At 68.1% G+C, this 115,343-nt stretch carries 98 protein-coding genes and 6 pseudogenes (1 of these 104 running past the window's edge); 61 read left to right on the top strand and 43 right to left on the bottom strand.

Translation table 11 applies throughout. The features are described 5' to 3' along the window. The 10 genes from RVF83_RS00515 to ahcY form a co-directional block, all read left to right on the top strand. On the top strand, positions 1-1,084 hold the 3' portion of the coding sequence (locus RVF83_RS00515) for a hypothetical protein (RefSeq protein ID WP_039880294.1). 251 nt of this gene lie to the left of the window's left edge; the window shows 1,084 of its 1,335 coding nt (coding positions 252-1,335); its start codon lies off the left edge, out of view; its stop codon occupies positions 1,082-1,084. Beyond that, positions 1,081-1,392 (top strand): PE family protein, encoded by a 312-nt coding sequence (locus RVF83_RS00510; protein WP_005197557.1) that lies wholly within the window; start codon positions 1,081-1,083, stop codon positions 1,390-1,392. The genes RVF83_RS00515 and RVF83_RS00510 overlap by 4 nt, the downstream gene beginning before the upstream one ends. Before the next feature lie 85 nt (positions 1,393-1,477). After that, on the top strand, positions 1,478-2,542 hold the full coding sequence (locus RVF83_RS00505; protein ID WP_005197555.1) for a PPE domain-containing protein: 1,065 nt from the start codon (positions 1,478-1,480) through the stop codon (positions 2,540-2,542). Then, a complete protein-coding gene (locus RVF83_RS00500) occupies positions 2,539-3,345 on the top strand; it encodes an ESX secretion-associated protein EspG (RefSeq protein ID WP_005197553.1) in 807 nt (268 codons plus the stop codon). Before RVF83_RS00505 ends, RVF83_RS00500 begins: the two co-directional genes overlap by 4 nt. A 118-nt stretch (positions 3,346-3,463) precedes the next feature. Next, on the top strand, positions 3,464-3,778 hold the full coding sequence (locus RVF83_RS00495) for a WXG100 family type VII secretion target (RefSeq protein ID WP_005197551.1): 315 nt from the start codon (positions 3,464-3,466) through the stop codon (positions 3,776-3,778). Positions 3,779-3,806: 28 nt separating this feature from the next. Continuing rightward, positions 3,807-4,103 (top strand): WXG100 family type VII secretion target, encoded by a 297-nt coding sequence (locus tag RVF83_RS00490; RefSeq protein WP_005197550.1) that lies wholly within the window; start codon positions 3,807-3,809, stop codon positions 4,101-4,103. Between the two features lie 203 nt (positions 4,104-4,306). Continuing rightward, a complete protein-coding gene (locus RVF83_RS00485; protein ID WP_005197549.1) occupies positions 4,307-5,884 on the top strand; it encodes a sodium-dependent transporter in 1,578 nt (525 codons plus the stop codon). Beyond that, positions 5,884-6,063, top strand: coding sequence for a methionine/alanine import family NSS transporter small subunit (locus RVF83_RS00480; protein WP_005197548.1), 180 nt, complete (start codon positions 5,884-5,886; stop codon positions 6,061-6,063). The genes RVF83_RS00485 and RVF83_RS00480 overlap by 1 nt, the downstream gene beginning before the upstream one ends. A 124-nt stretch (positions 6,064-6,187) precedes the next feature. Then, complete coding sequence (locus RVF83_RS00475; protein ID WP_005197547.1) at positions 6,188-7,726, top strand: amino acid permease; 1,539 nt, start codon at positions 6,188-6,190, stop codon at positions 7,724-7,726. A 91-nt stretch (positions 7,727-7,817) separates the two neighbouring features. Then, a complete protein-coding gene (ahcY, locus tag RVF83_RS00470; protein ID WP_005197546.1) occupies positions 7,818-9,293 on the top strand; it encodes an adenosylhomocysteinase in 1,476 nt (491 codons plus the stop codon). A gap of 99 nt (positions 9,294-9,392) precedes the next feature. Here ahcY and RVF83_RS00465 read toward each other — a convergent pair whose 3' ends face one another. Beyond that, positions 9,393-10,151 (bottom strand): hypothetical protein, encoded by a 759-nt coding sequence (locus RVF83_RS00465; RefSeq protein WP_005197544.1) that lies wholly within the window; start codon positions 10,149-10,151, stop codon positions 9,393-9,395. A gap of 126 nt (positions 10,152-10,277) precedes the next feature. Next, positions 10,278-10,910, bottom strand: coding sequence for a dTMP kinase (locus RVF83_RS00460; protein ID WP_039880285.1), 633 nt, complete (start codon positions 10,908-10,910; stop codon positions 10,278-10,280). A 97-nt stretch (positions 10,911-11,007) separates the two neighbouring features. On the opposite strand from RVF83_RS00460, the gene mtrA reads away from it, so the two are divergent. Genes mtrA through lpqB form a run of 3 tightly spaced genes read left to right on the top strand, consistent with a single transcriptional unit; the run spans position 11,008 to position 15,112 of the window. After that, entirely contained in the window at positions 11,008-11,685 is a 678-nt protein-coding gene (gene mtrA / locus RVF83_RS00455) for an MtrAB system response regulator MtrA (protein WP_004023513.1), read from the top strand. Beyond that, a complete protein-coding gene (mtrB, locus tag RVF83_RS00450) occupies positions 11,682-13,352 on the top strand; it encodes an MtrAB system histidine kinase MtrB (protein WP_039880283.1) in 1,671 nt (556 codons plus the stop codon). The genes mtrA and mtrB overlap by 4 nt, the downstream gene beginning before the upstream one ends. Then, positions 13,349-15,112, top strand: a complete 1,764-nt coding sequence (gene lpqB / locus RVF83_RS00445; RefSeq protein WP_005197538.1) for an MtrAB system accessory lipoprotein LpqB — start codon at positions 13,349-13,351, stop codon at positions 15,110-15,112. The genes mtrB and lpqB overlap by 4 nt, the downstream gene beginning before the upstream one ends. Positions 15,113-15,140: 28 nt before the next feature. Here the strand turns inward: lpqB and RVF83_RS00440 are convergent, their stop codons facing one another. Beyond that, a complete protein-coding gene (locus RVF83_RS00440; RefSeq protein WP_005197537.1) occupies positions 15,141-15,809 on the bottom strand; it encodes a ComF family protein in 669 nt (222 codons plus the stop codon). 385 nt (positions 15,810-16,194) lie between these two features. Here RVF83_RS00440 and hpf point away from each other — a divergent pair, with 385 nt between their 5' ends. The 9 genes and pseudogenes from hpf (at position 16,195) to RVF83_RS00395 (ending at position 28,071) form a co-directional block, all read left to right on the top strand. Beyond that, the gene (gene hpf / locus RVF83_RS00435) at positions 16,195-17,016 is read left to right on the top strand and encodes a ribosome hibernation-promoting factor, HPF/YfiA family (protein WP_005197527.1); all 822 of its coding nucleotides are present in this window, start codon (positions 16,195-16,197) and stop codon (positions 17,014-17,016) included. Between the two features lie 175 nt (positions 17,017-17,191). Then, complete coding sequence (gene secA, locus RVF83_RS00430) at positions 17,192-20,011, top strand: preprotein translocase subunit SecA (RefSeq protein ID WP_005197525.1); 2,820 nt, start codon at positions 17,192-17,194, stop codon at positions 20,009-20,011. A 187-nt stretch (positions 20,012-20,198) separates the two neighbouring features. Then, positions 20,199-20,669, top strand: coding sequence for an Rv3235 family protein (locus RVF83_RS00425; RefSeq protein ID WP_236577612.1), 471 nt, complete (start codon positions 20,199-20,201; stop codon positions 20,667-20,669). A 48-nt stretch (positions 20,670-20,717) separates the two neighbouring features. Next, positions 20,718-22,193, top strand: coding sequence for a wax ester/triacylglycerol synthase family O-acyltransferase (locus RVF83_RS00420; protein ID WP_005197523.1), 1,476 nt, complete (start codon positions 20,718-20,720; stop codon positions 22,191-22,193). Positions 22,194-22,270: 77 nt separating this feature from the next. Continuing rightward, positions 22,271-22,837, top strand: a complete 567-nt coding sequence (locus RVF83_RS00415) for a DUF6912 family protein (RefSeq protein ID WP_005197522.1) — start codon at positions 22,271-22,273, stop codon at positions 22,835-22,837. A 91-nt stretch (positions 22,838-22,928) separates the two neighbouring features. After that, the gene (locus RVF83_RS00410) at positions 22,929-24,044 is read left to right on the top strand and encodes a ferredoxin reductase (RefSeq protein ID WP_039880280.1); all 1,116 of its coding nucleotides are present in this window, start codon (positions 22,929-22,931) and stop codon (positions 24,042-24,044) included. A gap of 121 nt (positions 24,045-24,165) precedes the next feature. Beyond that, positions 24,166-25,285 (top strand): annotated as a pseudogene (locus RVF83_RS00405) (GNAT family N-acetyltransferase). A 186-nt stretch (positions 25,286-25,471) separates the two neighbouring features. Then, positions 25,472-26,806, top strand: coding sequence for a fatty acid desaturase family protein (locus RVF83_RS00400; RefSeq protein ID WP_005197519.1), 1,335 nt, complete (start codon positions 25,472-25,474; stop codon positions 26,804-26,806). A gap of 68 nt (positions 26,807-26,874) precedes the next feature. Then, complete coding sequence (locus tag RVF83_RS00395; protein ID WP_005197518.1) at positions 26,875-28,071, top strand: fatty acid desaturase family protein; 1,197 nt, start codon at positions 26,875-26,877, stop codon at positions 28,069-28,071. On the opposite strand, the gene rsgA is transcribed toward RVF83_RS00395, so the two are convergent. Genes rsgA through RVF83_RS00375 form a run of 4 tightly spaced genes read right to left on the bottom strand, consistent with a single transcriptional unit; the run spans position 28,025 to position 31,026 of the window. Beyond that, positions 28,025-29,068 carry a ribosome small subunit-dependent GTPase A gene (gene rsgA, locus RVF83_RS00390; protein ID WP_005197513.1) on the bottom strand — a complete coding sequence of 348 codons (1,044 nt, stop codon included), beginning with the start codon at positions 29,066-29,068 and terminating at the stop codon, positions 28,025-28,027. The genes RVF83_RS00395 and rsgA overlap by 47 nt on opposite strands. Further along, positions 29,065-30,330 (bottom strand): 3-phosphoshikimate 1-carboxyvinyltransferase, encoded by a 1,266-nt coding sequence (aroA, locus tag RVF83_RS00385; RefSeq protein WP_005197512.1) that lies wholly within the window; start codon positions 30,328-30,330, stop codon positions 29,065-29,067. The genes rsgA and aroA overlap by 4 nt, the downstream gene beginning before the upstream one ends. Positions 30,331-30,387: 57 nt before the next feature. Then, a complete protein-coding gene (locus RVF83_RS00380; protein ID WP_005197508.1) occupies positions 30,388-30,771 on the bottom strand; it encodes a VOC family protein in 384 nt (127 codons plus the stop codon). Further along, positions 30,772-31,026 (bottom strand): hypothetical protein, encoded by a 255-nt coding sequence (locus RVF83_RS00375; protein WP_005197507.1) that lies wholly within the window; start codon positions 31,024-31,026, stop codon positions 30,772-30,774. 183 nt (positions 31,027-31,209) lie between these two features. Here RVF83_RS00375 and RVF83_RS00370 point away from each other — a divergent pair, with 183 nt between their 5' ends. Continuing rightward, positions 31,210-31,587 carry a cupin domain-containing protein gene (locus RVF83_RS00370; protein WP_039880293.1) on the top strand — a complete coding sequence of 126 codons (378 nt, stop codon included), beginning with the start codon at positions 31,210-31,212 and terminating at the stop codon, positions 31,585-31,587. A 37-nt stretch (positions 31,588-31,624) separates the two neighbouring features. Here RVF83_RS00370 and RVF83_RS00365 read toward each other — a convergent pair whose 3' ends face one another. Then, positions 31,625-33,322 (bottom strand): nucleobase:cation symporter-2 family protein, encoded by a 1,698-nt coding sequence (locus RVF83_RS00365; RefSeq protein WP_005197505.1) that lies wholly within the window; start codon positions 33,320-33,322, stop codon positions 31,625-31,627. A gap of 75 nt (positions 33,323-33,397) precedes the next feature. Between RVF83_RS00365 and RVF83_RS00360 the strand changes: the two genes are divergently transcribed. Further along, positions 33,398-33,883: an NUDIX domain-containing protein gene (locus tag RVF83_RS00360; protein WP_005197499.1), complete on the top strand. Its 486-nt coding sequence runs from the start codon at positions 33,398-33,400 to the stop codon at positions 33,881-33,883. 88 nt (positions 33,884-33,971) lie between these two features. Here RVF83_RS00360 and RVF83_RS00355 read toward each other — a convergent pair whose 3' ends face one another. From RVF83_RS00355 to RVF83_RS00280, 16 genes are all read right to left on the bottom strand, one after another. After that, positions 33,972-35,519, bottom strand: a complete 1,548-nt coding sequence (locus tag RVF83_RS00355) for a PH domain-containing protein (RefSeq protein ID WP_005197497.1) — start codon at positions 35,517-35,519, stop codon at positions 33,972-33,974. After that, positions 35,506-36,024 (bottom strand): PH domain-containing protein, encoded by a 519-nt coding sequence (locus RVF83_RS00350; protein ID WP_005197496.1) that lies wholly within the window; start codon positions 36,022-36,024, stop codon positions 35,506-35,508. The genes RVF83_RS00355 and RVF83_RS00350 overlap by 14 nt, the downstream gene beginning before the upstream one ends. Before the next feature lie 54 nt (positions 36,025-36,078). Then, the gene (locus tag RVF83_RS00345; RefSeq protein ID WP_005197495.1) at positions 36,079-36,840 is read right to left on the bottom strand and encodes an SDR family NAD(P)-dependent oxidoreductase; all 762 of its coding nucleotides are present in this window, start codon (positions 36,838-36,840) and stop codon (positions 36,079-36,081) included. Positions 36,841-36,908: 68 nt separating this feature from the next. Continuing rightward, positions 36,909-38,687: an acyl-CoA dehydrogenase gene (locus RVF83_RS00340; RefSeq protein ID WP_005197493.1), complete on the bottom strand. Its 1,779-nt coding sequence runs from the start codon at positions 38,685-38,687 to the stop codon at positions 36,909-36,911. 326 nt (positions 38,688-39,013) lie between these two features. Further along, positions 39,014-40,807 carry a sigma-54-dependent Fis family transcriptional regulator gene (locus RVF83_RS00335; protein ID WP_005197491.1) on the bottom strand — a complete coding sequence of 598 codons (1,794 nt, stop codon included), beginning with the start codon at positions 40,805-40,807 and terminating at the stop codon, positions 39,014-39,016. Positions 40,808-41,057: 250 nt separating this feature from the next. Continuing rightward, a complete protein-coding gene (groL, locus tag RVF83_RS00330) occupies positions 41,058-42,710 on the bottom strand; it encodes a chaperonin GroEL (protein ID WP_005197482.1) in 1,653 nt (550 codons plus the stop codon). A gap of 46 nt (positions 42,711-42,756) precedes the next feature. Further along, a complete protein-coding gene (locus RVF83_RS00325) occupies positions 42,757-43,782 on the bottom strand; it encodes an NAD(P)-dependent alcohol dehydrogenase (protein WP_005197481.1) in 1,026 nt (341 codons plus the stop codon). A 3-nt stretch (positions 43,783-43,785) separates the two neighbouring features. Beyond that, positions 43,786-44,586 carry an iron-sulfur cluster assembly protein gene (locus tag RVF83_RS00320; RefSeq protein WP_005197479.1) on the bottom strand — a complete coding sequence of 267 codons (801 nt, stop codon included), beginning with the start codon at positions 44,584-44,586 and terminating at the stop codon, positions 43,786-43,788. Further along, the gene (locus tag RVF83_RS00315; protein WP_005197472.1) at positions 44,583-45,629 is read right to left on the bottom strand and encodes an amidohydrolase family protein; all 1,047 of its coding nucleotides are present in this window, start codon (positions 45,627-45,629) and stop codon (positions 44,583-44,585) included. Before RVF83_RS00315 ends, RVF83_RS00320 begins: the two co-directional genes overlap by 4 nt. A 155-nt stretch (positions 45,630-45,784) precedes the next feature. Next, positions 45,785-46,132: a propane 2-monooxygenase effector subunit MimD gene (mimD, locus tag RVF83_RS00310; protein WP_005197469.1), complete on the bottom strand. Its 348-nt coding sequence runs from the start codon at positions 46,130-46,132 to the stop codon at positions 45,785-45,787. Next, positions 46,129-47,247 carry an aromatic/alkene monooxygenase hydroxylase subunit beta gene (locus tag RVF83_RS00305; protein ID WP_005197468.1) on the bottom strand — a complete coding sequence of 373 codons (1,119 nt, stop codon included), beginning with the start codon at positions 47,245-47,247 and terminating at the stop codon, positions 46,129-46,131. The genes mimD and RVF83_RS00305 overlap by 4 nt, the downstream gene beginning before the upstream one ends. Positions 47,248-47,276: 29 nt before the next feature. Continuing rightward, the gene (locus RVF83_RS00300; RefSeq protein WP_005197466.1) at positions 47,277-48,317 is read right to left on the bottom strand and encodes a 2Fe-2S iron-sulfur cluster-binding protein; all 1,041 of its coding nucleotides are present in this window, start codon (positions 48,315-48,317) and stop codon (positions 47,277-47,279) included. Positions 48,318-48,483: 166 nt separating this feature from the next. Beyond that, positions 48,484-50,121, bottom strand: coding sequence for an aromatic/alkene/methane monooxygenase hydroxylase/oxygenase subunit alpha (locus RVF83_RS00295; RefSeq protein WP_039880278.1), 1,638 nt, complete (start codon positions 50,119-50,121; stop codon positions 48,484-48,486). Between the two features lie 188 nt (positions 50,122-50,309). Beyond that, a complete protein-coding gene (locus tag RVF83_RS00290) occupies positions 50,310-51,449 on the bottom strand; it encodes a LuxR C-terminal-related transcriptional regulator (RefSeq protein ID WP_005197463.1) in 1,140 nt (379 codons plus the stop codon). Between the two features lie 32 nt (positions 51,450-51,481). Then, on the bottom strand, positions 51,482-52,864 hold the full coding sequence (locus tag RVF83_RS00285) for an FAD-binding oxidoreductase (protein WP_005197462.1): 1,383 nt from the start codon (positions 52,862-52,864) through the stop codon (positions 51,482-51,484). 423 nt (positions 52,865-53,287) lie between these two features. Then, a complete protein-coding gene (locus RVF83_RS00280) occupies positions 53,288-54,481 on the bottom strand; it encodes an aminotransferase class I/II-fold pyridoxal phosphate-dependent enzyme (protein ID WP_005197459.1) in 1,194 nt (397 codons plus the stop codon). Between the two features lie 60 nt (positions 54,482-54,541). On the opposite strand from RVF83_RS00280, the gene RVF83_RS00275 reads away from it, so the two are divergent. Both RVF83_RS00275 and RVF83_RS00270 read left to right on the top strand, forming a co-directional pair. Further along, complete coding sequence (locus tag RVF83_RS00275; RefSeq protein ID WP_005197457.1) at positions 54,542-55,015, top strand: NUDIX hydrolase; 474 nt, start codon at positions 54,542-54,544, stop codon at positions 55,013-55,015. Between the two features lie 87 nt (positions 55,016-55,102). Continuing rightward, positions 55,103-55,297, top strand: a complete 195-nt coding sequence (locus tag RVF83_RS00270) for a hypothetical protein (protein WP_005197455.1) — start codon at positions 55,103-55,105, stop codon at positions 55,295-55,297. Positions 55,298-55,315: 18 nt separating this feature from the next. Here the strand turns inward: RVF83_RS00270 and RVF83_RS00265 are convergent, their stop codons facing one another. Next, complete coding sequence (locus RVF83_RS00265) at positions 55,316-55,963, bottom strand: hypothetical protein (protein WP_005197453.1); 648 nt, start codon at positions 55,961-55,963, stop codon at positions 55,316-55,318. A 406-nt stretch (positions 55,964-56,369) separates the two neighbouring features. Between RVF83_RS00265 and RVF83_RS00260 the strand changes: the two genes are divergently transcribed. The 8 genes and pseudogenes from RVF83_RS00260 (at position 56,370) to malQ (ending at position 65,317) form a co-directional block, all read left to right on the top strand. Beyond that, positions 56,370-57,623 carry an IS256 family transposase gene (locus tag RVF83_RS00260; RefSeq protein WP_005199596.1) on the top strand — a complete coding sequence of 418 codons (1,254 nt, stop codon included), beginning with the start codon at positions 56,370-56,372 and terminating at the stop codon, positions 57,621-57,623. 191 nt (positions 57,624-57,814) lie between these two features. Further along, the gene (locus RVF83_RS00255; RefSeq protein WP_005195247.1) at positions 57,815-58,891 is read left to right on the top strand and encodes an oxygenase MpaB family protein; all 1,077 of its coding nucleotides are present in this window, start codon (positions 57,815-57,817) and stop codon (positions 58,889-58,891) included. Between the two features lie 98 nt (positions 58,892-58,989). Beyond that, positions 58,990-59,857 (top strand): annotated as a pseudogene (locus RVF83_RS00250) (ParA family protein). A 120-nt stretch (positions 59,858-59,977) separates the two neighbouring features. Continuing rightward, positions 59,978-60,421 (top strand): lipoprotein LpqH, encoded by a 444-nt coding sequence (locus RVF83_RS00245; RefSeq protein WP_005195243.1) that lies wholly within the window; start codon positions 59,978-59,980, stop codon positions 60,419-60,421. A gap of 210 nt (positions 60,422-60,631) precedes the next feature. Next, on the top strand, positions 60,632-60,907 hold the full coding sequence (locus RVF83_RS00240) for a GlsB/YeaQ/YmgE family stress response membrane protein (RefSeq protein WP_005195242.1): 276 nt from the start codon (positions 60,632-60,634) through the stop codon (positions 60,905-60,907). Between the two features lie 136 nt (positions 60,908-61,043). Further along, positions 61,044-61,697 carry an SDR family oxidoreductase gene (locus tag RVF83_RS00235; RefSeq protein WP_005195241.1) on the top strand — a complete coding sequence of 218 codons (654 nt, stop codon included), beginning with the start codon at positions 61,044-61,046 and terminating at the stop codon, positions 61,695-61,697. 4 nt (positions 61,698-61,701) lie between these two features. Continuing rightward, positions 61,702-63,111 (top strand): FAD-binding oxidoreductase, encoded by a 1,410-nt coding sequence (locus tag RVF83_RS00230; RefSeq protein WP_005195240.1) that lies wholly within the window; start codon positions 61,702-61,704, stop codon positions 63,109-63,111. Positions 63,112-63,175: 64 nt separating this feature from the next. Further along, positions 63,176-65,317 (top strand): 4-alpha-glucanotransferase, encoded by a 2,142-nt coding sequence (gene malQ / locus RVF83_RS00225; RefSeq protein WP_005195239.1) that lies wholly within the window; start codon positions 63,176-63,178, stop codon positions 65,315-65,317. On the opposite strand, the gene RVF83_RS00220 is transcribed toward malQ, so the two are convergent. Next, a complete protein-coding gene (locus RVF83_RS00220; protein ID WP_039879986.1) occupies positions 65,289-66,539 on the bottom strand; it encodes an MFS transporter in 1,251 nt (416 codons plus the stop codon). The genes malQ and RVF83_RS00220 overlap by 29 nt on opposite strands. A gap of 112 nt (positions 66,540-66,651) precedes the next feature. On the opposite strand from RVF83_RS00220, the gene RVF83_RS00215 reads away from it, so the two are divergent. Next, positions 66,652-67,842: a hypothetical protein gene (locus RVF83_RS00215; RefSeq protein WP_005195236.1), complete on the top strand. Its 1,191-nt coding sequence runs from the start codon at positions 66,652-66,654 to the stop codon at positions 67,840-67,842. A 73-nt stretch (positions 67,843-67,915) separates the two neighbouring features. After that, positions 67,916-69,412, top strand: a complete 1,497-nt coding sequence (locus RVF83_RS00210; protein WP_005195235.1) for a flavin-containing monooxygenase — start codon at positions 67,916-67,918, stop codon at positions 69,410-69,412. Here the strand turns inward: RVF83_RS00210 and RVF83_RS00205 are convergent. The 3 genes from RVF83_RS00205 to RVF83_RS00195 are packed head-to-tail and all read right to left on the bottom strand — an operon-like array spanning position 69,397 to position 71,860. After that, positions 69,397-70,038, bottom strand: coding sequence for a TetR family transcriptional regulator (locus RVF83_RS00205; protein ID WP_005195233.1), 642 nt, complete (start codon positions 70,036-70,038; stop codon positions 69,397-69,399). The two genes, RVF83_RS00210 and RVF83_RS00205, sit on opposite strands and share 16 nt — an antisense overlap. A gap of 17 nt (positions 70,039-70,055) precedes the next feature. Continuing rightward, positions 70,056-70,736: an ABC transporter ATP-binding protein gene (locus RVF83_RS00200; protein ID WP_005195231.1), complete on the bottom strand. Its 681-nt coding sequence runs from the start codon at positions 70,734-70,736 to the stop codon at positions 70,056-70,058. After that, positions 70,733-71,860, bottom strand: a complete 1,128-nt coding sequence (locus RVF83_RS00195; RefSeq protein ID WP_005195229.1) for an ABC transporter permease — start codon at positions 71,858-71,860, stop codon at positions 70,733-70,735. The genes RVF83_RS00200 and RVF83_RS00195 overlap by 4 nt, the downstream gene beginning before the upstream one ends. 139 nt (positions 71,861-71,999) lie before the next feature. Between RVF83_RS00195 and RVF83_RS00190 the strand changes: the two genes are divergently transcribed. Continuing rightward, positions 72,000-73,028: a zinc-binding alcohol dehydrogenase family protein gene (locus tag RVF83_RS00190; protein ID WP_005195227.1), complete on the top strand. Its 1,029-nt coding sequence runs from the start codon at positions 72,000-72,002 to the stop codon at positions 73,026-73,028. Between the two features lies 1 nt (position 73,029). Here RVF83_RS00190 and RVF83_RS00185 read toward each other — a convergent pair whose 3' ends face one another. Then, complete coding sequence (locus RVF83_RS00185) at positions 73,030-73,806, bottom strand: SOS response-associated peptidase (RefSeq protein WP_039879989.1); 777 nt, start codon at positions 73,804-73,806, stop codon at positions 73,030-73,032. Positions 73,807-73,843: 37 nt separating this feature from the next. Beyond that, a complete protein-coding gene (ybaK, locus tag RVF83_RS00180) occupies positions 73,844-74,338 on the bottom strand; it encodes a Cys-tRNA(Pro) deacylase (RefSeq protein ID WP_005195225.1) in 495 nt (164 codons plus the stop codon). 371 nt (positions 74,339-74,709) lie between these two features. Here ybaK and RVF83_RS00175 point away from each other — a divergent pair, with 371 nt between their 5' ends. After that, positions 74,710-75,420: a sigma-70 family RNA polymerase sigma factor gene (locus RVF83_RS00175; protein ID WP_039879988.1), complete on the top strand. Its 711-nt coding sequence runs from the start codon at positions 74,710-74,712 to the stop codon at positions 75,418-75,420. Further along, positions 75,417-75,704, top strand: a complete 288-nt coding sequence (rsrA, locus tag RVF83_RS00170; protein ID WP_005195223.1) for a mycothiol system anti-sigma-R factor — start codon at positions 75,417-75,419, stop codon at positions 75,702-75,704. Before RVF83_RS00175 ends, rsrA begins: the two co-directional genes overlap by 4 nt. A gap of 122 nt (positions 75,705-75,826) precedes the next feature. Here the strand turns inward: rsrA and RVF83_RS23675 are convergent, their stop codons facing one another. Beyond that, positions 75,827-75,901: a 50S ribosomal protein bL37 gene (locus RVF83_RS23675; protein WP_369758845.1), complete on the bottom strand. Its 75-nt coding sequence runs from the start codon at positions 75,899-75,901 to the stop codon at positions 75,827-75,829. Positions 75,902-76,044: 143 nt separating this feature from the next. Here RVF83_RS23675 and RVF83_RS00165 point away from each other — a divergent pair, with 143 nt between their 5' ends. Beyond that, positions 76,045-76,260, top strand: a complete 216-nt coding sequence (locus RVF83_RS00165; protein ID WP_005195222.1) for a biotin/lipoyl-binding carrier protein — start codon at positions 76,045-76,047, stop codon at positions 76,258-76,260. Positions 76,261-76,271: 11 nt separating this feature from the next. Further along, positions 76,272-77,777 (top strand): sensor histidine kinase, encoded by a 1,506-nt coding sequence (locus RVF83_RS00160; protein ID WP_005195221.1) that lies wholly within the window; start codon positions 76,272-76,274, stop codon positions 77,775-77,777. Positions 77,778-77,879: 102 nt separating this feature from the next. Here the strand turns inward: RVF83_RS00160 and RVF83_RS00155 are convergent, their stop codons facing one another. Further along, positions 77,880-78,134, bottom strand: a complete 255-nt coding sequence (locus RVF83_RS00155) for a WhiB family transcriptional regulator (protein ID WP_004023450.1) — start codon at positions 78,132-78,134, stop codon at positions 77,880-77,882. Positions 78,135-78,579: 445 nt separating this feature from the next. Here RVF83_RS00155 and RVF83_RS00150 point away from each other — a divergent pair. Beyond that, positions 78,580-79,816, top strand: a pseudogene (locus RVF83_RS00150) (MFS transporter). Here the strand turns inward: RVF83_RS00150 and RVF83_RS00145 are convergent. Further along, positions 79,735-80,670 carry a diacylglycerol/lipid kinase family protein gene (locus RVF83_RS00145; RefSeq protein WP_174351872.1) on the bottom strand — a complete coding sequence of 312 codons (936 nt, stop codon included), beginning with the start codon at positions 80,668-80,670 and terminating at the stop codon, positions 79,735-79,737. The pseudogene RVF83_RS00150 and the gene RVF83_RS00145 sit on opposite strands and share 82 nt — an antisense overlap. A gap of 131 nt (positions 80,671-80,801) precedes the next feature. Here RVF83_RS00145 and RVF83_RS00140 point away from each other — a divergent pair, with 131 nt between their 5' ends. Continuing rightward, positions 80,802-81,248: a hypothetical protein gene (locus RVF83_RS00140; RefSeq protein WP_039879984.1), complete on the top strand. Its 447-nt coding sequence runs from the start codon at positions 80,802-80,804 to the stop codon at positions 81,246-81,248. A 108-nt stretch (positions 81,249-81,356) separates the two neighbouring features. Then, on the top strand, positions 81,357-82,145 hold the full coding sequence (locus tag RVF83_RS00135; RefSeq protein ID WP_005195209.1) for a ParA family protein: 789 nt from the start codon (positions 81,357-81,359) through the stop codon (positions 82,143-82,145). An 18-nt stretch (positions 82,146-82,163) separates the two neighbouring features. Here the strand turns inward: RVF83_RS00135 and RVF83_RS00130 are convergent, their stop codons facing one another. Both RVF83_RS00130 and RVF83_RS00125 read right to left on the bottom strand, forming a co-directional pair. Continuing rightward, on the bottom strand, positions 82,164-83,438 hold the full coding sequence (locus RVF83_RS00130; protein WP_005195207.1) for a hypothetical protein: 1,275 nt from the start codon (positions 83,436-83,438) through the stop codon (positions 82,164-82,166). A gap of 19 nt (positions 83,439-83,457) precedes the next feature. Then, positions 83,458-85,116 (bottom strand): DEAD/DEAH box helicase, encoded by a 1,659-nt coding sequence (locus tag RVF83_RS00125; protein ID WP_119032962.1) that lies wholly within the window; start codon positions 85,114-85,116, stop codon positions 83,458-83,460. A gap of 335 nt (positions 85,117-85,451) precedes the next feature. Between RVF83_RS00125 and RVF83_RS00120 the strand changes: the two genes are divergently transcribed. After that, positions 85,452-86,144, top strand: a complete 693-nt coding sequence (locus tag RVF83_RS00120; RefSeq protein ID WP_005197053.1) for a ferritin-like fold-containing protein — start codon at positions 85,452-85,454, stop codon at positions 86,142-86,144. A 112-nt stretch (positions 86,145-86,256) separates the two neighbouring features. Further along, positions 86,257-86,487 (top strand): DUF3107 domain-containing protein, encoded by a 231-nt coding sequence (locus RVF83_RS00115; protein ID WP_005197051.1) that lies wholly within the window; start codon positions 86,257-86,259, stop codon positions 86,485-86,487. 104 nt (positions 86,488-86,591) lie between these two features. Here RVF83_RS00115 and RVF83_RS00110 read toward each other — a convergent pair whose 3' ends face one another. Further along, entirely contained in the window at positions 86,592-87,272 is a 681-nt protein-coding gene (locus tag RVF83_RS00110; RefSeq protein ID WP_039880238.1) for a TetR/AcrR family transcriptional regulator, read from the bottom strand. A 66-nt stretch (positions 87,273-87,338) separates the two neighbouring features. Between RVF83_RS00110 and RVF83_RS00105 the strand changes: the two genes are divergently transcribed. The 8 genes and pseudogenes from RVF83_RS00105 to RVF83_RS00070 all read left to right on the top strand — a co-directional run bounded on the left by RVF83_RS00105 (position 87,339) and on the right by RVF83_RS00070 (position 97,375). Next, positions 87,339-88,382 (top strand): DUF3152 domain-containing protein, encoded by a 1,044-nt coding sequence (locus RVF83_RS00105; RefSeq protein WP_005197048.1) that lies wholly within the window; start codon positions 87,339-87,341, stop codon positions 88,380-88,382. A gap of 72 nt (positions 88,383-88,454) precedes the next feature. Then, on the top strand, positions 88,455-89,651 hold the full coding sequence (moeZ, locus tag RVF83_RS00100; RefSeq protein WP_005197046.1) for an adenylyltransferase/sulfurtransferase MoeZ: 1,197 nt from the start codon (positions 88,455-88,457) through the stop codon (positions 89,649-89,651). A 97-nt stretch (positions 89,652-89,748) separates the two neighbouring features. After that, entirely contained in the window at positions 89,749-90,603 is an 855-nt protein-coding gene (locus RVF83_RS00095) for a TIGR02569 family protein (RefSeq protein WP_005197044.1), read from the top strand. 239 nt (positions 90,604-90,842) lie between these two features. Further along, positions 90,843-92,307: pseudogene (locus tag RVF83_RS00090) on the top strand (MFS transporter). A gap of 50 nt (positions 92,308-92,357) precedes the next feature. Further along, positions 92,358-94,941, top strand: a pseudogene (gene nirB / locus RVF83_RS00085) (nitrite reductase large subunit NirB). Further along, entirely contained in the window at positions 94,938-95,363 is a 426-nt protein-coding gene (locus RVF83_RS00080; protein ID WP_005197040.1) for a nitrite reductase (NAD(P)H) small subunit, read from the top strand. Before nirB ends, RVF83_RS00080 begins: the two are co-directional and overlap by 4 nt. Positions 95,364-95,404: 41 nt before the next feature. After that, the gene (locus tag RVF83_RS00075; protein WP_085950787.1) at positions 95,405-96,595 is read left to right on the top strand and encodes a uroporphyrinogen-III synthase; all 1,191 of its coding nucleotides are present in this window, start codon (positions 95,405-95,407) and stop codon (positions 96,593-96,595) included. 36 nt (positions 96,596-96,631) lie between these two features. Beyond that, entirely contained in the window at positions 96,632-97,375 is a 744-nt protein-coding gene (locus RVF83_RS00070; protein WP_005197035.1) for a sirohydrochlorin chelatase, read from the top strand. A 9-nt stretch (positions 97,376-97,384) separates the two neighbouring features. Here the strand turns inward: RVF83_RS00070 and RVF83_RS00065 are convergent, their stop codons facing one another. Both RVF83_RS00065 and RVF83_RS00060 read right to left on the bottom strand, forming a co-directional pair. Continuing rightward, positions 97,385-97,684: an MGMT family protein gene (locus RVF83_RS00065; protein WP_005197033.1), complete on the bottom strand. Its 300-nt coding sequence runs from the start codon at positions 97,682-97,684 to the stop codon at positions 97,385-97,387. 7 nt (positions 97,685-97,691) lie between these two features. Continuing rightward, positions 97,692-98,477, bottom strand: coding sequence for an alpha/beta fold hydrolase (locus RVF83_RS00060; RefSeq protein WP_005197031.1), 786 nt, complete (start codon positions 98,475-98,477; stop codon positions 97,692-97,694). Between the two features lie 99 nt (positions 98,478-98,576). Between RVF83_RS00060 and RVF83_RS00055 the strand changes: the two genes are divergently transcribed. From RVF83_RS00055 to nudC, 4 genes are all read left to right on the top strand, one after another. Then, positions 98,577-101,978: an ATP-dependent helicase gene (locus tag RVF83_RS00055; RefSeq protein WP_005197029.1), complete on the top strand. Its 3,402-nt coding sequence runs from the start codon at positions 98,577-98,579 to the stop codon at positions 101,976-101,978. Beyond that, positions 101,971-105,381, top strand: a complete 3,411-nt coding sequence (locus RVF83_RS00050) for an ATP-dependent helicase (protein WP_005197027.1) — start codon at positions 101,971-101,973, stop codon at positions 105,379-105,381. The genes RVF83_RS00055 and RVF83_RS00050 overlap by 8 nt, the downstream gene beginning before the upstream one ends. A 60-nt stretch (positions 105,382-105,441) precedes the next feature. Further along, positions 105,442-106,521, top strand: coding sequence for a potassium channel family protein (locus tag RVF83_RS00045; protein ID WP_005197026.1), 1,080 nt, complete (start codon positions 105,442-105,444; stop codon positions 106,519-106,521). A 70-nt stretch (positions 106,522-106,591) separates the two neighbouring features. Continuing rightward, complete coding sequence (nudC, locus tag RVF83_RS00040; RefSeq protein WP_005197024.1) at positions 106,592-107,512, top strand: NAD(+) diphosphatase; 921 nt, start codon at positions 106,592-106,594, stop codon at positions 107,510-107,512. 71 nt (positions 107,513-107,583) lie between these two features. Here nudC and RVF83_RS00035 read toward each other — a convergent pair whose 3' ends face one another. Then, positions 107,584-107,868: a mycoredoxin gene (locus tag RVF83_RS00035; RefSeq protein WP_005197022.1), complete on the bottom strand. Its 285-nt coding sequence runs from the start codon at positions 107,866-107,868 to the stop codon at positions 107,584-107,586. 118 nt (positions 107,869-107,986) lie between these two features. Between RVF83_RS00035 and RVF83_RS00030 the strand changes: the two genes are divergently transcribed. After that, positions 107,987-110,119, top strand: a complete 2,133-nt coding sequence (locus RVF83_RS00030) for an ATP-dependent DNA helicase UvrD2 (RefSeq protein ID WP_279404838.1) — start codon at positions 107,987-107,989, stop codon at positions 110,117-110,119. 599 nt (positions 110,120-110,718) lie between these two features. Next, positions 110,719-111,009, top strand: a complete 291-nt coding sequence (locus tag RVF83_RS00025; RefSeq protein WP_005199598.1) for a WhiB family transcriptional regulator — start codon at positions 110,719-110,721, stop codon at positions 111,007-111,009. A gap of 72 nt (positions 111,010-111,081) precedes the next feature. On the opposite strand, the gene RVF83_RS00020 is transcribed toward RVF83_RS00025, so the two are convergent. From RVF83_RS00020 to RVF83_RS00010, 3 genes are all read right to left on the bottom strand, one after another. Then, complete coding sequence (locus tag RVF83_RS00020; RefSeq protein WP_005199599.1) at positions 111,082-112,398, bottom strand: ABC1 kinase family protein; 1,317 nt, start codon at positions 112,396-112,398, stop codon at positions 111,082-111,084. Between the two features lie 15 nt (positions 112,399-112,413). Beyond that, on the bottom strand, positions 112,414-113,325 hold the full coding sequence (locus RVF83_RS00015; protein ID WP_005199600.1) for a hypothetical protein: 912 nt from the start codon (positions 113,323-113,325) through the stop codon (positions 112,414-112,416). Positions 113,326-113,412: 87 nt separating this feature from the next. Next, positions 113,413-114,879 (bottom strand): zinc-dependent metalloprotease, encoded by a 1,467-nt coding sequence (locus RVF83_RS00010; RefSeq protein WP_005199601.1) that lies wholly within the window; start codon positions 114,877-114,879, stop codon positions 113,413-113,415. A gap of 107 nt (positions 114,880-114,986) precedes the next feature. On the opposite strand from RVF83_RS00010, the pseudogene RVF83_RS00005 reads away from it, so the two are divergent. Beyond that, a pseudogene (locus RVF83_RS00005) lies at positions 114,987-115,343 on the top strand (PDZ domain-containing protein); the annotation flags it as partial.

Below are 115,343 nucleotides of genomic sequence, written 5' to 3'. Positions count from 1 at the left end.
CGGAGACCTGAGCGGCGCCGGCTTCGACCCGACGATCATCTTCGACAGTCTCACCAAAGTGCTCGAGACGTCGATGACGATGGGGCAGAGCGCACTCAAGCTCGCCGATCAGCTGTGGGCGGGTCAGGGTGCGGTCGGAGCGGCCACCAAGACGGCCGAGGCCGGTACCAACAGCACCGCGCTGGCCGCGCAGGGGTCCGGGATCTCGGTCGACACCAAGACAGCAGCCGCCATCGTCGCCAAGGGGCTGGCCGTGGTCCAGGGCATCGTCGCGGCGACGGTCGCCAAGATCTCGGCTCTGGTCCCGGTCATCATGAGCCCGGCGATCGCGGTCGGCCTCAGTGCCGCGGCCGCCGTCGCCGGGGTCGGGCTCGAACTGGCCACCGCGGCGGTCGCCGTGACCCGGGCCGAACTGCTCGCCCCCACGACAGCCATGACCGCCAACGGTGCGCCGGTTGCGATCACCGGTGCCCCGACCGCAGGCGCGGGGCAGTCGCCGTTCACCCTGGCGAGCTCGGTCCTCGACGTCGTCTCCCCGGCAGTGTCGACGGCCGCCGAACTGCCGTCCACGCTCATGCAGCCGATCAGCAAGATGCTCAGCGTCAACCCGGATACGGCGATCGTCGCCCCCGCTGGGAGCCCGCTCGCCAAGGCCAAGGGTGCCGGCGGCGGCGGAGGTGGAGGAGGCGGTGGCGGCGACGGAGGAGTCGGCGGCGGGATCGGCGGCATGATGACGCCGTTGAGCGCCTCCCGCCCGACCGTGCCGACCGGTTTCGGCGTCGGCGAGCCGGCCATGGGATCGTCGGCGGCTCCGCGTGTCTCGGCGACACCCGCGGCGATGCCGATGGGTGGCGCCCCGATGGGTGCAGCCGGCGCCGGTGCCCGCGGGGCGGGCGCCTCCGAGGGCCAGCACAGCGTGCCCGACTACCTGGTGACCGAGGACAACGGCCGTGCGGTGGTCGGTGACGACCCCGAGGTCGCGCCGGCGGTCATCGGTCACGACGAGGCGGCCGAGGCCGATCCGGGTCCCGACATCGAACTACGACTGGGTGTGCCCGGTCTGAAACGAAACGAGGAAGCATGAGCAACGCACAACTCCGCGTCGAACCTGCCGAGCTGATCTCGGCAGCAGTCGATCTCGACAAGATCGCGGACCGGCTCGAGATGGCGCTCAATGGTGCGGGGCCGAAGCTCACCGTCGACGCCCAGGGGCGCGACGAGGTGTCGACCGCAACTGCGGCCAGCTTCACGTCGGTGGCGCGGGACTTCGAAAAGGATTCCGCCACCGGCGTTCTCGAGCTTCGCAAGATCGCTGCACTGCTGCGGGCACAGGCCTCCGGCTTCATCGAGGGCGAGGCCGAGGCGGCCGCCGCCTTCAAGCTCCGGGTGTGAAGCAACAGAACTGACCGCTGCCGCCGCTGCGGCGGCCCGACTCGAACACCGCATCAGACTCGTCGTCCAGCAGAGGGGAGGGACCATGACCAGCACGACCGGAGCCGGCTTCACCGGCGTCAACTGGGATGCGCGTACCAGCGAACAGCTGGCCGCCGACCTCGGCGCCGGTCCGGGTCCCGCGCCTCTGGTGGAAGCGGGGGCCGCGTGGGCGACACTCGCGACCGAGATCGGCGAAGCCGGTATCGAATACGCCGCGGTCCTCGGACGGCTGGGGGTGCACTGGCAGTCCGCTCACACCAGTGCGGCGTTCGAGAAGCTGACGCGGCTCGCGCCGTGGTTCGCCGAGACCGCCGCCGAGGCCGCCGAGAACGCCGTCCGTGCTGAGGCGCAGGCCGCGGCGACCACCGTCGCGCGCCTCACAATGCCCAACCTCGCCGAGGTCGAGGTGGTGGAGAAGTTCCACGAGATCGCCACCACTGCAACAGCTGTCGCCCCCATCATCGCCGGCGCTGCGGCCGAGGCCGAACGTGCCATGGTGCAGCAGCGGATGCGTGCCACGCGCGTCATGCAGACCTACGAGAACGCGACGGAGCCCGTGGGCAAGCCGTGGGCGTCCTCCCGTCGGGCGCCCGACCTGGTGTCCGGGAAAGCGCTCGCATCAGAGGAGGCCGCCGCGGCCCGTGCCGCCGCCCCACCCACGGTCACGCCTCCGGTGGCGCCGGCGATGTCGCCGATGATCGGTGGGATGCCCGGGGTGTACGCGCCGCCCGCCGAGAAGCTCCGGTTCGCACCGACTGTCGTGGCCGGTGCGGGATCGTCGGCCGCCACGCCTGTGTCGGCGCCTCCGAGTCCGACCACCACGCAGGGCCCCGGAGTGCCGCCACCGATCGCACCCGGGATGGCCGCGGTCGCCGATCGTGGCGCCACGATCCGCGGTGTCGCCGTCGAATCGGAGGCGGTGCCCGCCGACGACGGCCTGGCCCGGGCGTCGGACAGCCTCGACACCCCGTTGACCTGGGCCGACATCGAGACCTCCGACCGTCCTGCGGCCCATTACGTCTCGGCGTCGGATGCCGAGTCGTCGAAGGTCGATCCGCGGTACCTGTCGGAGACACTACTGCTCGGGAACCCGGGGGACCGCTCATGATGACGACGGCCCACGATGCCCCCGTCTCGCTCGATGCGTCCGTGCTGCGGCGTCTCGGCGATCGTTTCGGCGTGCAGACCTGGCCGGTCGTCCTCGACATGCCCGTCGGCGCGGCGGACCAGGACGCCCAGCAGGTGGCCGACCGGGAGGACGACGCGGCCATCGCCGCCCTCGACCTCGTGGACCACGACGAGCCTGTCCCGTGGCTGGCCACCGTGCTCCGCGTCCTGTCGCGGCCCGAGCGCGAGATCGAGATGCGGAGCTTCACCGAGACCGGTGTGCGACGAATCTGCTTGGCTCGCAGCGGTTATGAGCACGTCCTGGCCGAGCGCGGGGGTGATGGTCTCGAGCTGGCCGTCGTCGAGATCGCCGACCTCGACGCCGTGGCCGACCTCGTGCGTGCCCGGTTCGACGACGCCACCGCGTGCGAGTTCGCGTCGTTCTCGGTTCCCACCGACGAACTGGTCGACGGTCTCGGACGCAGCGGATCGGGCACCGAGGTCACCGACGCGCTGTACACGCTCGGCGCGCCGCTGTCCGATGCCGTCGTCATCTCCTCGGCACTCGCGGCGTGCCGAGTGCGCACCGAGATCGTCGCCTCGGCGAACGAGGACGGACGATTCTCTCGATCTTCTGGGGCCCTGGCCGTTTTCGACACCGCCCGGGGGCGGATCGTGTCGAGCCCCAGCAAGTCTCCGGACGGTCGGGTGTGGACCACCCTCTCACCGGGTTCGGGTCATCGGATCGCGCAGGCCGTGCGCCTGCTGATCGAGACCCTCCCGGACGGGACGTGGTCGCCGTGATCGGGGTCGGGGGTTCTCGCGGTCCACACCGCCGCGGGAGACAACTGTCAGCGGTATCTGTGTCACGGATACCAACGGGGGCATCGCCAAACGGTGCCGTTACACAGGAGGAGAACTCATGCTGAATCTGCCGGGAGCAGGCGGCGCCGGAGTGAAGGTCGATGTCGCGGAGGGGCAGGCCACCGCTGCGGCGGTCGGCGGGATCGTCGCGGACATGAAGGAGACGATCGGGGTGATCCAGAAGCACGCTGCGAACACCACCCCGACGTGGCAGGGCAAGGCGGGTGCGGCGTTCGACGGCACGCACACCGACTGGAACAAGGAAGCCAACACGCTCAATGAGCTTCTCGATCAGATCAAGGCGCAGATGACGAACGGCTTCGCCGGTTACGAAGACCAGGACTCGGCCGCCGCCGGGCACTTCGGCGTCTGACCTACCACCCTCATCGAAAGGCACTCTCATGACCATCAATTACGACTTCGCGGCACTGGGCGACCTGAGCAGCGGGCTCGGCCGCGCCTTCCAGCAGCTCGACGACCAGAACACGCAGCTGAAGAACCAGGTCGCCGCACTCGACGGCAACTGGAACTCGGCGCAGGCGAAGGCCGCCTACCTCGAGGCGCAGGCGAACTTCGACCGCGCGTTCGCGCAGTCGCGTGAGCGTCTCATGGCGCTGCAGAATGGCGTCACCAACGCCAGCCGCACCATGTCCGACACCGACTCGTCCATCGCGAGCGGCTTCCGTTCGCTCGCCTGAGTGAGCCGTTTCGACGGGGACTCCGTGGCCGCACCCGGGGTCCCCGTCGTCGTCTGTCCGAACGACCCGGTTGCCCGCCGGCGGGCGCTCCGACAGGCCGACCACAACCTCCGCGGGGGAGGGGACGAGTGCGATAGCGTCAGCACCTGACAGTCCCGGGGCACCCGTGTCCCGCGGACTCAGCGCTCGATGAGGAGGTAGCAGTGACGTCTGCGAAAGCCGCCGGAGGGAGCCGGGAGACCTTCACCCGGAACTCCGGATTCATCTTCGCCGCGATCGGATCCGCGGTGGGGCTCGGCAACATCTGGCGCTTCCCCGGCGTCGCCTACGAGAGCGGCGGAGGGGCTTTCCTCATCCCGTACCTCGTGGCGCTGCTGACCGCTGGAATCCCGGTGCTGTTCCTCGACTATGCGGTCGGTCATCGCTTCCGCGGGACCGCGCCGCTGTCGTTCCGGCGGATCAAGAAACCGGTCGAGGCGCTCGGCTGGTTCCAGACCGGCCTGCTGTTCGTCATCAGCGTCTACTACGCGGCGGTGATCGCCTGGGCGCTCAGTTACTTCTTCTTCTCGTTCAACCAGAGCTGGGGCGATGATCCGGCCGGATTCTTCACCGGTGAGTACCTGAAGGTCGGTGATCCGGGGGTCTCCACGACGATTGTCGGCGGAGTCGCGCTACCGCTGATCGTGGTGTGGCTGGCAGTGCTCGCGGTGCTGCTTCTCGGCGTCGCGAACGGCATCGAGAAGGTCAACGTCGTCTTCATCCCGCTGCTGTTCGTCGGGTTCGCCGGACTCGTGGTCCGCGCGATCACGCTGCCCGGTGCCGTCGATGGCCTCAACGCACTGTTCACCCCCCACTGGGAGGCCCTGAAAGACCTCGACGTGTGGATCGCGGCGTACAGCCAGATCTTCTTCTCGCTGTCGATCGCCTTCGGCATCATGATCGCGTACGCGTCGTTCCAGCGTCGTAAGGCCAACATGACCAGCTCCGGTCTCGTGGTCGCGTTCGCCAACTCCTCGTTCGAGATCCTCGCGGGCATCGGTGTCTTCTCCGCCCTGGGCTTCCTCGCATACCAGCAGCAGGTCGCGGTCTCGGATCTGGAAGGCCTCACCGGTCCGATCCTGTCGTTCGTGACGTTCCCGGCGGTGATCTCGGAGATGCCGGGCGCGGCGTTCTTCGGCGCACTGTTCTTCGGCTCGCTGGTGATCGCGGGCTTCACGTCGCTGATCTCCCTGATGATCGGCGTCTCCGCGGGCATCCAGGAGAAGTGGGGACTCTCGCGCACCAAGGCGGCGGTCGGTGTGTCGGTGGTGTGCGGCCTCATCTCGATCGGACTGTTCTCCACCACCTCGGGTCTCATCGCCCTGGACACCGTCGACATGTTCGCCAACAACGTCGGCGTGGTCTCCTCGGCCATCTTGATGACGATCATCCTGATCTGGGTGCTGCGGCGCGGCGACATGTTGCGCAACCACCTGAACGCGGTGTCGACGTTCAAGGTCGGCAGGATCTGGCTGGCCCTCGTCGGCGTGATAGCACCGATCTTCCTGACGATCATGCTCGTCCAGAAGGTGTGGTCGGTCATCGACGAGGGATACGAGGGATACCCGACCTGGTACATCAGCGTCTTCGGGTGGGGCACAATCGCTCTGGTGATCGTCGCGGCGGTCGGACTGTCCCTGCCGTCGTGGAAGGGCCGCGACGATCCCGACTTCCTGCCGTGGCCGCCACTACCCGAAGGCGTTCGCGGAACCGACCACAAGGCCAGTAAGGAGACAGTCTGATGAGTGGGATCGCCATCGTCATGCTCCTCATCTCCATCGGAATCGTGTGGGGAGGGCTGGTCGCGAGCGTCATCTTCCTGAACCGTCACCCCGAGGTCGACGGTCTGCTCGAGGACCCCGATCTCGTCCGGGACGACGAGGAGCGCGGGGCGCAACCGCACCCGTTCCGCGACACCTGATCCGCAACCGCTCCACCTCTCGGCGCACGTCGCCCGCGATGCGAGCTCGACGTCCGATGAACCATCTGTCAGAGATAGCCTGGAACGATCGCGGGGCGCGCGACCCTCGGCCCGAGGAGGCACGATGAGTAACCCGTTCAAGCGCGTCAAGTCGGTCGAGCAGTCGATCAGCGACACGGACGAACCGGATACCAAACTCCGCAGAGACCTCACCGCGTGGGATCTCACCGTCTTCGGGGTGGCGGTTGTCGTCGGCGCCGGTATCTTCACGCTCACCGCACGCACTGCGGGCAATCTGGCCGGCCCGTCGGTATCGGTGGCGTTCGTGCTGGCCGCGATCGCGTGCGCACTCGCGGCGCTCTGTTACGCCGAGTTCGCCTCGACCGTGCCTGTCGCCGGTAGTGCCTACACCTTCTCGTTCGCCACCTTCGGTGAGTTCGTCGCGTGGGTGATCGGGTGGGATCTGATCCTCGAGTTCGCTCTCGCTGCGTCCGTGGTCGCGAAGGGCTGGTCGCTCTACCTGGGCAACATCCTCGGATCGGCGGCATCGGTCGAGCTCACCGACTCGATCAGCTTCGACTGGGGCGCGGTGCTGCTGATCGCGGTGCTGACCGTCCTGCTCGCGCTCGGCACCAAGCTGTCGTCGCGGGTGTCGCTGGTCGTCACCACCATCAAGGTCTTCGTCGTCCTGCTGGTCATCGTGGTCGGCGCGTTCTACATCAAGCTGAAGAACTACGACCCATACGTGCCGCCCGCCGCTCCGCCGGCCGAGGGCGACACCGGCCTCCACCAGACACTGTTCTCGGCGATCACCGGCGCCGAGGGCAGCACCTTCGGCTGGTACGGCCTCCTGGCTGCGGCCTCGCTGGTGTTCTTCGCCTTCATCGGTTTCGACGTCGTGGCCACGACCGCGGAGGAGACGAAGAACCCGCAGAAGGCGATGCCGCGCGGCATCCTCGGATCTCTGGCCATCGTGACGGTCCTCTACGTCGCGGTCAGTCTCGTCGTGTCCGGGATGGTCCCCTACCCGGAACTGGCCGACAAGACAGATCCGGTGACCGGCGAGGTCACCGGGTCCACCCTCACCACGGCCTTCGAGGCGAACGGTGTCACGTGGGCGGGCTGGGTGATCGATCTCGGTGCGCTCGCCGGCCTGACCACGGTCGTGATGGTTCTGCTGCTCGGCCAGACCCGGGTCGGGTTCGCGATGGCCCGTGACGGATTGCTACCCCGCTCGCTGGCGCACACCGGACGGCGCGGGACCCCGGTGCGGTTCACCGTCGTCGTCGGCATCATCTCGGGTGTGCTCGCGGCGTTCTTCCCGATGGGCACCCTCGAGGAAATGGTCAACATCGGAACCCTGTTCGCGTTCGTACTGGTGAGTGTCGGGGTCCTCGTCCTCCGCCGAACCCGGCCCGATCTCGAACGCGGCTTCCGGGTGCCCTTCGTCCCCCTCGTCCCGATGCTGTCGATCCTGGCCTGCTTGTGGCTGATGCTGAACCTGTCCGTGGAGACGTGGATTCGGTTCGTGATCTGGATGGTGGTCGGCGTCGTCGTGTACTTCTCCTACGGCTACCGCCACTCGGTCTTCGCCCGGCGGGAGCGTGGAGAGGACATCGGAACGACGGACGTCGCCGCCGGAGAAACCGGCCCCGGCACCTGACCATGGGCTCGGCGGCCGTGGTCCGATAGCCTGGATCGAACGCACAAATCGCTGCACACGCGGCGCACGACGCGAACGACAAGGGGATCAGATGACGACTGCTCAGGACGAGCTGAAGGCCGACAGCCGCAACGGGATCGACTACAAGGTGGCCGACCTGTCCCTGGCGGACTTCGGCCGCAAGGAGATCGAGCTCGCCGAGCACGAGATGCCCGGACTCATGGAACTGCGTCGGGAGAACGCAGATGTTCTGCCGCTCAAGGGTGCTCGCATTTCCGGATCGCTGCACATGACCGTTCAGACCGCGGTGCTGATCGAGACTCTGGTCGCGCTCGGCGCCGAGGTCCGCTGGGCGTCGTGCAACATCTTCTCGACCCAGGATCACGCGGCCGCGGCCGTCGTCGTGGGTCCGCACGGCACCCCGGACGAGCCCAAGGGCGTCCCGGTCTTCGCCTGGAAGGGCGAGACCCTCGAGGAGTACTGGTGGGCCGCCGAGCAGATGCTCACCTGGCCCGAGGCGGACAAGCCGGCCAACATGATCCTCGACGACGGCGGCGACGCCACCATGCTGGTTCTGCGCGGTGCCGAGTTCGAGAAGGCCGGCGTCGTGCCGCCCACCGAGGACGACCACCCGGCCGAGTACAAGGTCTTCCTCGAGCTGCTGCGCAAGCGTTTCGAGACCGACAAGAACAAGTGGACCACCATCGCCGAGTCGGTCCAGGGCGTCACCGAGGAGACCACCACCGGCGTGCTGCGGCTCTACCAGTTCGCCGCTGCCGGTGAGCTGGCGTTCCCCGCGATCAACGTCAACGACTCGGTCACCAAATCCAAGTTCGACAACAAGTACGGCACCCGCCACTCGCTGATCGACGGGATCAACCGCGGCACCGACGTTCTCATCGGTGGCAAGAAGGTCCTGATCTGCGGTTACGGCGACGTCGGCAAGGGCTGCGCGGAATCGCTGGCCGGCCAGGGCGCCCGCGTCCAGGTCACCGAGATCGACCCGATCAACGCGCTGCAGGCCCTCATGGACGGCTACGACGTGGTCACCGTCGAGGACGCGATCGGCAACGCCGACATCGTGATCACCTCGACCGGCAACCTGGGCATCATCACCCTCGACCACATGCGTCAGATGAAGCACCAGGCCATCCTGGGGAACATCGGACACTTCGACAACGAGATCGACATGGCCGGTCTCGAGCGTTCGGGTGCCAAGCGAATCACCGTCAAGCCGCAGGTCGACCAGTGGATCTTCGAGAACGGCAAGACGATCATCGTGCTCAGCGAGGGCCGTCTGCTCAACCTCGGCAACGCGACCGGTCACCCGTCGTTCGTGATGAGCAACAGCTTCTCGAACCAGGTCATCGCCCAGATCGAGCTGTGGACGAAGAACGACGAGTACGACAACGAGGTCTACCGCCTGCCCAAGCATCTCGACGAGAAGGTCGCGCGCATCCACGTCGAGGCGCTCGGCGGCAAGCTGACCAAGCTCACCAAGGAGCAGGCCGAGTACATCGGCGTCGACGTCGAGGGCCCGTACAAGCCGGAGCACTACCGCTACTGAGGTAACCCGCTCACGCAAACCCACCCTTTTTCGGCAGATCGACCACCCTCGCAGCGGAGGTGGACAAGCCGAAAAAGGGTGGGTTTCCGGCGTTTTGGGTCAAGCTCCGAGGTCGGGCTCGGCGTCGGGGCAGTAGATCCACGAGCCGCGTTCCTTCAGGAACCGCTCCTTGGACTTCTCGGATTCGGTTCGGCGGCTGCCCTTTTCGAGATGGGACACGACCTCGGACTGGGCGACGTTGCCGTCGAACACCGTCTCGAGGAAACCGTCGAGCACGATCAGGCCGTCCTCGGTGGGCGGCGGGCCGGTGATGCGCTCGCGCGATTGGGTGCAGACCGCGGCCTTCATGCGTACGACGTCGCGCGCGTTGCGTGCCGCCACGTAGTTCTGGAGCGCCGCGCGGATCTGGGAAAGCGCTGCGTAGTCGGCGGATTCGGGGCTCGTCGATCCGCCCGGGGAAGTGCTCGACGAGGTGCTCGAACCGGTTGCGACCGCGGACTCCTCCGGCCCGGACGACATCACGATCAGGGTGACCACGAGCGCGACCAGGACGACGACCGCGACGCCGCCGGTGATCCAGGCGACGATCGCGCCGGTGTTGCGCTTGGGCGGCGGGGGACCGTAGGGACCGCCCGGAGGACCTCCATAACCGCCGCCCGGTGCGTACGGTCCGGGTCCATGGACGCCGTAGGCCGGCGGGGTTCCGTACGGGCCGTAGGCGGGTCGCGGCTGTGACGCGGGCGGGAACTGTCCGGGGAACGGCCGCTGGCCACCGGGGCCGGGCCCCTGGGGATATCCGGGCCGGCCGCGCCCGAACTGCGGCGGTGGGCCACCGGGTGGTGGCGGCTGATAGGTCATTCGACCCCCTCCCCAGTCATTGATTCAGGCTAGCGAAGAGCCTTGGCAACGGCAGAGTCCGGTCGCCGGGGTGGCGTACATCCGAATGACGCCCGTCAGGGGGCGTGGGTCGGCGGACCGGGGAGATCAGCGCGTCAGGAGGCCGGCCAGCGCGGCGATGTCCTCGCCGTCGTACCGATGCCACGGGGACGTCCACTGGGCCTCGGCGAGTTGGCGGTACACCGCATCAACGCGACGTTGCAGGTCGCTGTCACGTTCGTAGGCGTCGCGTGCCCGGCTCGCGTCGGCGGCGGCCCGGCTCTCGGCCCGTTGCATGGCGACCTCGGCGGGAACACCGAGCAGCACGTGCCGGTCGGGGACGGGCATGCCGAACCGGCCGTACTCGAGGTCGGCGACCCATTTCACGACCTCGCCGTCGGCCTCCTGCTCCAGGCGTCCGGCGTTGTAGGCGGCGTTCGACGCGACATAGCGGTCGAGGATGACGATGTCGTTTGATTCGGTCGCCGCGGCGATGTCCGCGGCGGCGCCGGCCCGGTCGAGGGCGAACAGAAGCGCCATGGCGTACACGCTGTCCCGCAGATCGCCATGCGAGCCGTGCAGCGCCTCCGAGGCGATGTCGGCGGTCGCCGACTGCCCGTAGCGCGGAAAGGTGAAGGTCGCGACCCGCAGACCCGACGCCGTCCAGCGCTCGACCAGACCGGTCACCAAGGTGTTCTTACCGGCGCCGTCGAGGCCCTCTACCGCAATCAACTGACCCACGCGGAGGAGTCTATGGGGTGGGACGAATCGGACCAGAACGTCCGGTACGGCGCGTCATTCACCACGCTTTCATCACGATGGTGTCACCATTGGACACATGAAGCCTCGCATCCTCGTCGTCGACGACGACGCCGCTCTCGCCGAGATGCTGACGATCGTGTTGCGCGGCGAGGGTTTCGAACCCTTCGTGGTCGGTGACGGTACGCAGGCGCTCACCGCGGTGCGCGAGATCCGTCCCGACCTGGTGCTGCTCGACCTGATGCTACCGGGCATGAACGGCATCGACGTGTGCCGCGTCCTGCGCGCCGATTCCGGTGTCCCGATCGTCATGCTGACCGCGAAGTCCGACACCGTCGACGTCGTGCTGGGCCTAGAATCCGGCGCCGACGACTACATGGTCAAGCCGTTCAAGCCGAAGGAACTCGTCGCCCGCGTACGCGCCCGTCTGCGTCGAACGGACGAGGAGCCGGCCGAGTTGCTGTCGATCGGTCCGGTGGAGATCGACGTGCCCGCGCACAAGGTCACCCGCGACGGCGTACCGATCTCGCTGACCCCGCTCGAGTTCGACCTGTTGGTCGCGCTCGCCCGCAAGCCGCGGCAGGTCTTCACCCGAGACGTCCTCCTCGAGCAGGTGTGGGGTTACCGCCATCCGGCGGACACTAGACTCGTGAACGTGCATGTCCAGCGTCTGCGCGCGAAGGTCGAAACCGACCCGGAGAACCCTGAGGTCGTCCTGACTGTGAGGGGGGTCGGCTACAAGGCCGGCCCGCCGTGATCGGTCGATCTCGACGACGGGTCAACAGCACCTTCGGGCGTTTCACCCGTGCTGCCGGCGCTGTCGGACGTGCCTTCGGGCACATCTGGCGGCGCTCGTTGCAGTTACGGGTCGTGGCGTCGACGTTGTTGCTGTCGGTCGTCGTGCTGCTCATCCTCGGGTTCGTGCTGGTCTCCCAGATCACCGACCGACTCCTCGACGTGAAACTGGCCGCGGCCACCGAGGAGATCGACCGCGCCCGGATCTCGGTGGAACGCGATCTGTCCAGCGGCGCCGGCAACATGTCGGTGCAGAACCGGCTGCGCCAGACGCGATCACTGCTCACCGACCGTGACGCGGACACCGGTCAGGCGTCCGGCACCGTCGGCGCCTTCGACACCGTGCTCATCGTCCCCGGCGCGGCCGAGAGCGGCGCGTCCAGCGGCGTCGGCCCGACCGCCGAGGTGCCGTCGAACCTGCGGGACATGGTCCGCGGTGGCCAAGTGGCCTATCAGTACACCCAGGTGCCCGACGGTTCCGGGGGACACGCGCCGGCCCTGATCGTGGGCACCCCGACCAACGCCTCGGTGCCGGGGCTCGAGCTGTACCTGGTGTTCCCGCTGACCGCGGAACAGAACACGGTCGACCTCGTTCGCGGCACCCTGCTGACCGGCAGCATCGTCCTGCTGGGTCTGCTGGCCGCGATCGCCTGGCTGGTCTCCCGGCAGGTGGTCATCCCGGTGCGCTCGGCCTCCCGGATCGCCGTCCGCTTCGCCGACGGCCGTCTCAAGGAGCGCATGCCCGTGCGCGGCGAGGACGACATGGCCCGTCTGGCGATGTCGTTCAACGACATGGCCGAGAGCCTGTCCAAGCAGATCACCCACCTCGAGGAGTTCGGCGGCCTGCAGCGCCAGTTCACCTCCGACGTCAGCCACGAGCTGCGGACGCCGCTGACCACCGTGCGGATGGCCTCCGACGTGCTCTACGAGGGCCGAGACGAACTCGACCCCGTGCGGAAGCGCTCGGTCGAGCTGCTGGACAAAGAACTCGACCGGTTCGAGACCCTGCTCAACGAGCTGCTGGAGATCTCCCGTCACGACGCCGGCATGGCCGAGCTGGCGGCGGAGCGGATGGACATGGCCATCCCGATCGACGGTGCGCTGGCCACTGTCCGACACCTCGCCGAGGAGACCGGGACCGAGCTCGTCCTCGACCTGCCCGCCGAGCCGGTGCTCGCCGAGATCGATCCGCGCCGCGTCGAGCGGATTCTGCGCAACCTGCTCGCCAACGCGATCGACCACGGGGAACGGAAGCCGGTGACACTGACCATGCGGTCCGACGGCGATGCCGTCGCGATCACCGTCCGTGACCAGGGCATCGGGCTGCGGCCGGGGGAGGAGAAGCTGGTGTTCAACCGGTTCTGGCGTTCGGATCCGTCGCGGTTCCGACGCTCTGGCGGCACGGGTCTCGGCCTGGCCATCAGCATCGAGGACGCCCGCCTGCATCAGGGCCGACTCGAGGCGTGGGGTGAACCCGGCAAGGGTGCCTGCTTCCGGCTGACGTTGCCGCTCGTCCGTGGCCACAAGGTGCTCGGTTCGCCCCTGCCGCTGAAGTCCGTCGGCTCGGCACCCCGGGCCGCCGCCAAGACGGGTGGCCGCACACCAGGTGTGGAGGCTGGTGCCGAATGAGCGTCGAACGTCATCCGGAACACCCTCGGCGGAGTGTTCTGGGGCTCCTGATCGCCGTCGCGACGGCGACCGTGGCGATGGTCGTGGTCTCGGCGTGCGGGTCGATCCCCAATGACTCCTCACCGCAACCCATCAAGTCCTTCGAGCGCGAGGGTGCCACCAACGCGGCCCCGGTGCCGCAGGCCGACATGGACCCCGAGGCCCTCGTCCGCGCGTTCTTGAAGTCCACGGTCGATCCCGAGTCCGGCCACGATGCCGCGCGCGCTTTCCTGACCCCGGTGGCCTCGCAACAGTGGGACGACCGCGGTGACGCCCTGATCCTCGACGAGATCAGCATCTTCGTCGACCAGCGCAACGAGGACTCCGTACGCATGCGGCTGACCGGCGACAACGTCGGGACGCTCAAATCCGACGGGCAGTTGCTGCCGGCGTCGGGACGGGTCGAGACCAGCATCAGCCTGACCCGTCAGGGAGACCAGTGGCGCATCGACGGGCCGCTGCCCAACGGGGCGATGATCGACCGCGACCAGTTCGACAACACCTACCGTCCGGTCTCGCTCTACTTCTCCGACCGCACCGGCCGGCGACTCGTCCCGGACCCGCGCTGGTTCTACGCAGGACAGGCGACCGATCCGACGGTGCTGGTCAACCGGCTCATCGCCGGACCCGCCGCCGACCTGTCCGCGGCCGTGGACAGCGGCTTCCCGAGCGGTTCGACACTGCGCGGACCGGTCGTCGGCCTCGCCGGCGGCGGGGTACGTGTCGACCTCTACGGCATCGGCAACGCGTCGAGCCGGGATCGCACGGTGCTGGCCGCGCAGATCGTCTGGACCCTCGACGACGCCGACATCTCCGGGCCGTACGTGATCGACGCCGACGGTGCGCCACTCGCCGCCGAACGCGCCTCGGGATGGCAGCCCGCCGACCTGCGCTCCTTCGATCCGAACGCGGTACCGTCCACCGACGTCGGCCTCAACGTCGTGACCGGCGGCGCGTTGCGGGCGGTGACCGACACCGCGACCGTGCCGGTGCGCGGACCGCTCGGATCGTCTCGCGACGTGCGGGCGGCGACGATCTCCGACAACGGCGCGCGTGTCGCCGCGGTCCGGACGGCGGGCGATCGCCGGCTCGAGTGCGTGATCGGCGATTACGGCGGCGACGTCGGGCCGATCGTCAGCGGGGTCTCCATCACCCGCCCGTCCTTCGGCGCCGATGAGAACGCCGTGTGGGTGGTCGTCGACGGCAAACCGGTGCAGTGGCAGCGCGACGACGACGGCACCCAGACCGTCCCGGTCGAGGCGTCGTCGATCCCGACCGTGGCGCGCGGGGCCATCACCGAGATGCAGATCGCCCCGGACGGGGTCCGAGCCGCCCTCGTCGTCGGCGGGCAGATCGTGTTCGCCGTGCTGTCGACGAACGCCGAGGGGCAGGTGTCGTTGACCAGCCCGCGGATCGCGGCCTACAACATCGGCAACCGTGCGGTGTCCCTGGACTGGGCGTCGCCGACGACGCTGGTCGTTGCCCGTGAGGCGCCCGAGTCCCCGGTGGTGCAGCTGTCGATCAACGGCACCCCGGCCGTCGGCCTGCTCAGCGGCAATGTGTCCCCGCCGGTGCGGGCGGTGGTGGCGAACTCCTCGACCATCTACGTCGGGGACCAGCGCGGCGTGCTGCGTCTCGGCAGCAACAACGGGCAGCCCGACCAGTACTGGACCGAGGTCGAGCCGGCCATGATCGCCGGGGCGATCCCGGTCCTGCCCTGATCTCGATCTCGTAGAGACCGAACTCCGGCTAGGCAGCGGCCAGCACGACGACCGCCGCAACTCCGACCCCGGCCGCGTGCAGGACGCTCACCGACTCGGCTGCGGTGGCCCCGGTGGTCAGCACGTCGTCGACCAGGAGCGCCGTGGCACCGGGCGGTGGACGCGCACCGACGCGGAGCCGGACCGCCCCCGCGAGGTTGCGGGCACGTGCCCGGGCGTCGAGTCCGGCGGAGTCGCGGGCGGTCGTCGCGGTCACCAGCAGCGGCGCGACGGACACACGGGAACCCAGGAGCGGTGCCGCGCGTTCGGCGATCGCGGTGACCCGATCGCCGCCACGGCGTCGTGCGCTCAGCCGGCGGGTCGGCGCGGGGATCAGCGCCATGCGGTCGGCGTCGGGTAGCTCGCCCCAGCCGGCCAGCATCCGTACGGCGTGGGCGAGTGCCGCACCCAGCGGCGGGATCAGATCACGGCGGTCGTGTTCCTTGACGGCGATGATCCCGTTCCGATGGGGACCCCGGTACCGACCGAGGGCCCACACCGGGACACCCGGCGAGATCCGCGGGTGGGCGGCGACGGGGGCGTCGTGCCAGGCGGCTTCGCAGTGGGCGCACCACGGTGTCCCGGGCCGTCCGCACCCTCCGCAGACCACCGGGAAGACCAGATCTGCGGCCGCGGCGGGTACCTGACGCCAGGTCATGTCCCGACCCTAGGTCCGGGTCCCGGCACACCGGGTGTGGCATTCCGGCTGTGGAGAGATTCGCCCTGTTCGCCGAGTTGTTCGAGTCCTTGGAATCACCGCGAGCGGGCCCTCGGTCCCCACTTGTCCCGGGATGCCCGACGCGGCGGGTCAAAACGTGGCCGATACCCGAACTTGCGACTACGGTCTTGGGTACATCGGGTTGCCGGGAGGACAGTTCAGTCCTCGCGCCGTACACGACCGATTTTTCGGGAGGTGATGCCCCTATCGATGAGTGCCAGCTGTCAGCTGGCATGGACAAATCCTCGGCGCCGGCCAAACCATCAGTGCGACAACAGATCACGATGTCTTAACCGCCGCCGGGAACAATTCAGGAGGTAGTTGAATGTCCACAGTCATCCATCGCAAAGGCCAGCGCGAACCGAAACTCGCGGACCCCAGGCCGACCGTGGAGGAGGGCCTCGAGCCCGATCACCAACCCGCCCAGAACGACTCCGACGACCAGGAGTTCGCGTTCGTCCGCCCACCCGGAACGGTGGACGTGGACGAACCCGCCGAGCCCATCGCCAAGATCGTGTTCAGCGGCCGCAACGTCGTGATACCCGACCACTACCGCATCTACGTCGGCGACAAGCTCGCTCGTCTCGAGCGATTCGATCCGACGATCTTCGAATTCGACGTCGAGCTGAAGCACTATCGAAACCGTCGGCAGGCCAAGGTCTGTCAGAAGGTGGAGGTCACCGCGAAGGGCAAGGGCCCGATCGTGCGCTCCCAGGCGTGCGGCGAGAACTTCTACGCCGCACTCGAACGTGCCCTCGACAAGCTCGAATCCCGTCTCCGCCGGGTGAAGGACCGCCGCCGCGTGCACCACGGCAACCGCCGTCCGCTGTCGGTGGCCGAGGCCACCGAGATCGGCGCACCGCCGTTGCGGGACAACCAGCTGTCCGTCGACGGTTTGGTCGGTGATCAGGGCACCGCCCCGGCCGATTCCACGAAACCCGACTACGACGACGTGGACGACTACACACCCGGTCAGGTCGTGCGTGTGAAGGAGCACACCGCGGTGCCGATGACGGTCGACGACGCGCTCTACGAGATGGAGCTCGTGGGGCATGACTTCTTCCTGTTCCACGACAAGGAGAGCGACAAGCCGTCGGTGGTCTACCGCAGGCACGCCTTCGACTACGGCCTCATCCGCCTGACATGAACGCGGGTTGAGCCGTTCCGGATGGCCGCGGACGATCCGACGGGATGAAGTCGTCCCGACAACGTGCCGGTCGATCAGGGTCTGCTCAGCTCACCTCGCTACCATGGGATCCGGTCTGTGCGTTCGCACGGGCCGGATTCCGTGTGTTTTCTACAGGTGAGGGACTCGATCCACGGTGCTGAACAAGCTGTTGCGTGTCGGCGAAGGCCGCATGGTCAAGCGACTCGACGCGATCGCGTCGCACGTCGAGGCGCTGTCCGACGAGTTCGAGGCGCTCTCCGACGCCGAACTGCGAGCCAAGACAGACGAGTTCAAGAAACGTATCGCCGATGGTGAAACGCTCGACGAACTGCTGCCCGAGGCGTTCGCGACGGCCCGCGAGGCGGCCTGGCGCGTACTCGACCAGAAGCACTTCCACGTGCAGATCATGGGCGGCGCGGCGCTGCACTACGGCAACATCGCCGAGATGAAGACGGGTGAGGGCAAGACCCTCACCTGTGTGCTCCCGGCATACCTCAACGCGCTCTCCGGCGAGGGCGTCCACGTCGTCACCGTCAACGACTACCTCGCCAAGCGCGACTCGGAGTGGATGGGACGCGTCCACCGCTTCCTCGGCCTCGAGACCGCGGTGATCCTCACCGGCATGTCCTCGGCCGCGCGCCGCGAGGCCTACGCCGCCGACATCACCTACGGCACCAACAACGAGTTCGGCTTCGACTACCTGCGCGACAACATGGCGCACTCGCTCGCCGACCTCGTCCAGCGCGGCCACGCCTATGCGATCGTCGACGAGGTCGACTCGATTCTCATCGACGAGGCCCGCACCCCGCTGATCATCTCGGGCCCCGCCGAGGGGTCGAGCAAGTGGTACACCGAGTTCGCGCGCATCGCGCCGCTGCTCGAGAAGGATGTCCACTACGAGGTCGACATCAAGAAGAAGACGATCGGCGTGCACGAGGCCGGCGTCGAGTTCGTCGAGGACCGTCTCGGCATCGACAACCTCTACGAGGCCGCCAACTCGCCCCTGGTCAGCTACCTGAACAACGCCATCAAGGTCAAGGAGCTGTTCCAGCGTGACAAGGACTACATCGTCCGCAACGGCGACGTCCTGATCGTCGACGAGTTCACCGGTCGTGTGCTCGACGGCCGCCGTTTCAACGAGGGTCTGCACCAGGCGATCGAGGCCAAGGAAGGCGTCGAGATCAAGGCCGAGAACCAGACCCTCGCCACGATCACCCTGCAGAACTACTTCCGCCTCTACGACAAGCTGTCGGGCATGACCGGCACCGCCGAGACCGAGGCCGCAGAGTTCGACCAGATCTACAAGCTCGGTGTGCTGCCGATCCCGACCAACCGGCCGATGGTCCGCAAGGACCAGGGCGACCTGATCTACAAGACCGAGGAGGCGAAGTTCGCCGCGGTCGTCGACGACATCGTCGAGCGCCACCAGATCGGCCAACCGGTGCTGATCGGTACCACCAGCGTCGAGCGCTCGGAGTACCTGTCCCGACAGCTGAAGAAGCGCGAGATCCCGCACAGCGTCCTGAACGCAAAGTTTCATGAGCAGGAAGCCCAGATCATCGCCGAGGCGGGTCGCCTCGGCGCGGTCACGGTGGCCACCAACATGGCCGGTCGCGGTACCGACGTGGTGCTCGGCGGCAACCCGGACATCATCGCCGACACCCGCCTGCGCAAGGCCGGACTCGACCCCGTGAACACCCCGGACGAGTACGAGGCCGCCTGGGACGAGGCCATCGAGGTCGCGCGCACCAAGGCCGCCGAGGAGGCCGAGGCCGTCCGCAAGGCCGGCGGCCTGTACGTGCTCGGCACCGAGCGGCACGAATCCCGCCGAATCGACAACCAGCTGCGCGGCCGTTCCGGTCGTCAGGGCGATCCGGGTGAGTCGCGGTTCTACCTGTCCGTCGCCGACGAACTGATGCGCCGCTTCAACGGCGGTGCGCTCGAGGCGATCATGAGCCGTCTGCCCGACGACGTGCCGATCGAGGCCAAGATGGTCACCAAGGCCATCCGCAGCGCTCAGACCCAGGTCGAGCAGCAGAACTTCGAGATGCGCAAGAACGTCCTCAAGTACGACGAGGTCATGAACGAGCAGCGCAAGATCATCTACGCCGAGCGTCGTCAGATCCTCGAGGGCGAGGATCACCACGAGCAGGTCAAGCAGATGATCGACGACGTGGTCAGCGCGTACGTCGAGGGTGCGACCGCCGAGGGTTACGCCGAGGACTGGGACCTCGACGAGCTGTGGACCGCACTGCGCACCCTGTACCCGATCGAACTCGACCCCAAGGGGGTCGTGGGCGAGACGGAATACGGTGAGCGCGACGACATCTCGGCCGAAGAGCTGCGCGAGACCCTCGTCGCCGACGCGAAGGCCGCCTACGACAAGCGCGAGAAAGCGATCGACGAGATCGCGGGTGAGGGCGCGATGCGCCAGCTCGAACGCAGCGTCCTGCTGAGCGTCCTCGATCGCAAGTGGCGCGATCACCTGTACGAGATGGACTACCTGCGCGAGGGTATCCACCTGCGTTCGATGGCGCAGCGCGATCCGGTGGTCGAGTACCAGCGCGAGGGTTTCGACATGTTCAACGGCATGCTCGAGGGCCTCAAGGAGGAGGCGCTCGGCATCCTGTTCAATGCTCAGGTTCAGACCGAGCAGCCGGCACCGCAACCGCCGCTGCCCACCGCCGCCGATCTCCGTGCCGCGGTCGGTGCGGGTGCACCCGCACCCGCGCCGGCGGCTGACGCCGGTTCGCAGGTCCCCGCAGCCCTGCGTGGCTCCGGGACCTCCAACGGCGAAGTGCCGATGACGTTCTCCGGCCCCGATGAGGGTGGCGGCACGGTCGTCCACTCCGAAGAGGAGGAACTGGCCGGTACCGCCGACTCGGCCAGTCGGCGTGAGCGACGCGCGGCCGCGCGGGCGAACACGAAGGGCAGCCGTCCGAAGCCGCCGAAGGCCAAGAAACAGCGTCGCTGAAAAAATTCGGGAGAAAGCGGAACCCGACAGGGAGTGGCTGCGTCCAATCCCCATGAAGACACTCACCTCCGCTCCTCCTGTCGGTACACGGACGCCGCGGGTCCGGGTACTGCCCGCCCCGACGTATGAGCCGGCCGGGCCCGGTGCGATGGGTGCCGGGGCGGTCGGTTCCGGGACGGTAAGCGCGGTGTTCCCTCGGCCGCGCCCCGGTGCGGGACCATCGCGCAAGACCCTGGCTGCCGCGGTGGAGGCCAGGCGATTCACGGTGGCCACGTCGCGACTCCTCTTCGAGGTCTTCGACCGTCGGAGGGGGATAGCTCATCTCGGTGACTCTGTGTCGCCGTCGATCGCCGATCAGGTGGCCGCGCTGGTTCGTCACGACGCCTTCCGGGTGGCCGAAACCACCGGTCCCCCCGGGGGGCCATCCGCTCGCGGTACGGTCCTCCAGCGTGTGCACGTCCAGCTGTGCGACACCAGTGCGGCCGAGGTGTTCGGCTCCTATCTCAGCGGTGGGCGCGTCCGGGCCTTTGCCGGGCGCGTGGAGCGCAAACCGTGCCGTGTGCGTGGGAGCGATCCACGCCCCGGCGGCGCCGGTGCGCGAACAGGTCTCGGTCGGGTCGAATACCGCTGGCAGCTCGTGGCCCTCGAGTTCTGTTGACCCCGTCGAGTCCGGCCCCGACGCAGCTGGACGGCTAGGATCGGCGGCGTGGTGAACCGTTTGTCGCCGCGCGACGCGATGTACTACTTCCTCGACGATTCCCGGTCGACGACGCATCTCGGGGCGTTGCTGGTCGTGGACCCCTGTGTCGGCGAGCCGAAGAAGGCCGACCACCCGACGACCGGGGATGCCGGGGCCCTGGCCGCGTCCCCTCGACCCGCGCTCGACTACCAATCGCTGGTGTCGCTGGTCGAGAACCGGCTCCAGCTGGCGCCCCGGTATCGGCAGGTGGTCCGCGAGGTCACGCTCGGACTTGCCCGCCCGGTGTGGGTCGACGACCGGGATTTCGACATCAACTTCCATATCCGGCGCTCGGGGTTACCGCGGCCCGGTGGGCCCGCGGATCTCGCCGAGCTCATCTCCCGGGTGATGTCCCGGCCGTTGGATCGCACCAGGCCGCTGTGGGAGATGTACCTGATCGAGGGCCTGGCCGATGGCCGGCTCGCGATCCTCACCAAGTCGCACCGGTGTCTGATCGATGGTCCGGACCACCCGGAGATCAGCGAGGTCATCTGCGACCCCACCGTCGAGCCGGAGGAGCTGCCCGAGGAGCTGTGGATGCCCGGCTCGCCGCCGGGGTCGGCGAACCTGGTCGTGGGTGCACTCGCAGAGGCGATGGCGCGTCCCGGCGACCTCGTCGAGACCGTGGTGCACGGCAACGGCCTGGTCTCCGAGGTGCGGTCGGTGGTCGGCCGGACCGTCCGCCGGGCCGGTGACGTCGTCGGCCAGCTCACCGACCACGCGCCGCGCAGCCCGCTCAACAACACGGGCACGACGACCCGCACGTTCACCACGGCGTCGGTCCCTCGCCGCGATTGCGCGAAGATCGCCGACCACCACAACTGCACCGTCAACGACGTGGAACTCGCCATCATCTCGGGTGTGGTGCGCCGGTGGATGCTGTCGGTCGATCCGGCGGCCGTGCCGGCCGACACCGTCCGCGTGGTGATCCCGCTGTCGCCGCGAGACCCCGGGGTGGAGGTCGAGGCGGAGGCGGAACCGGGCTGGATCAACGTCGGCAAACCGAGTTTCGTGACGGACCTGCCTGTCGGGGAGTCGAATCCGACGGTGCGTCTCGCCCAGGTCGCCGGCCTCGCCGAGCGCTATGCGCAGTCGTCGCGGCGGATGAGCACCGGGCCGAGCCCACTGTTCCCGGAGCTCGGCGTCGTGCCCTTCGCCGACTTCAGCTCGCGCGCGTTCCGGTCGCTCGACAGCCGCGGGTACAACGTCCCGGTGGCGATGAGCACCGCCCCGGTTGCCGACCGGTTCGTGCTCGGCGTGCCGGTCCGCGAGATCTTCTACATCCCGGTTCTCGTCTCGCAGAGGGCACTTGCGGTGAGCATCGTCGAATACGGCGACCGGTTGCAGTTCTCGTTCATGGCCGACCGCGGCGTCATCCCCGACCTGCCCGTGCTGGCGGACTACGTCACCGAGTCCTTCGAGGAGTTGCTGACCACCGACTGAGTCGGGGGCGCGGCTAAGGTGAGCGGGTACCGCAATCGGACCGCGTGGAGCGGTCGTCGTAGGAGAGCGATGGTCGAATGAGGGTCTACCTGCCGGCGACGTTGGCAATGCTGATGCAGCTCAACTCTGAAGGCGAGTTCCGGCCGATCGGCGGCACCGGGTTCGCGTTGACCCCGGCATTGCGCGAGGCGTTCGTCTCGGGCGACGACGAGGAGCTCTCGGAGGTCGCGATGCGGGAGGCTGCCCGGGCGTCGCTGCGTCTTCTCGCCGGGGAGGCGCCAGAATCCGGCGACGCCGAGGCCGAGCGCGATCTCGCCGCGGACGAGGCGGTGACGAAGCCAGGAGTCACCCCGTCGCTGCCGCCGCGCCGCGTGGTCGTCGCCGCCGACGTCGAGGACGTGAAACTGCGTCCCGATCTCGACGATGCGGTGGTCAAGGTCGGCGGGACGATCCCGCTCTCGGCGGTCGCCTCGGTCCACGTCGACGTGAAAGAGGCGGAGGGCAAGGTACGTGCCGCGGTGGTCGTCATCGATGCCGCCGACATGGGTGACCTGGACGCCGAACTGGCTGTCGGCGACATCGAGGACTTCGACCTCGCCTGGTACGCCACCCAGGAGCTGCCGTTCCTGCTGGAACTGCTCTGAGACCGGTCGACTCCTCGATGGCGCTAACCTACGGTTGCGTAGGTTAGAGTGTCAGGCGCAGTGTTCGGAGACGTCGAAGGCGGTGTGTGAGTTGGGTCTGCTCGAGCGATTCGAAGAACCGGTGGCCGGGGTCGCGGCACGTAGCCGCGGTGCGCAGTGGGTCCGTGCGGCGGTCACCCGCATCACGACGCCCCTGCTTCCCGACGACTATCTGCACCTCGCCAACCCGTTGTGGTCGGCCCGCGAGCTGCGCGGCAAGGTCATCTCGGTGCACCGGGAGACCGAGGACAGTGCGACCATCCGGATCCGTCCGGGCTGGGGATTCTCCTTCGACTACGCGCCCGGCCAGTACGTCGGCATCGGTGTGCTCATGGACGGCCGTTGGACGTGGCGCTCGTACTCGCTCACCTCGACCCCTGATGCGTCGGCGAACGACAAGACCATCGCCATCACCGTGAAGGCGATGCCCGAGGGCTTCCTGTCGACCCACCTCGTGAACGGCCTGACGCCGGGCACCGTCGTGCGTCTTGCCGCACCGCGCGGCGAGTTCGTCCTGCCCGACCCGTTGCCCGCGAAGATCCTGTTCGCGACGGCCGGCAGCGGCCTCACGCCGATCATCTCGATGCTGCGGACCGTCCGGCAGCGCAAGCAGAGCACCGACATCCGCCTCATCCACTCGACGCCCACCGAGGCCGAGCTGCTCTTCGCCGACGAACTGCAGGCGATGGCGGCCTCCGGCCTCATCGACCTCCACGTCCAGTACACCCGCAGCGCGGGCAAGGTCACCCCGGAGGTGCTGCCGTCCCTGTGTGAGGACTGGCGCGAACGCCAGACCTGGGCCTGCGGACCGGCAGGATTCCTCGACGGCCTGCATCGTCTCTACTCCGCTGACGACCTGACCGACCATCTCCACATCGAACGTTTCGCCCTCGAACGCGGTGTGGTCGGTGCACAGGGCGGCACGGTCACGTTCAAGCGGTCGGGCAAGACAGCCGAGGTCGACGGCGCGACCACCCTCCTCGAGGCCGGTGAGGCCGCGGGTGAGATCATGCCGTTCGGCTGCCGGATGGGGATCTGCCAAAGCTGTGTGGTGATGCTCGACAAGGGTTGCGTGCGCGATCTGCGCTCCGGTGTCGAGCACGTCGAGGGCGAACGCATCCAGACGTGCATCAGTGCAGCCGCGGGTGACTGCACGCTGGACGTCTGACCACCTTCTTCGCTCTTGACCCGGCGCCGCCCCGGGAACTGCCGGTACGCTCGAAAACGTGCTTGGTCACAGTGATGGATCCCGTCCTGTTCGGCGTCCGGTTCGGCGCGAGGGCTGACCGGTGAAAGCCGCGGTCCCGGTTCCCGAGAACGTCCCCGTCCTCACCGACGGCGGGGTGACGCTGCGGCCTCATGAGCCCCGAGATCTCGATCGCATGGTCGAGCTCGCGGCCGACCAGGCCATGATGCGGTGGACACCCATCCCGGCGCCCTACAGTCGCGCCGCCGCCGAGAGATTCGCCCTCGACTACGCACCCCAGATCCTGGGCGGACGGCACCCGCATGCTGTGGGCCGTCGAGTTCGACGGCCGATTCGTCGGCACCGTCGACCTCGCCGGGGAGGGCCCGCTCAGCAGTCTCAGCTACGACCTCCATCCCGACGCCCGCGGCTGGGGCGTGATGAAGCGCGCGGTCCTGCTCGCGGTCGATTACGCCTTCACAGAGGCCGGTAAGGAGGTCGTCCGCTGGACGACGGTCGCCGGCAACATCGACGCGCTGCGGGTCGCCCACTCCTGTGGATTTCGGCTCGACGCCGCGGTCCCGGACGGGGTCGAGGTCCGCGGCCACATCCGCGACGCGTGGGTCGGCTCCTTGCGCGCCGACGATATGCGGAAACCGCAGACCGAGTGGCGCACCGACGTGTTCGAGACCGAGCGGTTCCGCCTCCGGCCCCTCGCCGAGCACGACGACCCCCGCATCCGCGAGACGCTCGACGACCCGATCTCGCGCAAGTACCTTTTCGCGCGACCCGATCCGCTGGAGCTCGAGCACGCGGCGGCCGAACGCTTGCGCAAGTGGTGGACCGCGGCGCAGGGCCTCACCTGTACCTGGGCCGTCGCCGATCTGGAGACCGACGACTATCTCGGCGACATCACGCTCCTGCACATCGATGAGGTCACCGGCGCAGAGGCCGGTTTCTACACCCACCCCGAAGCACGCGGGAACGGTGTTCTGGGAGAGGCGTTCCCGGCGTCGGTCCGGTACGCATTCGAGAAGTTCGGCTTCCGGCGGCTGACCCTGTTCGCCGCCGACAGCAACGAGGGCAGCAAGAAACTCGCCCGTGCGGCCGGTTTCCGCGAGGTCAGCAGGCAGAAACTCGCCGCCCGGTCTGACGGTGTCTTCGAGGATCTCATCGGTTTCGAGTTGTACATCGACGACTATCGCGAGGCCGCTCGCGGCTGACGCCCTCCTCGTAGGAAAATTCCGTGCCCTTACGGCACCCCATCGCTGGACAGGCGCGCTACCCGTAACCTACGCTTGCGTAAGTTACGGAAACGTAAGGGTCTGAAATCCGGCGTCAGCCGGTCGGGGCGCAGGTCGATGCCGACCGCCGCCGAACCCATCCCACCTGCGAAGGGAGCACGCGTAATGGCGATCACGGACATCCCCGAGTACGCACATCTGACCGAGGCGGACGTCGAGGCACTCGGTGCCGAACTCGACGCGATCCGCGCGGAGGTCGAGGCAAGTCGGGGCGAACGTGACGCCCGCTACCTGCGCAACACGATCCGGTTCCAGCGCGGCCTCGAGTTCGCCGGACGCGCACTGCTCTTCGGCTCCACCAAGAAGTCGCTCTGGTGGGCCGGCGCGGGTGCCCTCGGCGTGGCGAAGATCGTCGAGAACATGGAGCTCGGGCACAACGTGATGCACGGGCAGTGGGACTGGATGAACGATCCCGAGGTGCACAGCTCGACGTGGGAGTGGGACAACACCGACCCGTCGGCGCACTGGAAGCACACTCACAACTACATCCATCACAAGTATACGAACGTGCTGGGCATGGACGACGACGTGGGCTACGGCCTGCTGCGCGTCACCCGCGATCAGCGGTGGCGTCCGTTCAACTACGGCAACCTCGTCTACAACACGATCCTCGCGCTGGCGTTCCAGTACGGCGTCGCCGTGCAGCACCTCGAGCTGGGTAAGAAGCGCCGGACGCCGGAGGAGCGGGAACAGCACAAGCGCGATGTCGCCGACGTGCTGTCGAAGATCGGCAAGCAGGTCGCCAAGGACTACCTCGCCTATCCGGCGCTGGTCAGCGCTACCACCGGACACAAGGTCGGTTACGTCAACGCCTACCGCAAGGCGGCCACCGCGAACGCGCTCGGCAATGTCATCCGCAACGTGTGGAGCAACGCCGTCATCTTCTGCGGGCACTTCCCCGACGGTGCGGAGAAGTTCACCAAGCAGGACATCGACAGCGAGTCTCAGGCCGAATGGTACCTGCGCCAGATGCTGGGCAGCGCCAACTTCGACTCCGGTTTTGTCCTCGCGTTCATGAGCGGCAACCTGTCGTACCAGATCGAGCACCACATCTTCCCGGATCTGCCGAGCAACCGGTACGCCGAGATCGCGGTGAAGGTGCGCGCGCTGTGCGACAAGTACGACCTGCCCTACACCTCGGGTCCGTTCCCGGTGCAGTACGCCAAGACCTGGCGGACCATCGCCAAGCTGTCGCTGCCGGACAAGTACCTCAAGGCGACCGCCGACGATGCGCCGGAGACCGCGTCCGAGCGTCGCTTCAAGCAGGGGCTGCCGGAGGGCACCCGACTCCAGGCGACCATCGACGAGCAGACCGGTACCCGTCGTGGGCTGCGCTCGGCCATCGCAGGTCTGCGTGAGCGTCGTCGGGCCGGACGCGGACGCCGTGCCGTGGTGACGCCGCTGCACGCGGCACGCGGCGATGACGAGGCTGCCGCCTGATCGTCGTCGACGGGTGCCCGCACCCGCGCCGGGGCAGGGAAACGAGGAGGTCGGCATAATGGGTACCAATGGCCATCACTGACATCAACGAGTACGCGCATCTGACCGACGCCGATGTGGAGGCGCTGGGTGCCGAACTCGATGCCCTCCGCCGCGAGATCGAGGCGGACCGGGGGATGCGTGACGTCAAATATCTGCGACGCACGATCCTGGCGCACCGCGCGCTCGAGGTGACCGGACGCGTCGCGCTGCTCGGCAGCCGCTCGCGGCCGCTGTGGCTGTTCGGTACCGGCGCGCTCGCCCTCTCGAAGATCATCGAGAACATGGAGCTCGGGCACAATGTGATGCACGGGCAGTGGGACTGGATGAACGACCCGGAGGTCCACTCCACCACCTGGGAATGGGACATGGTGTGCGCCTCGCCGCACTGGAAGCACTCCCACAACTACATCCATCACAAGTACACGAACGTGGTCGGCATGGATCACGACGTGGGCTACAAGATCCTGCGCGTCACCCGCGACGAGCCGTGGGAGCCGCGCCGGCTCTTCCAGCCGTTCTTCAACGTGCTGCTGGCGGCGACTTTCGAGTGGGGGATCGGTCTGCACGATCTCGGCCTCAAGGAGGTCATCCAGGGCGAGAAGCCCAAAGAGGTCGCGATCCCGCAGATCAAGGAGTTCGGTCGCAAGATCGCCAAGCAGGTCGCGAAGGACTACGTGCTGTTCCCGGCGCTGACCGGCCCCAACTTCAAGCACACGCTGACGGCGAACCTCACCGCGAACCTGATCCGCAACCTGTGGGCCTACGTGGTGATCTTCTGCGGCCACTTCCCTGATGGCGCAGAGAAGTTCACGGTCGAGTCCCTCGAGAACGAGACGCAGGGCCAGTGGTACCTGCGGCAGATGCTCGGCACCGCGAACTTCGACGCGGGGCCGGCGATGGCGTTCCTCAGCGGCAACCTCTGCTACCAGATCGAGCACCATCTCTATCCGGACCTGCCGAGCAACCGCTACGCCGACATCGCCGAGCGGGTGCGGGCTCTATGTGACAAGTACGACCTGCCCTACACCACGGGTTCGCTTGCGGTGCAGTACTTTCAGACGCTGCGCACGATCAACAAGCTCGCCCTGCCCGATCAGCTCTTGCGGGCGACCGCCGACGACGCTCCGGAAACCGCGTCGGAGAAGCGCTTTGCCGGGATGCCGCGGACGACCGGGCTCAAGACGGCGATTCGTCAGCTGCGGGCGCGGCGTCGTCGTCGCTGAGCGTCCCGCCGACCGCTGCCAGCAGATGCCGCACGGCCATGCCGCGCCGGTAGGAGTGGCCCTCGAGTTCGTCGAGGCGACACTCCGGATCGGCCGGCGGGCCGAGATGCGTACAGCCCCGGGGGCATTCCTCGATGGCGTCCCGCAGATCGTCGAACGCCGCGATGATGTCGTCTGCACCGACATGAGCGAGTCCGAACGACCGGATGCCGGGGGTGTCGACCACCCAGCCGCGCGGGATCGAGTCCCCGGGTAGGGGCAGCGCCACCGACTGGGTTGACGTGTGGCGTCCCTTGCCTACCCCGGACACGACGCCGGTCGCCCGATATGCGTCGGGGACAAGACGATTCACGAGTGTCGACTTGCCGACCCCGGAGTGGCCGATGAATGCGGTGATACGGCCCCGGAGCGTCGCGAGGATCTCGTCGAGCGGATCGTCGCGCCCGGCCCGGATGACCGGCAGGTCGAGATCGGCGAAGGCGGCGATGAACTCGGTCGGATCGGCGAGATCGGATTTGGTCAGGCACAGGATGGGGGACAGGCCGCCGACGTAGGCCGCCGCGAGTGTGCGTTCGACGAATCCTGTGCGCGGCGGCGGGTCGGCCATCGCGGTGACGATCAGCAACTGGTCGGCGTTGGCCACCACGATCCGCTCGTAGGGATCAGAGTCGTCTGCGGTGCGGCGCAACACACTTCGCCGTTCCGCGACGCGGACGATCCGCGCCAGGGTGTCGGGCTTGCCGGAGAGGTCGCCGACCACCGACACGTCGTCACCGACGACGATGGGGGTCCGGCCCAGTTCTCGCGCGCGCATCGTCACGACGCGACGGTCCGGATCGCCGCCGAGGACGACACCCCACCGGCCGCGGTCCACCGACACGACCATGCCCTGCTCGGCGTCGTCGTGGGATGGGCGGGTCTTGGTGCGCGGACGGGTGCCCTTCCCCGGACGAACCCGGACGTCGGACTCGTCGTAGCTGTTGGCCCGCCGGCTCAAGGGCGCCCGATCATCTTCTGCCACATGCCGGGAAAGTCGGGCAGGGTCTTGTTGGTCGTCTCGATGTCGTCGACCACGACGTCGGGCGTCACGAGTCCGATGATGGCGCCGGCGGTGGCCATGCGGTGATCGGCGTAGGACTCCCAGGTCCCGCCGTGCAGGCTCGTCCCGGTGATCCGGAGTCCGTCCTCGGTCTCGGCGCAGATCCCGCCGAGACGGGTGATCTCGGTGGTGAGGGCCGCCAGCCGGTCGGTTTCGTGGCCGCGCAGGTGGGCGATGCCACTCAGCGTCGACTCGCCGTCGGCGAGGGCGCAGAGGGCGGCGATGGTCGGGGTCAGTTCACCGATGTCGCGCAGGTCGAGGTTCACGCCCTTCAGCACCTCGGGTCCGCGGACGCTGAGGGTGCCCTCGAGGTGCTCGACGGTGCATCCCATTGCGGCCAGGACGTCGGCGATGCGGGCGCCGGGCTGTGTGGTGACCGCCGGCCAGTACGGCACCCGGACCTCTCCGCCGGTCACCGCGGCAGCGGCCAGGAACGCCGCCGCGTTCGACAGGTCGGGTTCGACGGTCCAGTCGACGGCCCGGATCGGACCGGGCGACACGCGCCAGACATCGGGTTCAGAGGTGTCGACCTCGACGCCGGCGGTCGCCAGCATCTCGACGGTCATGTCGATGTGGGGAGTCGACGGGACGGGCGGTCCGACGTGGCGGATGACGAGCCCCTCGTCGAACCGGGCCGCCGACAGCAGCAGACCCGACACGAACTGTGACGACCCGGACGCGTCGATGGTGACCTCGCCACCGCGCACGCGTCCGGTGCCGTCGATGGTGAAGGGCAGCCGGTCGCCCTCGATCGCGACCCCGAGCCCGCGCAGGGCGTCGAGGATCGTGGTCTGGGGCCGGACCCGGGCCTGCGGGTCGCCGTCGAAGCGCACCCGGCCGGCGGCCAGCGCGCCGAGCGGCGGCAGGAATCGCATCACCGTGCCGGCGAGACCGCAGTCGACGTCGGCGCCGTGCAACGGTCCTGGGGTGAGGGAGACGGTGGTCTCCGCCGCGGGGTCGATGCGCACCTGCACACCGAGTGCCTCCAGAGCACTCAGCATCAGGTTGGTGTCTCGGCTGCGGAGGGTTCCGCGGACGGTCGACGGGCCGTCGGCGAGCGCGGCGAGGACCAGCGCGCGGTTGGTGATGGACTTGGAACCGGGCAGCTCGACGGTGGCATCCAAGCCGCTCGCGCAGGTGGGCGCGTTCCAGGAACTCATGCGATCCAGTTTGTCATGCCCGGTCCGGCCGGTTTCATCACCGCCGATGCCCTCCGGCTAGCGGTTGTCCTTGCGCAGCGGATGATCGGCGGGGATCTCGACGACGATGATCGTGCGTCCGTCGGGGTCCTCGGCGTGCATCTCGATCAGGCCCCACGGCTCGGTCCGCGGCTCGCGCTTGACCGTCACCCCGCGATCCCGGAACTGTTTCTCGGTGGCCTCGGCGTCGCGGACCTGCAACCAGAGCACCGCGTTGCTCATCGGGTCAGGGGCGTCGGTCTTCATGTGCGTCGAGATCTCGATGAGCCCGTTGCCGGCGAAGAACACGATGCCGCCGGGGTACTCCCGATGGATCGGGAGACCCAGCTGGTCACGGTAGAAGGCCTGCAGACGCTCGGGATCTGCCGAGAGTAGGAGCACCCGGCTGGACAAGACCTCCATCTACTGCCCCTCGGTGCTTCCGGCGGAGCCGCCCACGGCGTGGCCACGGTTGTAGTCGGTGTGACCGGCGGCCTCGTACGCCGCGCGTTCACGCGCCAGGCGATCTGTCTCGCCGATCGGCGTCGCATCCCCGAAGGCGAAGGCCGACGCGTGCGGCCACTCGTGCGGTACGTCGGGGTCGACGATGCGGTCGTCGAGGCCGTCGGCTGCGGAACCGTCGTCGGCGCCGGGGCCGGGTTCGAATCTGGAGGACATGGAATCCACGATATGCCGATTCGCGGCGAGGTGGGCCGTGTCCGGGGTCCCGCGGCGTCGTATCGGGCGGAGGCGGCTTCGGCGCCCCACCTGCGCCGGATCGTGTGCCGACCGCGACCGAACCGCAAGGTCGGGTTCGTAGCGTCAGAGGAGGGTCGGGTGGATCCAAACCCGGAGGGAATCATGACCGCCACCAAGCATCGCACCGAGCACCGCGACTTCGCCTCACCCGACGAGGTCCGCACCTTCGGCCACGGCCGGATGAACGTGCTCAACGTCGGGGACTCCGAGATCGGCCGGCTCGAGTTGCAGCCCGGCTGGCGGTGGTCGGTCGACGTGAAACCCATCGCCGGTACCGAACTCTGTGAGGCGCCGCATTTCCAGTACCACGTCTCCGGGGTGCTGCACATCGTGATGGCCGACGGTACCGAGTTCGACGCCGGGCCCGGGCAGATCACGTCGCTGCCGTCCGGGCACGACGCCTGGGTGGTCGGCGACGAGCCGGTGGTCACCGTCGATTTCTATGGCGCGAGCAACTACGCGAAGGCCGATGCGGGGTAGGGCGCGCCGAGAACCGACATCTGGACGGTCCGTCCGTTCACGAACCGCGCCTCGAGAACCCGCCGTCGGTGTAGCCGTCCCAGGTCTCGAAGACCCGCATCACCTTGGGGTCGCCGAGGCCTCTGATGTGGTCGCACAGGTCCTTCGGGCTCGACGGGTTGGTGACGATGAACTGATGCAGCGACGGGTCGTGGTCGGCCAGGTAGCGCAGGGTCTCCGGCGGGGTGTCGGGGTCGGCGGCCGCGAGGGCGTCACGCGGGTCGAACGCCGGTGCCCGCACGCCGTCGGAGGCCGACACCGCGGGTCCGCCGACGACCGCGATCTCTCCGGTGTTGTGGTAGTCGACCGGATCGCCGGACACGCTGCGCGTGTTGAGCAGCAGGTTCAGCAGGATCGCGGTGATGGCGCCGGCCGAGATGCCCGAATGGAAGATCGTCTGGAACCAGTCCGGGAACTGCGCGTACATGTCGAGCACGACGTTGACCGGGGCGTCGCCGAGGGTGCGGTCGGTGTAGTAGATCTTCGCCTCGGTCAGCATCGCGACGCCCACCGAGATGGCCACGACGAGCACGTTGACGTTGTTGAACTTCACCTTGGTGAGGGTTCGGATGCCGCTGGCCGCGACCATGCCGAACAAAGCCACGCCGGCGCCGCCGAGGACGGGTTGCGGGATGCCCTCGACGATCGCCGCCATCTTCGGCAACAGGCCCAGCGCGACGAGGATCACGCCGGCGCAGGTCGCGACGTGCCGCGTCCGGACGCCGGTGATCGCGACGAGGCCGACGTTCTGCGCGAACGCCGTGTACGGGAAGGTGTTGAAGATGCCGCCGAGGACGGTGCCGAGTCCGTCGGCGCGCATGCCGTCGGCCAGGCGGCGCGGGGTGATCTTCTCGTCGACGATCTCACCGACCGCGACGATGTCGCCGGTGGTCTCGGTCATGATCACCACGCCGACGATGATCAGCGAGATGATCGCGCTGATCTCGAAGGTCGGCGCACCGAACTGGAACGGCTGCGGCACACCCACCCACGGGTATTCGCCGACCTTGTCCCAGTGGGTCATCCCGAACGGGATGGACACCAGTGTGCCGATCGCCAGGCCGAGCAGGATCGAGACGCGGCGGACGGCGTCGGGCGCGAAGCGCTCGATGGCGACGATGATCGCCAGGGTCAGGAAGCCGAAGCCGATGTTCTTCGGGTCGCCGAAGTCGGGGCCGGAGGCGGTGCCGCCGCCGAACCAGCCGGCCGCCACACGCATCAGCGAGACACCGATGATCAGGATGATCGTGCCGGTGACCAGCGGCGGGAAGAACCGGATGAGCCGCCCGACGATCGGTGCGACCGCGATCATGAACACGCCGCAGGCGATCACCGAACCATAGATGGCGGTGATGCCGTAGCTGGTGCCGATGGTGATCATGGGGCCGACGGCGGCGAAGGTCACGCCCTGTATCAGCGGGAGCCGGACGCCGAACCGCCAGAACCCGACGGCCTGAAGGATGGTCGCGATACCGGCGACGAACAGGTCGGCCATGATCAGGTGGACGATGTCACCCTGCTGGAGCTGCCCGGCCCCGACCATGGCGCCGCCGACGATCAGCGGGACCGCGACCGCGCCCGCGTACATCGCGAGCACATGCTGCAGGCCGAGCGGGAACAGCTTGACGAACGGCGGGATCTCGTCGACCGGACGCGCACCGGTCCTCCCGTTCTTCACGACATCGATCACCGACATGACTGGTTTCTACGGACCCGGTATTTCCGCGGAGGCGCGTCCGTGTGTCGGCGGTGTTTCCGCGAAGATATATCGGTGACCGTATCCTCGACTCGCCGCAGCGCGGGCATCCTGCTGTTCCGACGTAGCGGCCCCGACGGCGTCGAAGTGCTCATCGCTCACCCCGGCGGTCCGATCTGGGCCCGCAAGCCGGACGAAGGGTCGTGGTCGATCCCGAAGGGGCTGGTCGACGCCGACGAATCGGAGTGGGACGCCGCGCGTCGTGAGTACCTCGAGGAGATCGGCAGCCCAGTGCCCGGCGGTCCGCACATCGACCTCGGCGAGGTGAAGCTCAAGAGCGGCAAGACCGTCATCGGCTTCGGCGTCGAGGGCGATCTCGACGTGACGACCGTCGTCTCCAACACCTTCGAGATGGCGTGGCCGCCGCGGTCGGGCCGCATGCAGTCGTTCCCGGAGATCGATCGCGCCGAGTGGTTCGATCCGGAGACCGCGAAGACGAAACTCAACCCGGCGCAGGCACCATTCGTCGACCGGCTGCTCGAGGCGCTACCGGCCGGTTGATCGACGATCCCGCCTAGTGGTTTTCCTCCCGCCGATCGAGCTCGATAGGCGGGAAGGAGACCGATACGCGGGTGCGCGCGCCTTCGACCTACTCGGCCGGCTGACGGAGGAACGGCGCCACCCAGTCGGGTGTCACGTCGGAGGTGATCGCCGCGGCGGTCGCATCGTCGACGTCGACGAGCGAATAGAGCTCGGAACCGGCGGCCGTCGCGAGGATCAGCGTGCTGACGCCGGCCCGGCGCTGGAAGATCGACGATCTGCTCGCCCAACCGATGACGCCGTCATGGTCGACGACGATTCGTTGTCGGGCGACGGTCGGGGGTGCGATGACCACCGACCGGGCGGTGAGCCGGTGACCGAGGTGCCGCGAGCGGACGACGCCGAGGCCGATCGACCCGGCGAGGCACAGCACGCCCACCGCGAGCCAGCCGACGGAGATCGCGCCGCCGACGACCGGGATCGAGATTCCGACGAGGATCACCAGACCGGTGAGGAATCCGCGGTTGAGGCGACGAATGCGTGCCACCCGGCCATGCCCGGTCAGCGGTGCGGTGAGTTCGGAACGTTCGTGGGTGACGAGGTCGGCAACACGCATCGCCTCGGAGATCGGTGCCGGCGGCAGCAAGAGTGGGTGTTTGGTCGCACCGGTCGCGATCGCCTGCAGACGGGCGCCCTTCAACGGTCGCATGAGGATCGGTTCGGTCAGGTGGCTGCCGCGGATGCGCTTCTCGTCGAAGCTGATCGAGTTGGTGGTGAGCAGTCCGCGTTCGGTGCGCAGGGTGCCGTCTGGATGCCGCGTGAGGCGGAAGTCCCAGTAGCTCAGGACGTACCCGATCACCGACAGGACGGCGCCGATGAGGATCACGGCCACCACGGCCACGGCGATGACCAGCGTGAGCGGGATCGACCGGACGGTGGCGAAGGCTTCGCGCGCGAGGCCGACCCCCTCGTCGAACATGCCTGCGTCGTTGGCGATCTGGACTCCGACACCGGCGACCGCAGCGGCGATCGCGAGACCTCCGAGAGAGAAGGGCGAGTAGCGCAGCCAGGCGTTCTGGAACCTGGTCAGCACCTCGGGTGCCGCGGTGGGCGTTTCGGATGGGAGCCGCACATCAGACGTGGTTGCGGGAGAGCGGGTCCCGGCGGTCGGCATCAGATTGTCGTGCAGTGCGCGCGCCTCGGGGAGCGTGACGGCGCGGAGTTTGACCTGCGACGCCTGTTCGTCGCCGCCGGTGCCGATGGTGACCTTCTGCAGGTTCAGCACGCGGTGGACGAGCGACGCGGTGAGATCGACGCTGCGGATGCGGTCGCGGCGGGCGGTGGCCACCTTCTTGGTGATCAGGCCGCTCCGGACCCGGACGTGTTCCGCGGTCACCTGATAGAAGGTGGTCAGCCACGGCACCACCGTCACCAGCGGTACGAGCACCACGGTGGCGATGAGTGTCACCAGGGGCGCGCTCCGCCCGGCGAAGACCAGGGCGATGAGAACCGGGACCAGCGAGGGGAGTGATTCGACGACGGTGACCGCCATCATCCACGGTGACAGTCGGTGCCACTCGTCCGGCGCGTCGATGTGCAGGCCCGCCGCCGGGACGGCCGGCGGCACCGAGCCGGGTTGCGGCTCAGGTCGCGTCATCGGTGAACGCCTGGGTGCGGATGGTCAGGTCGGACGCGGTCGCGCGGGCGTGTTCGGCGTCGAGCCCCTCGATGTGGATCGTGCCCGCCGACGACGCCGTGGTGACCGTGAGCTTCCCCAGTTTCAGCAGCTGTTCCAGGGGGCCGGCCTCGGTGTCGACGACCTGGATACGTGCGATCGGGATGATCACCCGGTGCCGGACGAACCAGCCCGACTGGGAGTACACCGCTTCCTCGCTGACCTCCCAGCGGTGAAAGCGGTACCGCCACAACGGGACCACGGTCGTGTAGAACGCGGTCAGCAGGGCCAGGGCGATCGCGGCGAGCGTTGCACCCCACCGTGCGTCGGGCACGACGACCGCGACCACGATGGCTGCGATGGTCGCCGGTACGCCCAGGATCAGCGGACCGATGCGCCACAGGGTCTTGGCGCGCGGATCGACCTGGTTGACCGGCTCCCGCAGGGTGGGATGCAGCGGATTGTCGGGAGCGGGTGCGGATTCCATTGCGACCAGTCTAGGGCCGCCCCCGCCGCCGACCGCGGCAATCGCGTGCCGCTTCTAGGTGATGGTGACGCCGCCGTCGACCGCGAGGGTCTGCCCGGTGACGTAGCCGGCGGCCGCCGACGACAACCAGATCGCGGTCGCGGCGAGCTCTTCTCCGTAACCGGTGCGGCCCAGGACGACCCGCGGCATCTGCGAGTCGAGGTAGCCGGGCTGGTAGGTGTCGGTCATCTCGCTCTCGAAGAAGCCGGGGGCGATGGCGTTGACGCGGATTCCCTTGCGCGAACCCCACTGCTGGGCCAGGTCCCGGGTGAGACCGATGACGCCGGCCTTGCTCGCGGCGTAGGCGGCCTGCGGCAGCCCGGCGGTGGTGATGCCGAGGATCGACGAGATGTTGACGATCGCACTGCCCGGCTGCATGACCCGTCCACACGACTGGGCCATCCAGTAGGAACCGTTGAGGTTGATGTCGATGACGTCTCGGAACTGTTCGGGGGTCTCCCGGGTCGCGGGATAGGCGGTGCCGACTCCGGCGTTGTTGATGAGGACGTCGACCTTTCCGAAGGTCTCCATCGCCGCGTCGACGACGCGCTGGCACTGCTCGGGGTCGGAGACGTCGGCGGGAACGACGAGAGCCTTGCGGCCCAGCGCTTCCACGGCGGCAGCGGTGTCGGCGAGCTTCTCCGCTCGACGCGCGGCGAGCACCACGTCGGCGCCGGCCTCGGCGAAGCCGCGGGCGAAGGAGACACCGAGTCCCGACGAAGCGCCGGTCACGATGACCACCTTGCCGGTGGTGCCGAACAGATCCATCACGGACATCGTTGTCTCCCTTGCGTGTTTCTCCGGTGACGCGGCGCACCGGCGCCGCGCCGTGATCGGCGGTGAGGTCAGAACCAGGACGGTTCGACGTCGAGGGTGGTGCGGTCCAGAGCGGTGAGGAGGTCGAGCTGCGGACCGGTCTTCGGTAGTTCATACCGGAAGAAGTACTGCGCTGCAGCGCGTTTGCCGTCATAGAAGTCGCCGGTCCGGCCGTCCGCGGCGAGGAGTTGTTCGAGCCACATCCAGGCGATGACGATGTGGCCGGTGGCCTCGAGGTAGAGCGTGGCGTTGGCGAGCGCGAGCTTCGGGTCGCCCGACGACCAGATGTGTGCGGTCACTTTGACGAGCCGGTCGACGATCGACTGCAGGGTCTCGGCGTATCCGGCGGCGGACGGCACCTCGAGTGCACGTGCGACGGTCGCGCCGATGGTCTCGGCGAGCAGTGCCAGACCGGCTCCGCCCTGCATGATCACCTTGCGGCCCAGCAGGTCGAGGCCGTGGATGCCATGGGCCCCTTCGTGGATGGGGTTGAGGCGGTTGTCGCGGTAGTGCTGCTCGACGTCGAACTCACGGGTGTACCCGTACCCGCCGTGGACCTGGATCGCCAGGCTGTTGGCCTCCAGGCACCACTGCGACGGCCAACTCTTGGCGATCGGGGTCAACACCTCGAGCAGCAGCTCGATGCGGGCGCGTTCCTTGGCGTCGGCGGTCGTCGCGGCCTGGTCGACGAGAACGCTGCAGTACAGCTCGAAGGCGAGCGCGCCCTCGACGTAGGACTTCTGGGCCAGCAGCATCCGCCGGACGTCGGCGTGCTCGATGATCGGCACCGGCTTCGAGGACGGATCCTTCTGGTCGACGGGGCGTCCCTGCGTGCGCACCTTCGCATACTCCAGCGACGCCTGGTACCCGGCGTAACCCAGTGCGGTGGCGAGGAATCCGACGCCGATGCGTGCCTCGTTCATCATGTGGAACATGTAGGAGAGGCCGCGGTGCTCCTCGCCGACCAGATATCCAACAGCGCCGGGGGTCGTGTCGGGGGAGAAGGTGCCGTCGCCGAAGTTGAGCAGCGTGTTGGTGGTCGCGCGGTTGCCCATCTTGTGGTTGAGGCCGACCAGGGCGACGTCGTTGCGGGTGCCGTCCGGCAGGAACTTCGGCACGATGAACAGCGAGATCCCCTTGACGCCGGGGCCGCCACCGGGCGCTTTGGCCAGCACGAGATGCACGATGTTCTCGGTGAGTTCGTGGTCGCCGGCCGAGATCCACATCTTGGTCCCGGTGATCCGGTAGGTGCCGTCGCCCGCCGGTTCGGCCTTGGTGGTGATGTCGGCCAGCGAAGAGCCGGCTTGCGGTTCGGACAGGCACATCGTCCCGGAGAAGCGGCCTTCGACGAGCGGGCGGACCCAGGTGTCGCGTTGTTCGGGGGTCGCGTACTCGGCCAGCAGGTTGGCGTTGCCGACCGTGAGGAAGCTGTAGGACGACATGGCCGCGTTCGCCGCCTGGAACCACACCGCGGACGCTTGCCGGATGACGGTCGGCAGCTGCATGCCGCCGAGTTCCTCGTCGAAGGAGGCGGCGATGAGGCCGGCCTTGCGGAACTCGGCGAGGCCCGACACCACCGCGTCTGGGAGGACGACCTTGCCGTCGTCGCCGATGTAGGGCTCGTTGGCGTCGCCGATCTTGTTGGCCGGAGCGAAGCATTTCATCGCGATGTCGGCGCTGAGCTCGAGGACGGCGTCGAAGGTGTCGCGCGAGTGCGCCGCGAAACGGTCACGTGAGGTCAGGGCCTCGACGTCAAGCCATTCGTACAGCAGGAACTCGAGGTCCCGCCGGGACATGGGTGTGGCCATCGCACTTCCTCATGATCGGACCGCCGTTGTGGTGCCGTCTCAGGGGGGCACCCGTTCATCATGCATCTACCGATCGTCCGCTCGGTATCCGACCCTCTGTGGATGGGTCGCCTGCACTGCTTTAACCATCGCTCGACGGTTGTTACGAGTATCACACCTTGTCACTTCTCCTTGTAAAGGTGTGTGGCCCGTGATGGACTACTGAAGATTCACGATCGTGAATAACTTCGGTTATGGCGTGAAGATGCAGGTCACGGGGACGGTGCCATTCGGCGGGGGTGGCATCGTCCCGACCTGCCCGCCGCCGATCCCGGTGCCGGCGCCGACTACACGTCGATGCCGAACTCCTTGATCTTTCGATAGATCGTCGCCCGGGAGATGCCGAGCGCATTGGCCGCCGCGACCTTGTTCCGACCGTTCTCCTCCAGGCTCCGCACGATCGCATCCCGTTCGAGCGCCTCGATGCGGGTGAGGGTGTGCCGGCTCTGTGCGCGATAGGTCGGCGGCAGATGCTGCGCCGTGATCGTCCCCGACCGATGGTGGATGACCACGTCCCGTAGCGCCTGCCGGAGTTCTGCGACGTTGCCCGGCCAGGTGTACTTGCTCAGCTGCCGCATGGCGTCCGGCGCGACCTCGAGTTCCCGTCCGCGCGTGAGTTGCAGGAGGATGGCCGGCACCAGCACCTGAAGGTCCTCGATGCGATGGCGCAGTGGCGGCACCTCGATGGTGTGCGAGAAGAAGGGGAGCAAGGTGGCACCCAGGGCGGGTGTCGCGTCGCCGGCGCTGAGGGTCATCCCCAGCCAACCCGCGTGCTCGCGTCCCTGCATCACCTCGGCGACGTCGAACAGCACGTCGTCGTCGAACTCGTCGGCATCGCGCAGGATGATCGCGAAGCCGTCCGTGTCGAGCTCGGCGGCGAAGCTGTCGAGGGTGTCGGTGTCCTGGAAGTCTGCGGCGGCGTACACGCGAATCGTCCCGCGCCGGCATTGTCCCGCCGCTGCGCGGAGAACCGCCGACCGCCCCGAACCCCGTTCGCCCGACACCGCGATCCAGTGGCCGGCACCCACGTGCTGGGCGATGCGGTCGCTCGCCTGCCGCCACGATGAGCTGCGGCCGACGATCCCGGGCAGCATTGAGGCCGTCGAGGGTCGGCGCTGGGGTGAGGTGGCGGTGGCCGAATCCATCAGGTGCACATGGAAAACCGCGATGCCGGCCGCTGCGTCAGAGAACTCGACGACCGGCGCGAGTCGTACCGAGCGGCCGCTGGGCAGCGTGTTCACCCGCCGCCCCGCGGCGACATCAAGGGTCTGGTCGACGGCGTGCTCGAGCATCGACACCTGATCCTGCGGGTCGATGCTCTGCCGAAGACGTCGGTTCATCAGCACGACGTCGGCAGCGATGGCGAGGACCATCATCTGGGGTGCGCGCCGACAGGTCGCGAGATAGGCCGAGAGGAGCCGGGATTCGCTTTCGCTGGCGTTCGCGAGCATCTGCTGTTCGATCTGCACGGTCGCCGACTTGGCCAGGGACAGCAGCAGGGAACCGCCCTTCTCCACCCACCCGGTGAGGTCGAGGGCGCCGACGACGCCGCCGGAGAAGGGGTTTCGGATCGGTACCCCGGCGCAACTGAGCTGGGCGAGGCATCCCGCATAGTGTTCGGCACCGGTGACGAGGGTGGCCTGCCGGGTTTCGAGGGCGGTGCCGATCCCGTTGGTGCCGGCGTGCTCTTCGCTGTAGCTGTAACCGGGTGCGAGTGACACCGCGTCGAGCTGGCCGAGGAGTTCGCCGCTGCCGGCGGCACGGGACAGCACCACACCGTCCGGCGAGGTGAGGATGATGCTCACCGGTTCCGACGAGAGGTCGGTGGCGAGCTGGTCCAGCACCGGCCGGGCCGCGGTCATCAGCGGACTGTCGGTGTTCGGCTCGCGGACGAACGGGAGTTCCAGCCGGTCTGTCTGCACCTTGAACGAGCGCGAACGGCGCCACGAGGTCGAGATCGCGTCTCGAACGGCGCCGGTCAGGCGATCGTCGACGACGCCGTCGTCGCTGAGGAATCGCTCGCGCGCCCGTGCTACGTGGGTGACGGGTTCACGAGACTGGTCTGTTGGCTTGGGCTTCACCGAGACCGCAACTCCCTAATGTGATGTAGGTCTCATCCTGGGCAGTGTATCGGACGAGCCTACGTTCACGTGCGTGAACGACCAGGTGTCTTCATCCGATTCGTACTGGTCAGGTGGCATACGGGTGATATTTCGGGCAGCCGGAAGTGGGCCGGTCGCGATCCACGCCGAGAACGAATCTGCAATCGCGACCGGCCCCCGTCGCCGCTGCAGCGACGACGTCCCCGCCGGGGTCTTGGAGGAGGGCGGACTAGTAGATGTTGGAGGGCCGCACCATCCCCTCGGCGAGATCACCGAAGCCCGGGGCCTCGATCGCGCCCGGATGCGTGAACACCTCCTCGACGACCGCGGTCTCGGTGGTGATCAGCAGTGCGGCGATCGACGCGGCGCTCTCCAGCGCGGCCTTGGTGACCTTGGCCGGGTCGATGACGCCTTCGTCGAACATGTCGCCGTAATTGCCGGTCATCGCGTTGAATCCGTGGCCGAGGGGCAGTCCGCTCACGACCTTGACCACCTCCTCGCCGTCGAAGCCGGCGTTGGTGGCGATCCAGAACAACGGTTCGGCCATCGACCGGCGGACGACGCCGATGCCGGCGCCCTCGTCACCGCCCACATCGCCCAGCGACTCGAGGGCCCGATGTGCCTGTGCCAGCGCGGTTCCGCCACCGGAGACGATGCCGTCCTCGACCGCCGCCCGCGTCGCGGCCAGGGCGTCCTCGACGCGGAGCATGCGTTCCTTCAGTTCGACGCTGGTCACGCCACCGACTCGGATGACCGCGACCCGGCCGGTGAGGCGCGCGATCCGTAGCTCCAGGCTGTCCCGGTCGGCGTCGATCCGCGCACGTGCGTGCTGCGCCTCGAGTTGCGCGACACGAGCGTCGACGAGGGTCTGGTCGCCCCGCGCACCGACGATCGTGGTCGAGTCCTCGGTGACGGTGATCCGGTCGCACTGTCCGAGGTGTTCGAGGGAGACCTCGTGCAGCTCGAGGCCGGTGTCCTTGGCGATCACGTGACCACCGAGCGCGACGGCGAGATCCTCGAGTTCGGCGACGCGGCGATGACCGAAACCGGGTGCCCGGACGACCACCGACTGCATCGTCTTGTGCATGTTGCCGCCGACGAGCAGTTGCAGGGCGGGACCGTCGACGTCCTCGGCGAGCACGACCAGCGGACGGTCGGCGCGTTTGGCCGCCTCGATGCTCGGCATGATCTCCTGCACCGAGGTGATCTTCTTGTTCGTCAGCAAGACCACCGGGTTGTCCAGAACCGCTTCCATCCGTTCGGGATTGGTGACCATGTACCCGGAGATGTAACCGTGGTCGAACTCGATGCCGTCGACGACGTCCACCGACAGGCCGAGGGTGTCGCTCTCCTCGGTGGTGATGACGCCGTTGCGGCCGACGTATTCGACCGCGGCGGCGATGGCCGAACCGATGACCTCGTCGTCACTCGCGGCTAGGGTCGCGATGCGTTCGAGATCGCTGCGGCCGCCGAGTGCGACGGACTGTTCCGACAGCGCGTCGATGACTGTGCTGATCGCACGCTCGATACCGCGGCGCACCCGCATCGGGTTGGCGCCCTGCTCGACGGCGCGCAGACCTTCGCGAACCATGGCCTGCGCCAACACGGTTGCGGTGGTGGTGCCGTCACCGACGACCCCGTTGGTCTTCATCGCCACTTCCTTGACCAACTGTGCGCCCATGTTGGCGAACGGATCGCGCAACTGGATCTCGCGGGCGATGGTCACCCCGTCGTTGGTGATGGTCGGTGGGCCGGTGAGCTTCTCGAGGACCGCGTTGCGGCCCTTCGGTCCCAATGTCACCTTGACCGCGTCGGCGAGTGCGTTCACTCCTCGCTCGAGCCGCAGTCGCGCTTCGGCGTTGTAGCGCAACTCCTTGGCCATGGTCGTCCTGCCTTTCTGTGGTGTTCTCGGCTGAATGATCGAAGGGTCAGGGCACGAGGATCGCGCGACCGCGCACGCGGCCGGCGTCGAGATCGTCCAGTGCCTGCTGGAAATCGGCGAGGGCGTAGGTGCTGGTGTGCAGCTTCACCTTTCCCCGGGCGGCGAGGTCCATGAGCTCACCGAGGTCGTTGTAGGAACCGACCAGGTTGCCGATGAAGTTGATCTCGGTGGAGATCACGTCGATGGTGGGGACGTCGATGTTCTCGCCGTAGCCGACCACGAAGAAGCTGCTGGCGCGGCGCAGCATCGCGGTCCCTTCGGCGGTCGCCCCGCCCTCGCCGACGAAGTCGAGCACGGCCTCGGCGCCGTGTCCGCCCGTCAGGTCGAGGACCTGTTGCACATGCGTTCCGTCGGCGACGATGCCGATCTCGGCACCCACCTCCTTGGCGAGCTCCACCGCATCCGGGTTCCGGTCGACGACGACGATCCGCAGGGCAGAGATCGCGGCGAGGACCTGGATGCCGATGTGCCCCAGACCTCCTGCGCCGATGACGACGCAGGTGTCGCCGGGCCGCGTCATCCGTGCGACCTTGGCGGCCGCGTGATAGGCGGTCAGACCGGCGTCGGCGAGTGCGGCCACATCGGCGGGTTCGAGGGAGTCGTCGATCTTCACGACGCTGCGCGCGGTGGTCTTGAGGAACTCCGCGTAACCGCCGTCGGTGTCGATACCCGGGAACCGGCTGTTCTCGCAGTGGACATCGTCGCCGAACCGGCAGGCCCGGCAGAGTCCACATGTGATCAGCGGATGCAGGATCACCTTGTCCCCGACGGCGACATTGGTGACCGCGTCGCCGATGGCCTCCACCCAGCCGGCATTCTCGTGACCGATCGTGTAGGGAAGTGCGACACCGCTCTTCGCCTCCCACTGGCCCTCGAGGATGTGCAGGTCGGTGCGGCAGACACCGGCACCACCGATCCGGACGATGACGTCGTGCGGCCCGGTGATCTCAGGGGCCGGGACCTCGTTGAGTTGCAGTTTGTCGTGGTAGCCGACGACCTGGACTGCGCGCATGGCTTACTCCTGTTCGCTTCGGTGGTGTGCGCGAGCGGTTTCGCGGAGGTTGGTGATGACCGGGCCGCTGGCCCCGTCGCATTCGTCGTCGTCGGCATAGCGGGTGGCGAGCAGACCACGACAGAAATGGCTGTTGCCCTCCATCGAGATGCGCACGGACCGTGCGAATCTCAACCGCATCGGGATCTGGTCGGCCGGCAGCGTGTGCCCCTCCTCGTCGACGACGACGAGGCTGTTGGGGCAGATGCTGAGGCCCAGCTCCAACCGGCGTCGGAGGAGCGCCGCCTTGTGACGACCGCGTGGTACATCCCGCAGCGCCAGCCGATCCACGTCGGCCACGGTGACCCGACCGGCAGCGATCTCGGCGGCCACACATCGTTCCATCGCGGCGGTGTGGGCCTTGCGCTGGAAGGTCAGGCGCAGCTCGTCGAGGCTGTCGAGGGCCTCGACGCCGAAGGTGCCCTTGTATCCGGCACGGGCGTCGAGTCCGGCGTTGATCTTGTCGCTGTCGTGATGATCGTCGAGCAGCACCCGGACCTGCCCGACGCCGTTGACGTCCTCGAGCGCGTCGAGTGCATCCGACCCCATCAGGTAGGCGAAGTTGGGCGAGCAGAACGACGTCGGGAGACGCAGGTGCACGGTCACGCCCACCTCGTCGATCAGGATCGACCGCACGAATCTCAGTTCGGTGATCGGTTGGTCGAGTTCGGGATCGAGGACGGTGTCGAGCGCGGCGAGGACGTCGCGCTCGAGGTCCGTCGCGGCATCGGCGACATAACCGGGGGGAGGTGCGATCGTGGTCATGCCGTCACCACATCCTTCGCGCCGGCGGCCACCTCGACTTCCGGATCGGCGGCGCTGGTCGGGAGCCTGAGTTCCTCCGGCACCTCGATGTGCGGGTAGAGCGCTGCCGCGTTGAGGCCGAGGATCTTCTTCTTCTGTTCGACGGTGATCGGGGCGTATTCGGTCATGTCCTCCGGGATCTGGAAGTCGACGAACCGCTCCACGAGCCACTGCGGCGTCCACAGCGCGTAGTCGCTGGCGAACAGGATCTTGTCCTCGCCGATCCAGTAGAGGAGTTCGCCGATGATCTGCGCGAAGTACCGGGGCCGGGTGTGGATGAACGGGATCGCCACGGCGAGACCGCCGAACACGTTGGACTCCTGGGTGGCGATCCAGCAGAAGTCCTCGAGCCGCGGCAGGCCGACGTGCTCGATGATGAAGTTCAGATCCGTGTAGTCGGTGGCCACCTTGTCGACGTCGGCCACGTCGAAGGCATCCCGGTCGAGGGGCCGGATGGTGGGTCCCTTGTGGATGTGGATGTTCTTGATGCCGAGTTTGATGCACTCCTCGAGGTAGCGGCGTGACCAGGCGTCGTCGAGCTTGTATCCCCGTGAGTCGCCGATCCATTCGGCGGTGTACAGCTTCACGCCCTTGAGGTTCATGTTGTCGGCGTCCTTGCGGAGCTGCTCGAGACCGGCCTCGCCGTGGCGGGGATCGTAGGCGTGGTTGTAGGTGAGCAGCTTCGGGTTGTCCTCGCACAGCTTCAGCGAGTCGTCGACCTGGGCGAAACCGTTGACGTAGAAGTCCTTCAGGATCGTCGCCTGGAAAATCGCGTGATCGGCCGGGCCCTCCTCGAACAGGTCGCGCATCAGCCGGTCGGGACCGTAGTAGGTGTAGGTGTCGTAGTCCCAGACCTCTTCCTCGGGGCTGAGATTGCGGTGGTAATCGTAGAAGCAATCGATGAACTGCTTGCCGTGGATGTTGCGCTGATTGGATTCACGGGCGTCCCAGAGGTGGACGTGTGCGTCGACGATGAAGTACTTGTCGCCATTCTTCTCGTACATCGATGACTCCTTGATCGTTCTCGGTGGAAGCGGGCTGCATCCGATGGGGTTGGCGGGGATCGAGAGTTGCTGTCGGCGGGGTTTTCTGGGGTGCGTCGTGGCCGCCGGGGGTCCTCGCCGGCGGCCACGACGCAGATCGGGGGTGGGGCCTGCGCTCAGCTGGACGCGGTGAGATCGAACCCGATGAACTCGGCGGCGTCCTCGGGGCTCGCGAACAGGAAGGTCCGGTCGTCGAGGTGCACCATTCGCCCGTAGTGGGTGGAGCTGATCTCCTCGAAGACCGATCCGTCGAACTCCTGACCCAGGGCGTCGGTGAGCTCGTCGTAGTCGAACTCGAGCCGGTTGACGCCGTCGACGCGGATCATCGACGGGTACTCGGTGAGTTCGACACCCTCCTTGGCGCCCATGACGTCGGCGACGACGCGGCCGATGGGCGTGTTCATCAGGGTGACGCCGCACATGTTGGAGAACTCGGTCTGTGCGCCGAATTGCATGCTGCTCATTGGTTCAGCTCCTCGGGGATGTCGACTTCGATGGCTCTGAGGACGTCACGGAACTTCTCGGTCGCGGCCTCGAGGCTCGTGGCGAAGGTGACCGACTTGTCCGCCGGCTGCGACCAGATCGGTTGCAGCCCACGCGCAGCGTCGAGGCAGCGCGGCACCCATTCCGACAACCACTCGCCGAACAGTGCCCGGTTCTGCGCGCCGTACTGTTCGTCGCGGGAGAGCATCAGGAACAGGGCCCGGGTGTAGTTCAGGTCGCGGTCGTAGTCGTACTCACCGGTGCCGACGATCGTCGGGGTGATGTAATCGCCGTTGCGCGCCGCGACCTGCATGATCAGCTCGGTCCGGAACAGCGACCCGACGAGCTGCTCGAAGACGATGTTGGTGCAGAACAACAGCTTCGCCCAGTCGCCGATCGCGGTCAGCCGCTCCACGGCCTCCCGGGTCGGCTGCCATTCCGGCGCCGATTGCCAGACCTCCTTGTGCGCCGATCCGTCGAAGGCCTCCTCGGCCTCGGCGAGATCGAGGTTGAACAACGCGAGGTCTTGGGCGAAACGCAGCTTGTGCGCCGCACTGACCGCGACGGCGTTGTTGATCATGTTGGTCGGAGCCGACCGCTGGATCGAGGTGAACACGTGCAGGCCCATGCCGCTCTCGGCGTGCATCCAGGCACCGAGGTTGCGCTCGATGAACTTGAGCCACGAAGGATTCCAGCCGTCGTACACGCGGGCCCGCTTGGCATTCTGCAGACACAGATCGACCTGGTGGACCACCGCCGAGTTGTTGCGGAAGATGGTCTGTTCCCACTCCTCGTTGGGATCGAGGAAGGCGTGCCAGTTGCTCGACTTCGCGGTCGTCCACTCTTGCGGATAACCGCCGGGACCGCTGCCGAAGCCGTAGATCCAGCCCTGGGTCAGGTGGCGTTCCGGGTCGGGCTGCACGTCGACGGTGACGTCCTCGTAGACCGTCGCCCGCTTTTTGGCCGGCTGATAGTAGTTGTACTTGCGGCTCTTGCTGCTCGGGAATTCCTTGGCGCCGGCCTCGGCGTCGGTGAATTCGATGCTCGGGAAACTGCGTTCGCGCTGTGGTGATTTCGGCGCGGTGGGTGCGGACATACCTGTCGTTCCTCCTCGTTCGGCGACGTCTAGTCGAAAGCCGGGCTGGTGAACTTGTCGTAGAAGGTCTGGTCCCGGGGGACCGAATGCTGGTCGGCGAGAGCGAGAGCTGCATCGACCATGGGCGGGGGGCCGCAGAAATACACCTCCGTTCGGGCGAGGTCGGATTCGCGAGAGTTGACGATGTCGGTGACGTTTCCCTCAGCGACCTCGAGGCCGTCCGGGGCGCCGTCGGCCGACTCGGACAGGCAGGCGACGAACCTGAAGTCGGCGATCTTCTCCCCGAGTGAGGCGATCTCGTCGAGATAGAACAGATCCGCCGCGGTCCGGGCGCCGTAGTAGAAGCGCACCGGCCTGTTCAGACCGGTCTCGCTGATGTGGCGCAGCAGCGAGAGGAGCGGGGCCATACCGGCCCCGCCGCCGATGCAGACGACCGGCAGCACATGGCCGTTGCGCAGGGTGCACGACCCGTACGGCCCGTTGATCATGATCTCGTCGCCGGGGGAGAGCCCGTCGGAGAGGAGACCGGCGAAGAGGCCACCCGGGTACTTCTTGATCAGGAACTCCAGCTTGTCCGGAGTGGCCTGGGTGGTCGCGATCGAGAACGAACGCTTCTCCTCGGTACCGGGTACCGAGAGATCCACGTACTGACCGGGTTTGAACTCGAAGGTTTCCGGTTCGACGACGTCGAGACGGAGCGACACGATGTCGGCCGTCACCGGTTCGATGGCGGCGACCCGGGTGCGCACGTCCTGGATCGGTGCGCCGCCGAGGAGTTCGTCCTCGTCGAAGTTGAGGAGCTCGATCTCGCAGTCGCTGTAGGCGTAGGACCGGCACAGCAGCACATAGCCCTCGGCCTCCTCCGCCTCGTTGCAGGCGAAGGTGGAGTAGTTGTCCATCTGGACGTCTCCGTCGAGCATGTACGACTTGCAGGCCGAACAGCGGCCCTCGCGGCATCCGTGCATCAGGTGGATGCCCTGCCGGAACGCGGCGTCGAGGATCGATTCGTCCTCGGTCACCTCCATCTCGATGTCGACCGGGGCGAAGTTGATGTGATGTGTGTCGGCCACTGGAACTCCTGTGTCTGGATGAGGGGATGCTGCGCTCCTCAGGGAGCTGGGGGAGGCGACGGCTTGCGGTCGTCACCGCTCCCTGAGGAGCGAGCTCGCGAGCGTCCCCTGCTCCCTGAGCAGCGAGCTTGAGAGCAAACTCGAAGGGGCGCCCGCCTGCGTGCCGTCAGGCCGGCACGGCCCCGTTGGGATTGGCGCGATAAGCCGCGATGTGCGCGTCCCGCTCGGCGTCGGACATCTCGTTGAGCAGCACGTTGGGACTGTTGAAGACGTTGCCGCGGACGTCGTCGAGCGTCCACATCTTCTTCGGGTCCAGATTCAGATGCGGCTGCGGGATGAGGGTCTTGCCGTCGTCGCGGACGTAACCCAGATCCTCGATGATGTCGGCGAGGTCCTTGCCGTGATGCAGGGTCTCCCATTCGCGGAACCCGGTGAGCCTTCCCATGTTCGGGGTGTCCCGGCCGTCGTAGTGGTCGCGGAAGGCGACCGCGTCGGTCCAGTGACAGGTCTCCGAGCAGTAGGTGCGCCACTGATCGTCGACCTTGTCCACGACCATGTCCTCACGGACGAGGCACGGCACCATACAGGTCCAGCAGCGGTGCGGGTACTCGTAATCGACGTCCTCGAAGGCGATCGGCTTGTTGCGGCCCGGGTAGGCGAGGCGGTTGTAGTTCTCCCACCACTTGCCGAACTTGTTGTACCAACCGGGGTACTTCTCCTCGAACCACTCGAAGTCCTTGTCGGTCATGGCGTCGATGCGCCAGTAGTTGACCGGCCAGCCGGTGGCGAAGAAGCGTGCCACCTCGTGGACGTAGTGCTTGTTGGTGATCCGGTTCCAGGCTTCCTCGACCAGATCGTGCGGGATGGTGAGCCCGTACTTCTCCAGCGGCAGAAGGTAACTGCGGTAATAGTCGTCGTAGATCCACCGGCGCCACATCTCCGCGTAGCTTTCCCGGTCCTTGCGCCGGTCCTTGGTGCCGTACTCGATGAAGGTGCCGATCGCGGCGTCGACGACGCAGTGGTTGTTCCACCACGCGTACCGCAGATCACGTTCCAGCAGAGGACGATTGCGCTCGTCGGCGAGCGCCATCAGCAGAATCGAGTAGCCGTTCGAGATGTGCCGCGACTCGTCGGACTGCACCGAGTGGAAGACGGTGGGGAGCAGGTAGTCGCCGTTGGCGGCGGCTTCGTCGGGCATCGCGACGAATAGCGTGTTGGTGAAGGCCGTTTCGGCGACGACGGTCAGGTAGATGTTGGCCGCCGTGATGGCGTCGCCGGTGATGAACCCCTCGCCGAACTGTCGGCCGATGGTGCCGGCGTAGTTGTTGGCGAACGCCTTCTCGGTGATGTCGAAGCCGGCCGGGTCGATGTAGTTGTTCATGTACAGCTTCTTGAGGTTCATCTGGATCGTCGAATGACGGACCTCGTCGATCATCTGCACGGCCAGCCCGTTGTGGATCTCCGGGTTGGGCACCGCGTCGATGGCCATCGGCATCGCGCGGGCCGCCGAGATCTCGGGGAACGGGATGATCGACAGGAACAGCTTCTGCCACTCCAGCCACCGTTCCTGGACCTGGCGGAACATGTTGCCGCGGATGGCGCCGTCCATGGCGCCGTACACGCGGTTGTCCTTCTCCTCCTCCATCGGGAAGTACGACCGCATGATCTGCTTCAGCGGGTCCTTCTTGGGGGCCTTCTCGAAGGTGTAGTCGGTTCCGAATCGAGTGGCCGGGGTCGCGAAGGTGGGCTCCCAGGACAACTCGGTGATCTTCGCATGGGCTTTCGTCAAGCTCTGCCTGCTCAAAGTGCGCCTCCTCTTAGAGGGAGCCGGCGGGTGTGCCGGCCCGCATGGACTGGAGCGACTTCGATACAACCGTGTGATGCAGGTAACAAACGTCTCACTGTGAGACGACTGACCGAATCGCCGGTCTGCGGACGACGAAAGGAGGGCCCGCGATGCGGACCCTCCGGGGAATGTGCAGGTGAGACCGGTTACTCGGCCGACGCGTAGGAGCCGGACGGTGTGAGGGGATCGTTGAGACGCTGCGCGTACTGGTCGAAGTACACCCGGGCGATCAGTTCGCGGCGGCTCCGGACCCCGGCCTTGTCGAAGATCGACTTCAGGTGATCCTGCACCGTGTACGCGGACACGTGCAGGGCAGCGGCGATGTCTTTGGTGGCGACGTTCTGCAACACCATCTGGGTCACGTCGCGCTCGCGTGCGGTGAGCCCGAAGGCCTCGACGACCAGGGGGATGATCTCCGGCGGGCGCGCCTCCTCGATCGTGACGACGACCTCGCCGGGCCGTCCGTCCACCGAGGACAACGGAGATGCGTTGATGACGAGCCACATGCCCGACCGGCCGCGGACCCGCAGGCGCGGCGGTACCTGAGTCTCGCCGGCGCCGTAGCGTCGTGCTGCACCGATCAGGCCGTAGATGGGGTTCGCCGCGGCGGCACTGTTCGGGCCCGCCGCGAGGTCGTCGATGCGCTCCTGGCTGCCGGCGCTCATCTGCACGATCTCGTTGTTGCGGTCGATGATCAGGACGGCGGGCCCGCAGTTGATCGAGGGCCGCTGTTCGGCGACGACCGTGCTGAGCAGGCCGATCCGTACCCCGTGGGCGAGGGTCTGGGACAGCGAACCGAGGAAGTCGATCTCGTCCTCGGTGAACGGGCGGCAGCCCGCCCCGCTGCGGAACATCGCGATCCCGGCCCACACCCGGTCCCCGTCGCGCAGCACGACGCGCGCCTCGTCGTGGAAGCAGTACTCCGGGATCATGAGCTGCGTCATGCGTTCGGACTGCTGGGTCCGACCCCGGGTCAGGAGATTGAGACCGACGGCATCGCGCTTCTGCGCCACCAGTTCTCGGTAACTGGACGGTTCGACCTGGCCGTACTCGAGGAGACCCCAATCCGGGTCTTTGTGATCCTGCCCGAGCAGGTCCCCGTATTTGCGCGCCGATGTCAGCATGATGGTGTTGGGATCGAAGGTGCCGATGCAGGCGGCATCGATGGGTACCGCACGACGTAACGAATCCACGGTTTCCGCGAAGAAGTCGTCGAGGCCGAGACCGGCGTGCGCCACGACTTCGATGTCGCGGCGCACGCGCTCGGCGGTCAGGCTCGATGTCATCTGGCAATGATGTTCCTGAGCTGCATCGATGTCTATCCCACAAAGCTGGGATCATCCACCCGGAGGACCCCGGTCGGGTCGTGACGGCGGCGGATCGTCTCGAGGCGCACCCGCTGGTCGGGTGTCCAGAGCTGCTCACGTTCGGCGGCGTCGAGTCCGCAGAAGTTCAGCAGTGCACCGGCCGACCACGGCGCGACGGCCCGGGTGACCGCGGTCAGATGTGCGCCGACCTGGTCGCCGAGGGGACCGGCGGGCACTCCGATCGCGATCACGTTGAAGGCGCCGTGGCGACCGGCGATCGCGTTGGGTACGCGCTGCGGCTGCGTCAGCGCACCGCCCATCAGGCGGACCTCGACGATGGCCAGGGGGCTCGCGACGTGCGGCCCGGCGACCTCGAGAAGGGCGTCGACGGCCGACGCCGGGAACTCGCGCAGGACGCTGCCGCGCTCGGCGGAGGGCATCGGGCCGGGCGGGTCCATGTGCACGGCGTCGAGAGCAGCGGTCGGCAGCACGTCGATGTTCTCGAGCAGGATGGGGCCCGCCGAGCGCATGGGGGCGAGAAGCGCTGCCGCGGTGACCGGGTCGCCGGTGTGGGTGTAGCGGACATGCACCGCGAGCTGCCCCTGCAACGGGGCCGGCAGGTTGGGGTCCGGCGGGAGGCGCAGTATCGCGACCGAGGTGCCGGCCTCCTCCGGCAGCGTCGGCGCCCATTCACGCCAGGCGTGGAGAACGTCGGCCGCCGCCGAGCCGGCGAAGAAGATGCCGCCGCCGTAGACGGTGGGGAGCTCGAAGAGGTCGAACTCGATGGCGGTGACGATGCCGAAGCCATCGCGTCCGCCGAGGATCGCCCAGTACAGATCAGAACCGGCCGAGGGGTCGACCGTGCGGACGATCCCGTCCGCGGTCACCAGTTCGATCGACCGGACATGATCTGCGGCCCAACCGAATCGGCGTCCGAGCGGACTGAGGCCGCCGCCCAGGTGGTAGCCGACCACGCCGACCGACGACGACGAGCCGGCCAGCCCGGTCAGTCCGTGAGGAGCGGTGGCCGCGGCGAGGTCACGCCAGCGGACGCCGGCACCGACGCGGGCGGTCCTGGTGACCGGGTCGACGACGATGTCGGTCATTCGCGAGGTGGTGACGACGACCGTGCCGCGCCCCTCGATCGGGGCCCCGTGTCCGGTGGCCCGGGCGCCGACCCGCAGTCCGTTGGCCCGCGCGTATCGCACTGCGGCGGCGACGTCTTCGGCGCCGGTCGCGCCGACGACGACCTGGGCGGCCGGGATGGCGACCAGGTTGAACCCGGTCAGTTCGGCGGTGTAACCGTCGTCGGTCGGAGTCAGGACGGGACCTGCGACGGCGGTGACGAGGGCGTCGAGGTCGGTGAAGTCGATCGGTTCGGAGGTGATGGACACGGTGGGGTTCCTTCGCGGTTCGGTGATCGGAGCGGATGGTGGAGCGGGGTCGGGTGCGGTGTTCCGCACCGCGGGTCCCGATGTGTTCATGGCACTCAGAGTCGCTGAGCACCTTTTGTTCCCGCCATCCCTCGAACGCCGGAAATGTCGCGGCGGAACCTCTGGAACCGATGTGCCCCCAGATTTCTGGGAGTCGGCCGGGCCGGTGGGAAGGGCGACGTCGTCGAACGCGAAGGCGTGGATCGGCTGCGGGCCGGCGGTAGGTGTCGTCGACGAGGAAGTGCCCGAAACCCGCTGTGTGGGTGAGGAGTTGGTGGATCGAGGCCCGGGAGTCAGGCGGGCGTAGCGGTGGTCATCGCAGGTCGGCGTCAGCGGTCCGGGGCCCGGCCGCCTCGCGGTACGCGGTTCGACGTCGGTCGCGGGTCACGCGGGGTTTCCGGCCCCCACGAACGCGCCGAGCCGATCGATCGCGAGAGTCAGGTCCTCGGTCGACGCCGCGTAGGACAGCCGGACGAAGCGATCGGCGCCGGCGAACCCGAAGTCCTTGCCCGGGGTGAGGGCGACGCGCGCCTCGCGGAGGGCCCGATCGCAGAACTCCGCCGAGCTCAGTCCGGTCGAACTCACGTCGATGTAGACGTAGAACGCCCCGTCGGGGACGACCGGTACGTCGAGCCCGATGCGCGCGAGCCCGTCGATGACGAGGTGCCGGCGACGTGCGAACTCGCGCCGGTTGTCCTCGGCGACCGCCAGGGACTCCGGGGTGAAGCAGGCCCGCGCGGCGTACTGGGACGGGGTGGGCGGACAGACGTAGAAGTTCTGCGCGAGGCGTTCGATGACCCCGACCAGCTCGTCGGGCACGATGCACCAGCCCAGGCGCCAGCCGGTCATGCCGAAGTACTTGGAGAAGCTGTTGATCACGACTGTCTCGGCCGTTCCCGGGGTGTCGGTCGCGAGGATGCTTCGCGGCGCGTGCCCGTCCGGACCGGGGTCGGAGAGACCGAGGTAGATCTCGTCGACGATGGACCAGCCGCCGCGCGCGGCGACGAGATCGGTCATCGCGACCAGCTCGTCGTAGGGCATCGAGGTACCGGTGGGATTCGACGGGGTGGCGACGATGACACCGCGGGTGGTGTCGGTCCAGGACCGCTCGACGTCGTCGGTCGTCAACTGGAAGCGCGATTCCGCGGTGGTCTCGATCAGGTCGACCCGAGCACCGAAGGCGTGGGCGAACTGGCGGTTGCACGGGTACGAGGGATCCCCGATGAGCACCCCGTCGCCGGGATCGATGAGGGCCGCGCACGCCATGAGCAGAGCGGCCGAGGCGCCGGAGGTGACCGCGACCCGTCGAGGGTCGACATGCGCGCCGAAATGGTGCCCGTAGAAGTCCGCGATCGCGGCCCGCAGCTCCGGGAGGCCGAGTGCACCGGTGTACGCGAGCGGCCGGCCGTCACAGGCCTCACGGGCTGCCGCGAGAACCGCGGGCGGCGGTCCGAAGTCGGGTTCGCCGATGTTGAGCTTCACCACGTGGTGGCCCTGCGCCTCCAGCTCGGCCGCGTTCCGCGCGAACTCCATCGCGTAGAACGGGGCGATCCCTTCGGCTCGTCGGGAGATCCTCATGAATCACATTGTGCGCGCCGCCGCGACGCGCCCCGGTGCCCGGGCAGGCAGGATGTGGGGATGCCCATCCCTGACTTCATCCGTGACCTGCGTGCCCAGGTCGGTCATCGCGAGCTCTGGCTGTCGGGTGTCAGCGTGGTCGTCCGCGACGCCGACGGCCGTCTGCTACTCACCCGGCGAGTCGACAACGGACAGTGGGCGGTCGTGTCCGGGGTACTCGAACCCGGTGAGGAGCCTGCACGTGCGGCGCTGCGCGAGGTCGCCGAGGAGACCGCCGTCACCGCCGAGATCGTCCGTCTGACCAGCATCGACGTCACCCCGCTGATCACCTACCCGAACGGGGATCAGACGCGGTACCTCGACGTCTGCTTTCTCGCGCGGTACGTCGATGGCGAACCGCATGCGGCCGACGACGAGAACTCCGACGTCGCCTGGTTCGCGCCCGACGGTTTGCCCGACGACCTCACCGACACCTCGCGCCTGCGGATCGCCAAAGCCCTGAGCGGCAATCCCGAGGCCTGGTTCCAGCGCTAGGGACGGGTCTCAGGGATGTCCCTGAACTTCGCCCCGAAAACCTTCTGACCTGTGGCTTTTCCTGTGGCGTCGGCGCAGACTCGGGGCATGAGCACATCAACGGATTCAGGTACCACGTTCTGGAAGGTCCTCGGGATCATCGCGGTCGTCCTCATCGCGCTCGCGGTGATCGGGCCGCTCCTCGAGGGGCTCTTCTGGATCGCACTCATCGGACTGGCCCTCTACGGCGGGTACATGCTGTTCCGCTCTAAGTCCAAGGACGATCATCCGACGCCGCTGTGACGCCGCGTCGGTGAGCGATCAGAATCTCGGCAGCGGGTAGCAGGCCCACGGGGCGCAGATCTGCTCCGGGATCTCGACGCCGGGGAGCCCGGGGACCGTCGGGCGAGCCGGTGTCGTGGGCGTCTCGGACCGGGGTTCCGGCGCAGCCGGCCCGGCACCGGTCACCGTGACGCGGACCGGTGCCCCCGATGTCGGGGTCATGTCGGTCAGCGGCGGGTTGGTGCCCCAGAACTGTTCGCGGGCCGAGCCCGGCGGCAGGGTGATGGTGGCGCAGCCCCAGTAGATGTCGTAGGTCCCGTTCGGGATCGTCGTGGACCCGGTCGGCTTCGGCGGGCTGCCCGCGGTGACCCGCATCGGCACATCCTTCGACGTACCGGGCGAGATCAGGGCGCCGAGTTCTTCGGGGGTCTGGTAACCGAAAGCCACGGCCGACGCGGCCGGCGGGGTATTCGCCTTCACGCCGAAGATCTCGCAGCCGATGCGTTTGTTCGCTTTGTTGCTGACCTTGAGCGTGATCGTGTTCCCGGACACCGTTGGTGAGACGGTGACATCGGCCGGAGCGGCCGACGCAGGGGGTGTGAGGGCGGTGCCGATCGCTGCCGCCGCGGCGAATGCCATTCCGGCGGCGAACCTTCGGAGACGGTGGGTCATGGGGCTGATGGTCATGACTGTCCTCAACTCGCGGAAGTCGGGCCGCCGCGTTCGGTGGATTGCCGGTGGGCGTGAAACATCGAGAACGCGAACCAGCGCGTTTTCGGTCGTCTCACGAAATGGGCCGGTGGTTTCCGCGCGGTCTCGGCGTGAATGTTCGGCAAATGTCATTCTTACAGATTTCGGAAATGTCGGCAGAACCAGGGTCGATCCGTCTTCCCGCCCACGGGGGCGCCACTTCCCGGCAGGATCGCGAGCTGCAACTCCCGATCCTGCCCGGAAACGGAGAAGTAGTGCCCCATAGAGTGGTGTAACTCGGTGGCCGAGATCGTGTCTGACGCTGTGTTGTTGACCGATGCAAAGCGGCCACCGCGTGATCCTTCGAGTCAACCTTCCACAGAATCCTCGAGGAGTCATCGCGATGACCGCACCCCATATTGTCGACCCTGCCGGCCTACTCGGCCAAGCCCTCGCAGACGCGTCGCCGGATCTGATGCGCGAACTGCTACAGACTATGATCAACGCCCTGCTCTCGGCGGATGCCGACGCCGTGTGCGGTGCCGAATGGAACGCACGATCTTCCGAACGCACCAACCGCCGCAACGGCTACCGTCACCGCCCCCTCGACACCCGGGTCGGCACCGTCGACGTCGCCATTCCGAAGCTACGCTCGGGCAGCTACTTTCCCGAGTGGCTCCTCGAACGTCGCAAGCGGGCCGAGTCAGCGCTGATCACCGTCGTGGCCGACTGCTACCTGGCCGGTGTATCGACCCGCCGGATGGACAAACTGGTCAAGACACTCGGCATCGACTCACTGTCGAAGTCGCAGGTCTCACGCATGGCCGAAGACCTCGACGAGCAGGTCGCCGCATTCCGGCACCGCCGCCTCGACGAAGCCGGACCGTTCACCTTCGTCACCGCCGATGCGTTGACGATCAAAGTTCGTGAGAACAAGCAGGTCGTCAAGGCCGTCGTGCTGCTGGCGACCGGCGTCAATGGCGACGGCCACCGCGAGGTGTTGGGCATGCAGGTGGCCACCAGTGAGACCAAGGCATCGTGGAACACCTTCTTCGCCGACCTGGTGGCCCGCGGCCTGGGCGGGGTGCGCTTGGTGACCTCCGATGCTCATGCCGGGCTCATCGAGGCGATCGCAGCGAACCTGCCCGGCGCGGTATGGCAGCGCTGCCGCACCCACTACGCCGCCAACCTCATGGCAGTGTGCCCCAAGTCCATGTGGCCGGCGGTAAAAGCGATGCTGCACAGCGTGTATGACCAGCCCACCGCCACCGCGGTGCACGAGCAGTTCGACCGGCTCCTCGAATACACCGACGGCCGATTGCCCGAGGTCGCCGACCACCTCGGCGACGCCCGCGAGGACCTGCTCGCCTTCACCGGGTTCCCCGACGACGTGTGGCGCCAGATCTGGTCTAACAACCCCACCGAACGGCTCAACCGCGAGATCCGCCGCCGCACCGACGTTGTGGGCATCTTCCCCAACCGCGACGCCATCATCCGCCTCATCGGCGCCGTCCTGGCCGAACAGACCGACGAATGGGCCGAAGGCCGCCGCTACCTCGGACTCGAAGTCCTCAGCCGCTGCCGACTTACCCTGACCACCGACACCCCAACACCGACGGAGGCGACCACCGATCCACTGATGCAACTACCCGCCTGACCCCCGAAGGATCAGAAACGAGTTACACCACTACTCGGGGCTTGACCAACGGAGATTCTGCGTGCGTCTGCGGAAGTCGGATACTCGACGCCGAGTCGCCGATTCGTATATGACAACGCTCCGGAAGGCGTGAGTCGGGTAACCAAGATAACTAGGTCGCCCCGACCCTGACACTGCGCACCGGTCGGCGGATGTTCGAGCAGGCCCTCGACAACGGTCTGGAGACCATCGACGATCCGCCGCAAGAACTCATCGCGCTCGTCGATCATCTCGACAACCCGCCGTCCTGGAGCACCGAGGAACGCGTCGACCGTGGTGCGGTCGTCGCCAACAGCGTGACGCCGGCCGGAAAGGCGTCGCTGATCTTCCTCAACACACTTGTCACGGTGCAGAGCGGCTCGGTCGGCGGTGCGGTCGGAACGATGGGCCGGATGCAACGCGACATGATCAGCCGGTCACTGGAGACCGCCGAATTCTGGCTGCACCTGCCGGCCCCCGGCGCGCTCGACCGGTTCGGCATCGCATTCAAGAACGCGGTCCGGGTGCGCCTCATGCACGCCCAGGCGCGGGTCATGTTGCGCAAGAAGGGAGGCGAGGAATGGGTCGCCGAGAACGGCGTGCCGATCTCGAATGCCGAGATGTCCGGCGGTATCCCGTCGTTCGGCGTCGCCAACCTCATGTACGACATCAACTACGGTCGCCGCTATGACTACCGGGACCTCGAAGATCTCAACATCTTCTGGTCGTACATCGGCCACATCATGGGCATCCGTGAGGCGATGATCCCGCGCACGTTCGGCGAAGCGGTGGAGCTGCTGGACTATGGCTATGCGGTGATGGAGCCGCCGTCGGAGTTCTCCGAGGCGCTCAACGACGTATCCGAGATAATGCTCAACACCCTGATGGACAAGGTGCAGGTCCCGCTGGTCGACGCGCAGGTGAAGTCGGCGATCCATCAGACCCTGCACGGCTTGTACTTCTTCATCGGTGGCACGTTCCTCGGGAAGCGCATCACCGGTACCCCCGAGCCGACCCGGGTCGGACGGTTGGCACCGAAACTCATCACCGCGCAGGCGCGCCTCGCGAATCTGGACCGACGCATCCCTGGCTACTGGAAGCGGGCGGACAAGCGTCGCGCGAACGGCGACACCTATTGGGCCGTCATGCATGACGCCTTCACCGAGCTGGCCGCCGAGCAGGACGGCGGGCGCGGGCCGACCTTCACCCACCACGACAAGCCGGTCGAGAGCTTGGGCAAGGTCGGCTGAGAGTTCCGCGGCGAAGCCGGTCGAGAGTCACTGCGGCGCGCGTCCTACCCGGTTAGTCTGACTCGCGACGCAGGCCCACCGAACAGACCGGGGACACCATGCCGACGGTGATCGCGACGATCAGTCTCAAGGGCGGGGTCGGGAAGACCACGCTCACGGCCGGTCTCGCCGATTTCCTCGCGGGCGCCTTCGGCAAGAAGGTGCTCCTCGTCGATCTCGACGCCCAGACCAACCTCACGACGATGATGATCGGGGAGAAGGGCTGGGAGGCGTGCAACGCCGAGGGGCGCACCGTCGCGACCCTGTTCGCCGACGTACTGGACGGCACCGGCCGGTTCGACCTCGAGAGCACCGTCCAACGTGATGTCTCGTCGATCGACGGGCTCACCGGGATCGATCTGCTCCCGTCGTCGCTCGACCTGATCGACCTGCAGGAGGAGATGAGTGCGCGCCGGGTCGCCGCCGACGACCATCTCGCCGCGGTCGAGGTGCTCAGGCGTGCGCTGGCCCCGATCATGTCCCGCTACGACTACGTCCTCGTCGACTGTCCGCCGAACGTCGGTCCGTTCAGTCTCAACGGATTGTTCATGGCCGGTGGCTATCTCATCCCGACCATCCCGGACGTGTTGTCCACCTATGCGATTCCGCACATCCAGCAGCAGGTCGCCGACTTCGGTGCCGAGATCGGCCGCGCCATCGTCGAATTGGGGTGTCGTCATCACCAAGTACCGGGCATCGTCGTCGCTGCACCGAGACACCGTCCACCGGCTCCGGCGTGACCCGACGATCCAGAACATCCTGCCGGCATACCTCCACGAGGCCAACGCGATCGGCGCGGCCGCCGATCACACGTGGTGGCCGAGCCTGCACGCCAAATACGGTTATCACGGGCACTACGAACAGTTTCGCGATCTCACCCGTGCGGTGATGATCGAGGCCGACGCGAAACTGCAACCGAGCGCCTGAGACCCGCTGTGGTGCCGAAGGTCCCGAGATTCAGGCATTTCTGTGCCAATGCGCAGCTCGCGGGCTAGATTCGACGGGAGTCCGCCGGCCGGCGGCGTTCCAGACTGCCCAGGAGTTCTCATGATGAACAGAGTGCACATCGCTTCAGTCCTCGGCGCGGCGGCGCTGGCCGTCGCCGTAACCGCCTGCGGCTCGGACGACTCCAAGAGTACCGACGCGGAGGCCAAGGTGACCGTCGACGGCCAGGAGGTTGACCTGGCGGACAAGTCCGTCGGCTGCACCGATGCCGCCGGGAAGGTGACGATCGGGATCGGTTCCGGGTCGGGCACCTCGGGCATCGGCGTCGTGTTGTCGTCCGGGGATTCACCGGAGGTCGAGTCGGTCGGGCTCGGTTCGGTGGACGGCGTGACGCTCGGCTACCAGAAGGGTGTGGGTGAGGGCAGTGCCGAGGTCGACAAGGACGGCTCCACCTACAAGATCACCGGCGAGGCGTCGGGCGTCGATCTCGCCAACCCCACCGAGAAGGTGACCAAGTCCTATGAGATCGAGGTGACCTGCCCGTGATCTCGCCGACGCCGCAGGTCAGAAGGTGTCACCGCCGGTGAAGGTCTCGGCGTGACCGTCGCGCCGGTCTCGATGTGCACACAGATCCATGCCCGTAGGTTTGGAGCCGGAATTCCTGGGTACTTTCGGTCTCGTAGCAAATCGCACGATCTGGACGTTTCGGACGATTTACGTACGCACGCAGGATCAACAACCACCTAGGAGGCAGACATGCTGGGAATAGGCATCATTGCGTGGATCATCATCGGTGGTCTGGCCGGCTGGATCGCCAGCAAGATCATGAAGACTGATGCGCAGCAGGGGATCATCCTCAACATCGTCGTCGGTGTCATCGGCGGCCTGCTCGGAGGTTTCCTCCTCAAGATCTTCGGCGTCGACGTCGAAGGTGCCGGATGGATCTTCAGCTTCGTCACCTGTCTGATCGGCGCATGCATCCTGCTGTTCCTGGTCAAGCTCGTGACCGGGCGCGGGCGGACCCGCGTCTGATCGCAGCACCACAGCGAATCCGCCCCGGTTCCCGACGCACCTCGCGTCCGGACCGGGGTGGTGTCGTTCGCGGGTGGGTACGTTGGAAAGAGCACGTCTGTCTTCTGCACCAGTGAGCACGGAAAGTGAGTAACCAGTGACCCGAGTGGCCATCATCGGTGGACACGGCAAGATCGCGCTGCGCCTGGCGAAGATCTTGACCGACCGAGGCGATCAGGTGACCTCGATCATCCGAAACCCGGAACACGCCCAGGACGTCGCCGAGACCGGCGCGGTGCCCGTCGTCGCCGACGTGGAGACCCTCGACACGACGGGGATCGCCACCGCGATCTCCGAACACGACGCCGTGGTCTGGTCGGCGGGCGCCGGTGGGGGCGACCCGGAACGGACCTACGCCGTCGACCGGGACGCCGCGATCCGGTCGATGGACGCCGCGGCGAAGGTCGGGATTCAGCGGTACATCATGGTCTCCTACTTCGGCGCCGGTCCCGATCACGGCGTGCCCGAGGACAATTCGTTCCACGCGTATGCCGAGGCCAAGGCGGCCGCGGACACCTACCTCAAGTCGAGTGACCTCGACTGGACGATCCTCGGACCCAGCAAGCTCACCGACGAGCCGGGGACCGGCAAGATCGCCATCGGTGGGACGCGTGGCGGGGGCGACGCGGTCAGTCGCGACAACGTGGCCGCGGTCGCCGCAGCGGTTCTCGCGCGACCGGAGACGGTGCACAAGGTCATCGAGTTCAACGACGGACCCACGCCGGTTGCCGACGCGGTCGCACAGGTCTGACGCCGTGTCCGCGCGTGCGGACGCCCTGCTGACGCAGCTGCGGGCGGCGGTCGGCGAGGGCAATGTGCTCACCGATCCCGACGCGATCGACGGTTTTCTCGTCGATTGGACCGGTCGGTACCGGGGCGAGGCGGATGCGGTCGTGCGGCCGCGCACCACCGAGGAGGTCTCCCGGGTCGTCGGCGAATGCGCGTCCGTCGGCGCCCGGATCTGCGTGCAGGGCGGCAACACCGGGCTCGTGGGTGGTTCGGTGCCGCCGGCAGGCGACGAGACCGGACAGCCGGTGATCGTGTTGTCGACGGCCCGCATGACCGACATCGACGAGGTCGACCCGGTCGGGCGCTGCGTGGGTGCCCAGGCCGGTGCCACCGTCGAGGCCATCGACGGTCGGGCCGCGGAGGCGGGCCTGGCCTTCCCCGTCGACCTGGCCTCCCGCGACTCGGCCACTGCGGGCGGGGTGGTCTCGACGAATGCCGGCGGGATCCGCATGATCCGACGTGGCAACACGCGTTCCCAGGTCCTCGGGATCGAGGCCGTCCTCGCCGACGGCCGGATCCTGCGCCGGTGGACCTCGCTGGTGAAAGACAATGTGGGATACGACCTCCCGGCACTCCTTGCCGGGAGTGAGGGCACCCTGGCGATCGTCACCCGCGTGCTGTTCAAACTCGTCGTGCCGCCGTCGACGGCGACCGTCGCGGTGGCCGCGGTCGAACACGTCGAGGACGCGATCGAACTGATCGGCGCCGCATCGTCGCGCGGGCTCACCGTCGAGGCCGCCGAACTCATGACCGAGGCCGGCATCGAACTCGTCCACGAACACGGACAGCGCCGGCCGACCGCGACCCCCGGGCCGTTCTACGTCCTGCTCGAGGTGTCCGGCGTCGGCGACATCGAGACGACGATGGCCGAATTGCTCGACAGCACAGGCGGACTCGTCGACGCCGTCCTCGAACCGGCGCCCGCGCGAGCACTCTGGGGGGCGCGCGAGAGTCACACCGAGACGATCGCGCGGTCGAGTACGACGCCGGTCGTGAAACTCGACATCTCCGTACCCATCCGCGCGTTGCCGGAAGCGTTCGCCGAGCTGTCCGCGGTCGGTGCGGCAAGCGGTTTCCCCTGTCGCCCGATCCTTTTCGGCCACGTGGGGGACGGGAACATCCACGTGAACCTGCTCGACGTCCCGGAGGAACGCGCCGGGACCGTCACCGACCGGGTCTTCGGCATCGTCGCCGCCAACGGCGGGTCCATCAGCGCCGAACACGGCATCGGCCGCGCCAAGACCGCCTGGACACACCTGGGCCGGTCCGACGTCGACCTCGACACCATGCGTGCCGTCAAGGCGGCCTTCGACCCGCAGGGGTTGCTGAACCCGGGCGTCATCTTTCCTGACACCGACCACGCCCGCCCTTCGTGACGTCGTCGGCGAGGTCCGGGCGCCTCGGGGGGCACGGGGCGTCGAATCCTGAGACGATGGCGGGGTGGCTGACGTGATCCCCGAGAGGTTGACCGAACTGGCGCATCGTCACGGTGTGGCCACCAGCTATGTGGGCTGGGACGAGGAGACCCACGACGTGAGCGCGGAGACGCTGGTCGCCGTCCTCACCGCGCTCGACGTGCCCGCGGACTCACCCGAGGAGATCGAGGAATCGATCCGCGCGGTCGACGAGCGGCCGTGGCGCGAGTTCGTCCCGGCGGTCACGGTCGTGACCGAGGGCGGCGGCAACACCTTCTGGGTCCATGTCCCGCACGGCAACCTGGTGAAGGTGTGGATCGCCACCGAGGACGGCCGCGACGTCGCGCCGGAACAGCTCGACGTGTGGGTCGACCCGCGGGAGATCGACGGCGCGCTCGTCGGACGGGCGACCTTCGCGATCCCCGACGACCTCGAACCCGGATACCACCAGATCAAGGCACTCGACCTCGACGACTCGACGGCGTCGAGCGCACCGTTGATCGTCACCCCGCGCCGGTTGCACACCGCGGACCGGTTGCTGGGGCGGCAGCGGTGGGGCCTGGCCGTACAGCTGTACTCGATCCGTTCGGCGGACTCCTGGGGCGTCGGCGACTTCGCCGACCTGACCGGCATCTGCGAGGTCGCGGGCAGTGCATACGGCGCAGATTTCGTGCAGGTCAACCCGTTGCACGCGGCGCAACCGTACCCTCCGATCGAGGCCTCGCCGTACCTGCCGGTCACCCGACGCTTCCTCAACCCGATCTACATCCGGGTCACCGACATCCCCGAGCTCGACGGGTTGTCGAAATCCCAGCGCAAGTGGCTGGACAAACTCACCCGCGGGTTCATGGGCGAGAACACCGCCACCGACAAGATCCGGCGCAACAAGTCCTACCGGGCCAAGCTGGAAGCGCTCGAACTGATCTACGGCGTGCCGCTGAGCCCCGCCCGCAAGACCGCCCTGCGCGAGTTCCGGAAGCGTGAGGGCAAGGGCCTCAAACGATTTGCGACCTGGTGCGCACTGGCCGAGCGCTACGACGCCGACGACCCGCGCTGGCAGGACAAGTTCCTCGATCCGACCTACCTCAAGAAGAAGCGCCGGAAACTGGCGCGGCGCATCGACTTCCACATCTGGCTGCAATGGATCTGCGACGAGCAGCTCGCCACCGCGGCACATGCCGCGGAGTCCGCGGGCATGTCGATCGGCGTGATGGCCGACCTCGCCGTGGGCGTCGGCCGGCACAGCGCCGACGCCTGGGCGCTCGGCCATGTGCTCGCCTCCGGTGCGACGGTCGGCGCACCGCCGGACGGGTTCAACCAGCAGGGGCAGGGCTGGGATCAGCCGCCCTGGCATCCGCGTCGTCTGGCGGAGGCCGGCTACGGGCCCTACCGCGACATGATCCGCACCGTGCTGCGTCATGCCGGTGGTGTCCGCGTCGACCACATCCTCGGACTGTTCCGGCTGTGGTGGATTCCCGACGGCATGGGACCGGCCGGCGGCACCTACGTGCACTACGACAGCGAGGCACTGATCGGCATCCTTGCCCTCGAGGCCCAGCGGGCCGATGCAGTGGTCGTCGGCGAGGACCTCGGGGTCTTCGAGCCGACGGTGCAGGACACGTTGCGCGAGCGCGGAATCCTGGGCACGTCGATCCTGTGGTTCGAGCAGGACCGCAAGGCGGCGATCGCGCCGGAACGCTACCGCGAACTGTGCTTGACGTCCGTGACGACCCACGACCTCCCGCCGACGTCGGGTTACCTGGCCGGTGACCACATCGCGCTGCGGGCACGGCTGGGACTGCTCGAGACCGGGGAAGACGCCGAACGGGAACGCAACGAGCGCGAACGCGACGCCGTCCTCGAACTCGCCTACGAACGCGGTCTGCTGTCGCGGGACACCCCGCTGGCGGACCCGGAGGTCGTCGACGCCCTCTACGCCGTCATCGCGCACACGCCGTCGGTGCTGTTGAGCGTCGCACTCGTGGACGCGGTGGGGGAGAGGCGGATTCAGAACCAACCCGGAACGAGTGCCGAGCAGTACCCGAACTGGTGCATCCCGCTCGCCAACGCCGACGGTGAGGTGGTGCTCGTGGAGGATCTCGTGAGCAGCGCGCGCTTCCGGCAGCTGGTGGACGTGCTCAACGAGTACGGGGTCCCGGGCGCCTGACCACAGCGATAGTCAAGACCAGTGCCACCAGCGCGAGCACCGCGACGCCGATGTTGAAGGCGATGCCGGCCGGCCGCAGTCCCCACTGCTGTGCGGCCACACCCTGCCCGACGATGGGCAGGGAGATCGCGACGTAGGCGACCACGAAATAGGTCGAGGTGACCTCGGCGCGTCGGTCGGCCGGGCTGGCCGCGACCACCGACGCGAGTCCTTTGCTGAAAGACATGCCCTGTCCCACACCGCACACCACCGCCCCGGCGAGCAGGGCCGCGGTCGACGCAGCGACCAGGCCGACGATCGACAGGCAGGTGCCGCCGATCAGGACCGCGCAACCGGCGATCAGCGCGGGCTCGGTGGGCATGCGCCGCACCACGATCTGCGTGACCGCCGAGGAGGCGAACAGCACGAAGACGAGGAAACCGGTGAACGCGCGGTCGTCGACGCCGAGGATCTGGGTGACGAACGACGGCATGATTCCGGTGAACGTACCCATCACCGCGAAGCCCGCGAAGGCGGCGATCGACGCACGGACGAACACACCGCGCATGTCGGCCGGTACGGAGAGGCGCTGAACACCGAGACGGGCACCGGGTTTGACGTCGACCGTCTCCTGTAGCCGCCAGATCCCGGCGAACGCGAGTGCCAGGAGGACGAGGTCGAGAAAGAACGGGGTGTGCAGGGGATGGGGGGCATACTCGGCGAGCACACCGGCGATGAGCGGTCCCATCCCGAGTCCGCCGATGTTGGCCGCGGTCGCGACCGCAGGCGCCCGGCTCCGCCACGACGGCGGTGCGAGTTCGATGACCGCGGTCGTCGCGGCGCCCGCGTAGATCCCCGCCGACAACCCGGACAGCACCCGGCCGACCAGCAGCTGCCAGACCGGTCCGGCGGTGAGGAACACGACGGCGCTGGCCACCGAGAGCAGGGCCCCGGCGATGAGCAGCTTGCGCCGCCCGATCACATCCGACCAGCGGCCGAAGCCGATCAGAGCGGCGATGACGCCGGCCGCGTAGACACCGAAGATGACCGTCGTCGTGGCGACACCGAAGCCGAGCTTCTCGCCGTAGAGCGAGTAGAGCGGCGTCGGCAGCGTCGTCCCGAGCATGACGACGGCGAAAGCGTAGACCGCCGCCACGAAGGAGGGGGTGGTCGAACGAGGCGCGGCCGATGCCGAAGCACCTCGGGCGGGAGGGGAGGGAGGGGTGCCGGCGCGATCAGTCATGAGACTGCCACGCTACCGCCGGACCGCTTCGGGGCGCCCACCGGGAACAAAAACCTCGCCATCTGCCCGCCATCGCCGGACGGATGCCGTCGCGTCGCTTATCGTCCCAGCCATGCAGGCCTCTGAACCGCACATCCTCGTGACCACATCCCGGATGCCGTTCGCCGTCGACGAGATCCACAAGCTCGGGGAGACCGGGCGGGACGTCACCGCCGCGGACACCTTCCGAGCGGCGCCGGGAAGTCACTCCCGCGGCGCGCGACGCCATCTCGTGTTCCCCGCACCCACCCAGCAGACCAACGCCTTCGTCGACGCGGTGATCGATGCGATCGGCGAGCACGACATCACCTGGCTGCTCCCGATGTTCGAGGAGGTCTTCTACCTCGCCAAACACCGCGACCGCATCTCCGCCGCCCACCCCGACGTCGAGCTGTTCTTCCCCGAATTCGAGACCCTCGCCCGCGTCCACGACAAGGTCGGGTTCACCGCTCTCTGCCGCGAACTCGGACTGCCGGCCGCGGAGTCGGTGACGACCACCAGTCGTGAAGAGCTGCGGGAGGCCACCGCGCGGTGGCCGCACTGGTTCGCCCGGGCCGCCTTCGGGCGTGGCGGACTCGACATCCTCACCAACACCGGGTCGCTGGCCGGGGAGTCCTCGGTCGACGATGTCACCCCGACGCCCGACGACCCGTGGCTCGTCCAGGAGTACCTCGCGGGGGTCGACCGGTGCAGCTGGAGCGTCGCCCACCACGGCGAGATCGTCTTGCACTCCTGCTACGAGCATCCCCTCGCGATCGACGACCGTGGCGGCATCGTCTTCCGGTCCGTCGACTCTCCGGAATCCCTCGCCGCGGCGCAGACCATCGCGCGAGAACTCAACTGGCACGGGCAGATCAGCTTCGACTACCTCGTCACCGACGACGGAGTCCACCACATGGTCGAGTGCAATCCGCGACCAACCGCCGGCTGCACCGTGGCAACGTCCGAGGAGTTCGACACCGCCCTGTTCGACCCGGGCGACCTCGTCGTCGTCCCGGCGGGGCGCAAGAAGATGATCAAGGCAGCGGTGCTGCGCGACGCGCTCCAGCACCCGTCTCATCTCCGCCGGAATCTCGTTGCGGCCAAGGGGGCGGGTGGTGTCTACGACCAGCCGCACGACCACCTGCCGTTGCTGTACTCGGCGTTGTCGCTACAGCACATCCTCGCCTATCGCAAAGAACTCGGGCTCAATCGCAACAAGAGCGAGGAACTGATGGCGACACAGTTCTTCGACGTGCTCTGGGACGGTACCGCGATCGCCTGAACAGGGCCGATACACAGGCTCGCGGTGTGTGATAGGTTACAGTAACTGTCGGTTACAGTTATTGGGGTCTCTCATGCAACCTGCACACGACGCGCCTGCTCACCAGGTGCTGATCGTCGGCGCCGGCTTCGGTGGTATGGGTGCCGCCATCGCCTTCAAGCGCCTGGGCATCGACGACATCGCGATACTCGAGCGGGAGGACGATCTCGGCGGGACCTGGCACGTCAACCACTATCCCGGTCTCGCCGTCGACATCGCCTCGGTCACGTACTCGTACTCCTTCGAGCCCAACCCGAACTGGTCGCGTCTGTTCGCGCCCGGTCCCGAGCTCAAGCGCTACGCCCACCACGTCGCGGACAAGTACGACCTCAAACGGCACATGGAGTTCGGGACGACCGTCGACTCCGCTGAGTGGGACGACGCCGCGCGGCTGTGGCGCGTGCGGACCGGTGACGGATCGCAGCGCACCGCCCGCTACCTCGTCACCGCGACCGGCTTCCTCTCCCAGCCCCACGTCCCGGACTTCCCGGGGATCAAGAACTTCCAGGGAAAGATCCTGCACACCGCGGCCTGGGAGGACGGCTTCGATTTCACCGGAAAGAAGGTCGCGGTCATCGGCACCGGTGCGACGGCCGTCCAGCTGATCCCGGAGGTGGCCGCGCGTGCCGACGCGCTCACCGTCTTCCAGCGGACGCCGATCTGGGTGGTGCCCAAGATCGACTTCGCGATCCCGGCCGCGGTGCAGCAGCTGTTCCGGCGTATCCCGTTGACGCAGAAGGCGGCTCGCCTGGTCAACACCTCGCTGCTGGAACTGCTGATGGTCTCCGGCGTCCTGCATTACAAGCAGCTCAAGCCCGGCAACAAGCTGGCCGCCCGACTGGCCAAGGCGCACCTGCGATCCCAGGTCTCCGACCCTGAGCTGCGTCGGAAGCTGACGCCCGACTACGACTTCGGCTGTAAAAGGCCGACCTTCTCGAACACGTACTTCGCCAGTTTCACCAAGCCCAACGTGACCCTGCAGACCAGTGGCATCGCCCGGCTCGAGGCCGACGGGATCCTGGCCGGCGACGGGACTACGACCGAGATCGACACCCTCGTGCTGGCAACCGGATTCAACCTGTGGGACGTGAACTTCCCCGCCTTCGACATCGTCGGGCGGGAGGGACGTAACCTCGGCAAGTTCTGGCGCGAGGGCAGGTTCCAGGCCTACGAGGGTGTCACCGTGCCGAAGTTCCCCAACTTCATCTCGCTGAACAGTCCGTACTCGTACAGCGGTCTGTCGTACTTCACCACGATCGAGGGGCAGATGAAGCACATCACCCGGCTCTTCGGTGAACTCCGACGCCGAGGGCAGGACACCTTCGAGGTCACCGAGATCGCCAACGACGCCTTCCTCGGCGAGGTGACCGACCGTCTGCAGTCGTCGGTCTTCTACAACGGCAACTGTGTGAGCTCGCGCAGCTACTACTTCAACCAGCACGGGGAGGCGACGCTCCTGCGGCCGGCCTCCACGTTGCGGACCCTGCGGGAGATGGACTCGTTCCCACTGGCCGACTACGCCTTCCGCTGAACCGAACCGGGCCGGTCGTCGGGAAGTCCGAGGTAGCCGCCGATCATTCGGCGGATCATCGCGGTGATCTCCGACCCGTCGGCTGTCGAAGGCGTCCGGGGCGGGTTCTCGGAATGTTCGGCTCCCAGTGACCTGCACGCCTGGACGATCATCGAGTCGATCAGCTGGGCGACCTCGAGCGGGCGCTCCTCGCCGTGGGCCGTGAGGGCCTCGACGAGCGGCTCCTGTAGTTCCCGGTGGAACCGTTGCATCGGCTCCTGTAGGACGCTCGGATCGACGATTCGGACGAGCGCGTTCGCCACTGCCTGTTCCGACCCGACGAACAGCTCGACGTTCGCACAGATGTATCCCCAGATCTGTTGTCCCGGTTCGGTCTGTGCGCCGACACGATCTCGGACGAATCGATCCCAACTGGGGAGGAGATCGGCCAGGACCGCACCCACGAGTTGCTCGCTGGACGAGTAGTACTGGTAGACGCTGGAGCGGGCGAGACCCACGCGCTTGCCGACCGCGGCCAGGGTCGGTGCCTCGCCGGTCTCGGCGAGGATCGCCTTCGCACCGGCCAGGATCGCCTGTTCCTGCTGTCGACGGTGTTCGGCGACGGTGGGCGCCTGGATGCGTGGCAAACGCCCACCTCCTCAGCTCATCTGGACGCCGGTGAGCCCGGGTTCAGTTGTCCGTCGATCATCTCGTACACCTTGTCACAGTGTATGAGAACGTCCTGGTCATGGGTCACCATCACGGTCGCGACTCCGTGCTCGTGCGCCTCGCGCGCAAGGAGTTCGACGATCTCGTGACTGCGCCGGCGGTCGAGGGCGGCGGTGGGCTCGTCGACCAGGAGGACATCCGGCCGCGTCATCAGCGCACGCGCGATACCGACGCGCTGCCGCTCACCGCCCGACAGCTGATGGGGGCGGCGCTTCGCCTTGTGCGACATGCCGACTCCGGCTAGCAGTTGGGCCGGTGAGCGGGACTCGGCGACGCGACCGAAGGTCAGCGGCAGACGCAGCTGGTCCTCGACCGTCAGTGCGTCGAGCAGGTTGCCGCTCTGGAACACGAACCCGATGTGTTCGCGACGGATCCGGGTCAGCTCCCGCTTCGACGCGGTTCCCAGGTCGGCGTCGCCGACGGTGACCTTCCCCGACGTCGGGGTGATGAGGCCGCCCGCGACCGCGAGCAGGCTGGACTTGCCCGATCCGGACGGGCCGACGACGGCGACGAATTCGCCGGCGGCGACCTCGAGGTTCACTGCGTCGAGTGCGGTGACCACGTCTTCCCCGTCACCGTGGACGAGACTGACGGCGTTGAGAGCGAGCGCGGTCATCGGTTGCCTCCCAAGGCGGTCAGAGGGTCGACCCGGGTGATGCGGAGTACCGCGACGGCGGCGCCGATCATGCCGAACAGGATCAGCAGCCCGCCGGCTGCGGCGACCGAACCGGTCTCCAGGGCAAAGGGCATCGGGGTGGATCCGATGGCGGCGCCGAGGCCGACGCCGATTCCGATCCCGACGCCGGCAGAGACGAGCAGCAGGATGAACGACTGCATCAGCGAGTCGCGCAGGAGGTAGCCGGTCGAGGCGCCCATCGCGCGCATCACGGCGATCTCCTGTCTGCGCTGGATCGTCCAGACGGTGAAGAACGCGCCGACGACCAGGGCCGAGATCGCGTACAGGAATGCCTGGATCAACGAGAGGGTCGAGGTCTCGGCGGTGTAGCCCGGTGAGGCGCCGAAGGATTCGTCGAGAGTGAGCGAGGTGGTGTCCGCGGCGGCGTCGCCGGCGGCCAGGTCCACGGATTTGTCGGCCTTCACCGCGACGGCGGTGATGTCGTCGTAGACGCGTGGCGGCACCGGTTCTCCGGGACGAGCTCCGGCGCGGATCTCCTGCCACGTCTTCAGCGGGACGAACGCGACGTCGACGTGCCCGAAGGTGCTCTGACCGCCGAGGATTCCGACGACCCGCAGCTGCGTGCCGAGCGGTTCGACGGTGACCGTGTCGCCGATCGACAGTCCGTCCTCGGCGGCGGTCTGGCTGATGACGAGCTCACCGGGGGTGTTCGACAGCGACTCACCCTTGGAGGCGGTGGGGCTGACGAAGCTGCCCGGTTCGACACCGAAGAGGGCGAGGTCGATGTCCACGCCGGTGTTGGTGCGTCCGTTGATCAGGGTGTTGCCGAACGGTGCGGCGTCCTCGACGCCCGGCTGCTCGGCCCATGTCCCGACCGCCGACGTCGGCACCAGGGAGCGGGAGAAGGCGGAGTCGGTCGCGATGTCTTTCTGGAAGGCGAAGGAGGTCACCGGCAGGTTCTTCAATCCGGAGACACCGTCGTTGACCAGACCGACCGACAGGCCGCTCAGCAGCACCATCAGGATGGCGATGAGTGCGACCACCGATCCCATCAGGGCGAATCGTCCGCGTGCGAATGAGAGTTCTCGAAGGGCAAGGAACACGTCACTGCCCTCGCATGTTTACCGACACCATGTCGGCAACGATACCGACGCGGTGTCGGGAAGGGGTGGTCCGTGCGGTGTGAGACCGGTCATGCGCAACACTGCTCCGCAGCGTGTGGGCGGGTTTAACCTGAGGTGCATGCGTGCTTGGGCGGTGACCGAGCCGGGGCCGATCGACACCCGACCATTGCGGCTCGTCGACAAACCTGAACCGCGGCCCGGGGCCGGCGAGTTGCTGGTCCGGGTTCGTGCCTGCGGTGTCTGCCGTACGGATCTCCACGTGGCCGAGGGGGATCTGCCGGTCCGCCGCGCAGATGTGACGCCCGGACACGAGGTCGTCGGAGACGTCGTCGAACTCGGTCCGGGCGCGGACGGCTTCTCCCTCGGTGACCGCGTCGGCGTCGCCTGGCTGCACCGCACCGACGGCACTTGTGATCGCTGCATCCGTGGTGCCGAGAACCTCTGTGCGGCATCGGTGTACACCGGATGGGACGTCGACGGAGGTTATGCCGAGCTGGTGACCGTGCCTGCGGCCTTCGCCTATCCGCTGCCGCCCGGGATCGACGACGTCTCGATCGCCCCGTTGCTGTGCGCCGGGATCATCGGCTATCGCGCGCTGCGGCGGACCGGCCTGCTCGACGACCTGGGAGCCGCCGCCGACCGCCCGAAGAGGTTGGGACTCTATGGTTTCGGCGGTAGTGCCCACCTTTGTGCGCAGCTGGCGATCGCGCTCGGCATCGAGGTGCACGTCCTCACCCGTGGCGAGCAGTCCCGACGCTTGGCCGCCGACCTCGGCGCGGCGTCGGTCGGTGATGCCACCGACGCGCCGCCGGTACCGCTCGACGCCGCGATCACCTTCGCCCCGGTCGGCGAGTTGGTACCGGTGGCGATGCGCGCGCTCGACCGAGGCGGCGTCCTGTCGATCGCCGGAATCCATCTCACCGACGTCCCGCCGCTCAACTACGAACGGGAACTGTTCTACGAGAAGGAGATCCGCTCGGTCACCGCCAACACCCGCGCCGACGGCGCCGAGTTCCTGACGCTGGCCGCCCAACACGGGGTCCGGGCGACCACCCACGAGTACCCGATGTCGCAGGGCGACCGTGCCCTCGCCGACCTGGCCGCGGGACGCTTCGACGGGGCGGCCGTGCTCGTCGCCGACCTCTGAGTCAGAGGGGGTTGAGCAGCTCCGGCCCGTTGTTGGCGACGCGGTTGACCAGCGGGGCGACCTCCCGGATGTCGATCGCCTCGACGAGCGGTTCGGTGGGCGGCGCGAACAGCTCGCCCGGCGCCCGATGATCCGGATCGAGCCAGGCATCCCAGTTGTCGTACGGCATGATCAGCGGCATCCGGTCGTGGACGTCGCGCAGTTTGCCGACGGCATCGGTGGTGAGGATCGAGCAACTCAGCAGCGGCGGGGCGTCGTCGGAGGTCTTGTCGTGCCACACCGACCACAGCCCGGCCATGAACAGTCGGGTCCCGTCCTGTGGAGACATGTAGAACGGGATTTTGGTGGGCTTGCCCTTGCCGTCGAGCGGACCCTTCTTCCACTCGTACCAGCCGTCCATCGGGACCAGGCACCGCTTGGACTTCACCGACGCGCGGAACGAACTCTTCTCCGCGGCGCTCTCGGCGCGGGCGTTGAACAGCAGCGGCCCCTTGCCGATCTCCTTGGTCCACGGTGGCACGAGCCCCCAGCGCATGGCGCGGATGCGCAGCAGCGGATCGTCGGTGGGGTCCTCCGGGGAATGCCGCTTGACCACGGTCATCACCGTGCTCGTGGGTGCGACGTTGTAGTTCGGGCCGAGGGCGCGCGGTGCGGGGGTGTCGAGGTCGAGGGCGTCGGGATCGGAGGGTTCCCTCGCCGGTTCGGGAACCTCGTTGACCGCGTCGATCTCCGCCGCGAGCTTCGCCGGATCGGTGGTCACCGCATAGCGTCCGCACATGGTCACCATGCTGCCCTACGCCTGCGACAGAGGGACCTCACACCGCGATGTCGGCGACCACGGCCTTCGTCACCGCGACGAGATCGGCCGGTGCCAGGGCGATCTCGAGGCCGCGTTTGCCGGCACTGCAGAGAATCCGGTCGAACTCGAGTGCCGAGGAGTCGACGACCGTCGGCAGGGCGGTCCGCTGCCCGACGGGGGAGACGCCGCCGAGGACGTAACCGGTGCTGCGGGTGACGGCCTTGGCCTCGGCCATCTGCGCTTTCGACGCGCCGAGCGCGGCGGCGGCGGCCTTCACCGACAGCTTGCGGGGGACCGGCACCACGGCGACGGCCAGACCGGGGCGGCTGCCACCGGACAGTTCGACGACCAGCGTCTTGAAGACCTGTTCGCCGATCACCCCGAGCTCCTTGGCCAGGGCCTCCACCGCCTCGGCCCCGTAGGCCTCCGATCGTGGGTCGTGGTCGTAGCGGTGCACGGAGTGGGCGATCTTCGCGCGTTCGAGGGCAGCGATCGCGGGTGTTGCCGCCATGGTCGGGGCCTCCTGGATGGGAACGATCTCGCGGGAACGGTCTGGGGAACTGACCTGCAGAGCGTATGCGACCTGCGCTCGATTCACCGTGACGGAAAGGGAGGCCCGATCGGCGTCGTTCGCCGAGATGTGCCCGATGGACGCAGCGTGATGTCGCCGGTCACGTCGGGAACAAACCGCCCGCCCCGTCCTGTTGTGACTGGTTGCGACACGAAGATCGGGAGCGCATGCGAGGAGGTAGAACCGAGATGAGCACAGCGGCGGTACTCGAACCACCGGTACTCGTGGAGGCGACGCACCTCCTGTCCGGGCCGGGGTCGGTAAGCTTGACCGGCAACGTCCCAGTGACGCCTCTCATCGAAGGGATCGTAGTGGCCGAAGCCGAGTCAGCCGACACCGAAGCAGCCGGTCCGGGGTCCACCGCCACCGGCTCCGCTGCGGACGCGTCCGCCGAGAAGGGTGCGCCGCGACGCGCCGATCCGAGCGAGTCCCCCGAGGAGCTCACCGAACGGTTCGAGCGCGACGCCCTGCCGTTGCTCGACCAGATGTACGGTGCCGCGCTGCGGATGACCCGCAATCCCGCCGATGCCGAGGATCTGGTCCAGGAGACCTACATCAAGGCGTTCACGGCTTTCGCGTCGTTCCGGGAGGGCACCAACCTCAAGGCGTGGCTCTACCGGATCCTGACCAACACCTACATCAACGGCTACCGCAAGAAACAGCGCCAGCCGGCGCAGTACCCGACCGACGAGATCACCGACTGGCAGCTCGCGTCGACTGCCGAGCACACCTCCCAGGGGTTGCGTTCGGCGGAGATCGAGGCCCTCGACGCCCTTCCAGACGACGAGATCAAGGCCGCGCTGCAGGAGCTTCCGGAGGATTTCCGGATGGCCGTGTACTACGCCGACGTGGAAGGCCTGCCGTACAAGGAGATCGCCGAGATCATGGACACCCCCATCGGCACCGTCATGTCCCGACTCCACCGAGGACGCCGTCAGTTGCGTGAGCTGCTGGCCGACGTCGCCCGAGAGCGTGGTTTCCACCGATCCGCCACGGCCAAGGGCGCGGAGGTGGCGCGATGAGCGACATCGATCCGGAACTCACCCAACTCGACTGCTCCGCAGTCATCGCCGACGTCTGGCTGCTGCTGGACAACGAGTGCGACGAGAACGCCCGCAAGCGGCTACAGGGTCACCTCGACACCTGCCCGTCGTGCCTCGCCCACTACGGCATCGAACGGCAGCTGAAGGCGCTCGTCAACCGCAAGTGCGGCGGCGACCAGGCGCCGCAGGGGCTGCGAGATCGTCTGCGCGTGGAGATCCGCAAGACGGTCATCATCCAAGAGGTCGCCGAGACCGACCGCTGAAACCCCCGTCACCCCCGGCGAACCCGGGGGTGACGACACGAAAAAAGCCCGGGTGGCCATGGTGGCCGTACCCGGGCGTTTTTCTTGGTGCTCGTTCGCCGAACCCCGCCGTGAGGCGGAGATCAGGCGTTCGGACGCTTGCCGTGGTTGGCAGCGTTCTTCTTACGAGCGCGCTTCTTGCGTCCGCGCTTTCCCATGACGCATCTCCTTTTGCCGGCGGATGGGGACATTCTGAGTGTCTCAGGCATTCTCCCACGTGCCAAAACCCGGTCGGCCATCGCCCGGTCGAGACCGGCCCCGACCCGACGTCGCCGGTCACCTCGTGGGCTAACTTATGTGCATGGCTGAAGACGTGGTGGCAGAGATCGTCGCGAGTGTCCTCGAGGTCCTGGTAGCACCCGGACAGCAGATCGAGGTCGGTGACACCCTGGTGCTGCTCGAGTCCATGAAGATGGAGATCCCCGTTCTCGCGGAGGAACCGGGCACCATCGCCGACCTCAAGGTGAAGGTGGGCGACGTCATCCAGGCCGGCGACGTCATCGCCACCTTCGAATAACCCCGCACCCCATGTCGACCCTTGCCGACCTGCTCGCCGAGCACACCACGCTCTCCGACGCAGCTGCCGCGCACCTGCAGCGCCTCGTCGCCGAGTGGCAGTTGCTCGCCGACCTCTCCTTCGCGGATTTCCTGCTGTCGGTGCGTACCGACGAGGGGGCCGTGGTCACCGTCGCGCAGTGTCGGCCCAACACCGCGTCGACCGTCTTCCCCACGGACGAGGTGGGCCGGGTCATCGACACCTCGGTGCATCCGCAGGTGCTCCGCGCCTTCGAGTCCGACAAGGTCCTCCGCGACGAGGACCCGACGTGGTTCGGCGCCACCGCGATGCGGCAGGAGGCCGTCCCGGTCGGGTTCGACGGTGCGGTGATCGGCGTGCTCACGCGCGCCGTCGACCTCACCCACCCGCGGCTGCCGTCGCCCCTGGAGCTCGCCTACCAGGACTCGGCGGACGATCTGTGCCAGATGGTCGCCGACGGCACGTTCCCGCACGAGGAGGGCAATCCGCGGGGACTGTCGACGCCTCGCGCCGGTGACGGTTTCATCCGGCTCGACCGGACCGGCACGGTCACCTACACGAGCCCCAACGCGCTCTCCGCGTTCCACCGCATGGGATGGACGGCGGAACTCAATCACACTCGACTCTCCGACGTGGTGAAACAACTGGTCACCGAGCCGTTCGAGGCCGACGACGTCGCGATGATGCTCGACATCGCCGCCGGGGTGGCCGAGGTGCCGACCGGCCCGTACCGCGACATCGGTATGCGGGTGGAGGCCGATGCCCGACGAGCGACGGTCCTCATCCGGGCGGTGCCGCTCCGCCCGAAGGGGGAGGAGTCCGGGAGCGTCGTGCTCATCCGCGACGTCACCGAGGTCAAACGGCGCGACCGTGCGCTGATCAGCAAGGATGCGACCATCCGGGAGATCCACCACCGGGTGAAGAACAATCTGCAGTCGGTCTCGGCGCTCCTGCGCCTACAGGCCCGGCGCACGTCCAACACCGACGCGCGGGAGGCGCTGAACGAGGCCGTGCGGCGCGTCGCGTCGATCGCCCTGGTTCACGAACTGTTGTCCGGCAGCGTCGACGAAGAGGTCGATCTCGACGAGGTCGTCGACCGTCTCGTCCCGATCCTGGTCGACGTGGCGTCGAACGAGTCACGGGTGACGGTGCGTCACCGCGACCGGCTCGGCGTCCTCACCGCGGAACTTGCGATGCCGCTGGTGATGGTGCTCACGGAACTGATCCAGAACGCGATCGAGCACGGATTCGACGGCTCGCCCCGATCCGACGCCGAGATCGCGGTCATCGCCGAACGTGACGTACGCAACCTCCGTATCGCGGTACGCGACAACGGCTCCGGACTGCCCGACAACTTCGACCTGGCGACCTCCGATCACCTCGGACTGCAGATCGTGAAGACACTGGTCTCGATCGAACTCGGCGGCGAACTCGACGTCCGGCCGAACCCTGAAGGGGTGGGGACCGAAGTCGGGGTGCACATCCCGCTGCGTTCCTGACCTGGCGCGGTCATCCGGGTGGTGAAAACCGTTGCCGGACACGAAAAAACCCGGCCGTGGCCGGGTTTTTTCGAATCCGGGCGAACGCCGGCTCGGATGAGCCTAGACGCTGCTGCGGGTGCGGGTACGCGCGGTACGACGCTTCAGTGCGCGACGCTCGTCCTCGCTCATGCCGCCCCAGACGCCTGCATCCTGGCCCGACTCGAGGGCCCACGAGAGGCAGTCAGCGGTGACCGGGCACCGTGCGCAGACGAGCTTCGCGTCGGCGACCTGCGCGATGGCCGGACCGCTGGTTCCCACGGGGAAGAACAGCTCCGGATCCTCGTCGCGACAGATGGCCTTGTGACGCCAGTCCATTCCACTACTCCTTCAGGCGCGTTTCCGCGCACCACTCGATTAGTTGATTGCTTGCTGATTGTTCGGCTGGTAACTCTCAGTTCACGCGGCCGCACCAAATGTTTCCGCGTTGTTGCTTGTGAATACTTTCACGAATCCAGCCGAAGTCAATGGTTCTCGGTCAACACGTGGGCAACATCACGTCCCGCGCCTACCACTCCAGCCAAAGCCGACCCCACGGGGGGTGCGGACAGCAGGTTTGCCGTCTGTGTAGTAGCCTACGCGCACCCCGCGGGTGATGTCGATGAGTTTCCGCTGGTCGCGACCCCAGGATGGCGCAAAATCCCTCGTGACGTGGAGTGACGCGGCGGGTACTCTTGCTCACATGCGTCGACGATGTTGATCCACACCACTCCGCTCCGGCCCTGGCGACCGGGGTCCGCAGCGGCGTCTGGCGGGCTGCGCCGTGGGTGCTGCCCTGCTCGAGGACCTGATCCCGCTCTACCCGGTCTACGCGATTCTCTTCGCGGACCCCACGGTCCCCGGGGCGGGGCTGTCGCCTGCTGAGATCAGTGCGCTGTTCGTTCTGTGGTCACTGTCGACGGTGATCGTCGAAGTGCCGACCGGGGTCCTCGCCGACCGGTTCTCGCGACGCCGCCTGCTGGTGGCGGGGCCGTTGGTCGCCGGCGCCGGTTTCGCGCTCTGGACCTTTGCCCCCTCGTTCCTGTCCTTCGCCGCCGGCTTCGTGCTGTGGGCGATCGGCGGATCGCTGCGTTCGGGCACGACCCAGGCGCTCGTCTACGACGAACTCGCGCATCTCGGCAGGTCGCAGGACTACGCCCGACTCTCGGGGGCGATGCGGGCGGCGGCCGCGGTGGGGGTGGTCGGCGGCACGACCCTGGCGGTGCCACTCCTCGAGTTGGGGTGGATACACCGCGGCAGGTGTCGCAAGTGTCACGGCCTGCGCGCTCTGCGCGCTGGTCTCGGCAGGACTACCGGAGACGGGCCGTACCGGAGTGGAGCGCTCCGGACAGGACGTGACGCCGGATGCCGGCACCACTGACCTCGACGAACCGGCCGGGTGGCTCCCGATCCTCCGCGGTGGGCTGCGCCACCTGCGCGACCGACCGACCGCACGCCGGCTGCTGATCCTGGTCGTCGCCCTGACCTGGGTCGCGGCGCTCGACGAGTACCTGCCGTTGCTGGTCGAGTCCTTCCTGGGCGGGCCGGTGTCGGATGCCGCGTCGCCGGAGGCCGTCGCACTGCTCATGATCGTGGTTGCGGCCGGCGACATCTGCGGTTCCCTTGCCGCCCGGCGCGTCCGGAACGTCGCCGCGATCGGCCCCGCGGTGGGACTCGGCGCGTCAGCGATGATCGTGGCCGCGCTCTGGGGTCACCCGGCCGGTGTCGTCGGCGTGGCCGTCGCCTTCGGGATCTTCGGGTGGGCGCTGGTGGTCGCCGACGCCGCGTTGCAGGACTGTCTGGACTCCGCGTCGCGGGCGACGGTCACGTCGATCGCGGGCGTGGGGGAGGAGATGATCGCGATCCTCGCCTTCACCGGATGGGCTGCGGGATCGGCGCATCTGGGACCGGCGGCGTTGTTCGCGACCGCCGCGTCACCCTATGCGGTGGCGGCGGGTGCGATGACGGTCAGGGCGTCGCGCCGATGGCGAAAACGTATGTCGCGGAACGCGCCGATGTAGTCGCCGTCCATCTGGACGTCGATCGGTGCCTCCGCGATGAACCGGACCTCGTCGACGTCGTCGTCACGAAAGAGATGATGTGCCTTGGGATCTGCCTGGGTCAGCAGCCGGGTGGCGAGAGGGAGGTTGCGCAACACCCCGGTCGACGTCGCCACGAACACGCCGAGTCCGGTGTCGAAACCGGTGGTCGGATTGGTGCGGATCTCGCGCGGCCCGAGGTAGGTCCACGGACTGGTGTTGGAGATGAAACCGAAACGGGCGCCGACGATCCGGTCGCGGCCGGGGATCTCGACGTCGAACGTCGCGGAGCTGCCGGCCTGCTTGAGGAAACTGCTGACGGTGGTCCACAGATACCGAGCAGGCGTGGCGGCCTTGCCCGCATGGCGCTTGTCCTCCATCGCATGCACCACGACGGCGTCCATGCCCATGCCGGTGTTGAACAGGAACCAGCGGTCGTCGGTGTGCCCGAGGCCGATTCGACGGCTCTCCCCGGAGTCGAGGAGCGAGATGATCTGCTGGGTCGCGAGCAGCGGGTCGGGGTCGATGCCGAGGGTGCGCGCGAATACGTTCGCGCTGCCGCCCGGGATGACGGCCAGGCTCGGCCGGCGCCGCGATGGGTCGCTCGTTCCCGGGGGATCGAGGAGGCCGTTGGTGGCCTCGTTCACCGAGCCGTCGCCGCCGTGGACGACGACCGTGTCGAAATCCTCCGCGGCCGCGCGGGCGGCGAGTTCGAAGGCGTGTCCGCGGTGGGTGGTGAGCTCGACGTCGAGGTCGAAGTGAGCGCTCAGTGTGTGCACGAGAGCATCGCGCCCGGCCGGACTGGTCGCGGTGGCGAAGGGATTGACGATGAGCATGACGCGCACGACACCCGAGGATATGGGGTCGGTGGCACAACCGCGCAATCCGCCCTTCCTCGGCAAGGTCGGGGAACGGGCGTCGTGGGGTGCGCAGGCACCTCCCCACCGGCGCCCAATACCCTGGACGCGTGAGCACGGAGAAGGACCGCCCGGAGCAGGACCGGCATGAGATCGACGTCGATCCGTCGGTGACGCCCACCCAGATCAAGGTGGCCGGCGCGGTGACCACCGTGGAGGGCCTGATCGGCGTCGTGGTGGCGGCCATACTGGTGATCCGCGGTCTCGCCGGACACGAGGAGACGGCCATCAGCGGCTACGGCACCGCGGCCTGGTTCGCGATCATCGGCGGCGGTGTCCTGGCCGGTGGCGTCGCCCTGTGGACAGGGCGACGCTGGGGGCGGTCGATTGCGATGATCGCCCAGATCCTGTTGCTCCCGGTGGCGTACTACCTGTTCACCAGCGGCCTCGCGGTGTTCAGTGTGCCGCTGGCCCTTGCCGCCGTCGGGGTGCTGGTGATGCTGTTCAGTCCGGCCGCGATGCGGTGGCTCGCGGACGATCCCGGACCCGATCACTGACCTGCTCGCGGCCGCGGAATCGGGCATTCCGATCAGTTGACCCAGTTGTTACCCCGACGCTGACTCTTATTCCTCGACTCCGTACCGCCCGCCCGTACAGTAGGGCCCATGACGCGCATCCTCGCGATTGCCAATCAGAAGGGTGGGGTCGCCAAGACCACCACGGTCGAGTCCCTCGGAGCCGCCCTCGCCGACCTCGACGTGTCGGTGCTGGTCGTCGACCTCGATCCGCAGGGCTGTCTCACGTTCTCCCTCGGGCACGATCCCGATCAGCTGGAGTCGTCGGTGCACGATGTGCTCCTCGGCGACGAGGAGATCGCCGACGTGCTCCTCGACACCGAGGACAAGGTGACCCTGCTGCCCGCCACCATCGACCTGGCCGGCGCCGAGGCGCTGCTGCTGATGCGGCCGGGACGTGAGTACGCACTGAAGCGGGCACTCGCCGAGGTCGGGCAGGATTTCGACGTCATCATCGTCGACTGCCCGCCGTCGCTGGGCGTGCTCACGCTGAACGGCCTCACCGCCGCCGACGAGGTGATCGTGCCCCTGCAGTGCGAGACACTCGCCCATCGCGGCGTGGGGCAGTTGCTGCGCACGGTCCGCGAGGTCCAGCAGATCACCAACCCGAACCTGAAGATGCTGGGTGCGGTGGCGACGCTGTTCGACGCCCGGACCACGCACAGCCGCGACGTCCTCTCCGACGTCGCCGATCGCTACGACCTCCCGGTCCTGAGTCCACCGATCCCGCGCACGGTCCGGTTCGCGGAGGCCTCCGCCTCCGGAACATCGGTCATGCGTGGTCGAAAGAACAAGGGCGCCACCGCATATCGCGAACTCGCCGAGAACCTGTGGAAGCACTGGGATGCGGGCGAGGACGTGCGGACCGTCGACTTCTGAGGCGTCGGGCGGACGAGGTCAGGCCGGTCCGAAGGCCTCGACGGTTGTGCCGCGCTGTTCGACGACCGTGTCGCCGATGACCCGTAGGCTCACCACGCCGTCCGGTGCGGTGCTGCGGGCGAGTGGGATCGAACGGATCTCACGGCCGCCGGCGACGTCGCGCACGCTGATCCCCGACGCACTCGGCAGCAGGAGTTGCCCCGCCATCACCTGACCGGGGCCGAGCGTCGCCGGCACTTGGTAGATGGGCTTGAGGCTCTGCGCATCCAGCACCGCGGTGGCCTTGCCGGTCCAATACGTGACGATGCCGTTGCCCTCGATCGGGACGCTGCCCTTGGGCGGCACCGCGTCCCCGGCGACGGTGTTGGAACCGGTGGCCACGCCCTCGGAGTCGAAGCGGCGGATCGACGGTCCGCTGTCGCCGCCGAGCGCCGGCGGCTCGGCCGGACTCGCACCACCGTCGTAGACGGCGATACCCGTCGACGACATCGCGATCACCACCGGCGGAGGTCCGCTGACGTCACCGGTGATCAGCGTCGAACCGTACTGCTCGACGCGTTCGTCGTCGTCGAGGAGGGCGCCGAGCACGGTCAGCCGGTAGCCCGGGTCGTCGGCGCACCGTTCGACGACGGACATGCGGTCGCCGGTGATGGCCGAGGAGTAGAGGACGCAGTCCTTGCGCTTCGCCTCGTCCTCGGGGCGCACGGGCGCGTCCACGCGGCCGTACTCGATGCCGCGGACCAGGTTCGAACCCCACGTCTCCAGTCGTCCGGAACCCTGGGCGACCACGTACCCGTAGTCGCTGACGAGGCGTAGCTCGTCGTCGGCGTCACTGGTCCGCGAGCCCTTGCGGGCTCCGGTCTTCGCGTCGAGGGCGGTGACCTCCGAGCAGCCCCGCGAATTGCGATAGACGGCGAGCGCGAGGTCGCTGCTGGCGGTCCAGGCGGTGTCGACGACGCAGAGGTCGAGATCCCGGCGGTATGACCACAGTTCGGCCCCGGACGCCGGGTCGTGACCGATGACGGTGCCACCGTCGCCGGTCACGACCACCGAATCGGCGATCGCCGGGGCGACGGTGGCATCGGAGGAGGCCTGCCAGCGCGGCGCGAAGGCGGCCGGAACCGCCGCGGGCTGTTCGACCTCGGTCGGGGTGGACTGCGCCTGGACGCTGGTCGTCCCGCGGACCGGGCTCACCAGCCAGGCGATCAGCCCGGCGACGGCGACGAGCACGATGATGGTCGCGGTGACCGCGAGATCGATCGGCCGGCGCCGCTCCGGTTTGACGCGTGCCACGCGTGGGACTCGTGGTGGGTTACTCGGCTGCGGACTGAGCGGAGACCGGGGTCGCGTCGCCGGCGCCCGAACTCTCGCCCGCGGGCTTGCGGTTGGCGCCACCGCGACGGCGGCGACGGCGACGCGGCTTCGAGGCGCCGTCGCCGTTGTCCTCACCGGAGGTCTGGGTGTCGCTGCTTGCCGACTCGCCGCTCTCGGCCGTGTCGGCGGACTCCGCGGTGTTCTCGGTCTTCGCGGAGTCGCCGTTCTCGGAGCCCTGGCCGCCGCGGGTACGACGACGGGTGCGGGTCGACCGCTTGCGCGGCTCCCGGTCCTCACGCGTCTCGCGGGTCTCGTTCGGGTCGCGTGCGGGCTTGGCGGCCACGACGCGGCCGGTGGCCGACTCGGGGATCGACAGATCCTCACGCAGGTTCTCCGACGTCGAGTAGGTCTCCACCGGCTCGGGGATGCCGAGTCCGAGGGCCTTGTCGATGAGCTCCCAGCGGTGCAGCTCGTCCCAGTCGACGAGGGTCACGGCGATGCCGGTACGGCCCGCACGACCGGTACGGCCGATCCGGTGCACGTAGGTCTTGTCGTCCTCGGGGCACTGGTAGTTGATGACGTGGGTGACGTCGTCGATGTCGATGCCGCGGGCGGCGACGTCGGTGGCGACGAGGACGTCGATGGTGCCGTTCCGGAACCGGCCGAGTGCCTTCTCGCGGGCGACCTGACCGAGGTCACCGTGTACGGCGCCGACCTTGAACCCGCGCTCGGCGAGGTCGTCGGCGACCTTCTGTGCGGTGCGCTTGGTGCGGGTGAAGATCATCGTCGCGCCACGGCCGTCGGCCTGCAGGATGCGGGCCACGAGCTCGGCCTTGTCGAGGGCGTGCGCACGGTAGGCGTACTGCTTGGTGCGATCGTGCACCGCCGAGTCGTTGGCGTTCTCGGCCCGGATGTGGGTGGGCCGGTGCAGGAAGGTGCGGGCTAGGGTGACGATCGGGCCCGGCATGGTTGCCGAGAAGAGCATCGTCTGGCGCGGGGTCGGCAGCGCGGCCATGATGCGCTCGATGTCCGGGAGGAAGCCGAGGTCGAGCATCTCGTCGGCCTCGTCGAGGACGAGGATCGAGACCTTGCCGAGCACGAGGTGGCCCTGCTGGGCGAGATCGAGCAGGCGGCCCGGGGTGCCGACGACGACGTCGACGCCCGACTGAAGCTCGGCGATCTGCGCCTCGTAGGGGCGGCCACCGTAGATCGAGGTGATCTTCAGCATGCGGTTGGTGACAGTGTCCTTCGGCCCGCTCGCTCCGCTTCCGGCGCCGGGGGCAAGGGTGACGTCGGTGTTCTTGGCGGCGATCTCGAGGTCGCTGGTCACCTGCACGCAGAGCTCGCGGGTGGGCACGATGATCAGCGCGCGGGGGGTGTTGTCGAGGGGGCGGACACCCGAGGCCTCGGCGTTGGCGAGGCGGTGGAGCAGCGGGATGCCGAAGCCGTAGGTCTTGCCCATGCCGGTACGGGCCTGACCGATGAGGTCGTCCCCACCCATGGCGAGGGGGAGGGTCAGTTCCTGGATGGCGAACGTCTGGGTCTTGCCGTCCTCGGCGAGTGCCGAGACGATACGCTCGTCCACGCCGAGTTCGGCGAAGGTGGGGGCGGTGTGGGTTTCGTCGACGATGGTCGTCTGCACGGCCGAATCGCTCATGTGCGGTTGTTGCCTTTCTGGCCAGTTCTCTTGCGCGCGTGTGATTCCTGCGCGCACGAGGAAAAAGCTCGAAAGTGCGCGCGCAAATGTCGTGGTGGACCGGGGATTCGGCCGGGTCGTGAGACGAACTCTTCGATCCCGCGAGCTACTCGCTGTCTCGATCCCGCGAGAATCGCGAGGGGTCGTCGTCAGATCCAATCGGCCGCATCCACACGCTCGCGCCGGCGAGAACGCGACGATCGCGCAGCTCAGCGGGCAGGCGCCGGGGGGTCCCGTCGGAGTGCACCGTGGTCGAGTGTACTTGGTGCTTCCGGAGAGGCCGCTACCATCACCTCATGGCGCCTGTTTCCGAACCCTCCGACATCACCCCGGTTGCTGCGATCGAGACCCAGGACCGCGTGGTCGGGAAGCTGTTCGCGGTGCTGCTGGCCGGCGAGTTCGCCGCCTTCCATCGTCTCATCGAGGAGTCGGCGATGGCTCCCGACGTGTCCAGCAAGATCGCGATCGCGCGGATGGCCGCCTCCGAGGTCGGCCACTTCGACCGCCTCGCCGAACGGGTCGAGACGATGACGGGGCTCACCGCCGCCGAGGCCGTTGACCGCTACCGGTCGGTCTTCGACCAGTACCACCGGGCCACCACCCCGAAAACCTGGTACGAGGCGCTGGTCAAGGCCTACGTCGGTGACGGTCTGGCCTCCGATTTCTACGTCGAGCTGTCCGACATGCTCCCGCCCGACTCGCGCACCGTGATGGCCGAGGTGATGGCGGAGACCGCCAACTCGGCATTCGCCCGCGAGCAGGTCCGGGCGGCTGTCGAGGCCGATCCGTCGATCAAGTCCGCGCTGGTCCTGTGGGGTCGTCGTCTACTGGGTGAGGCCATCACCCACGCACAGTGGGTACTGGCCGCAGAGGAGGAGGTCACCGACCTGCTGTTCTCCGGGGGCTCCTCGCTGTCGGGGGTCGCCCACTTCTTCGACGCGGTCGCGGCCAAACACGCCGAGCGCATGGCCGATCTCGGACTCGACTGACCACCTGTTCGTGCCCGTCGCTTTTCGCTGTCAGCGGAGCGGCTGTCCGGTCCCCTGACCGCTGGACTAGCCTTGTGCGGCAAGCGTTGTTGACACCGGAGGAGGGCGGCACATGGCCGTGGAAGTGAAGATCGGCATCACCGACAGCCCGCGTGAGCTGACCATCGCGACGTCGCTGACCAGCGACAAGGCCTACGCCGAAGTCGAGGCGGCGCTCGGCGGCAAGCAGCAACTGCTGGCCCTGGTGGACGAGAAGGGCGCCCGTTACCTGATCCCGGTCACCAAGATCGCCTACGTCGAGGTCGGGGCGTCGGAGAACCGTCGCGTCGGATTCGGTTCCTGACGCGGGACACAGACCAACGAACAAGGGTCCGGCGCGCCCGCCGCGAGTGATCGCGAGGTGCGCGCCGGACCCTTGTCGTATGTCTGGCGCTCTTGGTCCGGTTATCAGGCCGGCCCGGAGTCGGTGTCCTCCGCCGTCGTCTCCGCGGCGGTCTGCGGTGCGGCCTGGCGCGGGAAGTGGGACAGACCGCCCCAGAGCAGCGCGACGGTGGTGTCGACGGCCGTCTGCTTGTCCACGGGACGCTTGGCCTCGAGCCAGTATCGCGCGTTGACCTGGCTGGCCCCGACGAGCCCGGAAGCGAGCATCCGGGAGCGGTACGGATCGAGACCGGAGTCGTGCATGACCAGGCCGTATACCGCGTCCACGCAGGCCTCGGTGGCACCTTCGACGCGACGGATGACCGCGGGGTCGGAGGCGTCGGAGGAGAAGATCAGCCGGTAGCCGGAGTTGTCCTGATCGATGAAGTCGAAGAAGGCCTCGACGGCGGCACGGACGCGCTTCCGGTTGTCGGTGGTGGTGCGCAGGGCGGTGTTCACATCGCTGACCAGCTTCTCGGCGTGAGAGTCGACGACCGCGATGTAGAGGTCCAGCTTCGACGGGAAATGCTGGTACAGGACGGGTTTGCTCACTCCCGCGTGCACGGCGATCTCGTCCATCCCCGCGGCGTGGTAGCCGCGTTCGACGAAGATCTCACTGGCCGCATCGAGCAACTGCATGCGCCGTGCGCTGCGAGGCAGGCGCGTACTGCGTCCGGGAACCGAGGACGCGTTGGTTGCGGTCGACATGGCGAAGATCGTACTCGGGAGACCTTCCTGCGGAGTATCTGCGGTCCGCTGTGAGAAAGTTGTCCCGTGAGCCGCACAGAGGATGGTGGCGCCGGCCTGGATCAGGGACCGGTGCGCACCAAGGATGTCGGCCCGAGATCGTCGGGACGCCCCAAGCCGGACCAGCCGCTTCGGGCGCGCTGGGACCCGACCGATGACAGCGGCCGTCCCCGCGTCGACCGCGAGGCACAGCCCGAGTACAAGAAGCAGTCGGCGCTCGGCCGCTTCGTCTCGACCTACGGCTGGCGCGCCTACGCCATCCCGGTCCTCACAGTTCTCACGATCGTGCTGATCGTGGTGACCATCCAGGACGGGCGTGGTTCCGATCTGGCCCCGACCGCCGCGGTCAACCCGGACTCCGCTGCCCGAAACACCGACATCAGCACCGAGACCCGCCCGATCGGTGCGCCGACCGGCGACATCCAGGCCGCCGCGCTGCCGGCCGGCACCCTGCCGCAGGGCGGACCGTTCACCACGCAGGGCCGCCAGACCTTCCGGGTGCTGCGCGGTGCGGGACCGAAGGTCGGCACCGGCGGCCAGGAGTACACCTACACCGTCGAGGTGGAGAACGGCCTGAACCCGCAGGACTACGGCGGCGATCCGACCTTCGCGAAGATGGTCGACATGACGCTGGCCAATCCGCGCAGCTGGATCGGCGACGGGCGCGTGAGCTTCCGGCGCATCGACCGCGGTGAGCCGGACCTGCGTATCACCCTGGTCTCCACCGGCACGACCCGCGAACTGTGCGGGTACCAGATCAGGCTGGAGACCTCCTGCTACTACCCGCCGCAGGAGCGCGTGACCCTCAACGAGGCCCGCTGGGTGCGCGGGGCGCTGTCCTATCAGGGGGACGACATCGCCTACCGCCAGTACCTGGTCAATCACGAGGTCGGACACGGGCTCGGCTACGCATCGCATGAGCCGTGCCGCGAAGACGGTGCGCTCGCTCCGGTGATGATGCAACAGTCTTTCGGCACCGCGAACTCCGAGATCATGGCGCTGGATCCGGACATGAAGGCCAATCGCACCTTCGTCTGCCGCCCGAATCCCTGGCCTTTCCCCAAGCGTTAGTCGCGGGAATGAGCGCGCCACTCCGGTGGTTGTGCCAAGAGTCCGTGTACTCGCCGAATACTGGAGGCGTTCGTGTCGTCGCAAGGGTCGCTCACCGGGTCACTGCCACCCCTCGTGGAGCCGGCAGCTGAACTGAGCAATGAAGAGGTGGCCCGCTACAGCCGCCACCTGATCATCCCGGATGTCGGGATGGACGGTCAGAAGCGTCTGAAGAATGCGAAGGTGCTCGTCATCGGCGCCGGCGGACTCGGTTCGCCGACGCTTCTGTACCTCGCCGCGGCGGGTATCGGCACCATCGGCATCGTCGAGTTCGACATCGTCGACGAGTCCAATCTGCAGCGCCAGGTCATCCACGGCCAGTCCGACATCGGGCGCCCGAAGGCCGAGAGCGCGCGGGATTCGATCCTCGAGATCAATCCGTACGTCACGGTGAACATCCACGATCAGCGACTCGAACCCGAGGGCGCGATCGAGTTGTTCTCGCAGTACGACCTCATCCTCGACGGCACCGACAACTTCGCGACCCGCTATCTGGTCAACGACGCCGCGGTGCTCGCGCACAAGCCGTACGTCTGGGGATCGATCTACCGCTTCGAGGGTCAGGCGTCGGTGTTCTGGGAGGACGCCCCCGACGGTCGAGGCATCAACTACCGCGACCTCTACCCACAGGCCCCGCCGCCCGGGATGGTGCCGTCGTGCGCCGAGGGCGGTGTCCTCGGCATCCTGTGCGCCTCGATCGGCTCGATCATGGGCACCGAGGCCATCAAACTCATCTGCGGTATCGGTGAACCGCTGCTCGGCCGCCTCATGGTCTACGACGCCCTTGACATGACCTACCGGACCATCAAGATCCGCAAGGACCCGGAAGGCGAGCGCATCGCCGGCCTCATCGACTACGACGACTTCTGCGGTGTGGTCTCCAGCGAGGCCTCCGACGCCGCAGCCGGGTCGACGCTCACCGCCGTCGAGCTCAAGCAGAAGATCGACGCGGGGGAGAAGCTGGCGATCATCGACGTGCGCGAGCCGGTCGAGTGGGACATCGTGCGGATCGAGGGTGCGACCCTCATCCCCAAGGGCGAGATCCTCTCCGGCGAGGGCCTGGCGAAGGTTCCGCAGGACCGTCCGACCGTTCTCTACTGCAAGACCGGCATCCGGTCGGCCGAGGCGCTCGCCGCACTCAAGCGAGCCGGTTTCGCCGACGCCACCCACCTGCAGGGTGGGGTCACCGCCTGGGCCAACCAGGTCGACAAGACGCTGCCGGTCTACTGAACGCCTTCTCGCCGTGTGGGAGGGCGGGCATCCGTTCCCGGATGCTCCCACCGCGTGCCTTCTCGAATCGGTCACCTGCGCTCGGTAATCTGACCTGGTGAATACCGTCGAGCCGCCCGAACACGTGCTGAACACGTTCGGGCTCACCTCCCATCCGCCCGTCGCCATGGGCGAATCATGGATCGGTGGCTGGCGCGTCGGTGAGGTCGTGCTGTCGCTCGTGCCCGACCACGCACGCGCCGCCTGGTCGGCCGCCGTCCGCGAGACGCTCTATGTCGAGGGCATGCGGATCGCACGCCCGTTCCGTGCCACCGACGGCCGCTACGTCGTCTCGGGTTGGCGTGCCGACACCTACATCGCCGGGACACCCGAACCGCGCCACGACGAGGTCGTCCTCGTCGCCGACCGTCTGCACGAGGCGACCGCGTCTCTCGAACGTCCGCGCTTCCTGCTGCAACCGCCCGCGCCGCCGCACACCGACGTCGACGTCTTCACCGCCGCCGACCGCGCCGCGTGGGAAGAGGTCCCGTTGCGCTCGGCGCGTGCCGCGGGCATGGCCGAGCCGACGGCGCCGGACGGCGTGCAGAGCGTCGAGATGCTGAGGACCCTTGCGAAGCTCCGCAAGCCGGTGGAGCTGCCGTCTCAGGTCGTGCACGGCGACCTGTTCGGCACCGTGCTCTTCGCCGGAGCCGCGGCTCCGGGCATCACCGACATCGTCCCGTACTGGCGGCCTGCCTCGTGGGCGGCCGCGGTGGCGGTGGTCGACGCCCTGGCCTGGGGTGGCGCCGACACCGAACTCGTCCAGCGATGGTCCGATCAGCCGGAGTGGCCGCAGATGATGCTGCGGGCGACGATGTTCCGCCTGGCCGTCCACGCCCTGCACCCGCGCTCGACCGCCGGCGCACTGCCCGGGTTGCAGCGGGTCGTCGAGCTGGTACGTTTGCTCGTATAACCGCAGCTCACAGCCCCGATCGAGGTTTGTCGGAGTTCTCACACGGCCTTCGTGCCGAAGTGAGAACAACGTGACGGTCCGGTCACCTCGCGGAAAATCCGCGCAACACGTCCCCGGGATGCTTGGTCTCAGTCGCACGACATCGGTGTCGGCGTCCGATATGACGGCTCACTGTCGTGTCGAGAAGACAGCCCGCACTGCTCGTGCAGTGACCACCAAGCATCGGAAGACGGGGCAGCATGGCATTCGCAGACCTCAGAGCGCAGCTCAAGCGTGACCACACCATCACCGACTGGGACCCGGAGGACCGGGTCGCCTGGGAGAACGGCAATGCCGCGATCGCCAAGCGAAACCTCGTGTGGTCGGTGATCTGCGAGCACGTCGGTTTCTCCATCTGGTCGCTGTTCTCGGTGATGGCCCTGTTCATGGGCCCCGAGTACGGCATCAGCATGGATCAGAAGTTCGTCATCGCCGCGACCGCGACCCTCGTCGGCTCGTGCCTGCGCATCCCGTACACCCAGGCCACCGCGAGATTCGGCGGACGCAACTGGGCGATCTTCTCCGCCATCGTGCTGCTCGTCCCGACGGGCCTGACGATGATGCTGATGATGAACCCGGGCGAATTCGGGTTCGGCTGGTTCCTCGCGGTTGCGGCCATCACCGGCTTCGGCGGCGGCAACTTCGCCTCCTCGATGACCAACATCAACGCCTTCTACCCGCAGCGCCTCAAGGGTTGGGCGCTCGGCCTCAACGCGGGCGGCGGCAACATCGGCGTCCCGGTCGTCCAGGTCATCGGACTGCTGGTCATCTGGCTCTTCGCCGACCAGCCCGAGATCGTCTGCGCGATCTACCTCGTGGCACTTGCGGTCGCGGGTGTCGGCGCGGCGATCTACATGGACAACCTCGACCATCAGACCGCCAGCGGCAAGGCGATGATCGACTGCCTGAAGTACCACGACACCTGGCTCATCTGCCTGCTCTACATCGGCACCTTCGGCTCGTTCATCGGTTTCGGCTTCGCGTTCAGCCAGGTCCTCAACATCAGCTTCACCTCCGCCGGCGCCTCCAAGCCCGCCCTCGCGGCAGCGCAGATCGCCTGGATCGGACCGCTTCTCGGCTCGCTGGCCCGCCCCTACGGCGGCAAGCTCGCCGACCGTATCGGTGGCGGCAAGGTCACGCTGTACTGCTTCATCGCGATGGCCGCATCTGCCTCGATCCTCGTGATCGCCGGCATGTCGGCCGACGCCAACGGCAAGGTGATCAGCGGCGGTGTCCTCGCGGCCTTCATCACCGGCTTCATCCTGCTGTTCCTGATCTCCGGGATCGCCAACGGTTCGGTGTACAAGATCATCCCGACGATCTGGGAACACAAGGCGCAGACGCTGACGGGGCTCAACGCCTTCGGCAAGTCCACCTGGTCGCGCAGCATGTCCGGCGCACTCATCGGCATCGCCGGTGCGGCGGGTGGCCTCGGCGGTGTCGGCATCAACCTGGTGCTGCGGTCCAGCTACAAGTCCAATCAGTCGGCGACGCAGGCCTTCTGGGGTGTTCCTCACCTTCTACGTGGTGGCCGCGGTGGTCACCTGGTGGTTCTACGCACGACGCCCGATCGTCGTCGGCGAGACCACCGATCTGCCGGTCGCGGAGACCGCCGGCACCACCGATGGCACCGGTGAGCCGGCCACCAGGGAAGCACTGGCCTGAATTCGCCCGCGGCATAACTCGACCACCAGGCAATGCACAGGGAGTAGACAATGAGCAGCAGGACCAGCACCGGCCGAAACACCGTCGTCGTAGTGGGTCACGGCATGGTCGGCCACCGCTTCGTGCAGGAGATGCGCAAGCGTGACACCGACAACCGGTGGCGCGTCGAGATCGTCTCCGAGGAGCGCGATCCGGCCTACGACCGGGTGGGTCTGTCCTCCTACGTCGGTGCATGGCAGCGTGATTCGCTCGCGCTGGACGGCAACACCTACGACGGTGACGATCTCGTCGTCACGCATCTGGGGTGAGTCCGTCACCGGGATCGACCGCGCGCGGCGACGTGTGGTCACCTCCGGTGGTCGCGAGATCGCCTACGACGCACTCGTTCTCGCGACGGGCTCCTACGCTTTCGTGCCGCCGGTGCCGGGGCACGACAACTCCAAGTGCTTCGTCTACCGCACGCTCGACGATCTCGACGACATCCGGGCGGCCGCCGACGCGGCCGGCCCGAGGGCGACGGGCGTCGTGGTCGGTGGCGGCCTGCTCGGGCTCGAGGCGGCCAACGCGCTCAAGCTGATGGGCCTCAAGCCGCATGTGGTCGAATTCGCACCGCGGCTGATGCCGATGCAGGTCGACGCCGGCGGCGGCGCGATCCTGAAGAACCTCGTCACCGACCTCGGCCTCGAGGTCCACATCGGTGTCGGCACCTCGGAGATCGCCGACGCGGAGAACGGCGGCCTGCGCGTCACGCTCTCCGACGAGTCGCTGATCGATGCCTCGCTGGTCGTCTTCTCGGCCGGCGTCCGGCCCCGGGATCAGCTCGCCCGCGACGCGGGCCTCGCGGTCGCCGAGCGCGGGGGTGTCCTCGTCGACACGAACTGCGTCACCGACGACGAGCACATTTTCGCCATCGGTGAGGTCGCCGCGGTCGAGGGCCGTTGCTACGGACTCGTCGCCCCCGGCTATTCGACCGCCGAGGTCGTCGCCGATCGCCTGCTCGGCGGCTCGTCGACCTTCCCCGGCGCCGACATGTCGACCAAACTCAAGCTACTGGGCGTCGACGTCGCCAGCTTCGGCGACGCGTTCGCGACCACGGAGAACGCCCTCGAGATCACCTACCACGACGCGGTCGCCGGCAAGTACGCGAAGATCGTCGTCAGCGACGACGCGAAGACCCTGCTCGGCGGCATCCTGGTCGGCGACGCGTCGGCCTACGCGCTGCTCAAGCCGATGGTGGGTCGCGAGATCCCCGGCGACCCAGCGGCACTGATCGCCCCGGAAGGCGGCACCGGCGTCGGTATGGACGCGCTGCCCGACGACGCCGAGATCTGCTCCTGCAACGGGGTGTCGAAGGGTTCGATCTGCGCGGCCATCGCCGATGGCGCCTGCGACATCGCCGCGGTCAAGGGCTGTACCTCGGCCGGCACCACCTGCGGCGGTTGCCTCCCGAGCATCAAGCAGCTCCTGTCGGCGTCTGGCGTCGAGCTCAGCAAGTCGCTGTGCGACCACTTCGCCCAGTCGCGCGCCGAGTTGTTCGAGATCGTCGCCGTCACCGGCATCCGGACCTTCTCCGAACTCATCGACCGCTACGGCACCGGCCAGGGCTGCGAGATCTGCAAGCCGACCGTCGCCTCGATCCTCGCCTCCACCTCGAGCGATCACATCCTCGACGGCGAGCAGGCCGGACTGCAGGACACCAACGACCACTTCCTCGCGAACATGCAGAAGAACGGCTCGTACTCGGTGGTGCCCCGTATGCCGGGCGGCGAGGTCACCCCCGAGCAGCTCATCGTCATCGGTGAGATCGCCCGCGATTACGGGTTGTACACCAAGATCACCGGTGGCCAGCGCATCGACCTGTTCGGTGCCCGCGTAGACCAGCTGCCCGAGATCTGGCGGCGCCTCGTCGACGCCGGGATGGAGTCCGGGCACGCCTACGGCAAGAGTCTCCGCACGGTGAAGAGCTGCGTCGGATCCACCTGGTGCCGGTACGGCGTGCAGGACTCGGTCGGCATGGCGGTCTTCCTGGAGAAGCGTTACCGGGGGCTGCGCTCGCCGCACAAGATCAAGTTCGGGGTTTCGGGATGCGCCCGCGAATGCGCGGAGGCCCGCGGCAAGGACGTCGGCGTCATCGCCACCGAGAACGGCTGGAACCTCTATGTCGGCGGCAACGGCGGTCAGAGCCCCAAGCATGCCCAGCTGCTGGCGAGCGGAGTGGATGACGACACTCTGGTCGCCTACATTGATCGGTACCTCATGTTCTACATCCGTACCGCCGATCGGCTGCAGCGCACCGCGCCGTGGCTGGAGTCCCTCGAAGGCGGACTGGACCATCTCAAGGCGGTCGTCTGCGACGACAGCCTGGGACTCGCCGCCGAACTCGAGGACGCCATGGCCCGGCACGTCGCCGGATACACCGACGAATGGGCGGCGGTGCTCGACGACGAGGACAAGTTGAAGAGGTTCGTGTCGTTCGTGAACGCACCCGACGTGGTCGACCCGACCATCCGGTTCGCCGAGTACGAACGTAAGGTGCCGGTGCTGCTCGACATGCCGCAGGTGCGTCCGGGAGCAGACGCGAACACCGGGTCGGTTGTGACCGCAGCGCCGGTGAAGGAAGGAGTGCCGACATGACCATCGCACCAGACGAGACGGGACAGCGGTCCGGAGCCGACGGGTCGGGGGCGGTCGAGGGAGCCTGGGCGCGGGCGTGCCCGATCGACGACCTGACCGTCGGACGCGGAGTCGCGGTCCTCGGACCGCGCGGTGAGCAGGCGGCGCTGTTCCGGCTGCCCGCGGCAGAGACCGACCGTGAGGCGGCGCCCGGCCGCTCCCGCCTGTACGCCATCGGCAACATCGACCCGTTCGGCCGCGCCGCGGTGCTCTCACGCGGACTCACCGGTGACCGCGCCGGCGAGCCGACGGTGGCCTCGCCGCTGGGCAAGCAGGTCTTCGCCCTGCGGACGGGTGTGTGCCTGGACGATGAGTCGGTCTCTGTGCCGAGTTACGGCGTACGCGTCGTCGAGCGGATCGTCGAGGTGTTCTTTCCCGCGTGAACGCCATCAATCTTCCCGGTGACCCGACCGACCCAGACCCGTTGCCCCCAGACGCGTTGCCCCCAGACGCGTTGCCCCCAGACGCGTTGCCCACCGACCCGTTGCCACTCACCGGATTCACCATCGGCATCACCGCGGCGCGTCGTGCCGAGGAGTTCGCCGCGCTGCTCGAACGACGCGGTGCTCGGGTCGTGCAGGCGCCGACCATCCGCATCCTGCCGCTCGTCGACGACACCGAGCTCGAGCGGGTCACCGAGGAGATCATCGCCTCGCCGCCGCAGATCATGGTGGCGACCACCGGAATCGGATTCCGCGGCTGGATCGAGGCGGCCGACGGCTGGGGCAACGCCGAGGACGTGCTGCGTTCGCTGGCCGAGAGCCGGCTGATCGCGCGCGGCCCCAAGGCGAAGGGCGCGATCCGCGCCGCGGGCCTGCGGGAGGAGTGGTCGCCGGAGAGTGAATCCTCCTCGGAGGTGCTCGATCACCTGCTCGCGGAGGGGGTGGAGGGTGTGCGAATCGCGGTACAGCTCCACGGTGCGACGAGCGAGTGGGAACCGCTGCCGGACTTCTGCACCGTCCTGCGTGCCGCGGGCGCCGAGGTCGTCCCGATCCCGGTCTACCGCTGGAACATGCACCCGGACGTGGCGCGCATCGACAAGATGATCGCCCAGGTGCTGCGCGGCGATCTCGACGCGATCACCTTCACCAGCGCGCCGGCCGCGGCGTCGATCCTCACCCGCGCCAAGGAGCTAGGGAAGCTGCAGCAGTTCGTGCACGCACTGCGCACCTCGGTCCCGGTGATGTGCGTGGGATCGGTGACCGCCAGTCCGCTGGAGGCGCTGCAGATCCCGACGACGTATCCGCGCCGGTTCCGGCTCGGGGCGCTCGCGCGCCTGATCACCGACGAACTACCGCGCCGCACCCACGTGCTGCGGGTCGCCGGACACGACACCGCGATCCGCGGGCAGGCCGTCGTCGTCGACGGCGAGCTGAAGGATCTGTCGGCGACGGGCCTCCTGCTGCTGAAACTGCTTGCGCGCAATCCCGGTCGGGTGGTGTCGCGGCAGGAGATGCTGGCGGTGCTGCCCGGCGACAGCTCCGACACCCACGCCGTCGAGGTCGCGGTCGCGCGACTCCGTGCGGCGCTAGGGGATTCGAAGATGGTACAGACCGTCGTCAAACGCGGTTACCGCCTGGCCGTCGATCTCGAGTACGACGCCGAAGACGAATGACTGCCGAAGACGATGACCAGGTCCAGGGGAGAACACATGCGACACAACCACGTTCGGCTCCCGCACGGCGACCGCCTGCGTGACGTCAGTCCTGTGCTGGTCGCGCACGGCACCCGTAACCCGCACGGCGTCACCGTGATCGCCGAGATCGCCGAGGCCGTCAGCGCACGGATCGGGCTCACCCGCACCGCCTTCGTCGACGTGCTCGGGCCGACTCCCGGTGAGGTGATCGCCGACCTCGACAAACCCGCGGTCCTGGTGCCGGCGTTTCTCGCGTCGGGTTACCACGTCCGCAAGGACATCCCCGAACACGTCGCGCTCGCCGGGCGGTCCGACACGGTCGTGACCCGAGCGCTCGGCCCCGACCCGGCGATCGCGGCGGTCGCCCGCCTGCGGCTCGCCGAGGCCGGCTGGGAGCCGGGCGACGCGGTGGTCCTGGCTGCCGCCGGATCGTCGGATTCCAGTGCCTGCGGACAGGTGTATCTGGCTGCACGGCAACTGGAATCGCTGATCGGCGGCCGCGTGGAGGTCGGGTTCGTCACCACTGCGCAACCGTCGGTGCCGGAGGCGATCGAGAAGGCACGCCGTACCGGACGCCGCGTCGTGGTCGCGAGTTACCTGCTCGCACCGGGACTCTTCCATCAGCGTCTGGAGACCTACGGTGCCGACGCCGTCGCCGCGCCCCTCGGGCCCGACCCGCGCATCGTCGACCTCATCGTCACGCGTATGCGTGCCGCGATCAGTCCGTACCGACGTACGCCGGTGCCGCGGTTGGTCTGAGCTGTCGGTTCAGGGAATCGACCACCGGCACTCGCGCAACCGGATCCGTCCCTCGGAGATCGGGACCCCCTCCGCCGCAAGCCGTTCGAGCTGACGGTTCGCGAGATGCCGGGCGGGACGACCGCTCGCGGGGACGACCCGATGCCACGGCAGGTCGGCGGTGTCGGTGCGCATGATCCAGCCGACGATCCGGGCGCTGGACAGTCCGGCCGCGCCGGCCAGGTCGCCATAGGTGCTCACCTGGCCGACCGGGATCGCCGCGACCAGGGCGCGGACGGTTTCGACCTGCTCCTCGGTGATCGCAGCCATCGGGGCCCTAGAGCAACGAGCGGATCAGCGACGCGGACAGTTCGGGTTCGAGGAACGGCACCATGTGCGCACAGTCGACGTGGTGCACGGTCACGTCGTTCCCACGTTCGCTCGCGCAGGCCTCCAGGAACGCCGGCCGCACGAAAGGCGGCTGCACCTGATCGGCGACGACGACGTGCGTGGGCACGCCCGGCGGCGGAAGCACTGCGGGCCTGGCCATCTCGCTCCACGATGCGGCGGCCGCAGGTGCACTGACCCGCCAGCCGACCCGGCCGTGCGGGCGGGGGATGAGGTGCTCGGTGAGCTCGGCCTCGAGGATGTCGTCGGGAACGTCCGCCCAGCCCTCGGCGCGTTTGGCCGAGCGCGCGGCGTCGGCGCTCGCGTAGTCCCAGTTGTCGAGACTGTCGGTGGCGACCTGGAGCGCGAACTCGGGGTCGAGGCCCTGCGCGGGGTCGAGGAGGACGAGTCCTTTGACGGCGTCGGGCCGGCGATTCGCCAGGTGTAGTGCGAGTGCACCGCCGTACGAGTGACCCACGAGGACGATCGGCCGCCCGGCCGGGACGTGGTCATCGAGCACGGCCGACAGTGCACGCACATGGTGCTCGATGCTCCACGGCGGGCGCCAGGGGGAACGGCCGTGGCCGATGAGATCCGGTGCGACGATGCGGACACCGCCCAGGTGCTGCGCCAGTGGCTCCCAGCGACGACCGTGGCCGGTGAGACCGTGGATCGCGAGGACCGTGTCGCCCTCCGCCGAGCCGCCGCCGAAGACATACGTGTTGAGAGCTGTCACCCGTCCATCCTGCCGTATGCGCGGGCGGGGGACCCGACCCACCCGCACCGACACCTCGGGGCCGCGGAGTCGTCGGTGGCACATGATTCGATGGAGCCCATGAGTCGGAAACCGGGCACCCAGGCGTCGCGCAGCGCCCTGCGCGCACGGCTCGTCGCGGCGCCCGAGGCCGCGGACCGTCCTCGGGAGTGGCCGCCGGCGATCGCGCAGGTCATCGACCCGGCGGCGAGCATCCCGGCCGGCGAGGAGGAGCAGGCCTGGCGTCCGGTCCGGGTCCACGGCGGACCGGGCAGCGGCAAGACCGCCCTGATCGTCGACGCCGCGGTCGCGCGCCTGCTCGACCCCGCGACCGATCCGGAATCAGTCCTCGTCCTGGCGTCGAGCCGCCGGGCGGCGGTCGCGCTGCGGGAGGAGATCACCCGGCGCGTGCTCTCGGCCAACGCGGCGGGGCGTCGCGTGCTGGGCGGTGCGCTCCGCGAACCCCTCGTACGCACCGTGCACTCCTACGCCTTCGCGATCCTGCGCCTGCAGGCGAGTGCGCACGGCAACCCGCCCCCACGGCTCATCACCGGTTCCGAACAGGACGTCGTGCTGCGCGAGCTGCTCGCCGGCGACATCGAGGACGGGGCGGAGTACTGGCCGGCACATCTGCGGCCGGCGCTCGGCACCGACGGCTTCGCGCAGGCTCTGCGCGACCTGATGATGCGGGCCGCCGAACGCGGCGTCGGACCGGAAGAACTCGCGGCCCTCGGTCGCGAACACAAACGCCCCGAGTGGACCGCCGCGGCGCGTGCCTACGCCCAGTACGAGCAGAACATGCTGCTGCGCGGCGCGGTCGGACTCGAGACACCCGGTGCATCGGCACCGGCGGTCGACGCCGCCGAGCTGATCGGTTCGGCGTTGTCGGCCTTCGCAACCGACCCCGATCTCCTCAGTGGCGAACGTCGCCGCATCCGTCACCTGCTCGTCGACGACGCCCAGCATCTGGATCCGCAGGCCGCACAGCTGATCCGGCTGGTCGGCACGGGCACCACGTCGACGATCATCGCGGCCGACACCGATCAGTCGGTCTTCGGGTTCCGCGGAGCCAGTCCACGTTTCGCCGACGGGCTCGCCGAGCCGGGCTCCGAGCGCGACATCGTCCTCGAACACGACTTCCGCTCCCACCCCGACCTCGCTCGCCTGGGACGTGCGATCGCGGCACGGCTCCCCGGGGCGCGCCCGCACGCGTATCCGCAACCGGTGCAGGCCGAGTCCGACGCCGCCGTGCCGCGCGACGTCGCGGCCGTGCGCGTGTACGGTTCGGCGGCCAAGGAGGCCACCGCGATCGCCGATCTGCTGCGTCGCGCGCACCTGTTCGACGGCGTCCCGTGGTCGCAGATGGCTGTGATCGTCCGCTCGGTGTCCCTCGCCCTGCCCCCGCTGCGCCGCGCATTCCGCTCGGCCGGTGTCCCGGTGACCACCCCGGCCAGCGACCTGCCGCTACACCGCCAGCGTGCGGTGATCGCGCTGATGCTGGTGTTGCGCGTGGTCGCCGCCCGCCGCGAGGACCCGGCGACACGGAGCGAGGCGAACCCGGAGTCCGAGCTGTTCACCACCGAGGACACGCTCACGCTGCTGTCGGGGCCGGTCGGAGCAGCCGACCCCGGAGCGATGCGACGCCTACGGCGCGGCATCCGGCGCCTCGACGAGAAGAACGACCCCACGGCACAACCGGATTCGCTGACCTCGTTGACCCGTGCACTCCTCGACCCCGAGCTCGGCGCGCGGTACCGCCGTGCCCTCACCGAGACCGAGGCGGCGCCGCTGGCCCGCGTTCTCGACGTCGTTGCCGCCGGACAGCGGGCACACGATTCCGGCCGCGGCGTCGAGGAGACGCTGTGGGCGTCCTGGCAGGCCACCGGTCTGGAACGGCGCTGGGCGGCGTCGGCTGTCCGGGGTGGTCCGGCCGGAGAACAGGCCGACCGTGACCTCGACGCCGTGATGGCGATGTTCGAGGCGGCGGCCAACTTCGCCGACACCCTGCCCGCCGCCGGACCGGCCGGCTTCGTCCACTACCTCTCCCAGCTGCAGATCCCACGTGACAGCCGAACCGCCACGGCGGCAACTGAATCGGTGACCGTGCTGTCCGCGCACGCCGCGGTGGGCCGCGAATGGGAGGTCGTCGCGGTGGCCGGTGTCCAGGATGGCCTGTGGCCGTCGCTGCGCAGTCGCGGCGGTGTCCTGTCCACCGGGGCGCTGGTCGACATCCTCGACGGCATGGACGCCGGCGCGGTCGACACCGTCGCCCGCGGTGCCACGGCACTCGCCGACGAGCGCCGGCTGTTCCTGGTCGCGTGCACGCGTGCGCGCAGCAGGCTGCTGGTCACCGCGGTGGAGGACGGCAGCGGTGACGCCTCGCCCTCCCGGTTCCTCACCGAACTCGCCGATCTCGTCGACGATCCCGACGACGAGGCGCCCCAGGCCGAACTCCAGCTCGACCCCGGCGTGGACCGCGTACTGTCGCTGCCGTCGCTGGTCGCCACGCTGCGCTCGGTGGTCATGGCCGGTGCCCACGAACCCGATGAGCGGACCCGTGCCGCGGCCCGGTTGCTCGCCGAACTCGCCGATTCCGACATCCCCGGCGCCCACCCGCGCGACTGGTTCGGACTCGCCGAACCCAGCACCGATGCGCCGCTGTGGACACCGGACAACGGACCCGTCGTGCTGTCGCCGTCGAATGTCGAAGCGCTGAACCGCTGTTCGCTGCGGTGGGTGCTCGAACGCAACGGCGGCCGCGATGGTGACGGCACACCCGCGCTCACCGGCAGCCTGGTGCACACGCTCGTACAGGCCGTGGCGGGACAGCTGGATCCGGCCGAGGTGACCGCGGCGCTGCGCGGGATCTGGGACCGGGTCGACACCGGCGCGGGCTGGTATTCGGCGCGCGAACTCGAACGCGCCGAGAGCATGCTCGGCCACTTCCGTGACTGGCTGCGGATCTCGCGTGCCGACCTCGAGGAGGTGGGCGTCGAATTGCCGGTCGACGCCACCGTTCCCGGCGGCCCCACCGGTGATCCCGACGAAGAGGATGCGCCCGACGTGCGGCTGCGCGGCCGCGTCGACCGCCTCGAGACCGATTCGGCCGGCCGCCCGGTGGTGGTCGACGTCAAGACGTCGAAGAACGCGATCACCAAGGCCGAGGCCGACGAGCACGCGCAGATGGCGGCCTATCAGGTCGCGCTGGCACACGGGGGAGTCCCGCAGTTCGGTGATGTACCACCGGGCGGCGCGCGCCTGGTCTACGTGTCCACCGCGAACCGCAATTCCGGTGCGACCGAACGAGTCCAGTCGCCGTTGACACCCGAGATGCTCGACGAGTGGATCGGCGTCGTGCGCCGGGCAGCGCGGGCCAGCATCGGCCCGACCTTCACCGCGACGCCCAACCCTGGCTGCGTGCACTGCAATCTCACCACGAGCTGCCCCGCGAAGATCCCCGGGAAGGCGGTGACCGATGACTAGCGGAACCCAGATCGGTGGGTTCACGACCGGCCGCACGACGATCGGCGCGAAGTCGCTGGCCGCGGCGCTCGGCCTTCCCGACCCGACCCCCGAACAGGTCGCGGTGATCGAGGCGCCGGTCGAACCGATGCTCGTCGTCGCCGGAGCCGGGGCGGGCAAGACCGAGACGATGGCCTCGCGGGTGGTGTGGCTCGTCGCCAACCAGATCGTGGCACCCGACGAGATCCTCGGACTCACCTTCACACGCAAGGCCGCCAGCGAGCTCGGCGCACGCATCCGGCGTCGCCTGTCCATGTTGTCGGGCGCGCCCGCACTGCGGACCTGGGACCCGGACGGGACCCTGGCCGCACGCCTGCGCGGTGCCGACCCAGAGGTCAGCACCTATCACGCCTATGCCGGCCGGCTGATCGCCGACTACGGTCTGCTGCTACCCGTCGAACCGTCGTCGACGCTGCTCACCGAGACCGAACTGTGGCAGCTCGCCTTCTCACTCGTGTCGTCGTGGCCGGGGGAGCTGAACACCAAGAAGGTTCCGGCGAGCGTCACCGAGTCGGTCCTCAAGCTGTACGGCGAGATGTCCGAACACCTCGTCGACATCGACGATCTCGCCAAGGCCGGGTCGCGGCTGTACGAGCTCATCGACACCCTGCCGAAGGGTCCGAAGCAGCGCGACAAGCCGACGCAGGCGCTGCTGAAGGTCAAGGAGGTCATCGACGAACGGCGCGAACTGATCCCGATGGTCATCGCCCTCGGCGAGACGATGCGGGCACAGTCCGCCCTCGACTTCGGCAGCCAGATGTCGCTCGCCGCAAAGCTCGTCGTGTCCAACCCGGAGGTCGTGGCCGCCGAGCGGACGGCGTTCCGTGCGGTCCTCCTCGACGAGTACCAGGACACCGGACACTCACAGCGCGTGCTGCTGTCGACCCTGTTCGGGGGCCACGACCCGTCGCGCCAGTCGGTGGCCGTCACGGCGGTCGGGGACCCGATCCAGTCGATCTACGGCTGGCGCGGAGCATCGGCGGCCAACCTCCCGCGGTTCGCCCGCGACTTCCCGCGACCCGACGGCACGCCCGCCGAACGTCGCGAACTCCTCACCAGCTGGCGCAACGCGGCTCAGGGCCTCCGTCTGGCCAACCAGATCTCGGAGGAACTGCGGCGCCGCGGAATCCCGGTCTCCATCCTGCGACCCCGCCCCGACGCCCCACACGGCACCGCGACCATCGCCCTCACCGAGACCGTTCTCGACGAACGGAACTGGATCGCCGACGAGGTCGAGCGGCGCTACCGTGCGGCCGAGACCGCCGGTGAGGCGCCGCCCACCACGGCGATCCTGGTGCGGCGCAACGAGGATTCCGCCCCTCTGGCCGCCGAGCTGGAGAGCCGCGGCATCCCCACCGAGGTCGTCGGCATCGGCGGACTGTTACACGTCCCGGAGATCGAGGACATCGTTGCGACTTTGCGCGTGATGGCCGATCCGATGGCCGGCACCGCCGTCATGCGCCTCCTGACCGGCGCCCGCTGGCGTCTCGGCGCGAAAGACCTTGCCGCCCTGTGGCGTCGCGCCACCACACTGGCGGCCGAGAGCTACGCCGAGGCGGGCGGCGTCGTCACCAGCCGGGAGGAACTCGACGCCGCGCTCGACGCGGTGCTGCCCACCGAGATCGTCGATCGCGCCGGAATCGCCGACGCCGTCGTCGATCCGGGTGACCCGAGCGACTACAGCCTGGAGGGATACGCCCGCATTCGCGCGTTCGGTGCGCAGCTCGAGTCCCTCCGCCGCCGCATCGGGCAACCGCTGCCCGAACTCGTCGCCGATGTGGAGAACACGATCGGCGTGGGGGTCGAGGCCCAGATCCGGGCCCGGCGGATGCGCGGCGCGATCACCGGTCGCGAACACCTCGACGCCTTCGCCGACTACGTCAGCCACTACGCCGATCGTCCCGGCGCGAATCTGCCTGGGCTGCTGGCGTTCCTCGACGCCGCCGAGTCCATCGAGAAAGGTCTCGAACCAGGCAAGATAGAGGTCGCCGAACAGCGCGTGCAGATCCTCACCGTGCACGCGGCGAAGGGGCTCGAGTGGGATGTCGTGGCCATCCCGCATCTCGCGAAGGGTATCTTCCCGAGCGCCAAGGCCGACACCACGTGGCTCGGCAGCGCGCGCGAGCTCCCCGCCGACCTGCGCGGCGACCTCGCGATCCCGGCCGAGTCGGCCGACGGCGCGCCGGAGGGCTTCCCGCTGTTGAAGATCGACACCGTCGGCGACCGCAAGCAACTCGAGGACGCCCTGTCCGACCACAAGGCGGCGATCAGCGAGCGACGCCTCGAGGAGGATCGGCGCCTCCTCTACGTCGCCCTCACCCGTGCACGACACGACCTGCTGATCTCCGCCCACCACTGGTCGGAGACCGGTGACAAGCCGCGCGGCGGTTCGGATTTCTTCGACGAGCTGATGGTCGCCGTCGACGAGGCGATCGCCGATCCCGCCGTCGACTCGACCGGGTTGTCGATCGCGGTGCGCATCCCGCCGCCCGCCGAGGACGCGACCAACCCGCTTGCCGAACGCATTGTGGCGCAGCCCTGGCCGCGTGATCCGCTCGCCGGCCGGCGCGACGCGGTGCAGTCGGCCGCCGAGCTCGTCCTGGACGCCATCACGGCCCGCGAGGCGCCCGCGTTGTTCGCGACACCGGACGCCCCGGACGATCCGGAGATGCTGCCGATGCCGCCCGACCCGGAGGACGAGGTGGCGGCGTGGGAAGCGGAGGTGTCGGCCCTGCTGGCCGAACACCATCAGGCCAACCAGGCGCTCGTCGAGGTGACGCTGCCGACGCACCTCTCGGTCAGCCAGCTCGTCGAACTCGACGCCGACGAGGCCGAGTTCGCCCGCCGGCTCCGCCGACCCACACCTTTCCGGCCCAACCCGATGGCGCGGCGCGGCACCGCATTCCACGCCTGGGTCGAACGCTGGTTCGGCGCGACCCGGCTGCTCGACATCGACGAACTGCCGGGCGCCGCCGACGCGACCGCGAGTCCCGACGCCGATCTCGACGCGTTGCGCGACGCATTCCTCGCCTCGCGCTGGGCCAACCGCAGCCCCACCGAGGTGGAAGTGCCCTTCGAGACCGTGATCGGCGGCATCGTCGTGCGGGGCCGTATCGACGCGGTCTTCGCCGAGAAGGACGGGTCGTGGACGGTCGTCGACTGGAAGACCGGCGTCGTACCCGAACCGGCGAAACGGGAGTCGCTGTTCATCCAGTTGGCCGCCTACCGGATCGCCTGGGCGCAGCTGGCCGGCGTGCCGGTGGAGAAGGTGCACGCCGCCTTCCACTACGTGCGCGACCGACACACCCTGGAGGCCGACGACCTGCCCGACGAGGCGACCCTCGCCGCCAAGCTGGCCAAATGAGCCCTCGCGCCGCCGGGTGGGTTACATTTCAGCGTGTGAGCGAACTCCAGGAGCGCAAACGTGGCAGTGCGTAACCGCTTCCGCGGCCGCTTCGGATCAGACGCCGAGCTGGCCAACCGGCCCGACCACGCACTCGTCGGCGTCGTCCGTATCCCCGAGCTGCAGCAGAGCCCCGCACGCGCGATCGGACGCCGCGTGCTCTGGGCGTGCCTCGCGCTGTTCTTCACCTCGGTGGTCGTCTGGCTCGATCGCGAGGGATACCGGGACGCGCAGAACAGCGAACTGTCCTACCTCGACTCGCTGTACTACTCGGCGGTCACGCTGTCGACGACCGGCTACGGCGACATCACGCCGATCAGTCCGTTCGCCCGATTCATCAACATCATCATCATCACGCCGCTGCGTGTGCTGTTCCTGATCGTGCTGATCGGCACCACCCTCGAGGTGCTCACCGAACGGTCCCGACAGGCGCTCAAGATCCAGCGTTGGAGGAGTACCGTGCGCAATCACACCGTGGTCATCGGTTACGGCACCAAGGGCCGCACCGCGGTCGACGCCATGCGCGGCGACGGCATCAAGCCCTCGGAGATCGTGGTCGTCGACTCCGACCCGACCGTCCTCGAGTCCGCCGCCTCCAACGGCCTGGTGACCGTCCGCGGCGACGCCACCAAATCCGACGTGCTGCGGCTCGCCGGCGTCGCCCATGCCGCGAGCATCGTGGTCGCCACCAGCCGCGACGACACCGCCGTCCTGGCGACGCTCACCGCGCGTGAGATCAACCCGCGGGCCAAGATCGTGGCGTCGATCCGGGAGTCGGAGAACACCCACCTGATGCGTCAGTCGGGCGCGAACTCCGTGGTGGTGTCCTCCGAGACGGCCGGCCGCCTGCTGGGCATCGCGACGATGACCCCGTCGGTGGTCGAGGTGATCGAGGATCTCCTCACCCCGGACGCGGGTTACGCCATCGCCGAACGCGAGGTCGACCCGACGGAGACCGGCGGCTCGCCCGCGCACACCCGCGACATCGTGCTCGGCGTCGTCCGAAACGGGGTGCTGCACCGCGTCGACGACAGCGAGGTCGAACAGATCGAGGTCGGCGACCGTCTGCTGTACGTCCGCAAGAGCCCCGGCGACGACTAGAACCGGGCGACGGCCAGCCCTGTCGATCGCCGAGCATCCCGCACCGACCAACGAAAAGGGACACACCGACGTGCACTTCGAACTGGTCCACCAGCCGCTGCTGTCGCGGGCGACCTTCCACCGCGCCGACGAGATCCGCGACGACGCCGAACGCATGCTGGCGGGATGGCCACAGGCGAAGGTGTTGCTGATCGACTCCAACGGCCGCTATCCGGTCGGGGAGTCCGGTGTGCTGCACTGGGTTCCGGCGGCCACCGTCGCCGACGAACCGCCCGCCGACGCGGTGATCCTCGGTGTCGTGGACGGCGTCGACCGGTGGGCCCGCCGGGTCGATCACATCGACGGACCCACCGACGATGCACGGCGTGGCGCCGTGCATCTGACGCCGGACGAGGCGGGGCTGCTCGTCACCGCGCTGGGAATCCTGAATTGGCATGAGACGGCGAGACATTCACCCGTCGACGGGTCGGTGACCCAGTCGGCGCGGGGCGGCTGGGTGCGCCGGAGCGTCCAGTCCGGCCGAGATGAGTTCCCGCGCACCGATCCCGCGATCATCACCGTCGTCCACGACGGTGCGGATCGAATCCTCCTGGGACGCCAGGCCGTCTGGCCCGACGGCTGGTACTCGACCCTCGCCGGGTTCGTCGAACCGGGGGAGTCGCTCGAACAGTGTGTGCTGCGCGAGGTACACGAAGAGGTCGGCATCGTGGTGCGCGAACCGCGCTATCTGGGCAGCCAGCCGTGGCCGTTCCCCCGGTCGCTGATGCTCGGCTTCGCCGCGATCGGGGATCCCGCGGACCAGCTCGCCTTCCTCGACGGTGAGATCGGCGATGCACAGTGGTTCCATCGCGACGAGGTGCGCGAGGCGTTGTCGCGGGACGGGTGGACGCGAGCGGACCCCGGACCCGACGGCGAAACACCCCGGTTGCAGCTGCCCGGATCGATCTCGATCGCACGCACGCTGATCGAGTCCTGGGCCGCGGCCGGATGACGCTGCCGTAGACCCGGAGACGAGAAAACCCGGGTCCGGCGAGGGCCGGCCCGGGTGTTCAGGTCACGAGATCAGACGCCGAGCTTCTTCTTGACGTCGGCGATCGAGGGATTGGTCGCGGTCGTGCCGTCGGCGTAGAGCACGGTCGGGACGACGTGGTTGCCGCCGTTGACGCTGCCGACGAATTCGGCGGCGTCCGGGTTCAGTTCGATGTCGATCTCCTGCCAGGGGATGCCGCTGGCCTTCAGTCCGGTCTTCAGGCGGGCGCAGTAACCACACCACGAGGTGGTGTACATGGTCAGTTCGCCGGTGTCGGAGTTGCGGGCGCCGGCCTCGTCGTCGATCACGTTGCTCATGACTGCCATAACATCACGCATGCGCAGGCTGTTCCCGCCGGCGCCGCGATCGCCGACGTGGGGCGCGTCACGCACAGCCCGATCGCCGGTCCGGGGAGCGTCGGTGGGTGGTGACATAGTGGAGTCCGTGCGCCACCCGACCTCCCCCGCGAACCCCGATGCCCGCTTCCGCGATGCCGGCGCGGTCGAGGGACTCGACCCGGAGCAGTCCGCGGCCGTCCTCGCACCGCGCGGCCCGGTCTGTGTGCTGGCCGGCGCGGGTACGGGTAAGACGCGCACCATCACACGACGCATCGCCCACCTCGTCGACACCGGCCAGGTGAATCCCGGCCAGGTCCTCGCGGTCACGTTCACCGCCCGCGCGGCGGGCGAGATGCGGACCCGCTTGCGGAGCCTCGGCGTCGGCGGCGCCACCGGCAACGTCGCCGCCCAGACCTTCCACGCCGCGGCGATGCGGCAGCTGCGCTACTTCTGGCCTCGCGCCTTCGGCGACGCCCGGTGGGAGCTGATCGACAACAAGTTCCCGCTCATCTCGCGCGCCGCCCGCCGCGCCGGACTCGACACCGCGACCGACACCCTGCGCGACCTGTCGTCGGAGATCGAGTGGGCCAAGGCCACGCTGATCTCGCCGGAGAACTATGTCGAGGCGGTCGGCCGCCTCGGACGCGAGTCGCCCGCGCCCCCGCAGAAGGTCGCCGCGGTGTACGGCCATTACGAGGACTCCAAGGTCTCGCCGGACGGCGATCGCCTTCTCGACTTCGACGACATGCTCATCTACATGACGCAGATCCTCACCATCGAACCCGGCGCGGCCGACGAATTCCGTTCGCGCTACCGGTGTTTCGTCGTTGACGAGTACCAGGACGTGACGCCCGTCCAGCAGGGTCTGCTCGACGCCTGGCTCGGCGAGCGCGACGATCTGACGGTCGTCGGCGACGCCAATCAGACGATCTACACGTTCACCGGCGCGTCCCCGAACTACCTGCTCGACTTCAGCCGCCGCTTCCCGGAGGCGACGGTCGTCCGGCTCGAGCGTGACTACCGGTCCACACCCGAGGTCGTCGACCTCGCCAACCGAGTGATCGGTGCCGCGCGTGGGCGCATCGCCGGGACCCGGTTGCGCCTCATCGGCCAGCGGCCCTCCGGCCCGCAGCCGCAGTTCGCCGAGTACGACGACGAGCCGGCCGCCGCCACCTCGATCGCGATCGAGATCAAGCACCTCATCAGGTCGGGCGTAGCGCCGTCGGAGATCGCGATCCTCTACCGCGTCAACGCCCAGTCGGAGAACTACGAGCAGGCGCTGACCGAGGCCGGCATCCCGTACCAGGTGCGCGGCGGTGAGGCGTTCTTCGCGCGTACCGAGGTGCGGCAGGCGATGCGACAGATCGCCACGGTCGCCAACCGTGAGGTGAAGCCCGGTGTCACGACGATCGAGGTTGTGCGCGCGGTCCTCGGCGAACTCGGACTCACCGAGGAGGAACCGTCGGGCGCCCAGGCGCGCGCCCGGTGGGAGTCGCTGAAGGCGCTGGTGCAGCTGACCGAGGACATGGTCGCGGAGAACCCGGATCTCACGCTGCCGCAGCTGTCCGCCGAACTCACGACGCGGTCCGAGGCGCGCCACCCGCCGACGGTCCAGGGCGTCACCCTGTCGTCCCTGCACGCGGCCAAGGGACTCGAGTGGGATGCGGTCTTCCTGGTGGGGCTGACCGACGGATCGCTGCCGATCAGTCAGGCCATCAAGGGGTCCTGGGAAGACGTCGAGGAGGAGCGCCGGCTGTTCTACGTGGGCGTGACACGTGCCCGCGAACACCTACATCTGTCGTGGGCTCTTGCGCGCAACGAGGGCGGCCGAGCCCGTCGACGATCCCGATTCCTGACCGACCTCGTCCCCGACGACTCACCGGCCTCGAAGATCGCCAAGGAACGTACGCCCCGCAAGGGCCCGACCTGCCGCGTCTGTGGCTCGCGGCTGATGGATTCGACCGCGACCTTGCTCGGTCGGTGCGCGGGATGTCCGTCCGACCTCGACGAGAACCTTCTGGTCGCGCTCAAGGAATGGCGCAGGTCTCGCGCCCAGGCGAAGAAGGTCCCTCCCTTCGTCGTCTTCTCCGACAAGACGCTGACCGCCATCGCCGAGCAGCGCCCCACGGATACCGCTGCGCTGGTGTCGATCTCGGGGATCGGCGCGCAGAAGCTCGACGAGTACGGCGAGGATCTCCTCGCACTCGTCAAAACCGCAGGTCAAAAATAGGTTGTGCGCCTTCTGGCGCACCGTTTAGGCTGATCTCCGTCAGCACACGGGTGGGAACGCTCTTGTGCCCACGAGGAACCCATCGCTCATCTGAGTTCGACGAGTAGAGAAAGGAGCGGATCAGTGAACGGAAGCACCGTGAACCAGGCCGGCATCGCCGTGCCTGCGGCCAAGCCGAACCAGGCACACGCCGTCGTTCTGCGCGCCCGTCGCAACCGCTCCTGGCTGCCTGCCGTCTGCGCACGTCCGGTTGCCGCTCGAGCGACTATTCCGGCAATGCCGGCCGTTGCAGCGGCAGTCCCGGCGATCGCACCGTCGGCGGCAGCGCGCCCCGCAGTGGCAGTGCATCTGGCAGCAGCAGCGCACGTAGCGCCGCCGGCAGCAGCCGCAGCCCCTGCGCCGCATGGGTTCCCCGTACCGACACCGATTCTCCGGAGTTAGAACTCCGGGAAACTTCGGGCCACGGGCGAATCGCAGAGGCGAAACCCGTGGCCCTCTTTTTTGTCACCCGATCGTCACCCCGACAGGGGATCTCGGACCGGCAGCCACATCGAGGACATGGGTCACCAATCCCAAACGAGCAGATGTGGAGAAAACCAATGACTGTCGATTGCGTACTCGAGTCCTGTCTCTCGGCGGACCGCGCAGCGACCGCCCGGCTCGACCTGCCCTGCCAGGTGGCCGACGCCGACCTGTGGTTCGCCGACAACCCGCGTGACCTGGAGCGTGCCAAGGCGATGTGTGTCGACTGCCCGCTCCGCACCCAGTGCCTGCAGGCGGCCCTGGATCGTGCCGAACCCTGGGGTGTGTGGGGCGGCGAGATCTTCGAACGCGGTGCGGTGATCGCACGCAAGCGACCGCGTGGCCGGCCGCGCAAGAACGCAGCCTGAGAACAGCGACGCCGCGAGCAGATGCTCGCGGCGTCGTTGTGGTCGTTGTGGTCGTTGTGGTCGTTGTGGGAGTCAGTCGCCCAGACCGGGCACCCATTCCTCCATGATGGCGCGGTACGGGGCGTGCGCCTCGAGCTGCGAGGCGATGCCGACACAGCCGCCGAGCACACGGAACACCATGACGAACCGCTTGGGCACGTTGAGGTTCCGCGAGGTCTTGTAGACCTCGCCGCGCACGTCGGTGGCCTTGCCCGCGGCGCGCTGCATCCACTTGCGAGTGAAGTGGAACGACTCGGAGTACAGCGGGTCGACGTACGGCCGCAGGTACGCCTCGAGATCGGCGCTGGTGACCTTCGACGCGTGCGACGGCCGGATGAACTCCGCCTCGACCATCAGCTCCTTGAGTTCGTCATACTTCTGGTCGCGGGCGAGCCGCAGGATCGGCCCGGTCTCCGGGGGCAGTCCGCCGGGGTAGTGGCCGACCGCACCGAAGTCGAGGACACCGAAGCGGCCGTCGTCGGCGATGAAGAAGTTGCCGGGATGCGGGTCGCCGTGGAGCAGACCGACCCGGTAGGGCGAGCTGACCTCGAACTCGGCCATCTTGGCGGCCGCGTTGTCGCGGGTCTCCTGGTCGCCGGTCGTGATGACTTTCGACAGCGCGACACCGTCGACCCATTCCGAGACCACGACCTTGGGTGCGCTGGCGACCACCTTGGGGATCAGGAAGTTCGGATGCCCGTCGTACGCCTTGGCGAAGGCCCGCTGGTTCTCGGCCTCGCCGAGGTAGTCGAGTTCGGCCTCGGTGCGGTCGATGAGTTCGTCCATCATCGCCTTGACGTCGGTGCCCGGCGACAGCCGCTGCAGCAGTCCCGACATGCGCGACAACGTCTTCAGGTCGGCCTTGAGTGCGTGGTCGGCGCCCGGGTACTGGACCTTGACCGCGACCTCGCGTCCGTCGGACCACACCCCCTTGTGTACCTGGCCGATCGATGCAGACGCCGCAGGCTCGTCGGAGAACTCCTTGAATCGCTCACGCCAGCGGGTACCGAGCTGCTGGTCGAGAACCTTGTGGACCTTGGCGGCCGACATCGGCGGTGCCTCCGCCTGGAGCTTGGTGAGTGCCTCGCGGAACGGTTCACCGAACTCGTCGGGGATCGCAGCTTCCATGATCGACAGCGCCTGACCCACCTTCATGGCGCCGCCCTTGAGCTCGCCGAGGACCGCGAACAGCTGTTCCGCGGACTTCTCGAGGAGTTCCTGATTGACCTCGTCCTTGTCTTTGCCGACCATGCGCTTGCCGAGCCCCGCCGCCGCACGTCCGGCCATACCGATGGGGAGAGAAGCCAACTTCGCGTTGCGACGACCCTGCCCCCGAGTGATGTCGGTCATAGCATCCTTTCCGCGTCACACAATAGACGACTTGAGCTGTTCGTCTCGCACCAGACGACAATCGCAGCTCGGGTGGGGTAACCATTCTCGGCGGTCCACTCGCACCGGATCATCGCGGAACTCCACTACCTGATTCAACAACTGGGGTGCGCCCCGTGATGCGGCGGGGGAGGGCCGGCGCAGTGCGGTCACGAGACGTTCGATCTGCCCGTGCGCGATGGCGGCGGTCGGCCGCACGATCGCGGGATTCGGGTCGCCCGGCGCGCGGATGAGCTGCACCGCCATTGTCGGCCACTCCGGGTCGGCGTCGGAGCGATGGTGGTCGGCGCACATCAGACAACTCGAGAGTCCCGGCAGGACGAGCGGGCCGACGATCCCGACGCCGTCGCGGACCCGAACCAGCAGGTGCGGGATCCGGGCCCTCGTCAGGGCGAAGACGACCCGTGGGTCGTGGACGAGGAAATCGCTGAGGATCACGAGTCTGGTGTCGACGGTGTCGAGCGAGCCGTCGGGGCGTCGGCGCATCGTCCGTTGTACCTGCAGGCCCTGCGCTCGCAATGACGCGATCAGCAGGTCCGACAATGGTCCCTGACCGTGGATCTGTATGCGGAAGTCGGCGTGATCCGTACTGACCGTTGTTGTTTCGGTCTCGGCAGGTGTGCTCGTCCGCCCGGCCGCGGACAGGCCGTCGAGGAGCGTCCGGATCTCGTGGTCGGCGAGCCCGGCCGCCGACGCCCGACGGATGAGCAGTTCCGGGGTGCACGGGCTTTCCAGCGAGCGCAGCATCGTGGCGACCGAATGCGCGGAGATCGCGTCGTCGAGCTCGATGATCACGCTGCCGGCCGGGTCGATTCCCACATGCACCCGGTTGCCCGGCCGTACCAGGATCGGTGTTCCTGGCCGGATGCGCGGAACCGTGATGGACATGGCGCAACTCTGCCAGTGAAAACACCTCGCCGAGGGCGACCGGGCCGGTTATCCACAACATGGGCGCGTGCGGCGTCGACTGTGGAGTCAGCCGGCCTGCCCGCTCTGTCCGTTCGGCCCGTCGTCTCCGGACTCGGTGCCGTCCTGTTCGGCGAGGGACTTCTCGAGCTGCGCGATGGCGTCGTCGAGATCGGTGTCCTTGTGCAGGAGTCGGTCGATGAACGCCGCCGGGTTGTCCAGGTCGTCGGAGTCGGGCAGCAGGTCGGGGTGAGCCCAGACGCCGTCGCGGGTCGACAGGTCGGTGGCCTCGAACACGCGCCGCCACAGTTCCGACGCCTCGCGCACCTTGCGCGGCCGCAGTTCGAGGCCGACGAGGGTCGCGAAGGTCTGCTCGGCGGGACCGCCCGAGGCGCGGCGCCGGCGGATGGTCTCGGTCAGTGCGCCCGTGCTCGGGATGCGGTCGCCCAGTGCCCGGGTCACGACCTGCTCCACCCAGCCCTCGATGAGGGCCAGCAGCGTCTCGAGGCGGCCGAGCGCAGCCTTCTGCTCGGGCGTGGTGGTCGGCTCGAATGACGTCGACGAGCTGATGAGCTCCTCGAGCTTCGACGGATCCGACAGCAGTTCGGTGGGATCGATGTTCGACGTGGCGTCGGTGATCCCGCTGAAGTCGATACTGATCCCGCGCGCGTACTCCTCGACCGTCGACAGCAGGCGCTGACGCAGCCAGCCGACGTGCGTGAAGAGCCGGACGTGCGCGGCCTCGCGGGCGGCGAGGAAGACGATGATCTCCTGGGCGGGCTGCTCGAGGCCTTCGGCGAACTTCGCGATCGCCTCGGGGAGAAGCACTGCGATGCCCTCGGGCGCCAGCGGCAGACCGATGTCGGTGGAGGTGAGCACCTCCTTGGCGAGCTGGCCGAGCCCCTGGCCGAGCTGGGTGCCGAAGGCCATCCCACTCATCTGCGTCAGCATGCCCAGCATCGGGCCGGCGAACTGCGCGGCCTCGGCGGGGAGGTTGTCCTGCCAGGTGCGCGCGAGCTGTTCGGCGACCGGGTTGCACAGACCCTTCCAGGTGTCCATCGACTCCTCGAGCCACTGCACCGGGGTCCACGCGACGGTCTGGGTGACACCGCTGGGAAAGGTCGTCGCGTCGTCGAGCCAGACGTCGGCCAGTCGCACGGCATCGGCCGACGCCGAGATCTCCTTCTCCAGGATCGGCGTGAAAGAACCGATCTGCTGGCGGGCGAGATTCGTGGCGACCTGATAGTTCACCGGACCGCTGCCGCCACCGGCCATCCCGGCGCCCATGCCGCTGAACATGCTGCCGAGTTGGGAGAACATCTGGCCGAGCATGTTCGGGTCGAAGTTCGAGGGGTCGAAGTCGCCGAAGCCCTGTCCGCCGCCGGAACCCTGTCCGCCCATTGCGAATCCGAACGGGTTGGCGCCACCGAAGGGGTTGCCGGGGTTGTCGCCCGGCTTGTCCTTGTCGCCGCTGTTCTTGTCGCGGTCGTCGTCCCCGTTGCCGGACGCCGAGAAGCCGAAGGGCAGATCACTCATACGTCCACCGTACCGCCCCGAAAGGGACGTTCACGGCGTCGGACGTTCGCCGTGCGCGTAGCGACGCCGGGACCGTCCCCGGAGGTCGGGGCACTATCGTGTGCGGAATGAGTTCGAGCCCCCGCTTCCGCCGGATCGCCACCGCCGCGGTCAGCGCCCTGGTGTTGCTGGCGTTGCTCGTCGTCGGCACGCAGGTGCAGGTGCCCTACGCCGCGCTCGGTCCCGGTCCGACGCTGAACACGTTGGGCATGACGAAGGTCGAGCAGGACGGCAAGGTGGTCGAACGCAAGGTCGTGCAGATCGACGGTGCTCCCCTCGACAAGACCACCGGAAACCTCAACCTGACGACGGTGTCGGTCAGCGACGGGCTCACCCTGTTCGACGCACTGGGCATGTGGCTGTCCGGGAAGTACGCGCTCACCCCGCGCGACGAGGTGTATCCGCCGGGCCGTACCACCGAGCAG

This window comes from Gordonia rubripertincta (assembly GCF_038024875.1).
Taxonomy (GTDB): domain Bacteria; phylum Actinomycetota; class Actinomycetes; order Mycobacteriales; family Mycobacteriaceae; genus Gordonia; species Gordonia rubripertincta.
This window is presented reverse-complemented; position numbering and strand designations above follow the sequence as displayed.

Excerpts from the sequence above, each read along its gene's own strand:
- RVF83_RS00505 (WP_005197555.1), top strand. The coding sequence starts at position 1,478 with ATGACCAGCACGACCGGAGCCGGCTTCACCGGCGTCAACTGGGATGCG.
- RVF83_RS00320 (WP_005197479.1), bottom strand. The coding sequence starts at position 44,586 with ATGACCACGATCGCACCTCCCCCCGGTTATGTCGCCGATGCCGCGACG.
- RVF83_RS00370 (WP_039880293.1), top strand. The coding sequence starts at position 31,210 with ATGACCGCCACCAAGCATCGCACCGAGCACCGCGACTTCGCCTCACCC.
- RVF83_RS00070 (WP_005197035.1), top strand. The coding sequence starts at position 96,632 with ATGCGACACAACCACGTTCGGCTCCCGCACGGCGACCGCCTGCGTGAC.
- RVF83_RS00275 (WP_005197457.1), top strand. The coding sequence starts at position 54,542 with ATGCCCATCCCTGACTTCATCCGTGACCTGCGTGCCCAGGTCGGTCAT.
- RVF83_RS00155 (WP_004023450.1), bottom strand. The coding sequence starts at position 78,134 with ATGGACTGGCGTCACAAGGCCATCTGTCGCGACGAGGATCCGGAGCTG.
- RVF83_RS00110 (WP_039880238.1), bottom strand. The coding sequence starts at position 87,272 with ATGTCGACCGCAACCAACGCGTCCTCGGTTCCCGGACGCAGTACGCGC.
- RVF83_RS00380 (WP_005197508.1), bottom strand. The coding sequence starts at position 30,771 with ATGGAGGTCTTGTCCAGCCGGGTGCTCCTACTCTCGGCAGATCCCGAG.
- RVF83_RS00035 (WP_005197022.1), bottom strand. The coding sequence starts at position 107,868 with ATGAGCAACGTGATCGACGACGAGGCCGGCGCCCGCAACTCCGACACC.
- mimD (WP_005197469.1), bottom strand. The coding sequence starts at position 46,132 with ATGAGCAGCATGCAATTCGGCGCACAGACCGAGTTCTCCAACATGTGC.
- RVF83_RS00265 (WP_005197453.1), bottom strand. The coding sequence starts at position 55,963 with ATGACCATCAGCCCCATGACCCACCGTCTCCGAAGGTTCGCCGCCGGA.
- lpqB (WP_005197538.1), top strand. The coding sequence starts at position 13,349 with ATGAGCGTCGAACGTCATCCGGAACACCCTCGGCGGAGTGTTCTGGGG.
- RVF83_RS00375 (WP_005197507.1), bottom strand. The coding sequence starts at position 31,026 with ATGTCCTCCAGATTCGAACCCGGCCCCGGCGCCGACGACGGTTCCGCA.
- RVF83_RS00065 (WP_005197033.1), bottom strand. The coding sequence starts at position 97,684 with ATGGCTGCGATCACCGAGGAGCAGGTCGAAACCGTCCGCGCCCTGGTC.
- RVF83_RS00325 (WP_005197481.1), bottom strand. The coding sequence starts at position 43,782 with ATGCGCGCAGTCCAGGTCGTCGGCTACCACGACAAACTGCAACTCAAC.
- RVF83_RS00240 (WP_005195242.1), top strand. The coding sequence starts at position 60,632 with ATGCTGGGAATAGGCATCATTGCGTGGATCATCATCGGTGGTCTGGCC.
- RVF83_RS00260 (WP_005199596.1), top strand. The coding sequence starts at position 56,370 with ATGACCGCACCCCATATTGTCGACCCTGCCGGCCTACTCGGCCAAGCC.
- RVF83_RS00400 (WP_005197519.1), top strand. The coding sequence starts at position 25,472 with ATGGCGATCACGGACATCCCCGAGTACGCACATCTGACCGAGGCGGAC.
- RVF83_RS00475 (WP_005197547.1), top strand. The coding sequence starts at position 6,188 with ATGAGTAACCCGTTCAAGCGCGTCAAGTCGGTCGAGCAGTCGATCAGC.
- RVF83_RS00025 (WP_005199598.1), top strand. The coding sequence starts at position 110,719 with ATGACTGTCGATTGCGTACTCGAGTCCTGTCTCTCGGCGGACCGCGCA.
- RVF83_RS00115 (WP_005197051.1), top strand. The coding sequence starts at position 86,257 with ATGGCCGTGGAAGTGAAGATCGGCATCACCGACAGCCCGCGTGAGCTG.
- RVF83_RS00270 (WP_005197455.1), top strand. The coding sequence starts at position 55,103 with ATGAGCACATCAACGGATTCAGGTACCACGTTCTGGAAGGTCCTCGGG.
- mtrA (WP_004023513.1), top strand. The coding sequence starts at position 11,008 with ATGAAGCCTCGCATCCTCGTCGTCGACGACGACGCCGCTCTCGCCGAG.
- groL (WP_005197482.1), bottom strand. The coding sequence starts at position 42,710 with ATGGCCAAGGAGTTGCGCTACAACGCCGAAGCGCGACTGCGGCTCGAG.
- RVF83_RS00185 (WP_039879989.1), bottom strand. The coding sequence starts at position 73,806 with ATGTGCGGACGCTATGCGGTGACCACCGATCCGGCGAAGCTCGCGGCG.
- RVF83_RS00010 (WP_005199601.1), bottom strand. The coding sequence starts at position 114,879 with ATGAGTGATCTGCCCTTCGGCTTCTCGGCGTCCGGCAACGGGGACGAC.
- RVF83_RS00020 (WP_005199599.1), bottom strand. The coding sequence starts at position 112,398 with ATGACCGACATCACTCGGGGGCAGGGTCGTCGCAACGCGAAGTTGGCT.
- RVF83_RS00050 (WP_005197027.1), top strand. The coding sequence starts at position 101,971 with ATGACTAGCGGAACCCAGATCGGTGGGTTCACGACCGGCCGCACGACG.
- RVF83_RS00365 (WP_005197505.1), bottom strand. The coding sequence starts at position 33,322 with ATGTCGGTGATCGATGTCGTGAAGAACGGGAGGACCGGTGCGCGTCCG.
- ahcY (WP_005197546.1), top strand. The coding sequence starts at position 7,818 with ATGACGACTGCTCAGGACGAGCTGAAGGCCGACAGCCGCAACGGGATC.
- RVF83_RS00120 (WP_005197053.1), top strand. The coding sequence starts at position 85,452 with ATGGCGCCTGTTTCCGAACCCTCCGACATCACCCCGGTTGCTGCGATC.
- RVF83_RS00145 (WP_174351872.1), bottom strand. The coding sequence starts at position 80,670 with ATGCTCATCGTCAATCCCTTCGCCACCGCGACCAGTCCGGCCGGGCGC.
- RVF83_RS00395 (WP_005197518.1), top strand. The coding sequence starts at position 26,875 with ATGGCCATCACTGACATCAACGAGTACGCGCATCTGACCGACGCCGAT.
- rsrA (WP_005195223.1), top strand. The coding sequence starts at position 75,417 with ATGAGCGACATCGATCCGGAACTCACCCAACTCGACTGCTCCGCAGTC.
- RVF83_RS00440 (WP_005197537.1), bottom strand. The coding sequence starts at position 15,809 with ATGACCTGGCGTCAGGTACCCGCCGCGGCCGCAGATCTGGTCTTCCCG.
- RVF83_RS00340 (WP_005197493.1), bottom strand. The coding sequence starts at position 38,687 with ATGGCCACACCCATGTCCCGGCGGGACCTCGAGTTCCTGCTGTACGAA.
- RVF83_RS00220 (WP_039879986.1), bottom strand. The coding sequence starts at position 66,539 with ATGACTGATCGCGCCGGCACCCCTCCCTCCCCTCCCGCCCGAGGTGCT.
- RVF83_RS00165 (WP_005195222.1), top strand. The coding sequence starts at position 76,045 with ATGGCTGAAGACGTGGTGGCAGAGATCGTCGCGAGTGTCCTCGAGGTC.
- RVF83_RS00350 (WP_005197496.1), bottom strand. The coding sequence starts at position 36,024 with ATGGAATCCGCACCCGCTCCCGACAATCCGCTGCATCCCACCCTGCGG.
- RVF83_RS00510 (WP_005197557.1), top strand. The coding sequence starts at position 1,081 with ATGAGCAACGCACAACTCCGCGTCGAACCTGCCGAGCTGATCTCGGCA.
- RVF83_RS00135 (WP_005195209.1), top strand. The coding sequence starts at position 81,357 with ATGACGCGCATCCTCGCGATTGCCAATCAGAAGGGTGGGGTCGCCAAG.
- RVF83_RS00160 (WP_005195221.1), top strand. The coding sequence starts at position 76,272 with ATGTCGACCCTTGCCGACCTGCTCGCCGAGCACACCACGCTCTCCGAC.
- RVF83_RS00480 (WP_005197548.1), top strand. The coding sequence starts at position 5,884 with ATGAGTGGGATCGCCATCGTCATGCTCCTCATCTCCATCGGAATCGTG.
- RVF83_RS00190 (WP_005195227.1), top strand. The coding sequence starts at position 72,000 with ATGCGTGCTTGGGCGGTGACCGAGCCGGGGCCGATCGACACCCGACCA.
- RVF83_RS00490 (WP_005197550.1), top strand. The coding sequence starts at position 3,807 with ATGACCATCAATTACGACTTCGCGGCACTGGGCGACCTGAGCAGCGGG.
- RVF83_RS00215 (WP_005195236.1), top strand. The coding sequence starts at position 66,652 with ATGCAGGCCTCTGAACCGCACATCCTCGTGACCACATCCCGGATGCCG.
- RVF83_RS00280 (WP_005197459.1), bottom strand. The coding sequence starts at position 54,481 with ATGAGGATCTCCCGACGAGCCGAAGGGATCGCCCCGTTCTACGCGATG.
- RVF83_RS00415 (WP_005197522.1), top strand. The coding sequence starts at position 22,271 with ATGAGGGTCTACCTGCCGGCGACGTTGGCAATGCTGATGCAGCTCAAC.
- RVF83_RS00495 (WP_005197551.1), top strand. The coding sequence starts at position 3,464 with ATGCTGAATCTGCCGGGAGCAGGCGGCGCCGGAGTGAAGGTCGATGTC.
- RVF83_RS00290 (WP_005197463.1), bottom strand. The coding sequence starts at position 51,449 with ATGACATCGAGCCTGACCGCCGAGCGCGTGCGCCGCGACATCGAAGTC.
- RVF83_RS00245 (WP_005195243.1), top strand. The coding sequence starts at position 59,978 with ATGATGAACAGAGTGCACATCGCTTCAGTCCTCGGCGCGGCGGCGCTG.
- aroA (WP_005197512.1), bottom strand. The coding sequence starts at position 30,330 with ATGAGTTCCTGGAACGCGCCCACCTGCGCGAGCGGCTTGGATGCCACC.
- RVF83_RS00465 (WP_005197544.1), bottom strand. The coding sequence starts at position 10,151 with ATGACCTATCAGCCGCCACCACCCGGTGGCCCACCGCCGCAGTTCGGG.
- RVF83_RS00355 (WP_005197497.1), bottom strand. The coding sequence starts at position 35,519 with ATGACGCGACCTGAGCCGCAACCCGGCTCGGTGCCGCCGGCCGTCCCG.
- RVF83_RS00315 (WP_005197472.1), bottom strand. The coding sequence starts at position 45,629 with ATGTACGAGAAGAATGGCGACAAGTACTTCATCGTCGACGCACACGTC.
- RVF83_RS00015 (WP_005199600.1), bottom strand. The coding sequence starts at position 113,325 with ATGTCCATCACGGTTCCGCGCATCCGGCCAGGAACACCGATCCTGGTA.
- RVF83_RS00500 (WP_005197553.1), top strand. The coding sequence starts at position 2,539 with ATGATGACGACGGCCCACGATGCCCCCGTCTCGCTCGATGCGTCCGTG.
- RVF83_RS00055 (WP_005197029.1), top strand. The coding sequence starts at position 98,577 with ATGAGTCGGAAACCGGGCACCCAGGCGTCGCGCAGCGCCCTGCGCGCA.
- ybaK (WP_005195225.1), bottom strand. The coding sequence starts at position 74,338 with ATGGCGGCAACACCCGCGATCGCTGCCCTCGAACGCGCGAAGATCGCC.
- RVF83_RS00080 (WP_005197040.1), top strand. The coding sequence starts at position 94,938 with ATGACCATCGCACCAGACGAGACGGGACAGCGGTCCGGAGCCGACGGG.
- RVF83_RS00305 (WP_005197468.1), bottom strand. The coding sequence starts at position 47,247 with ATGTCCGCACCCACCGCGCCGAAATCACCACAGCGCGAACGCAGTTTC.
- hpf (WP_005197527.1), top strand. The coding sequence starts at position 16,195 with ATGTCCACAGTCATCCATCGCAAAGGCCAGCGCGAACCGAAACTCGCG.
- RVF83_RS00255 (WP_005195247.1), top strand. The coding sequence starts at position 57,815 with ATGTTCGAGCAGGCCCTCGACAACGGTCTGGAGACCATCGACGATCCG.
- RVF83_RS00125 (WP_119032962.1), bottom strand. The coding sequence starts at position 85,116 with ATGAGCGATTCGGCCGTGCAGACGACCATCGTCGACGAAACCCACACC.
- RVF83_RS00210 (WP_005195235.1), top strand. The coding sequence starts at position 67,916 with ATGCAACCTGCACACGACGCGCCTGCTCACCAGGTGCTGATCGTCGGC.
- RVF83_RS00345 (WP_005197495.1), bottom strand. The coding sequence starts at position 36,840 with ATGTCCGTGATGGATCTGTTCGGCACCACCGGCAAGGTGGTCATCGTG.
- RVF83_RS00200 (WP_005195231.1), bottom strand. The coding sequence starts at position 70,736 with ATGACCGCGCTCGCTCTCAACGCCGTCAGTCTCGTCCACGGTGACGGG.